Source organism: Devosia sp. MC1541 (genome assembly GCF_012847305.1).
Taxonomy (GTDB): domain Bacteria; phylum Pseudomonadota; class Alphaproteobacteria; order Rhizobiales; family Devosiaceae; genus Devosia.
In genome coordinates this window covers 1-112,241 of sequence record NZ_JABBDZ010000002.1, presented here as the reverse complement: position 1 = coordinate 112,241, position 112,241 = coordinate 1, and the positions used below count along the sequence as shown (strand labels likewise).

At 57.1% G+C, this 112,241-nt stretch carries 114 protein-coding genes, 3 tRNA genes and 2 pseudogenes (1 of these 119 running past the window's edge); 48 read left to right on the top strand and 71 right to left on the bottom strand.

From position 1 onward, the window contains the following. A protein-coding gene (locus tag HKD40_RS03300; RefSeq protein ID WP_169194303.1) for a DNA translocase FtsK crosses the window boundary here: on the top strand, window positions 1-1,614 show its 3' portion. Its footprint begins 1,107 nt before the window's first position; 1,614 of the gene's 2,721 nt are visible here — the last part of the coding sequence; its start codon lies beyond the left edge, outside the window; the stop codon is at window positions 1,612-1,614. On the opposite strand, the gene HKD40_RS03295 is transcribed toward HKD40_RS03300, so the two are convergent. Further along, window positions 1,608-1,919 carry a hypothetical protein gene (locus HKD40_RS03295; protein WP_169194302.1) on the bottom strand — a complete coding sequence of 104 codons (312 nt, stop codon included), beginning with the start codon at window positions 1,917-1,919 and terminating at the stop codon, window positions 1,608-1,610. The genes HKD40_RS03300 and HKD40_RS03295 overlap by 7 nt on opposite strands. A 104-nt stretch (window positions 1,920-2,023) precedes the next feature. Here HKD40_RS03295 and HKD40_RS03290 point away from each other — a divergent pair, with 104 nt between their 5' ends. Further along, on the top strand, window positions 2,024-2,653 hold the full coding sequence (locus tag HKD40_RS03290; protein ID WP_169194301.1) for an outer membrane lipoprotein carrier protein LolA: 630 nt from the start codon (window positions 2,024-2,026) through the stop codon (window positions 2,651-2,653). A 46-nt stretch (window positions 2,654-2,699) separates the two neighbouring features. Here HKD40_RS03290 and HKD40_RS03285 read toward each other — a convergent pair whose 3' ends face one another. Then, the gene (locus tag HKD40_RS03285; RefSeq protein ID WP_169194300.1) at window positions 2,700-3,512 is read right to left on the bottom strand and encodes an undecaprenyl-diphosphate phosphatase; all 813 of its coding nucleotides are present in this window, start codon (window positions 3,510-3,512) and stop codon (window positions 2,700-2,702) included. A gap of 115 nt (window positions 3,513-3,627) precedes the next feature. Between HKD40_RS03285 and HKD40_RS03280 the strand changes: the two genes are divergently transcribed. Genes HKD40_RS03280 through HKD40_RS03265 form a run of 4 tightly spaced genes read left to right on the top strand, consistent with a single transcriptional unit; the run spans window position 3,628 to window position 6,915 of the window. Continuing rightward, on the top strand, window positions 3,628-4,302 hold the full coding sequence (locus tag HKD40_RS03280) for a glutathione S-transferase family protein (RefSeq protein ID WP_169194299.1): 675 nt from the start codon (window positions 3,628-3,630) through the stop codon (window positions 4,300-4,302). Then, on the top strand, window positions 4,299-5,420 hold the full coding sequence (gene queG, locus HKD40_RS03275; protein WP_169194298.1) for a tRNA epoxyqueuosine(34) reductase QueG: 1,122 nt from the start codon (window positions 4,299-4,301) through the stop codon (window positions 5,418-5,420). Before HKD40_RS03280 ends, queG begins: the two co-directional genes overlap by 4 nt. Then, window positions 5,420-6,268, top strand: a complete 849-nt coding sequence (locus HKD40_RS03270; RefSeq protein WP_169194297.1) for an SDR family oxidoreductase — start codon at window positions 5,420-5,422, stop codon at window positions 6,266-6,268. The genes queG and HKD40_RS03270 overlap by 1 nt, the downstream gene beginning before the upstream one ends. Next, window positions 6,265-6,915, top strand: coding sequence for a GNAT family protein (locus HKD40_RS03265; protein WP_169194296.1), 651 nt, complete (start codon window positions 6,265-6,267; stop codon window positions 6,913-6,915). The genes HKD40_RS03270 and HKD40_RS03265 overlap by 4 nt, the downstream gene beginning before the upstream one ends. Window positions 6,916-6,994: 79 nt before the next feature. Here the strand turns inward: HKD40_RS03265 and fabB are convergent, their stop codons facing one another. Both fabB and fabA read right to left on the bottom strand, forming a co-directional pair. Beyond that, window positions 6,995-8,221, bottom strand: a complete 1,227-nt coding sequence (gene fabB / locus HKD40_RS03260; RefSeq protein ID WP_169194295.1) for a beta-ketoacyl-ACP synthase I — start codon at window positions 8,219-8,221, stop codon at window positions 6,995-6,997. 78 nt (window positions 8,222-8,299) lie between these two features. Beyond that, window positions 8,300-8,827, bottom strand: a complete 528-nt coding sequence (fabA, locus tag HKD40_RS03255) for a 3-hydroxyacyl-[acyl-carrier-protein] dehydratase FabA (protein ID WP_169194294.1) — start codon at window positions 8,825-8,827, stop codon at window positions 8,300-8,302. Window positions 8,828-9,004: 177 nt separating this feature from the next. On the opposite strand from fabA, the gene irrA reads away from it, so the two are divergent. From irrA to HKD40_RS03230, 5 genes are all read left to right on the top strand, one after another. Beyond that, window positions 9,005-9,445, top strand: coding sequence for an iron response transcriptional regulator IrrA (gene irrA / locus HKD40_RS03250; RefSeq protein ID WP_169194293.1), 441 nt, complete (start codon window positions 9,005-9,007; stop codon window positions 9,443-9,445). Window positions 9,446-9,529: 84 nt separating this feature from the next. After that, window positions 9,530-10,441 carry an arylamine N-acetyltransferase gene (locus HKD40_RS03245; protein ID WP_169194292.1) on the top strand — a complete coding sequence of 304 codons (912 nt, stop codon included), beginning with the start codon at window positions 9,530-9,532 and terminating at the stop codon, window positions 10,439-10,441. 2 nt (window positions 10,442-10,443) lie between these two features. Continuing rightward, a complete protein-coding gene (locus HKD40_RS03240; protein ID WP_169194291.1) occupies window positions 10,444-11,049 on the top strand; it encodes a YdeI/OmpD-associated family protein in 606 nt (201 codons plus the stop codon). Then, a complete protein-coding gene (locus HKD40_RS03235; protein WP_169194290.1) occupies window positions 11,046-11,585 on the top strand; it encodes a DUF1697 domain-containing protein in 540 nt (179 codons plus the stop codon). Before HKD40_RS03240 ends, HKD40_RS03235 begins: the two co-directional genes overlap by 4 nt. Further along, entirely contained in the window at window positions 11,582-12,478 is an 897-nt protein-coding gene (locus HKD40_RS03230; protein WP_169194289.1) for a ribokinase, read from the top strand. Before HKD40_RS03235 ends, HKD40_RS03230 begins: the two co-directional genes overlap by 4 nt. Window positions 12,479-12,647: 169 nt before the next feature. On the opposite strand, the gene infC is transcribed toward HKD40_RS03230, so the two are convergent. Further along, on the bottom strand, window positions 12,648-13,184 hold the full coding sequence (gene infC / locus HKD40_RS03225) for a translation initiation factor IF-3 (protein WP_182396073.1): 537 nt from the start codon (window positions 13,182-13,184) through the stop codon (window positions 12,648-12,650). Between the two features lie 153 nt (window positions 13,185-13,337). Here infC and HKD40_RS03220 point away from each other — a divergent pair, with 153 nt between their 5' ends. Beyond that, a complete protein-coding gene (locus tag HKD40_RS03220; protein WP_169194287.1) occupies window positions 13,338-14,108 on the top strand; it encodes an alpha/beta hydrolase in 771 nt (256 codons plus the stop codon). Here the strand turns inward: HKD40_RS03220 and HKD40_RS03215 are convergent. The 5 genes from HKD40_RS03215 to ubiE form a co-directional block, all read right to left on the bottom strand. Further along, the gene (locus tag HKD40_RS03215) at window positions 14,105-14,842 is read right to left on the bottom strand and encodes a HesA/MoeB/ThiF family protein (protein WP_169194286.1); all 738 of its coding nucleotides are present in this window, start codon (window positions 14,840-14,842) and stop codon (window positions 14,105-14,107) included. The genes HKD40_RS03220 and HKD40_RS03215 overlap by 4 nt on opposite strands. Continuing rightward, the gene (gene dut / locus HKD40_RS03210) at window positions 14,843-15,304 is read right to left on the bottom strand and encodes a dUTP diphosphatase (protein WP_169194285.1); all 462 of its coding nucleotides are present in this window, start codon (window positions 15,302-15,304) and stop codon (window positions 14,843-14,845) included. Beyond that, entirely contained in the window at window positions 15,301-15,927 is a 627-nt protein-coding gene (locus HKD40_RS03205) for a hypothetical protein (RefSeq protein ID WP_169194284.1), read from the bottom strand. The genes dut and HKD40_RS03205 overlap by 4 nt, the downstream gene beginning before the upstream one ends. A gap of 84 nt (window positions 15,928-16,011) precedes the next feature. Next, a complete protein-coding gene (gene ubiB, locus HKD40_RS03200; RefSeq protein WP_169194283.1) occupies window positions 16,012-17,550 on the bottom strand; it encodes a 2-polyprenylphenol 6-hydroxylase in 1,539 nt (512 codons plus the stop codon). Window positions 17,551-17,552: 2 nt separating this feature from the next. Further along, a complete protein-coding gene (gene ubiE / locus HKD40_RS03195) occupies window positions 17,553-18,317 on the bottom strand; it encodes a bifunctional demethylmenaquinone methyltransferase/2-methoxy-6-polyprenyl-1,4-benzoquinol methylase UbiE (protein WP_169194282.1) in 765 nt (254 codons plus the stop codon). A 96-nt stretch (window positions 18,318-18,413) separates the two neighbouring features. Between ubiE and mutM the strand changes: the two genes are divergently transcribed. The 7 genes from mutM to HKD40_RS03160 all read left to right on the top strand — a co-directional run bounded on the left by mutM (window position 18,414) and on the right by HKD40_RS03160 (window position 28,407). Then, on the top strand, window positions 18,414-19,301 hold the full coding sequence (gene mutM, locus HKD40_RS03190) for a bifunctional DNA-formamidopyrimidine glycosylase/DNA-(apurinic or apyrimidinic site) lyase (RefSeq protein ID WP_169194281.1): 888 nt from the start codon (window positions 18,414-18,416) through the stop codon (window positions 19,299-19,301). Between the two features lie 177 nt (window positions 19,302-19,478). Next, window positions 19,479-19,745 (top strand): 30S ribosomal protein S20, encoded by a 267-nt coding sequence (gene rpsT / locus HKD40_RS03185; RefSeq protein ID WP_169194280.1) that lies wholly within the window; start codon window positions 19,479-19,481, stop codon window positions 19,743-19,745. An 892-nt stretch (window positions 19,746-20,637) separates the two neighbouring features. Next, complete coding sequence (gene dnaA / locus HKD40_RS03180; RefSeq protein WP_169194279.1) at window positions 20,638-22,110, top strand: chromosomal replication initiator protein DnaA; 1,473 nt, start codon at window positions 20,638-20,640, stop codon at window positions 22,108-22,110. Window positions 22,111-22,312: 202 nt separating this feature from the next. Continuing rightward, window positions 22,313-23,434: a DNA polymerase III subunit beta gene (gene dnaN, locus HKD40_RS03175; RefSeq protein ID WP_169194278.1), complete on the top strand. Its 1,122-nt coding sequence runs from the start codon at window positions 22,313-22,315 to the stop codon at window positions 23,432-23,434. 96 nt (window positions 23,435-23,530) lie between these two features. After that, the gene (gene recF / locus HKD40_RS03170; RefSeq protein WP_169194277.1) at window positions 23,531-24,649 is read left to right on the top strand and encodes a DNA replication/repair protein RecF; all 1,119 of its coding nucleotides are present in this window, start codon (window positions 23,531-23,533) and stop codon (window positions 24,647-24,649) included. Between the two features lie 128 nt (window positions 24,650-24,777). Further along, window positions 24,778-27,207 carry a DNA topoisomerase (ATP-hydrolyzing) subunit B gene (gyrB, locus tag HKD40_RS03165; protein ID WP_169194276.1) on the top strand — a complete coding sequence of 810 codons (2,430 nt, stop codon included), beginning with the start codon at window positions 24,778-24,780 and terminating at the stop codon, window positions 27,205-27,207. A 177-nt stretch (window positions 27,208-27,384) separates the two neighbouring features. Continuing rightward, entirely contained in the window at window positions 27,385-28,407 is a 1,023-nt protein-coding gene (locus HKD40_RS03160; RefSeq protein ID WP_169194275.1) for an LLM class flavin-dependent oxidoreductase, read from the top strand. Window positions 28,408-28,467: 60 nt separating this feature from the next. On the opposite strand, the gene HKD40_RS03155 is transcribed toward HKD40_RS03160, so the two are convergent. Both HKD40_RS03155 and HKD40_RS03150 read right to left on the bottom strand, forming a co-directional pair. Next, window positions 28,468-28,989, bottom strand: a complete 522-nt coding sequence (locus HKD40_RS03155) for a hypothetical protein (RefSeq protein ID WP_169194274.1) — start codon at window positions 28,987-28,989, stop codon at window positions 28,468-28,470. Window positions 28,990-29,026: 37 nt separating this feature from the next. Then, the gene (locus tag HKD40_RS03150) at window positions 29,027-29,845 is read right to left on the bottom strand and encodes an alpha/beta hydrolase (RefSeq protein WP_169194273.1); all 819 of its coding nucleotides are present in this window, start codon (window positions 29,843-29,845) and stop codon (window positions 29,027-29,029) included. Between the two features lie 279 nt (window positions 29,846-30,124). Between HKD40_RS03150 and HKD40_RS03145 the strand changes: the two genes are divergently transcribed. Then, a complete protein-coding gene (locus tag HKD40_RS03145; protein WP_169194272.1) occupies window positions 30,125-32,869 on the top strand; it encodes a PBP1A family penicillin-binding protein in 2,745 nt (914 codons plus the stop codon). Between the two features lie 73 nt (window positions 32,870-32,942). Here the strand turns inward: HKD40_RS03145 and HKD40_RS03140 are convergent, their stop codons facing one another. From HKD40_RS03140 to HKD40_RS03125, 4 genes are all read right to left on the bottom strand, one after another. Then, window positions 32,943-33,623, bottom strand: coding sequence for a L,D-transpeptidase (locus HKD40_RS03140; RefSeq protein WP_169194271.1), 681 nt, complete (start codon window positions 33,621-33,623; stop codon window positions 32,943-32,945). 58 nt (window positions 33,624-33,681) lie between these two features. Beyond that, window positions 33,682-34,032 carry a hypothetical protein gene (locus HKD40_RS03135; protein WP_169194270.1) on the bottom strand — a complete coding sequence of 117 codons (351 nt, stop codon included), beginning with the start codon at window positions 34,030-34,032 and terminating at the stop codon, window positions 33,682-33,684. Window positions 34,033-34,093: 61 nt separating this feature from the next. Then, on the bottom strand, window positions 34,094-34,825 hold the full coding sequence (locus HKD40_RS03130) for a SprT family zinc-dependent metalloprotease (RefSeq protein ID WP_169194269.1): 732 nt from the start codon (window positions 34,823-34,825) through the stop codon (window positions 34,094-34,096). Between the two features lie 112 nt (window positions 34,826-34,937). After that, window positions 34,938-35,363, bottom strand: a complete 426-nt coding sequence (locus HKD40_RS03125; protein ID WP_169194268.1) for a DUF2852 domain-containing protein — start codon at window positions 35,361-35,363, stop codon at window positions 34,938-34,940. Window positions 35,364-35,498: 135 nt separating this feature from the next. Between HKD40_RS03125 and HKD40_RS03120 the strand changes: the two genes are divergently transcribed. Both HKD40_RS03120 and HKD40_RS03115 read left to right on the top strand, forming a co-directional pair. Beyond that, entirely contained in the window at window positions 35,499-36,812 is a 1,314-nt protein-coding gene (locus HKD40_RS03120) for an ActS/PrrB/RegB family redox-sensitive histidine kinase (protein WP_169194267.1), read from the top strand. Window positions 36,813-36,860: 48 nt separating this feature from the next. Beyond that, the gene (locus HKD40_RS03115; protein WP_169194266.1) at window positions 36,861-37,412 is read left to right on the top strand and encodes an ActR/PrrA/RegA family redox response regulator transcription factor; all 552 of its coding nucleotides are present in this window, start codon (window positions 36,861-36,863) and stop codon (window positions 37,410-37,412) included. 54 nt (window positions 37,413-37,466) lie between these two features. Here HKD40_RS03115 and HKD40_RS03110 read toward each other — a convergent pair whose 3' ends face one another. The 4 genes from HKD40_RS03110 to HKD40_RS03095 are packed head-to-tail and all read right to left on the bottom strand — an operon-like array spanning window position 37,467 to window position 40,901. Beyond that, the gene (locus HKD40_RS03110) at window positions 37,467-38,297 is read right to left on the bottom strand and encodes a metal ABC transporter permease (RefSeq protein ID WP_169194265.1); all 831 of its coding nucleotides are present in this window, start codon (window positions 38,295-38,297) and stop codon (window positions 37,467-37,469) included. Beyond that, window positions 38,297-39,148 carry a metal ABC transporter permease gene (locus HKD40_RS03105; protein ID WP_169194264.1) on the bottom strand — a complete coding sequence of 284 codons (852 nt, stop codon included), beginning with the start codon at window positions 39,146-39,148 and terminating at the stop codon, window positions 38,297-38,299. The genes HKD40_RS03110 and HKD40_RS03105 overlap by 1 nt, the downstream gene beginning before the upstream one ends. Beyond that, the gene (locus tag HKD40_RS03100; RefSeq protein ID WP_169194263.1) at window positions 39,145-40,014 is read right to left on the bottom strand and encodes a manganese/iron ABC transporter ATP-binding protein; all 870 of its coding nucleotides are present in this window, start codon (window positions 40,012-40,014) and stop codon (window positions 39,145-39,147) included. Before HKD40_RS03100 ends, HKD40_RS03105 begins: the two co-directional genes overlap by 4 nt. Next, the gene (locus HKD40_RS03095) at window positions 40,011-40,901 is read right to left on the bottom strand and encodes a metal ABC transporter substrate-binding protein (RefSeq protein ID WP_169194262.1); all 891 of its coding nucleotides are present in this window, start codon (window positions 40,899-40,901) and stop codon (window positions 40,011-40,013) included. Before HKD40_RS03095 ends, HKD40_RS03100 begins: the two co-directional genes overlap by 4 nt. Window positions 40,902-41,056: 155 nt before the next feature. Here HKD40_RS03095 and HKD40_RS03090 point away from each other — a divergent pair. The 5 genes from HKD40_RS03090 (at window position 41,057) to HKD40_RS03070 (ending at window position 44,479) form a co-directional block, all read left to right on the top strand. Next, window positions 41,057-41,131, top strand: a tRNA-Glu gene (locus tag HKD40_RS03090). 58 nt (window positions 41,132-41,189) lie between these two features. After that, window positions 41,190-41,264 (top strand) — tRNA-Glu (locus tag HKD40_RS03085). A 198-nt stretch (window positions 41,265-41,462) separates the two neighbouring features. Beyond that, window positions 41,463-42,668: an O-antigen ligase family protein gene (locus tag HKD40_RS03080; RefSeq protein WP_169194261.1), complete on the top strand. Its 1,206-nt coding sequence runs from the start codon at window positions 41,463-41,465 to the stop codon at window positions 42,666-42,668. Next, window positions 42,661-43,539: a glycosyltransferase family 8 protein gene (locus tag HKD40_RS03075; protein WP_169194260.1), complete on the top strand. Its 879-nt coding sequence runs from the start codon at window positions 42,661-42,663 to the stop codon at window positions 43,537-43,539. The genes HKD40_RS03080 and HKD40_RS03075 overlap by 8 nt, the downstream gene beginning before the upstream one ends. A 70-nt stretch (window positions 43,540-43,609) precedes the next feature. Continuing rightward, window positions 43,610-44,479 (top strand): glycosyltransferase family 8 protein, encoded by an 870-nt coding sequence (locus HKD40_RS03070; protein WP_169194259.1) that lies wholly within the window; start codon window positions 43,610-43,612, stop codon window positions 44,477-44,479. A 3-nt stretch (window positions 44,480-44,482) separates the two neighbouring features. Here HKD40_RS03070 and HKD40_RS03065 read toward each other — a convergent pair whose 3' ends face one another. The 5 genes from HKD40_RS03065 to HKD40_RS03045 all read right to left on the bottom strand — a co-directional run bounded on the left by HKD40_RS03065 (window position 44,483) and on the right by HKD40_RS03045 (window position 49,366). Then, window positions 44,483-45,289, bottom strand: coding sequence for a hypothetical protein (locus tag HKD40_RS03065; protein ID WP_169194258.1), 807 nt, complete (start codon window positions 45,287-45,289; stop codon window positions 44,483-44,485). Window positions 45,290-45,377: 88 nt separating this feature from the next. After that, window positions 45,378-46,268, bottom strand: a complete 891-nt coding sequence (locus tag HKD40_RS03060; RefSeq protein WP_169194257.1) for a hypothetical protein — start codon at window positions 46,266-46,268, stop codon at window positions 45,378-45,380. Next, on the bottom strand, window positions 46,265-47,164 hold the full coding sequence (locus HKD40_RS03055; protein WP_169194256.1) for an ABC transporter ATP-binding protein: 900 nt from the start codon (window positions 47,162-47,164) through the stop codon (window positions 46,265-46,267). The genes HKD40_RS03060 and HKD40_RS03055 overlap by 4 nt, the downstream gene beginning before the upstream one ends. A 120-nt stretch (window positions 47,165-47,284) precedes the next feature. After that, complete coding sequence (locus HKD40_RS03050; RefSeq protein ID WP_169194255.1) at window positions 47,285-48,937, bottom strand: pilus assembly protein TadG-related protein; 1,653 nt, start codon at window positions 48,935-48,937, stop codon at window positions 47,285-47,287. After that, the gene (locus HKD40_RS03045; protein ID WP_169194254.1) at window positions 48,938-49,366 is read right to left on the bottom strand and encodes a TadE/TadG family type IV pilus assembly protein; all 429 of its coding nucleotides are present in this window, start codon (window positions 49,364-49,366) and stop codon (window positions 48,938-48,940) included. A gap of 173 nt (window positions 49,367-49,539) precedes the next feature. Here HKD40_RS03045 and HKD40_RS03040 point away from each other — a divergent pair, with 173 nt between their 5' ends. Beyond that, the gene (locus HKD40_RS03040) at window positions 49,540-50,334 is read left to right on the top strand and encodes a siderophore ferric iron reductase (protein WP_169194253.1); all 795 of its coding nucleotides are present in this window, start codon (window positions 49,540-49,542) and stop codon (window positions 50,332-50,334) included. Here HKD40_RS03040 and HKD40_RS03035 read toward each other — a convergent pair. Then, a complete protein-coding gene (locus tag HKD40_RS03035; RefSeq protein WP_248305889.1) occupies window positions 50,331-50,810 on the bottom strand; it encodes an SH3 domain-containing protein in 480 nt (159 codons plus the stop codon). The two genes, HKD40_RS03040 and HKD40_RS03035, sit on opposite strands and share 4 nt — an antisense overlap. 184 nt (window positions 50,811-50,994) lie before the next feature. Between HKD40_RS03035 and HKD40_RS03030 the strand changes: the two genes are divergently transcribed. From HKD40_RS03030 to truB, 4 genes are all read left to right on the top strand, one after another. Further along, window positions 50,995-52,017, top strand: coding sequence for a D-glycerate dehydrogenase (locus tag HKD40_RS03030; RefSeq protein ID WP_169194252.1), 1,023 nt, complete (start codon window positions 50,995-50,997; stop codon window positions 52,015-52,017). Window positions 52,018-52,182: 165 nt separating this feature from the next. Continuing rightward, window positions 52,183-52,833: a hypothetical protein gene (locus HKD40_RS03025; protein ID WP_169194251.1), complete on the top strand. Its 651-nt coding sequence runs from the start codon at window positions 52,183-52,185 to the stop codon at window positions 52,831-52,833. Between the two features lie 32 nt (window positions 52,834-52,865). Further along, a complete protein-coding gene (rbfA, locus tag HKD40_RS03020) occupies window positions 52,866-53,276 on the top strand; it encodes a 30S ribosome-binding factor RbfA (RefSeq protein WP_169194250.1) in 411 nt (136 codons plus the stop codon). A 3-nt stretch (window positions 53,277-53,279) separates the two neighbouring features. After that, the gene (gene truB, locus HKD40_RS03015) at window positions 53,280-54,188 is read left to right on the top strand and encodes a tRNA pseudouridine(55) synthase TruB (protein ID WP_169194249.1); all 909 of its coding nucleotides are present in this window, start codon (window positions 53,280-53,282) and stop codon (window positions 54,186-54,188) included. Here truB and HKD40_RS03010 read toward each other — a convergent pair. From HKD40_RS03010 to HKD40_RS02970, 9 genes are all read right to left on the bottom strand, one after another. After that, window positions 54,185-54,661 carry an MmcB family DNA repair protein gene (locus HKD40_RS03010; protein ID WP_169194248.1) on the bottom strand — a complete coding sequence of 159 codons (477 nt, stop codon included), beginning with the start codon at window positions 54,659-54,661 and terminating at the stop codon, window positions 54,185-54,187. The genes truB and HKD40_RS03010 overlap by 4 nt on opposite strands. A gap of 9 nt (window positions 54,662-54,670) precedes the next feature. After that, the gene (locus HKD40_RS03005) at window positions 54,671-55,831 is read right to left on the bottom strand and encodes an MFS transporter (RefSeq protein WP_169194247.1); all 1,161 of its coding nucleotides are present in this window, start codon (window positions 55,829-55,831) and stop codon (window positions 54,671-54,673) included. Continuing rightward, complete coding sequence (locus tag HKD40_RS03000) at window positions 55,828-56,997, bottom strand: MFS transporter (protein WP_169194510.1); 1,170 nt, start codon at window positions 56,995-56,997, stop codon at window positions 55,828-55,830. The genes HKD40_RS03005 and HKD40_RS03000 overlap by 4 nt, the downstream gene beginning before the upstream one ends. Before the next feature lie 148 nt (window positions 56,998-57,145). Then, window positions 57,146-57,499 (bottom strand): septal ring lytic transglycosylase RlpA family protein, encoded by a 354-nt coding sequence (locus HKD40_RS02995; RefSeq protein ID WP_169194246.1) that lies wholly within the window; start codon window positions 57,497-57,499, stop codon window positions 57,146-57,148. A gap of 459 nt (window positions 57,500-57,958) precedes the next feature. Then, a complete protein-coding gene (locus HKD40_RS02990) occupies window positions 57,959-58,594 on the bottom strand; it encodes a peroxiredoxin (RefSeq protein ID WP_169194245.1) in 636 nt (211 codons plus the stop codon). Window positions 58,595-58,753: 159 nt separating this feature from the next. Next, entirely contained in the window at window positions 58,754-59,275 is a 522-nt protein-coding gene (locus HKD40_RS02985) for a CreA family protein (protein WP_169194509.1), read from the bottom strand. Window positions 59,276-59,351: 76 nt separating this feature from the next. Beyond that, window positions 59,352-60,170 carry an amino acid ABC transporter permease gene (locus tag HKD40_RS02980; protein WP_169194244.1) on the bottom strand — a complete coding sequence of 273 codons (819 nt, stop codon included), beginning with the start codon at window positions 60,168-60,170 and terminating at the stop codon, window positions 59,352-59,354. Between the two features lie 102 nt (window positions 60,171-60,272). Continuing rightward, window positions 60,273-61,067: a transporter substrate-binding domain-containing protein gene (locus HKD40_RS02975; RefSeq protein WP_169194243.1), complete on the bottom strand. Its 795-nt coding sequence runs from the start codon at window positions 61,065-61,067 to the stop codon at window positions 60,273-60,275. Between the two features lie 145 nt (window positions 61,068-61,212). Then, window positions 61,213-62,094 carry a LysR substrate-binding domain-containing protein gene (locus HKD40_RS02970; protein WP_169194242.1) on the bottom strand — a complete coding sequence of 294 codons (882 nt, stop codon included), beginning with the start codon at window positions 62,092-62,094 and terminating at the stop codon, window positions 61,213-61,215. A 95-nt stretch (window positions 62,095-62,189) separates the two neighbouring features. Between HKD40_RS02970 and HKD40_RS18020 the strand changes: the two genes are divergently transcribed. Continuing rightward, a complete protein-coding gene (locus HKD40_RS18020; protein WP_282567607.1) occupies window positions 62,190-62,321 on the top strand; it encodes a hypothetical protein in 132 nt (43 codons plus the stop codon). A 1-nt stretch (window position 62,322) separates the two neighbouring features. Here HKD40_RS18020 and HKD40_RS02965 read toward each other — a convergent pair whose 3' ends face one another. Then, window positions 62,323-63,117 (bottom strand): extensin family protein, encoded by a 795-nt coding sequence (locus HKD40_RS02965; RefSeq protein WP_169194241.1) that lies wholly within the window; start codon window positions 63,115-63,117, stop codon window positions 62,323-62,325. A 102-nt stretch (window positions 63,118-63,219) separates the two neighbouring features. Between HKD40_RS02965 and lepA the strand changes: the two genes are divergently transcribed. Beyond that, window positions 63,220-65,025 (top strand): translation elongation factor 4, encoded by a 1,806-nt coding sequence (gene lepA, locus HKD40_RS02960; protein ID WP_169194240.1) that lies wholly within the window; start codon window positions 63,220-63,222, stop codon window positions 65,023-65,025. 72 nt (window positions 65,026-65,097) lie between these two features. Here lepA and HKD40_RS02955 read toward each other — a convergent pair whose 3' ends face one another. The 4 genes from HKD40_RS02955 to HKD40_RS02940 all read right to left on the bottom strand — a co-directional run bounded on the left by HKD40_RS02955 (window position 65,098) and on the right by HKD40_RS02940 (window position 68,021). Next, window positions 65,098-65,661 carry a hypothetical protein gene (locus HKD40_RS02955; protein ID WP_169194239.1) on the bottom strand — a complete coding sequence of 188 codons (564 nt, stop codon included), beginning with the start codon at window positions 65,659-65,661 and terminating at the stop codon, window positions 65,098-65,100. 192 nt (window positions 65,662-65,853) lie between these two features. Next, window positions 65,854-66,408, bottom strand: a complete 555-nt coding sequence (locus HKD40_RS02950) for a transglutaminase-like cysteine peptidase (RefSeq protein ID WP_169194238.1) — start codon at window positions 66,406-66,408, stop codon at window positions 65,854-65,856. Window positions 66,409-66,665: 257 nt separating this feature from the next. Continuing rightward, the gene (locus HKD40_RS02945; RefSeq protein WP_169194237.1) at window positions 66,666-66,965 is read right to left on the bottom strand and encodes a hypothetical protein; all 300 of its coding nucleotides are present in this window, start codon (window positions 66,963-66,965) and stop codon (window positions 66,666-66,668) included. Between the two features lie 33 nt (window positions 66,966-66,998). After that, window positions 66,999-68,021, bottom strand: coding sequence for an aldo/keto reductase (locus tag HKD40_RS02940; RefSeq protein ID WP_169194236.1), 1,023 nt, complete (start codon window positions 68,019-68,021; stop codon window positions 66,999-67,001). A gap of 99 nt (window positions 68,022-68,120) precedes the next feature. Here HKD40_RS02940 and HKD40_RS02935 point away from each other — a divergent pair, with 99 nt between their 5' ends. Next, entirely contained in the window at window positions 68,121-69,146 is a 1,026-nt protein-coding gene (locus HKD40_RS02935) for a rhodanese-related sulfurtransferase (protein ID WP_248306542.1), read from the top strand. Between the two features lie 54 nt (window positions 69,147-69,200). Here the strand turns inward: HKD40_RS02935 and HKD40_RS18155 are convergent, their stop codons facing one another. Next, a complete protein-coding gene (locus HKD40_RS18155) occupies window positions 69,201-69,965 on the bottom strand; it encodes a LytTR family DNA-binding domain-containing protein (RefSeq protein ID WP_169194234.1) in 765 nt (254 codons plus the stop codon). Between the two features lie 88 nt (window positions 69,966-70,053). On the opposite strand from HKD40_RS18155, the gene HKD40_RS02925 reads away from it, so the two are divergent. After that, window positions 70,054-70,557, top strand: a complete 504-nt coding sequence (locus tag HKD40_RS02925) for a DUF2306 domain-containing protein (protein ID WP_210257010.1) — start codon at window positions 70,054-70,056, stop codon at window positions 70,555-70,557. Here the strand turns inward: HKD40_RS02925 and mbfA are convergent. Then, on the bottom strand, window positions 70,554-71,534 hold the full coding sequence (gene mbfA / locus HKD40_RS02920; protein WP_169194232.1) for an iron exporter MbfA: 981 nt from the start codon (window positions 71,532-71,534) through the stop codon (window positions 70,554-70,556). The two genes, HKD40_RS02925 and mbfA, sit on opposite strands and share 4 nt — an antisense overlap. Before the next feature lie 71 nt (window positions 71,535-71,605). Here mbfA and HKD40_RS02915 point away from each other — a divergent pair, with 71 nt between their 5' ends. Genes HKD40_RS02915 through HKD40_RS02905 form a run of 3 tightly spaced genes read left to right on the top strand, consistent with a single transcriptional unit; the run spans window position 71,606 to window position 73,224 of the window. After that, entirely contained in the window at window positions 71,606-72,040 is a 435-nt protein-coding gene (locus tag HKD40_RS02915; RefSeq protein WP_169194231.1) for a hypothetical protein, read from the top strand. Window positions 72,041-72,088: 48 nt separating this feature from the next. Next, on the top strand, window positions 72,089-72,631 hold the full coding sequence (locus tag HKD40_RS02910) for a copper chaperone PCu(A)C (protein ID WP_169194230.1): 543 nt from the start codon (window positions 72,089-72,091) through the stop codon (window positions 72,629-72,631). Next, window positions 72,631-73,224: an SCO family protein gene (locus HKD40_RS02905; protein ID WP_169194229.1), complete on the top strand. Its 594-nt coding sequence runs from the start codon at window positions 72,631-72,633 to the stop codon at window positions 73,222-73,224. Before HKD40_RS02910 ends, HKD40_RS02905 begins: the two co-directional genes overlap by 1 nt. Window positions 73,225-73,278: 54 nt before the next feature. Here the strand turns inward: HKD40_RS02905 and HKD40_RS02900 are convergent, their stop codons facing one another. From HKD40_RS02900 to HKD40_RS02890, 4 genes and pseudogenes are all read right to left on the bottom strand, one after another. Beyond that, window positions 73,279-74,532 carry an FAD-binding oxidoreductase gene (locus HKD40_RS02900; RefSeq protein WP_169194508.1) on the bottom strand — a complete coding sequence of 418 codons (1,254 nt, stop codon included), beginning with the start codon at window positions 74,530-74,532 and terminating at the stop codon, window positions 73,279-73,281. Between the two features lie 196 nt (window positions 74,533-74,728). Next, window positions 74,729-74,926 carry a DUF1508 domain-containing protein gene (locus tag HKD40_RS17800; protein WP_248305898.1) on the bottom strand — a complete coding sequence of 66 codons (198 nt, stop codon included), beginning with the start codon at window positions 74,924-74,926 and terminating at the stop codon, window positions 74,729-74,731. Next, window positions 74,912-75,094, bottom strand: a pseudogene (locus HKD40_RS17795) (DUF1508 domain-containing protein); the annotation flags it as partial. The gene HKD40_RS17800 and the pseudogene HKD40_RS17795, both read right to left, overlap by 15 nt. Window positions 75,095-75,152: 58 nt before the next feature. Beyond that, a complete protein-coding gene (locus HKD40_RS02890; RefSeq protein WP_169194227.1) occupies window positions 75,153-75,455 on the bottom strand; it encodes a SelT/SelW/SelH family protein in 303 nt (100 codons plus the stop codon). 129 nt (window positions 75,456-75,584) lie between these two features. Here HKD40_RS02890 and HKD40_RS02885 point away from each other — a divergent pair, with 129 nt between their 5' ends. Beyond that, window positions 75,585-76,496: an HNH endonuclease gene (locus HKD40_RS02885; protein ID WP_169194226.1), complete on the top strand. Its 912-nt coding sequence runs from the start codon at window positions 75,585-75,587 to the stop codon at window positions 76,494-76,496. 10 nt (window positions 76,497-76,506) lie between these two features. Here HKD40_RS02885 and HKD40_RS02880 read toward each other — a convergent pair whose 3' ends face one another. The 3 genes from HKD40_RS02880 to HKD40_RS02870 all read right to left on the bottom strand — a co-directional run bounded on the left by HKD40_RS02880 (window position 76,507) and on the right by HKD40_RS02870 (window position 79,104). Then, window positions 76,507-77,403 (bottom strand): NAD(P)/FAD-dependent oxidoreductase, encoded by an 897-nt coding sequence (locus HKD40_RS02880; protein ID WP_169194225.1) that lies wholly within the window; start codon window positions 77,401-77,403, stop codon window positions 76,507-76,509. A 29-nt stretch (window positions 77,404-77,432) separates the two neighbouring features. Beyond that, window positions 77,433-77,867, bottom strand: a complete 435-nt coding sequence (locus HKD40_RS02875) for an Rrf2 family transcriptional regulator (RefSeq protein ID WP_169194224.1) — start codon at window positions 77,865-77,867, stop codon at window positions 77,433-77,435. 109 nt (window positions 77,868-77,976) lie between these two features. Continuing rightward, window positions 77,977-79,104, bottom strand: a complete 1,128-nt coding sequence (locus tag HKD40_RS02870) for a Gfo/Idh/MocA family oxidoreductase (protein WP_169194223.1) — start codon at window positions 79,102-79,104, stop codon at window positions 77,977-77,979. Window positions 79,105-79,289: 185 nt separating this feature from the next. Here HKD40_RS02870 and HKD40_RS02865 point away from each other — a divergent pair, with 185 nt between their 5' ends. Further along, window positions 79,290-80,354: a DUF4037 domain-containing protein gene (locus HKD40_RS02865; RefSeq protein ID WP_169194222.1), complete on the top strand. Its 1,065-nt coding sequence runs from the start codon at window positions 79,290-79,292 to the stop codon at window positions 80,352-80,354. 133 nt (window positions 80,355-80,487) lie between these two features. Here the strand turns inward: HKD40_RS02865 and HKD40_RS02860 are convergent, their stop codons facing one another. The 10 genes from HKD40_RS02860 to HKD40_RS02815 form a co-directional block, all read right to left on the bottom strand. Continuing rightward, entirely contained in the window at window positions 80,488-81,363 is an 876-nt protein-coding gene (locus tag HKD40_RS02860; protein ID WP_169194221.1) for a hypothetical protein, read from the bottom strand. 240 nt (window positions 81,364-81,603) lie between these two features. Next, window positions 81,604-82,581, bottom strand: coding sequence for an ABC transporter substrate-binding protein (locus tag HKD40_RS02855; protein WP_169194220.1), 978 nt, complete (start codon window positions 82,579-82,581; stop codon window positions 81,604-81,606). Window positions 82,582-82,602: 21 nt separating this feature from the next. Next, complete coding sequence (locus HKD40_RS02850; RefSeq protein WP_169194507.1) at window positions 82,603-83,691, bottom strand: ABC transporter permease; 1,089 nt, start codon at window positions 83,689-83,691, stop codon at window positions 82,603-82,605. 20 nt (window positions 83,692-83,711) lie between these two features. Continuing rightward, on the bottom strand, window positions 83,712-84,581 hold the full coding sequence (locus tag HKD40_RS02845) for an ABC transporter permease (protein WP_200213730.1): 870 nt from the start codon (window positions 84,579-84,581) through the stop codon (window positions 83,712-83,714). Window positions 84,582-84,732: 151 nt separating this feature from the next. Then, window positions 84,733-85,521, bottom strand: coding sequence for an ABC transporter ATP-binding protein (locus tag HKD40_RS02840; RefSeq protein WP_169194219.1), 789 nt, complete (start codon window positions 85,519-85,521; stop codon window positions 84,733-84,735). A gap of 154 nt (window positions 85,522-85,675) precedes the next feature. Further along, window positions 85,676-87,127, bottom strand: a complete 1,452-nt coding sequence (gene hydA / locus HKD40_RS02835; RefSeq protein ID WP_169194218.1) for a dihydropyrimidinase — start codon at window positions 87,125-87,127, stop codon at window positions 85,676-85,678. Between the two features lie 63 nt (window positions 87,128-87,190). After that, window positions 87,191-87,607 (bottom strand): endonuclease domain-containing protein, encoded by a 417-nt coding sequence (locus HKD40_RS02830; protein ID WP_169194217.1) that lies wholly within the window; start codon window positions 87,605-87,607, stop codon window positions 87,191-87,193. Between the two features lie 82 nt (window positions 87,608-87,689). Continuing rightward, window positions 87,690-88,940, bottom strand: a complete 1,251-nt coding sequence (locus HKD40_RS02825; protein WP_169194216.1) for a Zn-dependent hydrolase — start codon at window positions 88,938-88,940, stop codon at window positions 87,690-87,692. 157 nt (window positions 88,941-89,097) lie between these two features. Next, entirely contained in the window at window positions 89,098-90,594 is a 1,497-nt protein-coding gene (locus HKD40_RS02820) for a CoA-acylating methylmalonate-semialdehyde dehydrogenase (RefSeq protein ID WP_169194215.1), read from the bottom strand. Window positions 90,595-90,653: 59 nt separating this feature from the next. Beyond that, window positions 90,654-91,934, bottom strand: coding sequence for an aspartate aminotransferase family protein (locus HKD40_RS02815; protein WP_169194505.1), 1,281 nt, complete (start codon window positions 91,932-91,934; stop codon window positions 90,654-90,656). Window positions 91,935-92,164: 230 nt separating this feature from the next. On the opposite strand from HKD40_RS02815, the gene HKD40_RS02810 reads away from it, so the two are divergent. Then, entirely contained in the window at window positions 92,165-92,830 is a 666-nt protein-coding gene (locus HKD40_RS02810; protein WP_169194504.1) for a TetR family transcriptional regulator C-terminal domain-containing protein, read from the top strand. A 27-nt stretch (window positions 92,831-92,857) separates the two neighbouring features. On the opposite strand, the gene HKD40_RS02805 is transcribed toward HKD40_RS02810, so the two are convergent. The 5 genes from HKD40_RS02805 to HKD40_RS02785 are packed head-to-tail and all read right to left on the bottom strand — an operon-like array spanning window position 92,858 to window position 96,703. Then, window positions 92,858-93,913 carry a nucleotidyltransferase family protein gene (locus HKD40_RS02805; RefSeq protein WP_282567608.1) on the bottom strand — a complete coding sequence of 352 codons (1,056 nt, stop codon included), beginning with the start codon at window positions 93,911-93,913 and terminating at the stop codon, window positions 92,858-92,860. Window positions 93,914-93,932: 19 nt separating this feature from the next. Further along, window positions 93,933-94,352, bottom strand: coding sequence for a PqqD family protein (locus HKD40_RS02800; protein WP_169194213.1), 420 nt, complete (start codon window positions 94,350-94,352; stop codon window positions 93,933-93,935). A gap of 43 nt (window positions 94,353-94,395) precedes the next feature. Further along, entirely contained in the window at window positions 94,396-95,115 is a 720-nt protein-coding gene (locus HKD40_RS02795) for a glycosyltransferase family 2 protein (RefSeq protein WP_169194212.1), read from the bottom strand. Next, window positions 95,112-95,807, bottom strand: coding sequence for a glycosyltransferase (locus HKD40_RS02790; protein ID WP_199368511.1), 696 nt, complete (start codon window positions 95,805-95,807; stop codon window positions 95,112-95,114). The genes HKD40_RS02795 and HKD40_RS02790 overlap by 4 nt, the downstream gene beginning before the upstream one ends. Window positions 95,808-95,860: 53 nt before the next feature. Next, complete coding sequence (locus tag HKD40_RS02785; protein WP_169194210.1) at window positions 95,861-96,703, bottom strand: hypothetical protein; 843 nt, start codon at window positions 96,701-96,703, stop codon at window positions 95,861-95,863. Between the two features lie 178 nt (window positions 96,704-96,881). On the opposite strand from HKD40_RS02785, the gene HKD40_RS02780 reads away from it, so the two are divergent. Then, complete coding sequence (locus HKD40_RS02780; protein WP_169194209.1) at window positions 96,882-97,991, top strand: hypothetical protein; 1,110 nt, start codon at window positions 96,882-96,884, stop codon at window positions 97,989-97,991. On the opposite strand, the gene HKD40_RS02775 is transcribed toward HKD40_RS02780, so the two are convergent. Further along, the gene (locus tag HKD40_RS02775) at window positions 97,981-99,231 is read right to left on the bottom strand and encodes a glycosyltransferase (RefSeq protein WP_169194208.1); all 1,251 of its coding nucleotides are present in this window, start codon (window positions 99,229-99,231) and stop codon (window positions 97,981-97,983) included. The genes HKD40_RS02780 and HKD40_RS02775 overlap by 11 nt on opposite strands. Window positions 99,232-99,401: 170 nt before the next feature. On the opposite strand from HKD40_RS02775, the gene HKD40_RS02770 reads away from it, so the two are divergent. Then, entirely contained in the window at window positions 99,402-100,466 is a 1,065-nt protein-coding gene (locus HKD40_RS02770; RefSeq protein ID WP_169194207.1) for a nucleotidyltransferase family protein, read from the top strand. A 124-nt stretch (window positions 100,467-100,590) separates the two neighbouring features. After that, window positions 100,591-102,378, top strand: coding sequence for a hypothetical protein (locus HKD40_RS02765; RefSeq protein WP_169194206.1), 1,788 nt, complete (start codon window positions 100,591-100,593; stop codon window positions 102,376-102,378). Here the strand turns inward: HKD40_RS02765 and HKD40_RS02760 are convergent. The 3 genes from HKD40_RS02760 to HKD40_RS02750 all read right to left on the bottom strand — a co-directional run bounded on the left by HKD40_RS02760 (window position 102,362) and on the right by HKD40_RS02750 (window position 103,861). Next, entirely contained in the window at window positions 102,362-102,733 is a 372-nt protein-coding gene (locus HKD40_RS02760) for an MmcQ/YjbR family DNA-binding protein (protein WP_169194205.1), read from the bottom strand. The two genes, HKD40_RS02765 and HKD40_RS02760, sit on opposite strands and share 17 nt — an antisense overlap. A gap of 77 nt (window positions 102,734-102,810) precedes the next feature. Then, on the bottom strand, window positions 102,811-103,461 hold the full coding sequence (gene msrA / locus HKD40_RS02755; RefSeq protein WP_169194204.1) for a peptide-methionine (S)-S-oxide reductase MsrA: 651 nt from the start codon (window positions 103,459-103,461) through the stop codon (window positions 102,811-102,813). Between the two features lie 76 nt (window positions 103,462-103,537). Further along, window positions 103,538-103,861: a hypothetical protein gene (locus HKD40_RS02750; protein WP_169194203.1), complete on the bottom strand. Its 324-nt coding sequence runs from the start codon at window positions 103,859-103,861 to the stop codon at window positions 103,538-103,540. A gap of 225 nt (window positions 103,862-104,086) precedes the next feature. Here HKD40_RS02750 and HKD40_RS02745 point away from each other — a divergent pair. Then, window positions 104,087-104,176: transfer RNA gene (locus HKD40_RS02745), tRNA-Ser, on the top strand. Window positions 104,177-104,681: 505 nt separating this feature from the next. On the opposite strand, the pseudogene HKD40_RS17790 reads toward HKD40_RS02745, so the two are convergent. Next, window positions 104,682-105,635, bottom strand: a pseudogene (locus HKD40_RS17790) (recombinase family protein); the annotation flags it as partial. Between the two features lie 95 nt (window positions 105,636-105,730). Beyond that, on the bottom strand, window positions 105,731-106,084 hold the full coding sequence (locus HKD40_RS02735; RefSeq protein WP_169194202.1) for a hypothetical protein: 354 nt from the start codon (window positions 106,082-106,084) through the stop codon (window positions 105,731-105,733). Window positions 106,085-106,963: 879 nt separating this feature from the next. On the opposite strand from HKD40_RS02735, the gene HKD40_RS02730 reads away from it, so the two are divergent. Beyond that, entirely contained in the window at window positions 106,964-109,096 is a 2,133-nt protein-coding gene (locus tag HKD40_RS02730) for an AAA family ATPase (protein ID WP_169194201.1), read from the top strand. Further along, on the top strand, window positions 109,093-111,042 hold the full coding sequence (locus HKD40_RS02725; RefSeq protein WP_169194200.1) for a UvrD-helicase domain-containing protein: 1,950 nt from the start codon (window positions 109,093-109,095) through the stop codon (window positions 111,040-111,042). The genes HKD40_RS02730 and HKD40_RS02725 overlap by 4 nt, the downstream gene beginning before the upstream one ends. Before the next feature lies 1 nt (window position 111,043). Here HKD40_RS02725 and HKD40_RS02720 read toward each other — a convergent pair whose 3' ends face one another. Beyond that, window positions 111,044-112,027 carry a hypothetical protein gene (locus tag HKD40_RS02720; RefSeq protein ID WP_169194199.1) on the bottom strand — a complete coding sequence of 328 codons (984 nt, stop codon included), beginning with the start codon at window positions 112,025-112,027 and terminating at the stop codon, window positions 111,044-111,046. Between the last annotated feature and the right edge of the window lie 214 nt (window positions 112,028-112,241).

Here is a 112,241-nt window from a genome sequence, read left to right as displayed (position 1 = left end):
CCCGTGGCGCCTCGTGTGACCGCTCCGGCGCCGCGCCCCGCTCAGGGGCAGCGCCAGTTCCGCGAAGCGCAGCCTTCTTTGCTCGATGAGCCACAGGGCTTTGAACTGCCAGCCCTCAGCCTATTGGCAGAACCGAAGCGGAGTGGACCATCTCCGGAGCATGATCCTATTCGCCTTGAATCGATGGCACGCCAGCTTGAGGCCGTGCTGCAGGACTTTGGCGTTAAGGGCGACATCATCAACGTTCGCCCCGGTCCGGTCGTCACCCTGTTCGAACTCGAACCGGCTCCGGGCATTAAGTCCAGCCGCGTGATTTCACTGGCCGATGACATTGCCCGCTCTATGAGCGCAATCTCTGCCCGTGTTGCCGTCGTTCCTGGCCGCAACGCTATCGGTATCGAACTGCCAAACCAGCAGCGCGAAACTGTGTTCTTCCGCGAAATGTTGGCCTCGTCCGATTTCGAAAAGATGAAAGGCAAGCTGCCGATCTGTCTGGGTAAGACTATTGGCGGCGAACCTGTTATCGCCGATCTCGCGCGCATGCCGCACTTGCTGATTGCCGGAACCACCGGCTCGGGTAAGTCCGTGGGCATCAACACCTTCATTCTCTCGCTGCTCTATCAGATGACGCCTGATCAGTGCCGCATGATCATGATCGACCCTAAGATGCTGGAGTTGTCGATCTATGACGGCATCCCGCATTTGCTGACCCCGGTCGTGACCGACCCGCAGAAGGCCGTCGTGGCTCTCAAATGGGCCGTGCGCGAGATGGAAGATCGCTATCGCAAGATGAGCAAGATCGGTGTGCGTAACATCGACGGTTTCAACCAGCGCGTAAATGAGGCAGCTGCCGAAGGGCGCGTTATCAGCCGTACAGTGCAGACTGGCTTTGATCGCGAAACCGGCGAAGCGATCTTTGAGAGCGAAGAGTTCAATCTTGAGCCCTTGCCCTATATCGTCATCATCGTCGACGAAATGGCCGATCTGATGATGGTTGCTGGTAAGGACATCGAAGGTGCGATCCAGCGTCTGGCACAGATGGCCCGTGCGGCAGGTATTCACATCGTAACCGCCACGCAGCGCCCATCTGTCGACGTCATCACTGGTACCATCAAGGCTAACTTCCCGACCCGTATCTCCTTCATGGTGACGTCAAAGATCGACAGTCGCACCATTCTGGGCGAGCAGGGCGCGGAACAGCTCCTTGGCAACGGTGACATGCTCTACATGGCCTCGGGCGGCCGCACCAAACGTCTACATGGCGCGTTCGTTTCGGATCTGGAAGTCGAATCCGTCGTCAATCACCTCAAGTCGCAGGGCTCGCCTGATTACCTCGAGAACATCACCGAGGAAGAAGAAGAGGGCGGCTATGGCGAAGGCGGTTCGAGCGAGGAAGGTTACGCCGGTTCTGGCGACGAGCTTTACGACAAGGCCGTACACATCGTCCTTACGGACAAGAAAGCTTCCACCTCCTATGTCCAACGCCGCTTGGCCATTGGCTATAACAAGGCTGCGACCCTGATTGAGCGCATGGAACGCGAAGGCGTGATCAGCCCGGCGAACCATGCAGGCAAGCGTGAAATTCTCGTCGGCAACAATGCTGACGGCTATTGAGCTGTCGCGCAGATGATCTCTTCGGGCTGCGCCTCAAACTGGCGCGGCCCGACCATCATGGTTCCCCCGTTTGACGCGACGTCCTTAATCCGTACGGCGAGAGTGCAGTCGCCTGAGGTGACGACATAGAGGTCGGGTTCAGTCAGCTCTATTGTGTCAATGATGTGCTGCACGCCCAAAACCTCGGTCGCTACGTTGAGCACGGCCACAAACTCGGCCTGTCGTTGATACTGCGGAGGAAGTGCTGCGTGAGCGGGGATTGTGGCAACGGCTGCTATAAAAATTGCCGAAATGATTGTTTTCATGACTTTAACTCCCCACATGCAAGCAGCATCGGAACCTTCCTGCTGTTGCCGTAATTGCTGACTAGGCTAGGTTTAGTCAAACGCCTCGAGAGGACAAGCTGCCAATGATTCGACGCCATGCTTTGATGCTCGGTTTTGCTGCCGCCCTAGTGTCAGCGTTTCCCGCTTATGCACAGCGCACGTTGACGCCAGAAGAGCAGCAATTGGTCAGTGAGATCAATGCGCACAACGGCGCCATCCGCACCATGGTCGGACGGTTCTTGCAGATCGATACCAATGGTGGCCGTAGCGAGGGGACCTTCTTCCTTGAGCGCCCCAACAAGATTGCGTTCCGCTATGCTCCGCCCTCGCGTGAGGAAATTGTCTCGCGCGGCAGTGGCTTTTACGTCGTCGATCGTCGGGAAGAGACGTATTACGCCTATCCGCAGGATTCGATCCCGCTGCGCCAGTTTTTGGGCACAGACATCAACATCCTGTCGGGCAATGTTGTCGATCTCACCACTACTGATGGGTACCTCAGTGTGACCCTGCAAGATCAGACCATCGCCGGGACGGTGCAGGTCTCGCTCGTCTTCGACACACAAACCAAAGATTTGGCACAGTGGACACTGGTGGAACCCAATGGCAGCCAGCTAACCTTCTCGCTGTACGATGTGCAGCAGGGCGTAGAAATCCCAGGCCACTTCTTCACCTTCCCGTCGACCTTCAAGGGACGGGACCCGGCCAAGAACTAGGCCTACTTCAGAAATGAAATCCCCGCTGCAGCGGGGATTTTTGTTTTCAGAGGCCAAAGCCGAGAATAGCGATGAGGCCTATTGTGCCAATCGCAATACGCCACCAGGCAAATGGCGCAAATCCGTGCTTGGAAACAAAGTCCAAGAGATACCGAACCACAATCGCACCCACGACAAACGCGGCGGCAAAGCCAATAGCGATATTGATGCCAAGGCTCGCGTCCAGCATGTCGCGGCTTTTGTAAAGGTCGTAGCCAAAAGCCCCAACCATGATCGGCAGCGCGATAAAGAAGGTGAACTCTGCGGCAGCGCGTTTGGTCGCGCCAAACAGCATTCCGCCCACGACAGTTGCCCCAGAACGCGAAACACCGGGGATAAGTGCAACCATCTGAAACAGGCCCATGATGAAGGCGAGTTTCCAAGGGAAGGCATAAATTACGTCATGCTCTTCGCGCTTTGGCATGCGGTCAACGATAAGCAAAATGATGCCACCGACGAGCAAGGAGACGCATATCACTATCGGCGTTTCGTAGATAACGGTCTGGATGAAATCGCGTAGCAAAACACCCGCCAAAGCCGCGGGAATGCTGGCTAAAATCACAGCTACAGCAAAGTGCCAAGCGTAGGCTTTGCCCTTCAAAGCGTCTGCGATGAGCAATGCGAGTTTGGCGAAATAAATGGTGACGACAGCGAGAATTGCACCGAGCTGAATGAGCACGATGAAGGTCGCTGGCTGGCTCCAGCCGAAGAAGTGTCCGGCCAAAAGCAGGTGCCCGGTCGAGCTGACGGGAAGGAATTCGGTCAGGCCTTCGAGAATTCCCAGTGCCAGCGGCACAAAAAGACCTTGATCCCCGTTCATTTCATCCCCTAACTCGTCCAAGAAGGCTTCAGTATGCCAAACCTCTTAGCCTTGTTCGCGAAACGCGCCAAGGCAGAGCGGCAGGCAGGTTGGCCCCCAACAGTAGAGCGTCCTTATGCCCAGCCTCGTGCACTACCCTCTTGATCCCTCATCCCGCCTGATCCGGCTGATGTGCGCGGAATACGGTGTGCCTCTGGACCTTGAGGAAATGCGCCCTTGGTTGCGTGAAGCAGAGCTACTGGCGGTTAATCCGGCCGCGACGCTCCCCATTTTGCTTGAAGGGGAAACCCCCATCGTCGGCATTTGGGCAGTGATGCATGCGGTGGAGGATTTTTATACGCCGGACACTGTTGGCGGATTGGTACCGCCCGACCCTCTTGCGCGCGCAGAGATGTGGCGCTTGGTTGAGTGGACACTGGTCAAACTCAATGAAGAAGTGACGCGCTATCTCTTCGAGGAAAAAATCTCCAAGCGCGACATACGCGGCGCAACGCCTGACCCTTCGGTGCTGCGGGCCGCTAAGGCGAACCTGAATGAGCACATGCTCTATTTCAACTGGCTTTTAGCCAGCCGTAATTGGCTCGCAGGTCCCGACATGACACTCGCGGATTTTGCGCTGGCAGCGCATCTATCGACGTTGGACTATATGGGTGACGTTGATTGGTCCAAGTCCGCTGAGACCAAGGATTGGTATTCGCGGATTAAGTCGCGTCCGGCGTTCCGCACCCTTCTCAATGATCGTGTCGTCGCCATGCCGCCATCGCGCGGCTATTCGGATCTGGATTTTTGAGTGACCTGAATGTCCTCGTTAAAGAGCTCAAGCATCGTGCCTCATCCCTAGGGTTCGATGCTTTTGGCATTGCGCCCGCCGATGCGCGGCCTGATCTCCCAGAAAAACTGCGCCATGCGATAGAGCAGGGCTATCACGCCGAAATGGAGTGGATGGCCGAAACTGAGGATCGCCGTGGTCATCCTAATCAGCTTTGGCCAGAGGCGCGCTCGGTCATTCTCGTGGGCATGAACTATGGCCCGGCGACCAATCCGATGGATTTGCTGGCAGAAAAAGACATCGGCATTCTGTCGGCCTATGCACGAAATCGCGATTATCACGAAATCATCAAGGGCAAGCTGAAAGAGCTTGCTGGCATTTTGGCCCGTCGGTCGGGGGCGGACGTAAAAGTCTTTGTCGACACCGCTCCGCTAATGGAAAAGCCGCTGGCCGAAGCGGCAGGCCTAGGTTGGCAGGGTAAACATACCGTGCTCGTCAGTCGCGATATGGGCTCATGGTCGTTCTTGGGCGCCATTCTCACCACGGCCGAACTGCCAGCTGATAAGCCCCACAAGGAAAGTTGCGGCTCCTGCACACGCTGCCTCGATACCTGCCCAACCAACGCCTTTCCGACACCCTTCCAGTTGGATGCGCGCAAATGCCTGGCCTATTATTCGGTCGAGCATAAGGGACAAATTCCGCGCGAGCTGCGTACGCCCATGGGCAACCGCATCTATGGCTGCGACGATTGCCTTGCTGTCTGCCCATGGAACAAATTTGCCAAGATCGCCCACGAAGCCAAGCTGATTGGTCGACCCGAACTGGAACGGCCGGCTCTGGCCGACCTCGTCCAACTCGATGACGAGGGTTTCAGGGAGATGTTTTCCGGCTCGCCGATCAAACGTATCGGTCATGCCCGTTTCTTGCGCAACGTTCTCATCGGTATCGGCAATTCGCAAAACACCGCCTATTTGCCAGCTATACGCCAGCGCCTGAACGATCCCTCCCCGCTCATTCGCGGTGCTGCCATCTGGGCACTCCGAAAGCTCGCTTGGGAGGAAGCCGAAGAGCTCAAGGCCAGTCGGCGCATGCCGGACGAGGACGCTGAAGTGGAGCGGGAGTGGGAAGGGCAGGTGTGATGCAGTTTTTGTTTTTTGGTTTTGGCTATTCCTCAAAAGCCAGTGCCGAGGCACTCAAAGCTATCGACCCAAGCGCCGTGCTCTTGGGCACCTCGCGGTCGCCGGGCTCGCCCCAGTCGGTTTTTTTTGATGGGACCAGTCCCAGCCAAGCTCTGAGTGAGTTTCTCGCCAATTCTGCCACCCACGTCGTTGGCTCCATCGGCCCGGATGCTGATGGCGACCCAGTACTGCGCCACCATCGCGACGACATTTTGAACGCGCCCGATGTCAAATGGCTGGGCTATTTCTCTACCGTCGGGGTTTATGGCGATCGCAATGGCGCTTGGGTCGACGAAACAGCCCCGCTAGATCCCGAAAACCTCCGGTCGCAATGGCGAGTTGCGGCGGAGGCTGAATGGCAGTCCTTAGCCGCTGAAAAAAATGTTCCGCTTTTCATCCTGCGCCTTGCCGGGATTTACGGCCCCGGCCGTTCGGCTTTTGACAAGCTGCGCGACGGCACCGCCAAACGCGTCATCAAGCCGGGCCAAGTGTTCAATCGCATCCATGTCGCCGACATTGGCCGCGTGACCGCCTTGGCCGCAGAGCGCGGGCTGGGTGGCGTTTTCAATCTTGCCGATGACGAACCGGCGCCACCACAGGATGTCATCACCCACGCTGCGTCCATGCTGGATGTCCCAGCACCGCAAGAGGTTCCGTTTGAACTGGCGAACATGTCGCCCATGGCGCGCAGTTTTTACGCAGACAGCAAACGCGTCGCCAACAGCGCCATCAAGCAGGCCCTGCAAATTGAATTGCTTTATCCAAACTTTCGCGTCGGATTGGAAAGCATTTTAGAGAGTGAGCGATGAGCCCAACACCGGCCAAGCCTATTGAGCGCGTTGTGCTTGAGGGGCGTTACATTCGCCTAGAACCGGTCGAACAGCGCCACGCTTCGGAGCTTTTTGCGGTCTCGTACACGCCAGATGCTTCGGCGCGCTATCAATGGTTGCCCAGCAATCCACCCGAAACGGAAGATGCGGTCGCGCAATGGATCAAACACGCCAATGCGGGTGATGACATCTATTATGCGGTTATCGACAAAAGCACGGGCAAGGCAGTTGGTCGTCAAGGCTGGATGCGCACACGCCCTGAGCATGGTTCGGTGGAAATCGGTGGGATCTACTGGGGACTTCCCATGGCCCGCTCACGGCTTTCGACCGAAGCGCTTTTTCTCTTCGCTCAGCACGCCTTTGATGACCTCGGTTATCGGCGTTTTGAGTGGAAATGTAACAATCGCAATGAACCTTCTAAGGCGGCCGCTCAGCGCTTTGGCTTGCTGTATGAAGGCCTGTTCCGTAATGACATGATCGTTAAAGGCGAGAGCCGGGATACGGCTTGGTTCTCAATTATTGATAGCGAATGGCCAGTGATCCGCGCTGAGTTTGAGCGCTGGTTGGACCCGGGCAATTTTGACGATTTGGGTCAGCAGAAGTCCAAGCTGGTGACCAGGCGCTAGTGGCGAGCGGCAAGGCAAAGGCCAAAAAAGTAAACCCGGGTTTTGGCCCGGGTTTTGTATTTCGTAGATATTGGATCGCTTAAGCGTCTGGGTGCTTAAAGACCAGAGCGGCATTTGTGCCGCCGAAGCCGAACGAGTTCGATAGCACATAGCCCAGATCGACATTGTCGCGACGCTGACGCAGAATTGGCATGTCGGCCATAGCTGGGTCGAGGTCAACGATATTGGCGCTTTCGGCAATGAAGCGGTGCTTCATCATCAGGATCGAATAGATCGATTCATGCACGCCTGTCGCGCCTTGGCTGTGGCCGGTAAGCGACTTCGTGGCAGAGATTGGCGGGCAGCTGTCTTCGTTGCCGAAAACATTGCGCAGCGCTTCAATTTCCTTGAGATCGCCCACTGGCGTCGAGGTGGCGTGTGGGTTGATGTAATCAATCGGTGCTTTGACATTGGCGAGAGCCAAACGCATGCAGCGTTCCGCGCCTTCACCCGATGGGGCAACCATGTCCAGACCATCAGAGGTCGCGCCGTAACCCACCAACTCGGCCCAAATCTTGGCACCGCGAGCCTTGGCGTGTTCGTACTCTTCGAGCACGAGAACGCCTGCGCCACCAGCGATAACAAAGCCATCGCGGTTCGCGTCATAGCAACGCGAGGCGACCGATGGGGTCTCGTTATACTTCGAGCTCATCGCGCCCATGGCGTCGAAGAGGTTCGACAGCGACCAGTCGAGATCTTCGTGTCCACCAGCGAACATGATGTTCTGCTTGCCAAGCATGATCTGCTCAGCGGCGTTGCCAATGCAGTGCTTGGACGTCGCGCAGGCTGCGGTGATCGTATAGTTGATGCCCTTGATGGCAAAGGCCGTCGCCATGGTTGCCGACGCAGTCGAGCCCATTGCCTTTGGCACCGCCAGAGGCCCAATTCGCTTGGGACTAGTGTTTTTGCGGGTGATGTCTGCCGCGTCAACGATTGTGCGCGTCGATGCGCCGCCCGAACCCATGACAATACCGGTCATCGGGTTCGACACGTCGCTTTCAGACAGGCCAGCGTCAGCAATTGCCTGCTGCATGGCCATATAATTCCACGCAGCACCCTTGCCCATAAAGCGGGTGACGCGGCGATCCAGAATTTCGAACGGATCAATGCGTGGATCGCCCTTTACCTGGCTACGGAAGCCCAGTTCGGCATAATCCTCGGCAAAAACAATGCCTGACTTTGCTGTGCGCAGGCTTTCAGTGACCTCATCGAGGCTGTTGCCGATCGGGGAGATGACTCCCATTCCGGTTACAACAACACGTCTCATTTGGTCCTCATCAGGTCGTATACAAAGTTCGCCATGGGGCGGGCGAATCCTTTTCCCGGTGCTAATCCAGAAATGGGCTTAGCGTTTTTGTTCAAGCAGTTGCGAGTCGGTGAACAGGCCAACGCGCAAATCCTTAGCTTCATAAATGAGCTTGCCATCGGCCTTCACCCAACCGTCAGCAATGCCGAGGGTGAGCTTGGACTTCAGAACCCGCTTCAGATCGATACCATACTCTACCAGCTTGACGTCATCGGTCACCTGACCGGTGAACTTGATCTCGCCGCCAAGAGCACGGCCTTTACCTGGCTGACCGAGCCAACTCAGGAAGAAGCCAGTCATCTGCCAAATTGCGTCAAGGCCAAGGCAGCCCGGCATAACCGGATCACCAATGAAGTGGCACTTGAAGAACCAGAGGTCTGGATTCACATCGAGCTCAGCGCGCACCATGCCCTTGCCATAGGCGCCGCCATCCTCGGAAATTTCGGTGATGCGATTAAACATCAGCATTGGCGGCGCAGGTAGGCGCGCATCGCCCTGACCGGGCAGTTCACCGCGGCCATGGGCCAGCAATTCTTCATAATTAAATGCGTGTTGCCGGTCGGCCATCAGCACGTCCCCACTAAAATTCAAGCCTTGTCTCGTATAGGGGCTCCCCCGGAGGGTCAAGCCAGCCGGTAGGCTTACTCAGTAACCTTATACGGGCCAGAGCTTGTCTCCGCAGCCGTCCGGCACTATAAAGAAGGCAGGATTTCCGGATGCAAGAAGACGACTAGTTCTCGCCACATGCACGATAGCAGCCTAGCCGCTCGGCCTCAATCGCACAGACCATGTTTGACAGCAGTTCTGCGAATGGCAGGATTGCGCCCTACGCGACAGCGTGTAGCGCTGGCTGAACTCCTGTTTAATGGCCCACACCGGCACGTTAGCGCCGAGCAACTGCATGACGAGGCGGCCACTGCCAGCGTCGATGTATCGCTCGCGACAATCTACAACACGCTGCATCAGTTTCATGAAGCAGGCTTGCTGCGTGAAGTCGCGATTGATGCCTCCCGCTCCTATTTCGATACCGACACCTCAGATCACCACCATTTTTACGTGGAAGACGAGCAACGGATGATCGATATCCCCGCTGATTCGGTGATCTTCAAGTCGCTACCTGCGGCGCCTGAAGGCATGGAAGTGGCGCACGTTGATGTCGTCATCCGCGTCCGCAAAGCGATCTAACGAGCAGCACAGAGCAATGCTGTGATGAACCATTACAACCCCGTGGCGTTGCCAAGGGGTTCTTTTTTGCCCTTCTGAGCAACTGTGACTTTTGCCAAGAGGGTGGTAAAAGAGACGCGATATAAACAGCGGCAAGGATGGCTTATGGCTGACAAGGTCAATCTCAAAGCCTATTTCGACCGAATCGGATTTGCTGGATCGATCGCCCCCACTCTGGCGACACTTGAGGCGCTTCATGCGCTCCATCCAGCGGTCATTCCCTTTGAGAACCTCAGTCCATTGCTCGGTGTGCCTGTCGCGCTAGACCAGCTAAGCCTCGAGAAAAAGCTGCTGATTGATCGGCGCGGTGGGTATTGCTTCGAGCACAATACGCTTTTGCAGCGTGTTTTAACCGATCTCGACTACACGGTCCGGCCGTTGCTGGCGCGCGTGGTCTGGACGGATGAAACTGGAAGGGATCGGCCTCCGACCCATATGCTGCTGCTGGTTGAAATTTCTGGCCAAAGTTACATTGCCGATGTGGGCTTTGGTGGGTTGTCGTTGTCTGCGCCTTTGCGGTTACGAGCCGATGTCGACCAGCAGACCCCTCATGAAGTGTTCAAGCTGATCCAATCGGATGGACAGTGGACGCTGCTTGTTAAAATCAATGATGACTATAAGCCGGTTTATGTCTTCACCACCGAAACGGTGAACGAGGAGACCATCGCGGCGATCAACCATGAGATCGCGCTTGGGGACGGCAGCCCATTTACAACAGAGCTGCGTGTCGCCCTCGCTCCGCCTGGGAAACGCCTGAAACTGCACAATACAAGCTATGCCGAGCAGGTTGTGGGCGAGGCGCCAGTAAAAACCGAACTCACCGCCTGGCAGGATATCAAGCAGGTCCTGACTGCCGATTTTGGTTTAGTTCTGCCCGAGCCCGATCTCATTGACCCCATTCTGGCGCGGTTTGCACCACCAAGACCGGTAGTCGATCCAGTGACAAGCGAAGCCTAACGATGGCGCCGGTCGTTGTTGCTCAAGAGGCACTGCGAGAGTTTGTGAGCTTTCAGGAGTTCTACGACTGGCTGGCGAACCACCACGATCATGACGCAGAAATATGGATACGGATTTTCAAAAAATCCTCAGGTCGCGCCACAATTAGTCCAGTAGAGGCGATAGACGCGGTTCTCTGCTGGGGATGGATTGATGCGATTAAGAAGAGCTGGGACGACGTCTCCTTCGCGCAGCGTTATTGTCCGCGCCGAAAAAAATCCGTGTGGAGCCAGGTCAATCGAGACAATGTCGCTCGGTTAAGTGCGGCGGGGCTGATGACACCATATGGACTCGCTCACGTGGAGACCGCCAAAGCGGACGGTCGCTGGGACGCGGCTTATGCTACGACACAAGAGGCTCCCGACGACCTCCTTGCTGCAATTGCCGCCAATCCATCGTCACAACGACAATATGATATTCTCACCGCCCAAAACCGCTTCGCTCTGATCTATCGCACAAATGGGGCTAAGACGGCCGTGACGCGCCAGAAGCGGATAGCGCAATTTGTCGAGATGCTGGCGCGCGGCGAAACGATCTATCCGCAAAAAGCGCGATGGGCTGAGACATGAGTGTCTGGGTGGGATTGCTGCAGGGCGTCAATGTCGGCAAGCGCCAGATGAAAATGGTGGAGCTGAAGGCGGCGCTTGAGAAGGCCGGATTTGAAGAGGTGCGAACCATATTGGCGAGCGGCAATTTCTGCGCTCGATACGACGGGAGCGAGGATGAAGTGAAAGCGAGAGCAGAGGCAGCGCTGGCTGCTGCTTTCGAGTTTCCGGTTCTCGTTGTTGTTCGCACCGGTCACGAGCTTGAGGCCTTGCGCGCGAGCGAGCCGTTCGCATCGCTTGACCCCAATGCAGACCTTACCCGGCATGTTGTTTTCTTCGACGCGCCGCTGCCGTCTGAGGTGAGCGTCGAAAGCAGGCCGCGCGATACCGAAATCTTGCGCATTACCGAGCGTGAGATCATCATTGCGGCTTATCGCCAGCCCAATGGGCGCTATACAGAGAATGTTGAAGCGGTTCTCAAGCCGCTCTACCGGGCCTTGGGAGACACTAGGCTCAGCACCATGCGCAACTGGAACACAATAGAAAAGCTGCTCACGTGATTACTGTTTTTGGTTCTACCAATCTCGACCAAGTCGGCACTGTGACCCGTCTGCCCAAGCCCGGTGAAACTGTGGCCGGTGGCACCTTCTCCATGGCCCCAGGGGGAAAAGGCGCGAACCAGGCTTTGGCCGCTCGTCGCGCTGGTGCGGATGTTCTGCATGTCTCGGCAGTCGGCGACGACGCCTTTGCAGGCATGGCGCTTGAGTTATTGGAAAAGGGCGGCGTTGACCTGTCGCAGCTGCGTAAGGCGCAAGCGGCGACCGGCATTGCTATGATCTTTGTCGACGCGGATGGCGAGAACGTCATCGCTGTTCTGCCCGGTGCCAACGGCACAGTCAGCGCAGCGGATGCCGACACAGGGCTGGCTAGGCTCTCGGCCAACGACACTCTTCTCGTGCAGCAAGAAGTGCCTCAGGCAGCGACCCGGCGTGCGCTTGAAATTGCCCGCGAAAAAGGTGTGCGCAGCGTGCTCAACACCGCGCCATTCCTCGAAGACACAGTGGAGCTCGCCCCGCTTGCCGATATCGTTGTGGCCAATGAAACTGAGTTTTCTCTGCTCTCGGGTCGTCCGATTGAAGAGTTGGATGCCGCAATGGCCGAATGGGCTGACAAGACTGGCAAGACCATTGTTGTCACCCTGGGGCCTGACGGTGCGCGTGCGAATGGGCCAGAAGGCGTCATTTCGGTTGCAGCTCATAAGGTGACCCCTGTCGATACCGTTGGCGCCGGTGATACCTTCTGTGGCTATCTTGCGGCAGCACTCGACGCAGGTTTTTCGCTCAAGGACGCGATGGCGCGGGCAGCAATTGCCGGCTCGCTTGCCTGCCTCAAGGCTGGTGCCCAGCCTGCCATCCCAACCAAGGCAGATGTCGAAGACATTCTGGGCGCTTAACAGTTGGGCCTCAGATGCCTTATTGATCCCCGCGCGAGCGGGGCTTTTTATTTTTAAGGATCACATTTGCGGCATGGTGCAGGTCTGCTCCTTCGCCGCGTAATGGCGCAGCCAATAAAAAAGCGGGCCCGAGGACCCGCTTTTCAAAACTCGTATAAGTCGGTGCGACTTATTTTGGTGCCAACACCATGACCATCTGACGGCCTTCGGCGCGTGGCTGAGATTCAACCTTAGCAACAGCTTCAGTCTGTTCTTTGACCTTGATGAGCAAGGCCATGCCCAGATCTTGGTGTGCCATTTCACGACCACGGAAACGCATCGTGACTTTCACGCGGTCGCCGTCTTCGAGGAAGCGCTGCACAGCCTTCATCTTGGTGTTGTAGTCGTGGTCATCGATGTTCGGACGCATCTGAACTTCTTTGACTTCAATAACCTTCTGCTTCTTGCGCGCTTCCGCTGCCTTCTTTTGGGCGGCGTACTTGTAGCGGCCAAGATCAAGCATCTTGGCGACCGGCGGCTGCGAATTAGCGGCGATCAGAACTAGGTCAAGGCCAGCTTCCTGCGCTTCGGCGAGCGCTTCGCGGGTGCGGACGATGCCACGATTCTGGCCTTCCGCATCAATGAGCTGAACGTCGGGGCTAGTGATGTCCTCGTTTGCAAGCGGCCCATCTTTCTGGGGCGCAACGGGTCTCATTGGACGGCGAATGGCAAGCGTTCCTTGTGCTATTATTAGGAAGGGCTGAAATCGGCCCTAAAATCGTGCTAGCTGCGTCATAAGTCAACAGCCGAAGCAGTTGATTTATGCGCTCAATGGCATGAAATCCATTGCTGCTCTATCACAAAATCGACCAAGTCACGCATGAGTTCCTTAAACAAACGCATTATTACCCTTGGTAACGGCTCTGAAGCCCGAGAAATCGCCTCATTGCAGCGTGACGGACACGGCCCCGGGCTATTTTGGATTAATGGTTTTCGATCCGTTATGACCGGCGACAAGGCAACAGCCTTGGATGCGTTTGGGGCAGAAAAGGGTCTTTCGGTCACGCGGTTTGACCACGCTGGCATTGGCGACTCGCCCGGAGACTTTAACGCGGGAACCATCAGTCGCTGGCTGGAAGAGGCCGAGGCGGCGTTTTCGACGACGACGGGACCGCAGATTGTTGTCGGCTCGTCCATGGGCGGTTGGTTGGCGCTGCTGCTCGCGCGTAAACACCTCGTCGAAGGAAAACCTCTAAAAGGCCTCGTCTTGATCGCTCCTGCGGTCGATGCCACGGAAGTGTTGATCCCGGCGCGGCTTAACCCAGAAGAGCGCGCGTTGATTCTCACTCAAGGCTATTATGACCATGTCAGCGCCTATGGAGACGGCAGCTATCGCTATACGCGAGAACTGCTCGAAGATGGGCGTAATCATTTGCTCTTGGGCAATGTGATTGAGACGGGGTGTCCGGTGCATATTCTGCAAGGCGGTTTAGACACAGACGTGCCGCGGCAGCATGTCGAAAAACTACTGACCCATATTCTGCATGACCCGGTGACGTTCTCTTTGATCCCCGATGGCGACCATCGCTTATCGCGGCCTCAGGATCTGGCCCTCTTGCGCGCGGCGCTAGAGCCCATGATTGCCTCTTAAAGGGCAATCTCGGTAAACCGCGCGTCCTTGGCGTCATAGAGCATCAGCCGACCGATCAGCGACGTGCCAACACCGCTGACGAGCTTAATGGCCTCCATGGCCATCAGCGTGCCGATGACGCCGGTCACCGGACCCAAAATGCCATTGGCCTCGCAGGAGGGGAGGGTGTCGTCATTTGCTTCATCGGCAAAGAAATCGCTGTGCCTGGGGCCGCCCAGATGAGGTGCAAAGACGGTGAGTTGACCTGAAAAACTCGAGACGGCACCAGAGACGAGCGGCTTTTGCAATATTTCGCAGGCGTCTGCCACGGCGCGGCGTGTGGCGAGGTTGTCCGTGCCATCAAGCACGATGTCATAGGGCGTGAGGAAGCGCTGCGCGGTTTCAGCCGTGAGCATTTCGGCAAAAAGCTCGAGTGCGACATGCTCATTGAGTGACAGGGCAAAGCGGCCAGCGCTTTCCGCCTTATTGATTCCAATACGAGCCGTGTTGTGCACAATCTGCCGCTGCAAATTGCTCAGCGAAACACTGTCGGCGTCGAAAATGCCCAAGCGGCCAATACCTGCGGCCGCGAGATAGGCAATGGCGGGGCTGCCAAGGCCGCCCGCGCCAATAATCGCTATGCTTGCGCCCTTGAGCGCTTGCTGCCCCGCACCACCAAAATCTTTGAGCACAAGATGACGCGCATAGCGCTTGGTCTCGTCAGCAGAAAGATGGGGCGGGGTGTGGGGCGTCATTTAAGCCGTGCCGGTTGATCCAAAGCCACCTGCGCCACGCACGGTCTCGTCGAGATCGGTCACGACCTCAAAGCGAGGCTGCACCACAGGGGCAATCACCATCTGTGCAATGCGTTCGCCGCGCGTGATGGTGAAGGGCACATCGTTGGTATTGAGCAAGATCACCATAACCTCGCCGCGATAATCAGCGTCGATCGTGCCTGGAGAATTGAGGACTGTGAGACCATGCTTGGCCGCGAGACCCGAACGCGGGCGGACTTGCGCTTCATAGCCTGCGGGAATGGCCATGGCAAAACCGCAAGGAATGATGGCGCGCCTGCCGGGCAAAAGCTCGACAGGCTCAGTTTCACCAACCGCAGCTCGCATGTCCGCCCCAGCCGCTAAAGCAGACTGATAGGCCGGGAGGGCAAGGCCCTCGCCATGGGGCAGGAGTTTAAAGCGAACGGTCAGGTCTTGTGTCACGGAGTGCGTACCAGTGCGTAATATTCTTTAGGGAATTCGGTGTCGCCCGCGAGGAGCTTGGCGAATTCGAGTTCGAGGGAAACCGAGGTCTTGTCGTCAGACACGGTCATATTGGTGTCGAGGATCTCTTCGCCAATAATGGTGAAGGTGATGGCATGGCCTTCGAACATAGCAACCATCATCGCCTTGGTGTCCGCATCCATTTCTTCCTCGGCACCCAGCTGCGCGTTGAGTGCGGACATCGGCATAGACACGCGGACGGTGCCGTCGTCCTGAGCGGCGAAGTGAATGCCACCTTCTTCTTCGTTCTGCGCGTTTAGCTCGTCGAGCGTGCCGTGCATCATTTCAACGCAAACAGCGCTGCCATCGGCGTTTTCCGTCAAATCGCCTTCCGCACAGAAGGACTCGCTGAATTCGCCCATGGCGTCGTCGCCGTCGGCTGGCGCTTCGGCCTCGGCGGCCTTGATCATGCCGTAGAAGTCCGCACCCATAGTCGTCGTGGTCATCACATGGGCGGTTTCGCTATCCATGAACGAAACTTCTACGTCGGCGTCCATGCAGCCAGCCAAGCCAGCGCCAAGCAGTAGGACCGCGGCGAATTTGCCAACAATGTTCGAAGTCATGGGTATCCCCCCATATTGAAATTAGCGGGCAAATTATTGTGGGCGTGCATTTTGCGCAAGACGATGCGCCGCCAAGCCGATGTGTTAGTTTATGAAGTGGCCAATCAGCACAAGAATAAGAATGAACCCACCCATTTGTAGCCCGAGCGACAACGCTTGCGAGAGACGGTTGTGCGGGCGATTGAGGAACGCGCGGTGCTCTTCCAGCGTCGCTTCAGCTTGCGCGATCAAATTGGGCACACGCCCCGCCGCTTCATAAGCGCGGGTGAAGTGACCATAGAGATCTTCTAAGCGCCCGATCGGGCCTTGTTCACGGCGCAACCAATCGCCAACCACAGGCTCTGCCACGGTCCAGATATCGAGCTCTGGATCAAGTGTACGAGCGACCCCTTCGACCAGCACCATCGACTTTTGCAGCAGCACCAGCTCCGGACGCGTCTGCATTTGGAAGAGGTCGGTGATGGTGAAAAGCTGGCCGAGGACACGCGCCATGGAAATGTTCTCGGCAGTGCGCCCGTGCAGCGGCTCGCCGATGGAGCGAATGGCAAGAGTGAAATCATCCACCGATTGGCTCGGTGGAACATAGCCAATGTCGAAATGGCGCTGCGCTACGAGACGATAGTCGCGGGTGATGAAGCCATAAAGAATATCGGCCAGGAAGCGACGCTCGCGCATCGACAGGCGTCCCATAATGCCGAAGTCGACAGCGATGACATCGCCGCTCTTCGGGTCGGCAAAGAGATTGCCAGGATGCATGTCGGCATGGAAGAAGCCGTCACGAATAGCGTGGCGCAAGAATGACTGCAGCACGTTGGAGGCGAGTTTTTTGCGGTCGATGCCAGCGGCGTCTATCGCCGCGTGATCGCGAATGGGAATGCCGTCCACCCAAGTGGTGGTCAGCACATTCTGCGCGACATGGTCCCATTGTACGTCCGGGATTTGGAAGCCGGCGTCGTCTTTAATGTTCTCGGCCATTTCCGAGATGGCCGCAGCCTCAAGGCGCAGGTCCAGCTCAAGGCGCATAGAATGGTCGAGTGTTTTGACCACTTCTGTCGGGCGTAGACGTCTGCTCTTGGAGGAGAAAGTCTCAGCAAGGCGCGCACCGGCGTAGAGTGCGTCAGTGTCGGCATGAAAACGCTCAGAGACGCCGGGGCGGAGCATTTTGACGGCGACAGTTTTCGGCAGCTCACCGTGTTCGACGAGCTTTGCCCTATGCACCTGCGCAATCGAGGCAGCAGCAATGGGGCCGCTCATTTCGGTCAGTTGGTTGGCTTTGGGGCCCAGCGCCTCAGACAAAATTCCGGGCACCAGCTTTTCGTCAAAAGCGGGCATGCGGTCCTGCAATCCGGAAAGTTCGGCCGCCGCCTGTGCGCCGACAATGTCAGGACGCGTTGCTAGAGTCTGACCAAACTTCACAAAGCTGGGGCCCAGCTTGTGGAGTGCCGCGTTGAGACGCTCGACGCTCCCCGTTTTGCGCACAGAGGGGCGCTCGACGATGCGCCCCATGCGAATCCCCAGCCTCATCATTGGCGGCAACGATTCGCTTGGGAGCACCGATAGGGCGCCTTCGCGCGCCAGAACCCAGCCAGCGTTGAGCAGACGGAAATACGACGTCAAAGCCATGCTTAGAGTTTCCACCCGGAGAAGAGGGTGGCGATATTGCCTGTCATAGAGGTGTGCTTGACGCGTTTGAACGCGGCCTGGGTCATCATCGCTTCAAAAGCGGGCGGGTTCGGGAACTTCCGAATCGATTCGATGAAATACTGGTAGGGCTGTGCGTCGCCCGTGACGAGCTTGCCCATCGGCGGAATGACCGTGTCGGAATAGAATTTGTAGACCGCGTCAAAGCCAGGGACATCCACTTGGCTAAATTCGAGCACCAAGAGGCGTCCGCCACGCTTCAAAACGCGATGGGCTTCGTCGAGTGCCCGCTGGATACGCGGCACATTGCGAATGCCAAAAGCGATTGTATAGGCGTCAAAGCTATCGTTCTCGAAGGGCAGTTCTTCGGCATTGGCCTCAACAAAGCTCACCTGATCAGGATAGCGCCACGTTTTGGCACGCTCGGCGCCGACGCGCAGCATGTCCGAATTAATGTCAGAGACGACGACAGAAGCGTGGCCGAGCGATGAATTGATGATGCGCTCGCCAATGTCGCCTGTGCCGCCCGCCATATCGAGCACACGATAGGGACGCGAGCCAGACTTGGGCGGCGCCAGTTCGGCGACCAGAGCGCTTTTCCAGAGGCGGTGGACGCCGACACTCATCAGATCATTCATCAGATCGTAGCGGTCCGCTACGTCATGGAACACCTTGTTGACGAGGCCCTGCTTTTCTTCCAGCGGGACTGTCTGCTCGCCAAAATGTGTGGTTTCGCGTGGCTCTGTCATGGCTTGGCCTCGATAGTCGGTTTTGCGCGCACCATATATAAAGCCCAACAAAATGCCCATGCCTGTTCGGCAAGAGGGTGAAGGAGTTTAGAGACGATGCCGGAATTGCCAGAGGTAGAGACTGTTCGCAGAGGCTTGGAGCCTTGGCTGACGGGCGCGCGCTTTGAGGCTGTCACGCTCAACCGCCCGAACCTGCGCTTTCCCTTCCCGGTCAGTCTGAAAGAACAGCTCGAAGGGGCGACTGTGCTCAACGTTGGGCGGCGCGCAAAATACCTTCTTATTGCGCTTTCAAACGGCCACACCTTGCTCAGCCATTTGGGCATGACCGGGTCATGGCGCTTTGCCGAACATGGAATCGATAAGCCTCCGCGCTATTACGAACCGGGCACAGAGCCCAAGCATGATCACTTTGTCGCAGAGATATCTCATCCAGAGCATGGATCGAGCCACCTCATTTATGCAGACCCGAGGCGTTTTGGCTTTCTCGATCTCTTTGAGACCGGCGCCGACAATGCCTATCTTTTGGGAATCGGTCCCGAGCCTTTAGGCAATGATTTCAATGCTGAAGCATTGGTCAGAGGCTTTTTCGGTAAAAAAGCTCCGGTCAAAGCTGCGCTGCTCGATCAACGAGTCGTGGCGGGCCTGGGTAATATCTATGTGGCGGAAGCCCTTTACCGCGCTCATATCTTGCCAACTGTTGAGGCGAGATCTTTGGTGACACCGAAAGGAAAGCCCAAAAAAGCACTAGAGGATCTCACTATTGCTGTCCGTCAGGTGTTGACGGAAGCGATCCATTCCGGGGGCTCGACCTTGCAGGATTTCCGCAATGCTGAAGGTGGAACTGGCTATTTCCAGCATAATTTTGCCGTCTACGATCGCGAAGGGGAGCGCTGCCGGAGCGCCAATTGTGCGGGTCAAGTTCAACGCATTGTGCAATCAGGGCGCTCGACTTTTTTCTGCCCTTCGTGCCAGAAGAGCCATTAGCGCATTTGGTATGCGGCAGAGCAGCTCTCAGGGTTTGAATCCAGTTGACGCTCCACTGCCAATCCCCTATAGCACCCCGAACTTGGCGGCATCTTGCTGCCGCATTCATTTTTCCCGGTGGGCCGGACGCGAGCAATTCGCGCTGAGTTTGCCGGCTGGACGATCAAGAGGACCGACATGGCCAATACGCCGTCAGCCAAGAAGGCGACCCGCAAGATTGCTGCTCGCACCGCGATCAACAAGTCGCGTCGCAGCCGCGTACGTACCTTCATCCGTAAGGTTGAAGAAGCAATCACCGCTGGTGATCACGCAGTAGCATTTGCCGCTCTCAAGGTTGCGGAACCAGAAATCAATCGCGCTGCGACCAAGGGCATCGTTCATGCCAACTTGGCAGCTCGTAAGGTTTCCCGCCTGAACAGCCGCGTTAAGGCTCTCGCAGTCTAAGACGCGGGGCTCCGCGGCGCCACTCGGCAGACGCGGGACGTCAGAAAATTGGGCTCCTTAGGGAGCCCTTTTTGTTGGTGAGTCCCGGGAACGCTTTTCTGTCATCAATCTGTAATGTGTCGATCTACGGACACGACTGCACGATCCGGAACGGATCGGGCACAGGCTGTTTTATTCCTTTAGGGCAGCGGGTTGATGCGGTTAGCGGTTGCGCCGAGTATGCTGCGGCAAAGCGACTTTCAGAGCTAGGCCGAATAAATTTTTCACCTTTATCGTTCAGCTAAGGTTTGGAATCTGCTTTGAGTCACAAGCCCTTGCTGAGAGGGGCTTTTGAGAGGCGGGTGACGTGAAAAAATGAGGTTCGGAGTCAAGCCCCTATTTCAACGATTCACGTGTTGCGGCATGAAAACCGTCACTCTAATGTACCTTGGTCAGCGGGAGAAAACGGAGCCTGAGTACAGGAGCCGACCCAAAGATAAGCCCAGTTTGGGTGAGGGTTTGGGGTGGTACTTTTGACGGCCTCGTCAGAAGGAATGCCAGAGTTAGATTGTTTTGGCGGCAGCGTAGCGTAACGCCGTCGGGTCATTCGAGGTTGGCAGAGCGTAGACCTTCGGCCGGGTAGGCCGGATCAATAAAAGGTCAATAGGATAACGGCGACTTCTGTCGGCCGGGGATTTTATTTGTGCCCGAATTCGGGCGCAACGGCGAAGCGTTGCTTCTGGCGGAAAGCTGGCGCGATGCGAATTTGAACACTACTGCCGGGCTTTGCGGATCCGGCAGAACAACCATGGGGTCACGACCAATGATGCGACAGGCGACCGCGGGCAGGGATGACTTGGCTTTAGCTAGCGACCCCTCCTCTACTATTTTGAACAAAGGCGGCGATTCTGTTATGTCGGGCACCCAAGACTCTTCCGAAAATCAGCGCGAACTTTGGGTTCGTGTGCGTGCCCGTCTGAAGGCATCTGTCGGTGAAGACGTCTTTACCTCCTGGTTTGCGCGTCTCGAACTTGAAGAAATCGTCGAAGATCTGGTCCACTTGAGCGCGCCAACGCGTTTCTTGTGCTCGTGGGTTCAGTCCAATTATTCCGATCGTATCGTTGAGGCTTTCCGCAATGATCTGCCTGATGTTGCCCGCATCCAGGTGACCATGCGCGTCAACGGTCAGGTCAAGCGCATCATGCCGGTCGTTGAAGCGCCTGCTCCAGAAGCGCCAGTGCTGGAAATCGCCCACAGCTCAAGCGCTGCCGCATCGCCTTCGGCATCCGCTGCTGCCCAGCCGCGTCTTGTGCCGCAGAGCACAGCAAAGAATGGTGACGCCCTTTCGGGGAGCGCGATCGATCCGCGCATGACCTTCGAGACGTTTGTCTCAGGCGAAGCCAATGACATGGCCTTCGGTGTGGCCAAGCAGATTGCCAACGCTGCGATCAACAATACCGTAACCTTCAATCCGGTCTTTATTCATTCCTCGGTCGGTCTGGGTAAATCGCACCTTCTCAATGCAATTGCGCATGCTGTTTCAGAAGCCGATCCGTCCAAGAACATCGTCTATCTGACCGCAGACCACTTCATGTACCACTTCATTACTGCCGTTCAGCGCCAGTCCGCGCTCGGCTTTAAGGAATGGTTGCGCCGTGTTGATCTGTTGCTGATCGATGACATGCAGTTCCTGCAGGGCAAGTCGGCGACCGAGTTCGGTCACACGTTGGGCACTCTGCTCACCGGCGCCAAGCAGGTTGTTGTGGCGGCCGACAGCCCGCCGCGCGATCTCGAAATGCTTGATGATCGCGTTAAGTCGCGTCTGTCGGGCGGCTTGGTCGTTCCAATCCAGAATTTTGATGTCGAGCTGCGCCGCGCCATCGTTCAGCGTCGTGCTGATCAGGTCAATTCGCGCTTTGGCATGCAGTTCCCAACGGCGGTCATCGACTACATCGCACGCGCTGTGAATAGCCATGGTCGTGACCTCGATGGCGCCGTGAACCGTCTCGTGGCTGCAAATCAGCTGACCGGTGAGTTGATCACCGTACCGCTGGCCGAAAAGACCCTCGCCGATCTCATTCGTGCTCGCGATGCCAAGCGCGTCCGTATCGAAGACATTCTCAAGATCGTCTCGCGCCACTACAAGGTGCCACGTAACGAGCTTTTGTCAGCCCGTCGTTCGCGTGACGTTGTGCGTCCGCGCCAGATCGCCATGTTCTTGGCCAAGGCGCTCACCCAGCGTTCGCTGCCAGAAATTGGCCGTCGCTTTGGCGGTCGTGATCACACCACCGTTCTTCACTCGGTTCGTAAGGTCGAGCAGATGATCAAGGACGATGTGGAATTGGGTCAGGAAATCGAGCTCTTGAAGCGCATGCTTGAGGAATAAGCCTCCTCGTCTGACACGCAATCAAAAGGCGGCCTTAGGGTCGCCTTTTTTCGTAAGTGCGGGTTGTGGATGGCGAGAAAATGAAGCCCTGATCCACAGCTTGCAGAGGAGTGGTCTTGCCAATTTGCGGCGAAACTGTAAACGTCCCAGACCCGGCCATCGGCCGGTGTTTGCAGCAGCGTACCGCCAGGATTAGCCGGATATGAAAGTTACCCTCGAACGCAATCACCTGCTCAAGTCGCTGAGCCATGTGCATCGGGTGGTCGAGCGCCGTAATACCTACCCAATTCTGGCCAACGTGCTGTTCAAGGCCAGTGAAGATCACATCGAGTTGCGGGCGACCGACCTTGATATCGAGGTCACCGAAAGCGTGCCTGCCATGGTCTCGACCCCAGGGTCGACCACCGTTCCGGCTCACACCCTATATGAAATCGTGCGCAAGCTCGCCGATGGTTCAGAAGTGAAGCTCGAAACCGACGGTGGGGACAATATGGTCCTGACCTCTGGTCGTTCGCGCTTTAACTTGGCGTGCCTTTCGCCTGACAGCTTCCCCGATCTCAAGTCGGGCACATTCGCGCATGAATTCGACATCGCAGCGTCCTCGCTGCGTGAATTGATCGAACGCACACAGTTTGCGATCTCAAACGAAGAAACCCGTTATTATCTCAACGGCATCTACTTCCATGCCATTGAAAACTCGGCGACCGGCAGCCTCTTCCGCGCTGTTGCTACGGACGGTCACCGCATGGCCCGTGCTGAAATCCCAGCGCCAAATGGCGCCGAAGGCATGAGCGGCATTATCGTCCCGAAGAAGACCGTTGGCGAAGTTCAAAAACTTCTCGATGGTGTTGATGGTGACATCCACGTTGAAGTGTCGGACACCAAGATCCGCTTCACGGTCGGTCCTGTGGTGCTGCTCTCCAAGCTCATCGAAGGCACCTTCCCGGACTACGATCGCGTCACGCCAAAAAACAACGACAAGCTGATGATCGTTGATAAGGCGGGCTTTGCGACTGCAGTTGACCGTGTGTCGACCATCGCTTCGGATCGCGGCGGTAAGGCTGTAAAGCTTCAGGCCTCTAATGGCCTTCTCGAACTCACTGTGACCAATCCGGATCACGGGACGGCAAGCGAAGAAGTGGCGGTTGAGTTCGACGTCGAAGGTTTTGAGATCGGCTTCAATGCCCGTTACCTTCTCGACATCATCACCCAGATCCGCTCTGAAAGCGCCGAGTTCCTGTTTAACGATGCGAACTCGCCAACGCTGGTGAAGGAAGAGGGCGAAGCCAATGCGCTTTATGTCCTCATGCCGATGCGCGTCTAAGAGGCTTCTGCGTTAGAGCCATCTCTTGACTAACAGGACCTCTCCCGTCGGGGGAGGTCTTCCGATTCAAAGGCCTAGTGGGAAAGGGGCTAGAATTTGATCCGCCATCTTTCTCGTATTCGCCTTACCGCCTTCCGGAATTATGCGAGCGCCGCGCTCGACATTGATGAGCGCCATGTTGTGCTCACAGGCGCAAACGGTTCGGGTAAAACCAATCTGTTGGAAGCGGTGTCTGTTTTATCGCCCGGTCGCGGATTGCGCGGGGCCAGCTTTGACACGCTCCAGGGTTACGGCTCAGATCTACCGTGGGCCGTCGCCGCGACGATTGAGACCGAGCTGGGTCCCACAGATATTGGCACCGGCGCCTTGGCCGACGGCGGTCGTCGCGTGCGGATCAATGGGGCCAATGCGCGCTCCATTGAGGCCATGAGTGACTATATGCGCGTGCTCTGGCTCACCCCGGCCATGGATGGGCTTTTCTCGGGGCCCGCAGGCGAACGGCGGCGGTTTCTCGATCGCCTGGTCACGACACTCATCCCTTCACACTCCTCCGCAGTAACTGACTTTGAAAAAGCCATGCGGCAGCGCAATAAGCTGCTTGAAGAGGGCGGGGACGCGCGTTGGCTTTCGGCGGTCGAGGCGCAGATGGCTCAGTTCGGCGCATCGGTCTATCTCAACCGAACTGACAGCCTACAGCATCTTCAGGCCCTGATCGTCGAAAGTGTTGAAGAGGGTAGTTTCCCCGCAGCCCAGTTGTCGCTGACGCCCTTGTTTGACGATGTGGCTGTGCCTGAGACGTCTGCTGACCTTGAAAGTCTTCTGGCGCAACGCTGGCATGATTTGCGGGGTCTAGATCGTGCTGCAGGACGCACCACATCAGGACCGCATAGGGTGGATCTCGAAGTCGTCCACAGCCAAAAGGCGATGCCTGCCGCCTTAGGGTCTACTGGAGAGCAAAAGGCGCTCCTGATCGGGCTTATTTTGGCTCACGCCCGTTTGGTGCGACTGCGCACCGGGATTGTCCCTTTCCTGCTTCTTGACGAAATTGCCGCTCATCTCGACCCAGATCGCCGCCGGGCCCTTTTTGCAGCCCTTGATGGGCTCGAAACGCAGTGTTTTTTGACGGGTACAGACCCTATTCTCTTCGAGGCGCTCGAAGATCGGGCACAAAGAATTACCGTGCGTGATGGGCGCTTGAGCCTTCATTCGCACTAAGCTGCGAGAGGGTGCGGCAATAACGGGCTCAATCCCCGGTCAAACACCGTCAAAGTGCCAATTTCCTTGGGGTTTGCGCCCCTTTGGGCTAGTACTAAAGATATCTGAAATCGAGCGATTCGGACCTCATGAGCGATAGCGAAAACCCGACCCCGAATGAGTATGGTGCCGACAGCATTCGCGTGCTGAAAGGCCTCGACGCGGTGCGTAAACGCCCCGGCATGTACATCGGGGACACGGACGACGGTTCAGGCCTGCACCACATGGTCTATGAGGTGGTTGATAACGCCATCGACGAAGCTCTGGCCGGGCACGCCGACCTTGTGACGGTAACGCTGAACGCAGACGGTTCTTGCACCGTGACCGACAATGGTCGTGGTATTCCTGTGGGCATCCACAAGGAAGAAGGCGTTTCGGCTGCCGAAGTGATCATGACCCAGCTGCACGCTGGCGGTAAGTTCGACCAGAACTCCTACAAGGTTTCCGGTGGCTTGCACGGCGTGGGCGTGTCGGTGGTGAACGCGCTGTCAGTGTTCCTGAAGCTGCGCATTCGTCGCGATGGTCAGATCCACGAGATGAGCTTCACCCATGGCGACGCGAACGAGCCGTTGGCGGTCGTGGGCGAATATGAAGGTCGCTCGGGCACTGAAGTCACCTTCTTGCCAAGCACCGACACCTTCACCATGGTGGAGTTTGATTTCAAGACGCTGGAGCATCGCCTGCGCGAGCTCGCGTTCTTGAATTCTGGCGTTCGCATCAATTTGGCGGACAATCGTCCGTCCGAGCCGATCACCACCGAGCTTTTCTACGAAGGTGGTCTTGAGGCCTTCGTGTCCTATCTCGATAAGGGTAAGACGCCCGGCATCGACAAGCCCATCTACATGATCTCGGAAAAAGACGGGATCACAGTGGAAGTGGCGCTGCAGTGGAACGACAGCTACCACGAAAACGTGCTGTGTTTCACCAATAACATCCCCCAGCGCGATGGCGGCACCCACCTTGCAGGTCTGCGCGGTGCGCTGACCCGTCAGGTGACGGGCTATGCCGAAAGCTCTGGCATCACCAAGAAGGAAAAGGTCAATCTCACTGGTGATGACACCCGTGAAGGCTTGACCTGCGTTCTTTCGGTGAAAGTGCCAGATCCCAAGTTCTCGTCCCAGACCAAGGACAAGCTGGTTTCTTCCGAAGTTCGCCCGGTCGTTGAAAACATCGTCAACGAGAAGCTCGGCCAATGGTTTGAAGAGCACCCGGCGGAAGCCAAAGCCATCGTCATGAAGGTGGTGGAAGCGGCGTCGGCGCGTGAAGCGGCGCGCAAGGCACGCGAGTTGACCCGTCGTAAGGGCGCGCTCGAAATTTCCTCGCTCCCCGGCAAGCTTGCAGACTGCCAGGAGCGCGACCCGACAAAGTCTGAAATCTTCATCGTGGAAGGTGACTCCGCGGGTGGTTCCGCCAAGCAGGGGCGTGATCGCTCCAATCAGGCTGTGCTTCCCCTGCGTGGTAAAATCCTCAACGTCGAACGCGCACGCTTTGACCGTATGATCTCGTCTGATCAGGTCGGCACGCTGATCACGGCGCTGGGCACCGGTATTGGTCGCGAAGAGTTTGATCCTGATAAGCTGCGCTATCACAAGATCATCATCATGACCGACGCGGACGTCGACGGCGCGCATATTCGCACCCTGTTGTTGACCTTCTTCTACCGCCAGACCCCAGCTCTGCTGGAACGTGGTCATATCTATATCGCGCAGCCGCCGCTCTATAAGGCAACCCGTGGCCGTTCCGAGCTTTACCTCAAGAACGAACGCGCGCTTGAAGATTACCTGCTTGAAAATGGTATTGAAGACGCTGTCTTTAACACCCGCAACGGCTCAAGCCATGCTGGCGCTGACCTGCTTTCCATTCTGCAGCAGGCCCGTGACATCACCCACGCCATCAACAATCTCAACCTGCGCTACAACCGTAGTCTGGTTGAGCAGGCCGCAATTGTTGGCGGTTTGGATATGGAAGGGCTGACAGAACCTGCAAAGATGCAGGAGACGCTGACCCGCGTATCAAACCGTCTGGATCGCATTTCGGACGAGCTTGAGCGCGGTTGGACGGGTGCGGTCAATGACGAGGACGCCCTTGTCTTCTCGCGCACTGTTCGCGGCGTGACCGAGAACCATGCGATTGACCGGGCGCTGCTTCAGTCCGCCGATGCGCGCAAGCTGCGCCAGATGGCCGAGCGTCTCGATGATCTCTACGGCGGCGTTCCGACACTGACTCGTAAGGGCGATACCATTCCCGTCTATGGTCCCGGTTCGCTGTTTAAGGCTGTCACGGACTTTGGCCGTAAGGGCCTGTCGCTGCAGCGTTATAAAGGTCTCGGCGAGATGAACGCCGAGCAGCTATGGGAAACGACGCTCGATCCAAATGCTCGTACTCTGCTGCGCGTTCAGCTCAATGAAACGGCCGGTGAGGCCGATCAGATTTTCACTCAGTTGATGGGTGACCTGGTTGAACCTCGCCGTGAATTTATTCAGGAAAACGCACTGAACGTTTCTAACCTGGACGTGTAAGGCCGGGGATAAGTTTGACGATAAAAGCGGCTCCTTCGGGGGCCGCTTTTTTGTTTTGGGCGAGCCGAAATTGTTCAGGAAATCGAACATCACTGTTCCCTGCGCGGGGGTTATCTCGGGGGCCGACAGCGCCTAGATTGGCTGTCAATGTTGCGTCATAGCGCTGAAAGGTTTGCCATGAAAAAGATTGGCTTTTTGTCCTTTGGACATTGGAGTGCTGCACCCAATTCCCAAGCGCGGAGCGCTTCGGATGTTTTGCTGCAGTCGATTGATTTAGCTGTTGCCGCAGAAGAACTTGGCGCTGATGGCGCGTATTTCCGCGTGCACCATTTTGCCCGCCAACTGGCTTCGCCTTTCCCTCTTTTGGCGGCTATTGGCGCGAAAACCAAAAAGATCGAAATCGGCACGGCCGTTATCGATATGCGCTATGAGAACCCGCTCTATATGGCGGAGGACGCTGGCGCGGCAGATCTCATTTCGGGCGGCCGTTTGCAGCTTGGTATTAGCCGCGGCTCGCCGGAGCAGGTGATCGATGGCTATCGCTACTTCGGCTACAACCCGGAAGAGGGCAAAACAGATCAGGACATGGCGCGCCAAAACGCAGAGGTATTCTGGGAGGTGTTGAAGGGGCGCGGGTTCGCGCAGCCTAACCCACGGCCGATGTTCCCAAATCCGCCGGGCCTCCTGCGTCTCGAGCCACATTCTGAAGGTCTTCGTGACCGGATTTGGTGGGGTGCAGCGAGCGATGCGACGGCGATTTGGGCTGCGCAGCTCGGGATGAATTTGCAGTCTTCGACGCTCAAATTTGATGAGAGCGGCAAGCCCTTCCATGTCCAGCAAGCCGAACAAATTCGGGCTTATCGGGCTGCTTGGAAAGAAGCGGGACATGAGCGGGAGCCGCGTGTTTCGGTGAGCCGTTCGATCTTTGCGATCACCTCTGACGAGGACCGGGCCTACTTTGGCGCAGGTCAGCGTGAGGAAGATCAGTTCGGCTATATTGAGCCAGAAAAACGCGCTGTGTTTGGGCGCGGTTATACCGGCGCGCCGGAGCGCATTATTGAAGAGCTGCGGCAGGATGAGGCGATTGCCGAAGCCGACACCCTGCTCATCACGGTGCCGAACCAACTGGGCGTCGACTATAATGCTCACGTGATCGAGAACATTCTCAAGCACGTGGCTCCGGCGCTGGGCTGGCGCTAAGACGTGACGAGATGAAGGGGCTCCGCATATTTGTGGGGCCCTTTTTGCAGCATTGGCCCGCTATGGCATTTTATGGGCGGAGTGCTGGCATTTATTGGCCTCCCAATAGGCATCTACGCGCGAAAAAGAGCCTGAGGCCAAAAATTCCACCTGCGCAGCGAAGGCCATAGCGCGGCATTCGTCTGGTCCGGCGACGACGTGAACGAGTTCATGTAAAATGGTGAGGGTGCGTAGCCCATCTGAGCCTTGCCGCGAAAACTGCGGGCAGAGGGTTAGCGTGATTGTATCATCGCGGGGCGGGGTGGTGACAAATGCCGCAAACTTACCGCAGAGGCCGCTGGTGTCGGGTTGATCGAAAATGATGAGTTCGACGGTTTTGCCCCAATAGGGTGAGGTAAAGCGGCGGTGCTCGAGGGCGTCGCTATAGGCGCGCAGATCAATGTCGAAGGCAGCGCCGTTCAGAGCAGGCGCTGCAGAGCGAAAATAGGCTTTCGCATCATCGAGCGCGCGGCCAATAGGGTCTGCTTGCGTTGGGACAACGCAGGAGAACACGGCGAAAAGAACCGAAAGCCAAAGACGCATTTGGTTGTTCTCGCCGCAAATTGTGGCAGTGACAAGCCTAGGTTTTGAGGAAGCGGATCAGGTCTGCGACCAACTCGGTTTTGTGGGTCGCAAAGAGCCCGTGCGGGCCATCGTATTCGATCAGGGTCGCATCCTTGATCCCGGCGGCAGCGGCATGCGCGGAGGCTTCAATCGGCACTGTCTTGTCCTTGGTGCCGTGAATGATGAGGGTTGGCACTTTAAAGGCTGCAAGATCGGGCCGGAAATCGGTCGAGGCAAACGCCGCAGCGCAGGTAAGCGTTGGTTTTAGCCCTGCCTGCATGGCAACGGTCCAAGCGTGATGGACTTCTTCGTCAGAGGTGGCGTTGCCGAAGAGGCCAATCCCGAAAAAGTCCTGAAAGAAGCTGGCAAAGAACTTGGCACGATCCTCTTTCATGCCTGCGGTCATGTCGTCGAAAACCGATTGCGGCGTGCCGTTGGGATTGTCCTCGGTCTTGAGCATATAGGGAACGACGGAGGCGACTAGCGCTGCTTGGCTGATTTTAGCGCCACCGTGGCGGGACATATAGCGGGCGACTTCTCCTCCGCCCATGGAAAAGCCAACGAGGGCCACATCGTCCGCCCCGGTATGGGCAATAACGTCGGCGAGATCATCGGCCAGCGTGTCGTAATCATAGCCGTCCCAAGGCTGTTCAGATCGGCCAAATCCCCGGCGGTCATAGCTGATGGCGCGGAAGCCCGCCTCGGCGAGCGCCAGAGCGCCATCGTCCCAGCTGTCGGATGAGAGGGGCCAGCCACGAAGCAGGATCACAGGGCGTCCTGTGCCCCAATCCTTGTAAAAGAGCGCGGTGCCGTCACGGGTGTTGAGATAGGGCATATCAGCCTCCAGGGGTTTTCCTGAGAAGGGTGGTGGCCTAAAAATGTTCCAAAGGATGGGCTCGTGCGCGCCTGGATTAGCCTACAGCACTGTTTCTACACGGATCGGTGAGCCGTTAAACGCTCTACAAAGTGCCACATTTTGGGGTGATAAGGCCCAATCGCGCTGCGAAGCATTGGGGAAGGGTGCGTTCATCTTCTCCATTCGCTCGGCTGTGGTTTCCCTCAGCTTGGGAAAGAGGTAGAAGCTGCGTAATCCACTTCTGGACAGGACTGCTTGATGGACTTCCGCATTTCGGCCGATGACCGCGTTGGTGCCCCAGCCAAATCGCAGGGTAAAGCTCAAAGCCGCACCGCGCCTAAGGGGCAGCGTCAAGAGCCGTCCCTGTCTGGTGCCAGCATGGGCGAGAGCATGAGCTTCTCGGTTGATGCCGAACCGCCGCGCGTCGGCGGTGGCTCAGGGCGCGGGGGCAATGGCGGTCGTGGCGGTTCGGGTGGCGGCAAGCCCCCGAGAGGCGAAAAGCCAGCGCGTCGCGGCAAAGCGCAGCCAGCGCGTCAGAAGAAGCGTAAGAAGCGTTCAGGCGGTTTCCTGCTCGGCCTTGTGTGGTGGGGCTTTGTGGCCTGCCTATGGGGCGGCTTGGCCGTTATTGGCGTCATCGTTTATTACGGCGCGCAGCTGCCGTCGTCCGATACTTGGGCGATCCCAGAGCGTCCGCCCAATATTCGTATTCTTGCGGCAGATGGCAGCCTGATTTCAAACCGCGGTCAGACCGGTGGTGAAGCGATCACCTTCCGCGAATTGCCAAGCTATGTCCCGGCAGCGTTTATCGCTTCGGAAGACCGTCGCTTTATGAGCCATTTTGGTGTCGATCCGATCGGTCTGATGGCTGTAGCCGTGGAATCCATCCAAGCGCGCGGTGTGACCCGTGGTGCATCGACCCTGACCCAGCAGGTGGCAAAAAACCTATTCTTGACCCCAGACCAAACGCTTGGTCGTAAGGTGCAAGAAGCCATTTTGGCGGTCTGGCTTGAACAGAGCTTTACCAAGGAAGAAATTCTCGAACTCTATATGAACCGCGTCTATTTTGGCGCTGGTGCCTATGGGATCGAAGCCGCGGCACAGACCTATTTTGGTGTGTCGGCGCGCAATCTCTCGCTCGGACAGGCTGCGATGCTGGTGGGTATTCTGCCTGCGCCGTCGGCCTATAATCCCAAGACAAACCCTGAAACGGCCAAGAACCGTCAACGCCTTGTGCTCAATGCCATGGCGCAAGAGGGCTATATCTCGACCGCTGAAGCCTCGGCGGCCCAGATCAACCCTGACCAACAGGTTCGCACCGTCGTGGCCGGCGCAGAAAGCTATGTTGCGGACTGGGTTGAAAGCCTGATGACCGCCTATATTGGCGACATTTCTGGCGACGTGGTAGTGCAGACAACCATCGACTACAAGCTGCAGCGCGACGCCGAGTTTATCGTCAAGGAAGCTGTTGCCAGTGAAGGGCCAAAGCGTGGCTTTACGCAGGGCGCCTTGGTGGCCATGGATATTGATGGTTCGGTTCGCGCCATGGTGGGCGGTGTTGATTATCAGCAAAGCCAGTACAACCGCGCTGTGACGGCAAAGCGCCAACCGGGTTCGGCCTTCAAGCCATTCGTTTTCCTCGCGGCTATGGAAAAGGGTTACACGCCTGAGACTTTGGCGGAGGATGCCCAGTTTGACTACAATGGCTGGAGCCCCCGAAATGCGACTGGCAAGTATTCTGGCACGGTAACGCTGCGTCAGGGGTTGGCTTACTCGCTCAACACGATTGCAGCGCGTCTGGCGATTGACGTGACCCCTGAGAAGGTCGTGGAAGTGGCGATGCGTTTGGGCATCTCGTCCAATCTCACGGCCGTGCCTTCGATCTCGCTGGGCACGCAGGAAGTGAACCTGCTTGAGTTGACCAATGCCTATGTGCCGTTCGCTAACGGGGGTAATGGCGTTATTCCAAACGTGATCACCAAGATTTCCGATATGGAAGGCAAGGTGCTCTATGAAGCCTCTACAGCTGGTCCGGGCCGTGTGATCGATCCAACAACGCTCGCCTATATGAACGACATGATGGAAACCGCTGTTGAAGTGGGCACCGGTCGTGGAGCGAACCTTGGTGGCTGGCAGGTTGGCGGCAAGACCGGCACATCGCAGGAAAGCCGAGACGCGCTCTTTGTGGGCTATACTTCGGCCATGATCACCGGCGTGTGGTTGGGCAATGACGACAATAAGGGCACCAAGCTTTCGGGCGGCAACGTTCCGGCGACCATCTGGCGTGATTTCATGACCAAGGCGCTGGAAGGCAAATCGCCAAATCCAATTCCCGGTGGCAGCTATGCCGGCCAATTGGTGGCCCAGCAGATGATCGATCCAAACACCGGACAGGTCGCGATTGACCCCAATACCGGCATGCCGATGGTTCAATATGTCGACGGTGGCACAGGCCAGCCGGTTCAGACCGTGCAGGACCCGAACACCGGACAGATTTTTGGCGTTGATCCGAACACGGGCCAGCCGATTGAAGGTCTGCAGCCCTTGGCGAACCCGCAAGCGGGCGGCGGCATGATGCAGCCGGGCGTGGGTACAGATCCTGCATCTGGCATGCAGATTGATCCCAACACCGGTCTACCCTTGTCGAGCCAGATTGACCCGAACACCGGCATGCCTATGGGCCAGCAGGGCGTTGATCAGGGCTTCGGCCAAGCGCCGATTGATCAGGGGTTTGGGCAGGCGCCGATTGATCCGGAAACCGGGATGCCGATGACGCTGATCGTTGACCCTCAGACGGGCCAGCAGGTTTGGGTGCCAAGTGCACCAGTGTCACAGAACCAGCCGCTCCAACAGCAGCAGCCCACAACCATTTGGGGTGATCAGGTGATCCAGCAAGTGCCCAATGGTGGTCAGCAATTTGCGCCACCGGCCGATCTGGGACAGCAGCCTGTCTATCAGAACGAGAATAGCCAGCGCACGCTGATGGACATGATCTTCGGCAACTGAGGATCACACACATCATCATACAAAAGGCCCCGGACACGTGTCCGGGGCCTTTTTGTTTGCTGGCATGGGCCGACTAGATAACGACGATCTTTGAGCCCGGAATGACGCGATCATGCAGATCGATGACATCGTGGAAGAGCAAGCGCACACAGCCGCTCGATACGGCCTTGCCAATGGTGGGGACGTCCATGGTGCCGTGGATACGGTAGAGCGTGTCCTTCTGGCCCTGATGGATATAGAGCGCGCGCGCGCCAAGAGCGTTGTCGAGGCCAGGCGGCTGACCGTGACGGTACTTTTCGATTTCGGGCTGGCGCAGGATCATTTCGGCAGGCGGGGTCCACACTGGCCATTTGCGCTTGTAAGCAATGTGACCTTCGCCGGACCACTCAAAGCCAGCGCGGCCGAGGCCGACGCCATAGCGCATGGCGCGGCCGTTAGGCATGGTCCAGTAGAGAACGAAATTGGCCGTATCGACGACAACCGTATGCTGTGGCTGACCGGTGATGTTTTCGACTTCCTGACGCCAGAAGCGCGGGTCCATGAGGGACACATCGGCTGCCGGAATGGGGAATTCTTCGAGCGGCAATGGGCCGTACATCATGGCGACATCGGGCGGCACAATGGGGCGCAGTGGCTCAACGGGAGCGCTTGGGCGCGCGGTGGTGGCGCAACCGGCCAGAAGCAAAGCGCTGGTGCTGGCGAGGCCTGCCAGCAAGGTGCGGCGCGACAGCGTCGCGTCGAGAGCGATAGTCATATGAAATCCTTGGGCCCAAGGGCCGAGAGTATGTGCGGGAAGAGGGCGTGACGGCGAACTAGCCGTGCCGCGGTGGCCGCAAAATACTCAAACGCGTGCCTGCAGGGGCGGTCTCATCAACCATCAGAACATGATGGTCTTCGCCTTCGGTCTTAGGCAATTGCGGGACATCGGGCGCGATCGCGAGGTGCGAACCACAGGAGAGAACCAAGCCATTGCCAAGGTCGATATGCCCACAGGGCTGGATTTTGACCACGACGGGGATCGGGCGATTGTCCTCATCGACGTGGTTGAGAACAACAAGCGGCTGGGCGACATCGACCACATAGCGGTGCGAATGCGCCAAGACACTCCCCGCCATATTGGCGAAGGTGAACAGCATGGCGATGAGCACGAGCAGGCGTTTCATAGCTCGCTCCTAACCGAGACAATGCGGCGCAAACAAGACCGAACGCGGAAAGACGTGGTTTTTAAGGAGCTTGCCACGACATGAGTTGGCGGCCGTGTGTTTTTAGCCACGCTCGTCCGCGCTCCATATCGGGCAGGGTGCGCTCCACCGTCGCCCAGAAGGCTGGTGAGTGGTTCATCTCAACAAGATGGGCAACCTCATGGGCGGCCACATAATCGAGCACATGGGGCGGCGCTAGGATCAGCCGCCAATTGTAATTGATCGAGCCGGTTGAGGAGCACGAGCCCCAGCGGCTGGCTTGGCTGCGCAGGCGGACGCTTTCAACTTTGACCCCGAGCCGCTGGGCGTGAAAGGCACTTTGGGCCGTGAGGTCATGGAGGGCTTCGGCTTTGAGCCAATCATAGAGACGGCGCGGCAGGTGTTCGGGCGCACCAGGCACACTGATCCGCCGATCTGGAAGGACTTCGACACGCCCGCGCACTTGGCCCGAGGCGATGATCTGATAGGGGAGCCCACGTACAGGAAGCTCAACCCCGGGCGCCAAGATTTGTGGCCCAGCGCCAATGGGGAGGCGTTCGGCCAGCCAATCGGCGTGGCGATGGAGAAAGGCTTCAGCGTCCGCCCAGCGCGACTTAACCGGAATGGTCAGCAGCGGCCCAGCCGGCGGCAGCGACAGGCGAAAGCTTTTGGCGCGCGCGCTGGTTTTTACGCTCACAGTGACAACCCGCCCTGCGAACTCGACCTTGGTTTCGCTGGGAGGCTTGTTGGCACGAGCACGCAGGAACGACAGCATGGGCACTTTCAGGAGGGGTGAGTCGGTGACGCCAGTTTAGCCAAACAGAGCGGGCAAAAGGCAAAGAAAAAGCGCCCCGAAGGGCGCTAGTGGGGAGGGATGATGATGGGGCTTAGGTGTTGTCGCTATAACCCTGGCGGGAGCCGCGGTGCTCAGACATGAAGCGATCGAACTCTTCACGGTCGCGCGCCTTATGCAGGTTCGCCATATATTCCTGGAACGCACCAACTTCAGCGTCGAGACGGGCGCGCTCTTCGTCGAGGCGACGGAGCTGTTCTGCGCGGTAGTCGTCAAAAGCGGCGTTGCCCGAGCCGCCAGCGGTGAATACTGGGCCCGAGGATTTCTTGGTCATATTGCGCACGAAGTCTGTTCCCTTGTTCACATAGCGCTGTGCCTTTTCGGCAGAGCCACCAAAGTTTTCGCCCCACAAAATATAGGCCAGCATGGCCAGGCCGGCGGGGAAGAAGAAGATAAAGCCCAGCACCATCAACGTGATGGTGAGGGGCGACCATTGCGGTTTGATAATTGCTGTGCTCATGTTGTTGCACTCTCCTGTGTCACTGCACAGGAGGTGGTTCTGTTTTGGGACAGGATCAAGCGTGTGCCTACCGGTATTTTACTCTTGAAATCGCCACGGCACGTCCCTAAGCGCGGAAGCGAACGAGGACATTAGATGAGCGAATTCACGAGTGTTTCCCCATTAGCGCCAGAGCCTTGGCGCCCATTGCGGATGCAGACCCTGGTGCTGTTGCGCTGGCTCGCTGTGGCGGGTCAGACGGGGGCAGTGCTGTTTGTGCATTGGGGGCTGGGCTTCCCATTGCCCTTGTGGAGCTGCCTGGGGCTAATCGCTTTTTCGGCGCTCCTCAATATCTTGATGGTGCTGCGCTTTGGCTCGATGGGCCGGTTGACGGCCCGCGCCGCTGGTTGGCTGCTGGCCTTTGACGTCTGCCAATTGGCGGGATTGCTGGCGCTCACCGGGGGGCTAACCAATCCCTTCTGTATTCTTCTTCTCGCGCCGGTTTCGGTCGCAGCGACGACGCTTCCGGCCAAACAGGCTTTTCTCATCGCCTTCATGGTTTCGGCCTGTGCATCGGTGATTTCCATCCTCCACCTGCCCCTGCCATGGATGCCGGGTGAGGATTTGGTCTTTGATCGCATATTTGTGATCGGGATTTGGGTGTCTATCGTGTGTGGGGCGGTTTTCATCACCGCCTATACCAATCGGGTTGCTTATGACGCGCGCCAAATTGGCGATGCGCTGGCGGCGACGGAGCTGGCTTTGTCCCGTCGCGAGCAGCTTTCCGCGCTCGATGGTTTGGCGGCGGCTGCGGCCCATGAGCTTGGGACACCGCTTTCAACAATTGTTTTGGCTGCCAAAGAGATGCGTGCCGACGTCGAGCCAAAGACGCAACTGGCCGAAGATATCGAACTGATCATTGAACAGGCCGCACGCTGTCGGGCAATCTTGGCCAAGTTGCGCAATCTTGGGTCCGAACCTGCGGAGATGTTCGCAGAGGCGCCACTGCTCGAAATCCTAGATGAAGTGGCCCGTCCGCATGAAAGCCGGGGCAAGGTCATCCTCTTTTACTCAGAGGATGTTACCGGCGACATTCCGGTGTTCCCGCGCAGTGTCGGATTGCTCTACGGCCTTGGTAACCTTATTGAAAACGCTACCGACTTCGCCAAGCAAACGGTTCGGATCGAGACCAAGTGGGATGACGAAAGAATTAGCGTCAGCATTATTGACGATGGTCCCGGTTTTGCTCCAGAACTTGCCGCACGGCTCGGAGAGCCTTATCTAACCACCAGACCGCGCGACCCCGCCGGTAGCGATGCGCATAAACCCGGCGGACTTGGGCTGGGTATTTTCATCGCGAAGACGCTTCTGGAACGAACCGGGGCTCGCCTCACGTTCGATAATGCTGAACTACATGGTCATGCGCGCGTACATATCGTGTGGCAGCGGAATGGCCAGTCGTCGCGTTAGTAGCTCCGGCTTTTTGACGGAAAGGCTGCGAGCGCCTAAGGAAGAACAATGGATACGATAGAAGATCTTTTGGCAGGAGACCCGAGCTTATTGCTTGTGGATGACGATGCCGCCTTTCTGACCCGCCTCGAACGTGCCATGGCGCGCCGTGGTTTTGAAGTACGTGTTGCCAATTCGGTTGCTGAGGGCCTCGCGGCCGTCAACGAGCGCGCGCCGGCCTATGCGGTCGTGGATATGCGCCTTGAAGACGGCAATGGCCTGGAAGTGGTTTCGGCTCTGCATCAGAAGCGCGCCGATGCGCGGGCTGTTGTGCTGACCGGCTACGGCAATATCGCCACGGCTGTGACCGCTGTTAAGCTCGGCGCGACGGACTATTTGTCTAAGCCTGCCGACGCAGACGACGTGATCAACGCACTGCTGGCGACCGGCGAAGAAAAGCCAGAGCCACCGGAAAACCCAATGTCGGCCGATCGCGTCCGTTGGGAACATATCCAGCGCGTTTATGAGCTGTGTGATCGCAATGTGTCGGAAACCGCACGTCGCCTCAACATGCACCGCCGGACGCTCCAGCGCATTCTGGCCAAGCGCGCGCCGCGCTAAGCGACACGCGAACGGAAATAGACAATGGCGGGCCTTGGCCCGCCATTCTTGTTTTTAGACCGCTGCAACGCTGTCCCGGCGTGATCCGATCATGGCGACGATGAACACGACGCTCATGAGCAAGACGATTGTCGGGGCTGGAGCGCTGTCGAGAAAGAAGCTGATATAGACGCCAAGCAGGCTGCACATTGTGGCGACCACCACGGAAATGATCAGCATTGTCCCGAAGCGCTTGGTGATGAGAAATGCGATAGCGCCGGGGGCAATCAGCAGGGCGATGACGAGCACAATGCCAACGGCTTGCAACGCACCCACCACGGTGAGCGAAATCAGTGCCAGAAGGCCATAGTGCAGCACCCTCGTCCGCAGACCGATGGCACCGGCCTGCTGAGGGTCGAAGATGAAGAGCATCAAGTCGCGCCATTTCGCGCCGATGATCAGGGCGACGACCAAAGCAATGATCCCTGACTGGACGAGATCGAAGGTGCTGGTCCCCAAAATATTGCCGAAGAGAATATGGGTGAGGTGAACATCGGTCTCGATGGCGGTGAAAAGAACGATGCCGAGGCCAAAGAGGCCAGCAAAGACCACGCCCATGACCGTGTCTTCCTTTATCCGGCTGTTTTCCTTGAGAAAACCAACCGAAAGCGCGCAAACCATGCCCGCGATAAAGGCGCCGATACCCAGGGGTAGGCCCACGACATAGGCCAAAACCACGCCCGGAAGCACAGCGTGAGAGATCGCGTCACCCATGAGCGACCAGCCCTTGAGCACCAGAAAGCACGAGAGCAGTGCCGCTGGAATGGCCACCAGAACCGCGATGACCATCGCTTGAACCATGAAGGGCAGTTGGAACGGCCACAGGGCTAATTCATACCAAGCCATCAGGCGTTCTCCTCGGCTATGCGGCGGCGCGCGGCGAGATAGCCATGCTTTGGTGCGAAGACAAAGGCTGTGAGGAAGACCAGCGTTTGCAGCACAACAATGATGCCGCCCGTGGCGCCATCGAGGAAATAACTCAAATACGCGCCCAAAAAGCTCGTGAGCACGCCGAGTGTAATGGCGATGAGGATCAACCGAGGGAAGCGATCGGCAAGCAGATAGGCCGTGGCGCCGGGCGTGACGACCATGGCGATGACGAGAAACGCACCAACCGTTTGCATGGCAGCAACGGTTGCAGCGCTGAGCAGCGCAAAGAACACCAGCTTTAAAAGCGTGGTGCGAATGCCGATTGATCGCGCATGGTTTTCATCAAAGAAGGTGACCATGAGGTCTTTCCAGATGACGGCCATGACCACAAGTGTAATGGCGCAAATGACGACCAGCTGCAGCGTGTCGCTCGGGCTGATGGCCAAGATATTGCCCAGCACAATAGACTGTACGTCGACCGCGGTGGGTGAGACCGAAACCATGAACAGCCCCAAGCCGAAAAAGCTCGAAAAAATGAGCCCGATCACCGCGTCTTCGCGCAGCTTGGTGCGCTGCGTGAGAAACAGCATGGCGCCAGCGGCCAGACCTCCGGAGAGAAAGGCGCCGAGCGAGAACGGCAGGCCCAGCATATAAGCGCCAGCAACGCCGGGCACGATGGAGTGCGAAAGGGCGTCGCCAATCAGCGACCAGCCCTTGAGCATGAGATAGGCCGAGAGAAAGGCGCAGACCCCGCCGACGAGGGCGGAAACCCACATGGCATTGACCATGTAATTGTAGCCGAACGGCTCAAGCAGGACTTCGATCATTGCTTGTCGCTCGATTGCTGGTGCGTTTCATTGCCCTTCTCGCCGTAAAGAACGAGCGGGCGCTCGTCGTCCGTCAGCACCGAGAGGTGGCGCGGATCATCGTCGTCATGGAGGCCTGCGCCAGACAGAACGAAATGGCGCAAGACGCCGCCAAAAGCGACTTCGAGCTTTTCGCGGGTGAAAATTTCTGGCGTGGGGCCATAGGCGAGGACAGTGCCTTTGACCAAAACGGTGCGGTCGCAGAACTCGGGCACAGAGCCCAGATTATGGGTGGAGACAAGGATCACCTTGCCCTCGTCGCGAAGGTCGCGCAGCAGGGCAATAATGGCATCCTCGGTTTTGACATCGACGCCGGTGAAGGGTTCGTCGAGGAGGATGACTTCGCCTTCCTGTGCGAGGGCGCGGGCCAGAAACACACGCTTCTTTTGGCCGCCGGAAAGCTCGCCGATTTGCCGCTTGGCATAGGCGGTCATATCCACGCGCGCCAAAGCGGACGCGACTTTTTCACGGTCGACAGGGCGGGGTATGCGCAGCATGTTCATGTGACCAAAGCGGCCCATCATCACCACGTCTTCAACGAGCACTGGGAAATTCCAGTCAACGTCTTCGGACTGAGGCACATAGGCGACCTTGTTTTGGCGCTGGGCGTTTTTGCCATCAATGCCCAAAATCGAAATGCGGCCGGAGACCACGGGCACGAAGCCCATGATCGCCTTAAAAATGGTCGACTTGCCCGCGCCATTGACGCCAACCAAAGCGGTGATGGAGCCGCGCGGGCTAGAGAAACTGGCCTGTTTGAGCGCCGTTGTGCCGTTGCGATAGGCTACGGTGATATTGTCGACCAGAATCCCATCAGCGTCGGTCATTTCGTCAAGCCTTGTGCGATCGTTGTCGTCGTCACGCGCAGAAGGTCCAAATAGGTCGGCACTGGACCATCAGGTTCTGAGAGTGAATCGACATAGAGAACGCCGCCATAGGCTATTCCGGTCTCGCGCGCCACTTGTTCCGCAGGGCTCGAGGAAATGGTCGATTCGGAGAAGATCACCGGAATAGAATTTTCGCGGACGGCATCGATCACATCGCGCACCTGACGCGGCGAGCCTTGCTGATCGGAATTCATCGGCCAGAGATAAAGCTCTTTGAGACCAAAATCGCGCGTTAGATAAGAAAACGCACCTTCCGAGCTGACGAGCCAGCGCTTGTCTTCTGGCACGCCAGCGAGGGCTTGGCGGATGGGTTCGGCAGTGGCCGTGATCTGGGCGCTGTAGGCTTGTGCGTTGGCGGCGTAGATTTCCGCATTGGCGGGGTCCACCTCAGCGAAGGCCTTGCGAATGTTTTCGACATAAATGAGCGCGTCGGTCGGTGACATCCACGCATGGGGGTTCGGCTTGCCTTCGTAGGGGCCTTTGCCAATGCCGATAGGCGCGATGCCGTCGGTCAGCACATAGCTTGGGACATCAGGAAGATTGCCCAGGAATTGCTCGAACCATTGTTCGAGATTGAGGCCGTTCCACAAGACGACATCGGCGTCCTGCGCTGCCAAGAGGTCGCCGGGGGTTGGCTGGTAGTTGTGGATTTCCGCGCCAGGCTTGGTGATCGAGACGACATCGGCGGCGTCACCCGCAACATTTCTCGCCATATCCGCGAGAATGGTGAAGCTCGTGACGGCCTTTATGCGCTCCTGGGCAATGGCAGGCATGGAGAAGGCAGCGGTGGCGAGCAGGGTGGCGACAAGAAAACTTCGACGAAGCATGAATGTTCCTAGGAGGAGACGAATAGGTTGCAGTTGCAAATCATTTGCAAGAAGCGACTTGTATGTCAACACACGTGTGGAAAGTTTTTTGAGAATGAAAAAAGGCACTTGCTCAAAGCGGAAGGGATGGGGCATATGCGGGTCAACGAACTGATGCGCCCTTCGTCTATCGGTTAGGACGGCACCCTTTCACGGTGCAGAGAGGGGTTCGATTCCCCTAGGGCGTACCACTCGTGCTTCACGAAACACGTGAAGCGAAGGCTTATGATGATCTTTGGATCACGGTATGCGCCCTTCGTCTATCGGTTAGGACGGCACCCTTTCACGGTGCAGAGAGGGGTTCGATTCCCCTAGGGCGTACCATTTTCTAAGCCTGAGATCAGCAAATCCAACTACATTGCTGAACGCTTCATTCAAGAAATGTAGCGTGTGCGTAAGAAATTGGACGCCGCCAGTTTACCGGTTTTCACGCAGTCCCGTCTCATCTAGTTTGCGCGCGTCCGGGCATTGTTGGAGCAGGGTTTGTCTTTTCATAGTCTCACGGCACGCGTTGCCACTGTCATGGCAGTCCTTGCTTGCCTCAGCATTTTTGTAGCTTGGGCGATTGTTGGAAACTACGCTGCCTACATAGGTGCGATCTTCGTTGTCCTTGCGTTCATTCCCACCGCGTTCGGGGCGCAGTGGAAGCAAGTTATGCTTGCGCCTTGGGTTTTGGCATTCGTGAGTGCGTTTTTCCTCGTAACGCTGGCTTTCAGTCTGCAGTCCGCCCACGGGAGTACGAACTTTATTGGTGACTTTGCACTTTTCGCACTCGCACCTGTCTTTGCAGTGGCCGCGCTGCCACTGGCGAAAAAGCGTTTTACGGTGATCCATCTCGGATGGATATTTTGGTCAGGCTCGGTAGTTGCGGCTGGCTGGGCCTTGTTCCGTCAATCCCAGGGAGTTTATCGCGGCACGGCCATAGAGTTGAGCCCGATTCATTTTGCGGACCTTGCAATGATTTGTGGCTTCTTGGGGTTGGTGGTGCTGTTTGACACAGCCTCGCGTTGGCGCTGGCTTGTTCTGAGCGGCCCGGTCTTCGCAATTATTGCGGTGCTGATCGCCGAGACACGGTCTGCCGTATTGGTGGGCATTTGCCTCTCTGGGGTATGCGGCGTGTTCTTGTGGCGCGCGTGGTCGATCGAAACCTGGAAAAAACTGGTCGTATTGGCTTGCGTGCCCTTGTGCATGGTTGCGGCCTTCTATTTGGCAAGCCTGCTGGGTTTCGACAGGGCATTTCAGGTGTTCGACGCCGTGGGGAAGACGCTGACTGGAGACGAAGGCCTAGATTCTTCCTCTTATGCCCGGGTTGAAATGTACCGCGCGGCGCTGATTGCTATCGCTGATTCACCCTGGATTGGGCACGGTTGGCATGAACAGATTTCCGTAACGCTCGAGTACATGTCCGAGTATGCTCAACAGCGGTATGAATTGGAGAAATGGGGTTACATCCATAACGACTTCCTGAGCTTAACAGTATCTGCGGGCCTTGCGGGTGCATTTGCATATTTCCTTGCCCTTGCGGCTCCGTTGTTGGCCGTGCGCTGGCGCTCTGGTCGTGATGAACGCCTTGTATTCGTTGCTGTGACGGCTTCTAGCGGCATTTTTCTAAGTGGTATGACCGACGTGCTTTTCATGGTTGAGATCCCAAAGATCTTTTTGGTCATGACTGCGGCAGTGCTGTTTGTGTTGAGCGCCTCGAACCGGACATCAATCGCCCATGACTGACGTGATTCATATTGGCCTTTCATTCGACGATAATTTTTGGGCGCCGGCCTATGCGACGATGCGGTCAATCTGTATCTCGACGCAGCGACGGAAAGATTTGGTTTTTCATCTGCTCCATTTCCCACTCAGCGATGAGCACCGTGCGGACTTGGAAAAGATCACCTCTGAATATGGCGCCAAGCTCAACTTCTATCCACTGGAGAGCCAACCAGATTTTCTGGCTCTGGTTCAGAACTTGCCCACCAGTGCGCGATGGCCTGCCATCGTTTATGCGCGTCTCGCGCTGACAAAGCTGCTGCCAGCGGATATCAGCCGGGTCATATATCTTGATACTGACGTTCTCGTCCGCTGGCCGATCGAGAAGTTGTATGAGACGGATCTGGCCGGCGCTGACTTAGGCGCCGTGAAGGAGGCTTTGTCTCCTTTCATTCCTTTGCGTGCTGACATGCGCCAAAACGCTGATATCTTTGACGGGGCTGAGCCTTACTTTAATTCTGGGGTTCTGCTGATTGACCTGGATGCTTGGCGCAGAATTGACTTTCCTGCGGAGATCGCCGCGCTAGCCTCGAGCGGCGTACTGTCTCGCCTCTATTTTGATCAGGATATGCTCAACCTGATCTTCCGTGGTCGCTGGGCACAGCTTGAATGGCGCTGGAACACGATCGACGCTCACCCGGCACACGAGGCCCTCGATCCGGCAATTTTGCATTTCACTTACGCGACGAAGCCTTGGGCACTGCGAGCGGGCATTATGCGCTCGACGGCTTATGCGCGTTGGTATCGCCACGTCATGACCAATGAGCTTTTCTATCGTTTCGCGCGCCATCGCTGGAAGCGTTGGTGGCTAAAGCGATTGGGTATTGGGCGTTAAGGCGCAGTTGACAGCGGAATACCTATTGGTGAACAGCCATAGGCAAGCGCAAAAGCGGATGGAATGAACGATGGCTATGCACATTGCCCTGACATTTGACGAGAATTTCTGGGCCCCAGCCTTCGCAACCATGCGGTCGGTTTGTTTATTTACACAGACACCTGAAGAGCTGGTTTTTCACCTCTGCCACCGTACGCTGAGCCCGAGCCATAAGGCCGACCTTGAGGCAATACGAAAAGAGTTTGCCGTCGAGCTGCGCTGGTATGATCTCGATCAATCCGACCTTTTCCGAGACATTGCGACCCGCATGCCGGAAAACAAGCGTCTCTCCAACATCGTCTATGCTCGATTGATGATCGATAAGCTCGTTGGCCCTGACGTCGAGCGCATTCTGTATCTCGATTGCGATATGATGGTACGCGATGACGTATGCTACCTTTTTGATCTCGATCTAGAGGGTAATTCCATCGCTGCAGTACGCGATACCGCGGGTGCACTGATCACCGGCGGTCGCGATCTCTTGGGCAATCGCGACATTTTTAATCCGGCGGATTACTACTTCAACGCGGGCATGGTCCTGATCGACATTACCAAATGGCGTGAGGCGGACATTCTTGCTCGGATGGAAGAGGCTTACGCGACAGGGGTTATGCAGCGCATCTACTACGACCAGGATTTGCTCAACCTCATTTTTAAGGGCAAGTGGCATCGCCTCAATTGGCGTTGGAACCTTATTGACGCGCGCGTGGTCCACGAAAGCTTCGACCCTGCCATTGTTCACTACACGGGCGATATGAAGCCGTGGGGCACGCTTGCGGGTCTATTCCGCACTGTCGCCTTTGCCCGCCTCTATCGCCATGTCATGACCAATGAGCTGTTTTATCGCTTTGCCAAGCACCGTTGGAAGCGGTGGTGGAAGAAGACGCTGCGGATTGGCTGAGATCTAGACGCTCGTGGGGTCGAAGTTTTCGGCCGCGCAAAGCTGAGCCAGGGCGCTTCCCGCTTCAGGCAGGGGCATGTCGCCGCGACCGCGGTTGGTCAGCTGGCTGCGCCAGATATGAATGCCCAAGGTTTCCGCTGTTACTGACGATGCGAGGCTCGACCCGGCTTTGATCAGCTCGGGAATGCCTTCATAGGGCACGGGATAGAAAGTTGCGGCAGAGCGTACCTGATCCTTAAAGCCATGCTTTTGGACGTAATAGGTCAGGGCCATCGGGCCGGTCGCGCCATACTGCATGTGCTCAGGGGTGACCCGATCGCCTAAAAGGCGGCGAATGGCCACTTCGTAGCGGCGCAGGGGCGGCAGGTGTGGCTCCAAGAGTGGGCGCTTTTCCTGCGTAAAGATGGTCATCAGATCGGCCAGCAGCGGCGCGTCGGCAGGGATGTGCAACACCGCGCCATTGATCGAGCCCGGGCGCTCCCAAGCGAAGAGATAGTCTGGCGGCCCCTCTATGGCGCGGACGCAATAGATGTCGAGATCTGAATAGATGCCGAGGCCCGCTTTGAGAGCGGCGTAGCGGAAATGATCGGAGAAGACGCCCGGCGTGCCGCGGCCTTTGTAAAACACCAGCTTTTCTTGCGGCAGGACTTCATTGGCGTCACGCCACACCGCGCCTTCGGGCAGGTTCTCGATCCGCTCATAGGAATAGACCGAAACCGGATGGCCGCGGCGGCGGAAGGAGATGATGGAGAGGTGCTCCAGCCAGCTGAGCGGGCCATGCCAAAAACTGACGATCGTGGGCAGGTTCATAGCGCCTCAGCAAATTTGTTTGCCGCGCTCTAGCATGTTTGATGGAGCGGTTGAACCGGGCAGATGGTCTCCGCCCGGTGATGCTGGTTTAGTTCGCTGCGGAGCGTCGGCGATACTCGGACGCCGCCACCATGAGAACGATGGCAACAACGACACCAATGCCCGCTTGCACCCAATCATAGGTGGAGAGGAAGTGGGTGGTGAATTCACCCGTGTTCCAATTGGATGCGCCATCTAGCACCGAGCCGACATAGTCGGTGTCGATAGGCAATTGCGAGCGCGCGTTGAGGAACTCCCAAGTGCGGGTCGCAAAGGGATGGGGCCCGCCCAAGGCGACCCACTCAACCGATGAGATGAGGGCCGGCACAAAGAACGACAGAGGGATCGCCCAGCGTCCCACAGCGGTGGCCATAGACCCAACGAGAGCCATATAGGGCAGATACCAAAGGAGGCCCGCTGCGACGACGGCAAGGAAGAGGAGGCTCATCTGGCCAAAACTGCCGACAATCGCGCTCAGCAATTCCCCAGAGCCCAAGCCTGCGGCCATGCTGGCGACATAGGCGACGCCGTAGAGCAGCGCGAGGCTGATGAGCGCGACCGCAAAAACCGTACCGGGCAAGAGCGTGATGGCTGCGGTCAGCTTGGACATCAAAACCTTGAAGTCCGATACCGGCATGGACTTCCAAAACAACATGGCATTGTTGCGCTTGTCGGCCGCAAAGCCATCAGCGCAATAGAAGAACAGCACGAAGGCGAGGTACAGCAGCCAAGCGCCAGCCAGGCCCGCATAGCTGGCTTCAAACACCCAAGTGGGCACGACCGTGGCCAATTGGCCAGTTGTGGTAAAGTCGACGCGATTAACGCCAAAGGCAAAAAGCGCGAGTGCCAAAACAACGGCAACGAGCCCGAGCGGGGCGTAGAAGAACGCGCCCTTGTGTTCGAGAAACTCGCGGCGGATGAGGGCTACAAAACTCTTCATTTTGCGCCTCCCACACTGGTGGTGGGTCGTTCCATCATGGCAACGAAGAGATCGGAAATGGTTGGGGCGGACAGTCGGCCATAGGGTTCAAGACGATCGGCACCGATGCCATCAAAAATCATGACAGTCTGGCCAAAGCGGGTTTCCTCATACACAGGATTGAGCGCGCGGGCGGCGTCTTGATGGGCAGGATCGCTGAGCACCAGTTGGGCGAAACGGGTTGAGACCGCATCCATGGGCGCATCCAAAATAATGGAGCCGTCGCGGATAAAAATGAGGTCGGTGAGCATGAATTCGATCTCATCCACCTGATGGGTGGTGATGATCAACGTGCGTTCGCCGGTCATATAGTCTTCCAGCAGGCGCTTGTAGAACCGCTTGCGGTAGGTGATGTCGAGGCCAAGGGTTGGTTCATCGAGCACCAAGAGCTTGGCATCAATCGCCATAACGACAGCTAGGTGGAGCTGCGCCAGCATGCCCTTTGAGAGGGCTTTGATTTTTGCGTCCGGTTTGACATCCGTGCCCTCAAGAAAGCTCTTGGCCTTCTCAACGCTGAATTTGGGGTGGATGTCGCTGAGCATGGTGAAGAGCTCGCGCACGCGCAAGAAGCGCGGCAGGCTCGCCACATCGGAAATAAAGGCAACGTCTTGCATCAGACGTGCGCGATGGGCGAAGGGGTCCTGACCCAGAACTGTCATCTTGCCCTGATAGCTGGTCAGGCCCAGCATGGCGTTGAGCGTCGTGGTCTTGCCCGCGCCATTGTGCCCGATCAAGCCATAGATACGGCCCGGCGGGATGTCGAAATCTAGACCGTGCAGAATTTCTCGCCCACCGAAGGATTTCTTCAGGCCGCGTGCCGACACGATTGGCACAGGGGCGACGCTCGTCGTTGTCATCAAGAATTGTCTTTCGGCTCAGAGCTGCGCCATGCAGCGGTCCAGTTATGTATCGAACGCGACACCATCGTCATGTGATGAAGGGGCGATGGCTGTAGAGGATGAGGAAAGCCTAGGCGTTTAGAGGATCAGGGTTGGGGCGGCACACCGCACGCCGAGCACTTTGACATCTGCTTCACCCAGTTTGACACCGAGCAAAGATAAAAGCCCATCGATGGTCATGTCCAGTGTCGGGGCTAGGGGCATGATAAGCGTTCTCACAAGGCCAGTTACAACGTCTACAACCCCCAAGAGCGGGAGTTGATCCACACGCAATTCTAAGCCCGTCAGAATGGCTGTGCCCAGTGAGCCGACGATGGTGCTGGTCTTGGCTGATTTAATCGTGCCATTGGCAATCTCGGAGGACGAAAAACTCAGCGGTATGGACTTGGTTTGGCCTACGGCTAGATCGATCCTTCCACTGACACTCAGCAGCAAAACGTCGATCATCTTTGTCCACTTCGCCACGGGCTTTTGGGTGAGGTCCAATATCTGGCTTTGCGGCAGGTCAGACATGCCAACATGGGCGATGCCGGGTGTCACATTGAGCACAGCGGCACCATTGGGGGCGGCGGAGCTGGGGCAGGAGAGCGAGGTCAATTGGGCTTCGGCATAAGCGACGTCGATCCAAAGCGGCAGACTAACGGTGGCCCCTAAAAGGCCCAAGCCCCCCAAAAGCTCGGCTTTGAGGTAGAGTCGGATTTGCGCTGTGCGCGCAATGGTCGAGGCGGGGCCGAATTGAAACCACGGCACTGTGTTGGGTGGGTCTCCAACGGCCAAGGCGAGATGCAGTGAGGCAAGACCGGGAACGCCGGCATTGAGCCCGAGGTCGATCATGCGCGCGCCATTGCTCACCGAGGCAGCGGCCCCCAGTAGCTCCATCGCGGACAGTTGCAGCCCCGCCACGCCGCGCGCATCGCCCAATGCCATATTGGCCATGCGCCCGACAGAGATGAGTTTGTTTAAAGGCACAGTGCTGCCGTCCTCGCCAGAAGCGCGAGGCTGTTTGTTCAGAACATCTAACGCCGATTTGGTGAGGCCATTGGCGGTCTGCGTCAGCGCTCGGGACAATTGCCCGGCGGTCGCGTTCATTTTTAGGAGGTCGGAATAGGTGCCGACATCGGCGTCCATCTCTTGGGCGAGCTGATCAAGGAAGTTCAGGAGTTCTATGCGCGCGCCGATCAGCGAATTGTAGTCGGCAACTTTGAGCGACACATTGGTGCCGAGCAGTGCGCCGAGCAGCGCGTTGGCAAGGCCATCATTAAGGCTCGCCAGTCGGGAGCCGACATAGAACGAGGCTTCAGGAATGCGCGTCGCGGCTCCGGAAACTTTTAGCTCCGGGGGCGCAATCAGGCTCTGACCGAAGAAGAGCGTCCCCTTTTTCGCAAAGGAGACATCGACAGCATTATAGGGCTGAGTGTCAGCAACGAAGCGTTTGGCGGGGTCGGTGATGGTGGTGTCATAGCGCCCGAGAGTGACGGTCAGCCCCGCCGTGGAGCCGGGTGCCAGCTGGCCGGAGTCGACGAGGGTCTGGTGCGCGAGAAACTGCGCTTTGGAGACGTCGGAGGCCGCAGCGATTGCGGCCAGATCGACCGCCGATTGCATCTGGCGACGCTCATAATAAAGCGACCCGGCATCGACCACTAAGGTGGAGGCCAAGAGCCCTAGGGTAATGGCGACAGCAAACATAATGCCCATGTTTGCCGAAGTGTCGCGCCAAAACCGGGACAGCATTTAGATGCCGCCGTTACGAATGGTCGCTTGATGCTCGATTATTTTGCTCGGCAAGGGGAGCGGAACGTAGAGGTTCCAGATCGGTAGATCGGAAGCGTCATAGGTCAGGGTGACGGCAAACTGGTTGGCGTCCTTGCGGGTGATCTCAAAATCATGCGCGATTGTGGAGGTGTTCAGAAGGATATAGGCCCCAGCATTTTTGATCAAAAAGCGCTCAACCAGATTGCGCCGCTCGGTATCGTTGATCCCTGCAATTGAGGTGCGTGCCGCGTCGGCTGCCAATTGTTGCAGGCTCAGCGATGCGCCGAAGTAAATTCCGTAGGCGAGCATGCCAGTGAGCAGTAGTAAAAACACCGGCGTGAGGATGGCGAACTCAACCGCCGCCGCGCCATCAGAGTTTCTACGTAGTTTTGCATAGGCTCTAAACACGCATGCCTCCGCAGCTAACACCCTAAAAACATTAGGTTGATCCGCTCACGCTACTGAACCGTTAAAGCAAACGTCCAAATACTATTGGGATTTCTACGTATTAAAATTCGCGCACAACGTGCCTTTCCAAGGCCACCATCAAAGGCTAGGTAGAGCCAACAGGAGAGTCTGACTTGACGCGCAACTTTCTTTTTGCCCCCTCCGCCGATGATATTGCGCTGACGCGCTTTATCTCGACCGCTGATACCGTCTCGGGATTTTTAAAAGGCGCACCGGGTGGCCCTTTACCGAATTGGTATCAGATGGGCGGCAATAACGTAGATTTCCTCCAGCATATGAACGCGCAATTGGCGCTTTCGTTCCCGAACGCCGGACAGCCCTTCTACGCGGTGCGGCTTTGGACCAATGTCATGTGGCAACCCGCCTATCTCGCTGTGCTGGGCGCTCATGTGGTGGGCTCGGTGCCCAATATGGCTCTGCTGTCGCAGGCGCGCCAAAACAACGACATCAATGGCTATCGCTTGGTGCCAGCGCCACAATTCTCGGGTGGTCTTGAAGAAATGATCGAGCACGCCGGGCGACAGCTGCGCGGCTTAGCCGATGTCGCCTTGGCTGAGATCAATACGGTCACCAAGCTTAAGCGCGTGCCCGCGCTGCGCCTCTTGGCCGATCGCATGCTCTCCCTGATGATCCGGCTCGGCGACTATCGGCCCGAAACCAACATTGCCGAGCAGTATCGCTATTGCGCGTTATGGTTTGAGGCCATGGGGCTCAAGGGCCAGGGCGGGCTGGAAACGCTCGATCTGGCTGACGGGCGGCAGGTGGTGATTACCGCCCGCAAGGGCTGCTGCCTTGATTATCTCGCCTTCCCAGACGCCTATTGTGCCTCTTGCCCCAAACAGGACGACGCCTTGCGCCTAAAGCGGCAGCGCGACGATGCGGTGGCAGAGCTTGATGCGCGGGATTAGTCGAAGACTTCGTTGGGATAAACGCCCCAAAGTTCTTCCTGCTTGACCCAACCATTATAGCTGGCGCGTTCGCCGGGATGGCCGGCCGACACCTGACACCATTGCCCATCACACTCACTGACCGAGACGCGCACGCCCGCCTTGAGGTGAGCGCGCGGAGCCGATTCGGCTGAGCGATTGGCGCGCATCAGCACGTCGCCATTGGCAAGCAGAGGCTGCGCGTAGCCCGCACGATTGCCGGACAAAAGGTTCTGGTGAATCCAGCCCTCTTCGCCATCGGCATCGCGGATTTTACGCCAAGTGTCGAACTCTTGGATGATCTCGACCGGAACGCCCGATACCAGATAGTTCCACGCGACTTCGTATTTGGTGCCGGGGCCAACGCGCACGTTGATCGGGTTGGAGCGCGTGGTGACGAAACGGGGCAGTGGTAGACCGCTCGGATTGTCCTGCGCCAAGCTTGGGACAGGGGACAATACGGGGACTGCACACAGCGATAGGACGGTAAAAAGAATAGGGCGCAGGCGACCCGCGAGGGCTGACACTAACAACATCACTTTGCAGACAGTTCGGAATTGCCCTATCACTAGCCCATGATCCTTAATGGTCACTGAACCTTGGCTCAATCCAAGCAGACGTGATCGGGCCCGACTGGTACGAATGACATCAACAAAACCCAAGATTTTGGTCACTCGGCGGCTGCCTGCGACGATTGAAGCGCGCATGGCCACCTTGTTTGAGACCGATGTCAACGAAGCGGATGACGCCTTGAGCGGGGCGGACATCGTGTTCGGCCTCGCGGGTAAGGATGTGTTGGTGTCCACCATCACCGACCGGATTGACGCGTCGCTCATTGCCCAACTCCCAACCAGCGTTCGGTTGATCGCCCAGTTTGGCAATGGAGTTGACAATATTGACCTTGAGGCCGCTTGGGCCGCTGGTATTACGGTGACCAATACGCCCAGCGTGCTCACTGAAGATACGGCTGATATGGCGATGGCGTTGATGCTGGCCCTGCCGCGGCGCTTGGTCGAGGGCACTCAAATCCTTCTGCGCGACCGCGCCTGGGCGGGCTGGTCCCCAACATCCATGCTTGGCCATCGCTTGCGCGGCAAAGCCTTGGGTATTGTCGGCATGGGGCGCATTGGCACGGCGGTGGCGCAGCGGGCCAAGGCCTTTGGGCTTTCGATCCATTACTATTCCCGCAATCGGCGTCCTCCAGCGGTGGAAGCGCCGCTCGATGCGACCTATTGGGATGATCTCGATGCCATGTTGGCCGAGGTGGACATTGTCTCCCTGCACACGCCATTAACCCGGGACACCAATGGGATTTTGTCCGAGCAACGTCTCGCGGCGATGAAGCCGGGGGCCTATGTGGTCAATGTCAGCCGCCCCGAATTGATTGAAGAAACCGCGCTGATCGAGCGGCTGGAGGCCGGGCATTTGGCAGGCGCGGCGCTCGATGTTTTCGACAACCGTTTTGGCATCAACCCGCGACTGCTGGAGTTGGCGCAGGACAATCGCGTTGTGCTCACCGGGCACATGGCGTCAGCAACGCTCGAAGCCCGTGTCGAAATGGGCGAGGCCGTGATCGTCAATATCCGCACCTTTATGGATGGTCATCAGCCTCCCCATCGCCTTTTGCCCGAAAGCTTAGGCCCGCGATTGTCGCGCGGCGCTTGAAAACTGTTGCGCATCGGACGCAGCACTAACGTTGCGTCAATCAGAATTTGTTCTGCTGCTTGCATGCAAGTTCGCGGGGCCATAACTCTGCAACGACTACGCTAGTGGCTCGTTGACTACTCAAGAGCCGCGCTTGGAACTGCTGCGTAGGCGAGGAGTATGCCGTTGAGACGCCCCTTAATTGCCGTGTGTTTGCTGTTTGTTGCGCCCGTTTATGCGCAGGGTCTGGGTGATGCCCCTCTCAGCGAAGTCGACGGCCAGCTGGCGCTGGATGCCTTGGGGCAACGCTTGGTCATGCCTATGCCGGATTGGGCGGCGGATACCAAAAGCCTCGTCGAATTGAGCGATAAGGCCCTCGCACGCTATTCCGAGGACGACAGCCAAGCGCAGTTGGAACTCTATCGCGCGGGCGAGAATGAAAAATTCTGGACCACCATGTATGGGGCGCGTCTGAGCACGCGCGCCAGCATGAGCCTGCAAGATTTTCGCACCTCGGTGATCAATGTGTATGCGCAGGGGTGCGATCCGGACACGATCGCGCTGTTCCAGCTGGAGCCGGACGAAGGCGATGTTCTGCCGCCCCTGGGCTATGTCTGCGGCGCCTATGCCGATCACATCATCGACTTTGTCGGCGAAGGCGAAGTGATGATCATGGGCTTTTATCGCTCTGAAGTGGGCATCGGCATGGTCTATCAAGAGTGGCGCACGCCGCGCTTTGATGCGAGCAAGAGCGACACTTGGCCGATCTCGCCCGACGAGATCGAAGCGCGAATTGCCCAGCTCAAGGAACAGGTATCGCTGCTGCGAGCGGATTGACGAGAAGCCCGCAAGGGCCTATCGCAACGCTTATGAAGAAAGACAACAAGCCCTCAGGCCCGAGCCAGCGCCAGCTGCGCGTTGGGGAACTGGTGCGCCACGCAATGGCGGACGTGCTCGCGCGCGGCGAGATTGAAGACGAAGCTCTGGTTGGCACAGTCGTGACCGTGCCAGAAGTGCGTATGTCGAACGATCTCAAGCTCGCGAACGCCTATGTCATGCCGCTCGGTGGCTTGCACGCGCAAGAAATCGTTGACGCACTGAACCGCCACAAGAAATTTGTCCGCGGACGCATCGCGCCGCAGCTGAACCTCAAGTTCGCTCCGGACATTCGTTTCCACGTGGACGAGACCTTCGAAGAAGCCGGGCGCATCGATGCGCTGCTGCGCTCTGACCGCGTAAAGCGCGATCTCGAAGACAATTCTGACGACAGCGAAGACTAAGCCTTGACGCAAGCCAAGTCGAAGAAGCGTGCCATCTCCGGGTGGATCGTGCTCAACAAGCCATATGACTTCACCTCCACCCAGGCCGTTGGCAAGGTGCGTTGGTTATTGTCTGCAGCCAAGGGCGGCCACGCCGGTACCCTTGATCCGCTCGCGACCGGCATTCTGCCGATTGCCTTGGGTGAAGCCACCAAGGCTGTGCCGCAGGTGCAGGACGGGACCAAGGTCTATCGGTTCACCATCGGTTGGGGCAAAGCCACAACCACGGATGACACTGAAGGCGAAGTGATCGCCACCTCGGACGTGCGCGCTGATCAGGCTGCGCTTGAAGCGGTGCTGCCACAGTTCACCGGCCTCATCATGCAGCGCCCGCCGATATTTTCGGCGATTAAGGTCGATGGCGAGCGTGCCTATGATCTTGCGCGCGCAGGTGAAGAGGTCGAACTGGCGGCTCGCCCAATTGAAGTGGACGCGATCAACATCGTGTCGCATGGCGATAGCGAAACGGTTCTGGAAGTCACCTGCGGCAAGGGTACTTATGTGCGCTCTTTGGCGCGTGACATTGCCGAAGCACTCGGCACCGTCGGCCATGTGACAACGCTTCATCGTGCGCAGGTTGGTCCTTTCACCGACGCTGACGCAGTGACGCTCGAAGAGCTGGAAGCAGCGGAAGCGGGCGAGGTGCGCGATGCGCTGCTCAAGCCCGTACATGCGGCGCTGGTTGATGTTCCCGAGATCCGTCTCGACGCTTTGCAAGCAACAGCTGTGCAGCATGGCAATGCGGTTCTGCTGACGGGCGCTAATGCGCCGGTAAACATGGACGAATGCTGGGTCAGCTTTAAGGGCAAGGTTATCGCTACGGGCGGAGTGGCCTTTGGTCAGTTCCAGCCCCGGCGCGTCTTTAACCTCTAGACCCCATCCAATCGCGGACCCGGGTCCATCAAGGCATGGATCCGGTTCGCGCCCAAGCGCGCCAGTTTGAGCATCATTGCCTTACGGCGTGCGGGCGGAAGCGGGGTATCCGGGCTGTCCCGCAGAATTGCGCCATCATGGCCATCGGCCACGATGAGACCTTCGCTCTCCGGAAAAATCTCGCTGTCGAGTTCCGGTGGCTTGGCGAAGAAGAATTTATCAGAAAATTCGCGGTACTCGGGCCATTTCCGGTCGACCTGAAAATCGATCAGGCTCGATTTGATCTCGATGATCCAAATCTCGCCTTTGGGACCGACGGCGAGCACATCGGCACGCCGCCCATTGTTGAGAGCGACCTCAGCATAACACGCCATATCATGTCGCTCCCGCAGCATCCGCATAACCCCGCGCTGAACGCGCAGGGCTGTTGCGGATTGCCGGAGGTCAACAATGGCGGGCAGCTCGTCACTCATGCCCTGCGCTTACCCTGCCGGTTTGGCACAACTGTGTTTGCCGCCGAGCGCAAAGCTCGACGCCCAAAGACCTGCAATGAGGAGCGGTAGGCAGACCATGTAGGAGGCGCGAATGCCGAAGAATTCCGCAACAAAGCCGAGCAGCGGCGGCGCGAGGAAGAACACCACAAAGCTCACCTGACCAAGCGCCGCCACGTTGACGGCCGCCGGACGATCGGTGCGCTGCGCGGCAGCGGACACAGCGAGTGGATAAACAGACGAGCAGCCTGCACCCATGAGCGCAAAGCCAAGGAGGGCGAGCTCGGAGTTTGGTGCGAGCCAAACCAAAGTTGCGCCAAGGCTTGCGACTGCCAGCATGACCATGGCGACATTGCGTGGACCATAACGCGCGACGACGGGGTCAGCGGTAAGGCGGACGAGGGCCATAAAGAATGCGAAGATGGTGAGGCTCATGCCGCCGACGAATGGCTCAACAGCAAAGACGTCGCGCATATAGATCGCCGACCAATCGATGCCCGCGCCTTCAACCAAGAAGGCGGCAAAGCCGATGAGGCAAAGGGGCAGCAGGCCAAGGGTTGGGAAGGCGAACTTGTGGGTGTCGCCATCGGTAGCGCGGACCGGCTTTGGGGCGTTTGTTGCGCCGTAGATCAACCAGCCAGCAATGGCGACAACGATGATGGCAATCGCCAGCAGGTGCCAATTGGTGGTGAGACCCGATTGACGGATCATCGCACCAAACAGTGCGGTGACGAAAAACCCGACGCTCCAAAAGCCGTGGGCCCGGTTCATAAATCGCCCGCCGGTTTGCGTTTCGAGGCGGTCGATTTCGACGTTGAGGTTTATCTCCAACGCGCCTGAACAAATGCCGGCCAAGAACAGAACCGCAAACATGAAGGGTGCGGAGGGCAACCAAGGAATGGTTGCGAACAGCAATGATGGTCCCAAAACCGTGATGAAGGCCGTGGTGCGGAAGCCCATTTTCTCGATGATCGGCGCGCCAAAGGTCAAGGACAGGAGCGAGCCGATTGCCATGCCGATCATGGTCAAGCCGAGCTGGCCCTCGGAAAGGCCAAACTGGGTTTGAAGGTCTGGCAGGCGCGCCATCAGCGCGCCCGTTGTCAGCGCAAAGAAGAAGAAGCTGGCGTAGATGCGGTGTTGTGGAGCGATCATCGGGGAACAGTCGTAGAAACGGGCTTAGGCGCCAGAACGTGAGAGGTGAGGAGGCTGATCAGGATTAGGGGCAGGCCCACACCGAACGTCCACTGAATGCCCCAATGCTCGGCGATGAAGCCAAGAAGCGGTGGGCCAAGCAAGAAGGCTGTAAAGGAGAACTGGGCGAGAGCTGCAACATTGATCGCCGCGGGGCGGTCGGTTTGCTGCGCGGCGGCCGACATGGCCAGTGGGAACAGTGCTGAGGAGCCGACACCAATCAGAGCAAAGCCGAGATAGGAGGCGATTGCCGATGGAGCCCAGAAGACGATGAGGGTGCCGATGAGCAATATGGTCAGCAGAACGCGGGCGACCCGAACCGGGCTATAGCGTTCAACAAAGCTATCGGCGACGAAACGGGTCGCAGCCTGGCTGCCCGCCACAAAGGCAACGGCTATGCCGGCCCAGAACGGCTCAACACCAAACAGGTCCTTCATATAGATCGCAGACCAATCAATGCCCGCGCCTTCCATCAGCATGGCCGAAAGGCAGACGCCGACCAGAGCCATAATGGTCATCGTCGGGCGTGCAAACTTTGGTCCGCTCTCCGCGCTGGTCTGGCGATGGGGAGCAGCCTTGAATTGACCCAAGAGCAGCAAGGTCGCGACCAGCACCACGGGAACCATCAGCATCAGATGTAGCTGAGGCGATAGGCCGGTTTGCGCAACGGTGGCTCCGACAATGCCAGCGGCAAAGAACCCAAGGCTCCAGAAGCCGTGGGCGCGGTTCATAATCCGACGGCCGATCAGATGCTCGACGCGATCGGCCTCGATATTGATGATAATCTCAATGGCGCCAATGGTGAGGCCCACCGGCACGAGCAACAAGAAGAACGCCAGTGGTGTCTGGGCCCACATGGAGGCGGCGTAGAGCACCGAAAGTAGGGGAATGGCGATCAAGAGCACGCGCTTATGGCCATATTTTTCGATGACCGGGCCTGCGAAGGTCAGTGAGATCAGCGTGCCAACAGCGGAGCCGATAAGGGCCAAGCCGAGCATGCCCTCAGCGACATTCATGGCAGAGCGAATATCGGGCAGTCGGGGAAACATGCTGCCCATGCAAAAGGAATATACAAAAAATGCCCCGAAGACGGAAATCTGGGGCGGCAGGCTTAGGCCGAATCGCATGGTCAAAGTGCTCGAACTCGAAGTTGAGCTAAGCTAGGCCAAGCAGATCACTGAGAGAATAGTTGGCGGCCGAAATTATATCGATTTCGAGGCGCGCAAGAAAAAGGCCGCCCGGAGGCGGCCTGAACGTCTCAGCCCTCAGAGACGGTCATTTTTGCGCGATGCAAACCGAAGTAACACCAGCGTTCTTAAAGCCAAGAGCGCTTGCTGCAGCCTTGGACAGATCGATGATGCGCTTGCCATGGAACGGACCACGGTCGTTGATGGTGACTTCGATTGATTTGCCGGTGCGTTGATCTTCAACTTCCACGACGGTTCCAAATGGAAGCGTGCGGTGCGCAGCGGTCATTGCATTTTCGTTGAACACTTGGCCAGAAGCAGCAGTTTTGCCGTGGAAGCCAGGTCCGTACCAAGAGGCGCCGCCGCATTGGGCGTAGGCTGCTGGGACGAAGGCGAAGAGTGCCGCAGCCGAGGCAGCAACAATGAGGACTTTCTTAGTCAATGATCTAGAGCTCGCAGTAGTTGTCGTTGCCGACTAACTACCCCGTGGCGCGGACAAGATTGTGGGCAAGTTGCCACACTTGGGTAATTGGGGGTCCTGAATGGGCGAATTTGGCGCATTCACGCGGGTTTCACGCAAAGTTGCGAGTCTAGCGATCGGCTGATTTAGAGATTCAGAATCTCAGCTTTTTTCTCGATTGCTGATCTGGAGCAAGTTGAAGAACTGAATCCGGATTCATTTTCTCCCTGTGGGAAATGTGCAACGGTTCCCGATAAGGTGGCATTTTTCTCCGGATATAGCCCGTGGAGAATGTGGAAAAAGCCCTTACAGGCGCCAAAGCCCCTGCATTTGTGGCGTGATTTGGGCGGGAGAGGCCGAATTTCGCGGCCTTACGCGCAAGAAAAAGGGCGATGACAAGGTCACCGCCCGAAGGTCAGTCAGGGAGAAAACAGGGTGCCGTTAGTTCTTCGGCTGAGGAACAATGCGCAGATATGGCTTTAGTTCCGTCCAGCCCTCAGGATATTTGGTTTTGGCTTGTTCGTTGGAGACAGCAGGTACGATGATCACGTCATCGCCGCTCTTCCAATTGACCGGCGTCGCCACCTGATGCTTGGCGGTGAGCTGGAGACTGTCGATGACGCGGATGACTTCATCAAAGTTCCGGCCGGTTGACGCTGGGTATTCAATTTTCAGCTTCACCTTCTTGTCCGGGCCGATGACGAAGACCGAACGCACGGTGAGGGTGTTGTCCGCATTGGGGTGGATCATATCGTACTTGCGTGCGACTTCACCCTTGGTGTCAGCCAGAAGCGGGAAGTTAAGAGCCGCGCCCTGAGTTTCCTCAATGTCGCTGGCCCAGCCTGCGTGATCTTCGAGCTTATCGACCGAGAGGCCCAAAACTTTGACGCCGCGCTTTTCAAACTCAGGCTTGAGCTTGGCGGTGTAGCCCAGTTCGGTGGTGCAGACCGGTGTGAAATTCTTCGGGTGGCTGAAGAGAACGGCCCACGATCCTTCGATGAAGTCGTGGAAGTGGATGGTGCCCTCAGTGCTTTCGAGGGTGAAATCTGGTGCGGTATCGCCGATCAGGATCGCCATTGTCTATTCCTTCGCCCAAGCAATGGGCTCTGTGCTTGTTTGTAGAATATCGTGCCCGTGATTGCCGATTGAAGTGGGGGCGCGGGGAACGCTTTTGCCAATGCGGGGCGGTTTGGATGCGTTCCTTGCGCAAACCAAAGTGAAAAGGAAATGAACGTTCTATTCGCCCGAAATCATGACGGAGCCCTGCATCGGCGTGGTGGCTGGAGCGCCATTTTCCCAAGTGACATCAAGCCCGTTAAGGGGAACCACCGAGAGGCTCATTTTGCCAGAGCCCTGGTTCACTTCGCGCGCGTGGGCGAGATAAATGAGGGCGTTATTGGCGCTGTCGTAAATGCGGGTGACGCGGAGCGACTTCCAAATCAGAGAGCGGTTCTGTTTGAAAATCTCTTCTCCACCCGAGCTGGTGCGGATGTTGCCGATGTTGATTGGGCCCACAGCGTTGCAGTCGAGGGCGGAATGGGAGGGGTCTTCAAACCAATTGCCCTGACTCACGCGGTCAATGAACGAGCGGTTGAAATAGGAGAGGTGGCAGACAATGCCTTGCACATTGGGATCGGCGACAGCCTCAATCGAGATGTCATTGCCTGTCCAGTCGACGCCAACACTGCCCACTTCGGATTGACGCCCACAGGCGACCAGGGCAAGCGCAGCAGTGGCGAGAACGGCAACTCGGGCAATAGCGTTCATCAACTTCTCCATTCGTGTCTCTATGAGATTGGGAACGATCTGCCGCGCTACAAGGTTTCGCGGAGCCTTAGCGCAAGTTTTGTCGGTCCATGACTTTTTCGAGCCATCGCACTAGCAGCGAAAGCGACAGCGTCATGGTCAGATAGAGAAAGGCCACAACGTTATAGGTCTCGAAGAATAGGAAGCTGTTCGAGGCGGACAGCTTGCCCAGCTGGGTAATGTCCTGAACGCCGAGGGCCGAGACCAGCGCGGAATCTTTGACCATAGAGACAAAGTCATTGCCGAGCGGTGGCAGGACTGTGCGGAACGCCTGCGGGAAGATGATGTGTCGGAAGCAATTCCAACGCGACAGACCAAGCGCGCGCGCGGCTTCGATCTGGCCCTTGTCGACGGACTCGATACCGGCGCGGAAAATCTCGGCGATGAAGGCCGAGTAGCAGACCGTGAGCGCGAAGATGGCGCGCCAGACGAAATCAAAGCCGCGCACAGTGGCCGGAGCGAGCCAGCCCTGCTCGATCACAGGCGAGAAGAGCCAATTAAAGCCGGACACCATAGCTGGGGCGGCAACGAAGGCGATGTAAAAGAGGAAGACGAGGATGGGAATGCCGCGGATCAACTCGACGTAAAATGTTGCGATCTCGCTCAAGACCCGAATGCCCGAGGTGCGCGCTAAGGCCACCAAAAGGCCGAGCACGATTGCTGCGGCAAAGGCGAGCAGCGTTACCCAGAGCGTCGTGACCACGCCACCCGACACCGTGTCGAAGATCTTCGAATAGGTTTGATCGGCCGATATCGCCCAGAAGCCAAGAACGAAGATCAGGGCAAGGGTTACCAGCCACCAAGGCGTGCGGCTCATAAGAGAGGGGCGGCGGGGTTCATAAGTCATCAGACGCCAGTATTTTCTTTCGCCCTATAGGGCATAGCAAAGGCCCACTCGGCAAGCCGGAGTGGGCCTTTTTCAGTCAAAGCTCGCTCGGGAGCGTGCAGACTATTCGGCGGCGTATTCGAAGAACCAATAGTTGATGCGCTCATCGAGCCAGCCATCCTCGCGCATGCTGTCGAGGGCGGCATTGAACGGCTCAACCAGATCGGAGCCTGGGGTCAAAATGAAGCCCAGAGGGTCGGATTTGAGCGTTTCATCAATCTGCTTAAAGGCGCCGGGATCAGCGCCCATATAGCCGGTCGCCGCGGCCTGATCGGCGATAATGGCGTCGACGTCGCCAGCCTTTACGGCTTGAACGGCAGCGCCAAAGCTATCGAAGGTTTTGACGCGCGGATTGGCTTCGTCGCCGTCAAGCACGTCATAGATCGCGGTATAGAAGGAAGAAGTGCCTGCCTGCGCGCCAAAGAGGAGATCGGCGTTTTCGGCAAAGCTCTCAGCGCCCGTGATGCGCTCTTCATCAGCGCGGACGAGCAGATATTGCTCAACGGTGATGAATGGATCGGTGAAGTCGATCACCTCATCACGCTCTTCGGTGATGGTGATGCCATCGGCACCGATGTCAAACTGGCCGGAGCGGACCGCTTCGATCATCACGTCCCAAGCCGACAGATCCCACTCGATCTTGGCATTGAGGCGCTTGGCCACTTCGTTGATGACATCATATTCAAGGCCAATGCCGTCGCCGGTCTTCGGATCAGCAAAGTTCAGCGGGTAATAGGCGTTCTCGGTCACCGCATGGATGGTGCGGCCATCAAGGTTCGGCAGCTCGGCCGCAAAGCTCTGCGCGCTCAGCGCCAAAGCCAGTGCAGATACCGCTGCGCCGGTCAAAATCGTCTTCATGGAATTGTGTCTCCCAAGTCTCTGGGAGAGAGACTAGCTGAGTGCGCGAAATCTGCAAATATGTGGCGAGGAAACGCTTGGCTCAGGAGCCGCTTGAATTCAGAAAATTCGCTCGCCCTCAGTGGGTTTGAGCAGAGGCGTGGCGCTAGCGCACCGGTCCCATCTCATGCAGGAGCCATTGGCGGAAGGCGCGAATTTTGCGTGTTTCGCGACGCCCTTTGGCGGTGACCAGATAATAGGCATTATTGCCGGTGGCCGCACGGTGGAAGGGGCGAACCAAGCGCCCCATTTCCACCAACTCATCCGTCATCATGTCGACGGCGAGCAATAATCCTTGACCCGATAGGGCGGCATCGAAGGCTAGCGAGGCGTCGGAAATGACCGGGCCGTGCCCATGCGCGAGCGGAGATTTGCCCGCAGCTTTGGACCAGCTGGGCCAATCGAGCATGCTGGTCGTATCGATAATGACCGGTAGTTCGGCGTAGGGCCGATCTTTATGTGTTGCCCAGAAGTCCGTGGAACAGACCGGCTGGAAACTCTGGCCGCCGATTTTGGTGGCGTTGACACCAGGCCATTGTCCCGATCCAAACCGCACCCCGCAATCAATGTCGCGTCGGTTGAGATCGGTCATCGCGGCAGTGACGCACAAGCGCAGCTCGATGTCAGAATGCGCTTGCGCAAAATTGCCCATGTGCCAGATGAGCCAGCGAGACGCAAAAACGCTGCCGACTGTGAGATTGAGCACGCTATCGTCGTCGCCCGTGACTTGCGCCAAAGCATCGCCGAGCGCAGCAAAGCCCGAGCTTAGTTGCGGCATGATCTCCATCAAGACTGGCAATGGGCGCAGGCCGTCACTGGTGCGTGCAAAGAGCGTCACGCCCAATCGCTCTTCTGCGCGGCGAATATGCTGGCTCACCGCCCCGACGGTGACGCCCAACTCATTTGCTGCGGGCGCGAGCGCACCGAGACGGGCCACGATCTCAATGGCCCGTAGCGCGTTCAGCGGAATAGGAAATTGCGCAATCATATAGTTTTTCTATACTCGGCGGCAGGTCTTGTCGATTGGATAGGTGCAGTCGTTGGCGCAAAATGAAGGTCATTCATTTTGTGAAAGGATACAAAATGTCTATTCTTGTTCCCGCGCTGCGCCGTCTCAAACTGCTTTTCAAAAAGCTTGTGACGCCGCTTAATTGCGATGAGCCTGAACCACGCGACTGGGCCGATCTGCCGCCGCACCACCCCAAGTGCGAGTGATTTACTGACAATATCTCCCCGCGCAATCGTCGCCACGGCATTTCGCGTCGACGTGGAAGTGATTGGCGTGGGCGGCATTGGCATCGGGGCCAAGAACGGTGTTGAAGCGTTCGCAGGCTGCTTGCTGCGCAAACGTCAGGAACTGGCCCTCAAGCGCATCGCTCGGGCGCCAATCTTTTAAAACGTCTATCACCCGGCCATCGCCGAGGATAAAGCCGTGGATGTCGAGCGCATTGGCAAAGCTGTGCTCCGATACGCCGCCAGAGCGTGTGCCAATGCGGGCTCGGCACACCATGGACCCGCCTGAGGTGACGCTGGCGAGCGGGCTGTCCGTGAGTTCTTGGGCTTGTGCGTCCAGCACTGCGACCCAATCGGCGACGGCGGTGGCGACGCCGCAGGTCACGGTTGCTGGCATGGCCAGCGGAATATCGCGCCGTCCCACTTTCACCCCTGTCATCAGAATGGGCGAGGCGGTGCCGCAGCGGCCTTCGGAGATCGGGGCGATCATCTCGCCGATCACCGTGCCATTTTTCAAAGCGGGGCAGGAGGCCCGTTCGGCCACGGGGGCGGGCTCTGTTTCTTCGGGCTTTTCAGTGGGCTGGTCGCTGGTCGGCGCGACGGGCCGAACCTCTGGCCTTGGCGTCGGCATTGCGAGTGCCGTCGGTTCGCTCTTGCCGTTGTTGAGAATAGTGATTTGGGACGCGAAGGGGGCCGGCGCAATTTGCGCATTGTCTTGAGCCGGACTGGCGGCGGAGAGAAGAATGAGCGTTACAAGGGCGAGACTGGGGCTTTGCATCGCTCGCTAACGTCGACTTAACGAAAGAGTTGCCGCAAAACCCACCTTTACTGCGCTGAAACCATCTTCTCGCCCTTGTTTGCATCTGCTATCAGCGCGCTCATGACAACGCCGCTCAAAAACATCCGCAATTTCTCCATCGTCGCGCACATCGACCATGGGAAGTCGACTCTTGCTGATCGCCTGATCCAGTTCACCGGGGGCCTAGAAGCCCGCGAGATGAAGGAGCAGGTGCTTGACAATATGGAGATTGAGCGCGAGCGCGGGATCACCATCAAGGCACAGACCGTGCGCCTCAACTATAAGGCGCAGGATGGTGAGGACTATGTTCTCAACCTTATCGACACGCCCGGACACGTTGACTTTGCTTATGAAGTCTCGCGCTCCATGTCGGCGGTTGAAGGTTCGCTGCTCGTCGTTGACGCCTCCCAAGGTGTGGAAGCGCAGACGCTCGCCAACGTCTATCATGCGTTAGAAGCCAACCACGAAATCGTCCCTGTCCTGAACAAGGTCGATCTGCCCGCAGCGGATATTCCGCGCGTAAAGACGCAGATTGAAGACGTTATCGGCATTGATGCTTCGGACGCGATTGAAATTTCGGCAAAGACCGGCCTCAACATTGAGGGCGTTCTGGAAGCCATCGTTACCCGTCTGCCAGCGCCGAAGGGCGATATCGACGCGCCGCTGAAGGCACTGTTGGTTGATAGTTGGTACGACACCTATCTCGGCGTTGTCGTTCTGGTTCGCATCATTGATGGTGTGATGAAGAAGGGCCAGCGCATCCGCATGATGGCCTCTGGCGCCGTCTATGAGCTCGACCGCGTTGGCGTGAACACGCCTAAGCTGGTTGAAGTTAAAGAACTGACCCCAGGCGAGCTTGGCGTTTTCACCGCTTCCATCAAGGAAGTTGCGGACACCAACGTTGGCGATACCATCACCGACGACCGTAAGCCGACCGCTGAGCCGCTGCCAGACTTCCGTCCGGCGCAGCCCGTGGTGTTCTGCGGTCTCTTCCCGGTTGATGCCTCGGACTTTGACGAGCTGCGCTCTGCCATGGGCAAGCTGCGCCTCAACGATGCGTCCTTCTCGTTTGAAATGGAAACCTCGGCCGCGCTCGGTTTCGGCTTCCGCTGTGGTTTCCTTGGGCTTTTGCACCTCGAAATCATTCAGGAACGCCTGAGCCGCGAGTTCGATCTCGATCTGATCGCGACGGCGCCATCCGTGGTTTACGAGATGGAGCTGACCGACGGCACCTCCATGCTGCTGCACAACCCGGCAGACATGCCGGACGTGATGAAGATCACCGAAATCCGCGAGCCATGGATCAAGGCGACCATTCTCACGCCTGACGAATACCTCGGCTCGATCCTCAAGCTTTGCCAGGATCGTCGCGGCATTCAGACCAATCTGTCCTACGTTGGTTCGCGCGCCATGGTCGAATATGACCTGCCGCTCAACGAAGTGGTGTTCGACTTCTACGATCGCCTCAAGTCGATCTCGAAGGGCTATGCGAGCTTCGATTACCACCTCGACAACCATCGCGAAGGTGATCTGGTAAAGCTTTCGATCCTCGTCAATTCTGAACCGGTCGATGCACTGTCCATGCTCGTTCACCGCACGGTGGCTGAATCGCGCGGTCGTCAGATGTGCGAAAAGCTCAAGGAACTGATCCCGCAGCACCTGTTCGTTATCCCGATCCAGGCGGCCATCGGCGGCAAGGTTATTGCCCGCGAAACCGTTCGCGCCATGCGTAAGGACGTGACGGCGAAGTGCTATGGCGGTGACGCGACTCGTAAGCGCAAACTGCTGGATAAGCAGAAAAAGGGTAAGGCCAAGATGCGCCAATACGGCAACGTCAACATCCCGCAGGAAGCCTTCATCAAGGCCCTCAAGATGGGCGACGAATAGTTATTTGGGGCCTTTGGCTCCGTGAAGACAAAGACCCCGGTGCGGACGCGCCGGGGTCTTTTTGTTCGGGGATTAGCTGCCAGGCCGTTTTACGAGGGGCGCTGTGAGGATGTCTGGATTGACGAGCGGCCGAGCGATGACGCGATCTCGGGTAAATCCCACCATGGCCACCCAACCTTGCAAGCCATCGGCCGTGGTTGAGAAGCAATAGTCGTCCATGCAATCGCCCAGCTCAAACCGTGTTCCTTTCGGCATGAGGTAGACTTTAGGGGCCAGGCTCGTTGGCAGCATGCGGACGTTGAGGTCCGTATGTGCGGTCGCGACGCCTGCCGTTGGCTGGTTGGGCACACTGTGCCTTACGGGCCAGACGCGCAGGTCATTGAGGACATAGCCAGTCAGGCGCGTGCGCAAATGCACGACGCGACAGAAATTGCCAGCGCAGCCCATGTTGTAAACCGCGTCACCAGCAAGGATCGTGACGAACTCAGCGCTTGTACCGTTTGGTTCCAGGCTGAGCCTTTCGTGATGGTCGGTAAATTGGAAAACGACCGGCAGTTCTTCCGCGCTATTGGGCGATACTGCTAGTAATGCAAATAAAGGAGCCACTAGCGCGGCTTTGATATTTTGAAACGCCATCATACCCTCCTCGATATGACGTTGCGCTAAGACGATCTTCCTGAATGAGAAATGATTAGTGCTGTGGAACTAGCAAATGTGATGCGGTGTGTGGAATAAGTGCTTTGACCAACTGAGGACTAGTCTCTGCGCGGTAAAAGCCTGCGGAGAACCCCGGCAGGGTTGCCGGGGTACAATGTTGAGCGCGGTCAGCTAGGCCGCGACGCGCCAGCTGCTGGTGTTATTCATGTCGAGATAGAACATGGTGCGGTAGCCGTTGGAGAAGCCATTGAGGCTGTCGAGCGTGATGATGCCATTGTCGGTCTTAACGCCGAGCACCGCATGCCATTCGCCCGAGCGCAGCTGGCCAGTCTTGATGCGCATTGCCGAAACCGGATATCCCGCTTCGCTCAGTGCCATGATCTTGGCGAGCACATAGTCTTCGCAATCGGCGACGCCTCGCATCGGTACAGTCCAGTGGTCGCTCACCCCATAGGCGCGGCTATCGGACGAAAAGCGGTAGCGGGAATTGATCTGCTGGCTGATGCTCTGCAGCGTCGCTTCGAGCTCGCGCGAATAGGCGATAGACGAAGGGCCCGCAAAAGAGCTGCAAAAGTTCATGGGCTGGTCGCCGCGCATGCACATGTCCTCCCAACCGGCCTGCCGAACGGAGGAATAATCTACGGCATAAGCGGACAGTGGCTGAGCGAAGGTTAGAGCAGCCAATGCGATGCCAGCGACGCGGCGAAGCGAAGTAAAAATCTGCATGGTTCATCACCGAAAACGAGCGGACGCGTGGCCTCGCCAAGCAGCCGATTCCGCGGGTCACAACATGGATCTAGGGTTGCGTTGACCGCTCACATAGAGGGTGATGTTGGCTGGGTTAATACCGCTCACGAGAACGTAAATAACCAAGTTGTTATAAGTGGTTAGCTGCGATTGTGCTCGTGGCGGCGCAAATCTCGGCGCAATTAAACTTGCCGTTATCCCGATCAAACTTTTGAATATAGCGCTAAGCTAGTGGTTTAGAATTGCCTGTAATTGGCAATTTGAACGCATTGGGGCGCAATAATCGATTGGCCAGATTGAAGTCTAAAGCGATCATTGAGTGACATGTCGCTGTCGGCTTTGTGATCGCTGACTGCGTCCGGTGCGCTGTGAACGAGCGGTAGATTTTGCATTTCAACGGCGCAGGCTTGGGTTGAGGTAGAAGAACTTTGTTCTAGTAAAGCCAGTTGTTGATAGAACTGCGTCTTCCTCTGCGGGTGAGAGGCATGGGTTTGCGCCATAGCACCGGAGGATGGCCTTGCTGATGGTTCAGGCAAGGCGATCCTCCGGTGGCTTATCGCCGGCTTTTCTTATGGACGCGGATGGTGCTGCAACTGCCCACCCTTGGTGGCATCATCAATGGCCGCGATCTCTTCGGCGCTCAGGTCGATATTATTGAGCACACCAAGATTGTCCTTGAGCTGCTCAAGCGAACGCACGCCGATGAGGGCCGAGGTCATCTCCTTGCGGCGCAATACCCAGCTGAGCGCAAGCTGCACCATGGTCTGACCGCGGGACTTGGCAATTTCACCCAGTTTCTCGACGGCATCCAAAACGCGCGGTTCAATCTGATTGGCGCGCAACGACCCATTGGGGTTTTCTGCGCGCGTGCCCGCCACACCGCCCGAATTATATTTGCCGGAGAGCACGCCCTGCGCAAGCGGCGAGAAGGCGATAACGCCAATGCCCAACTCGCCGCAAGCGTCGATGGTTTTGTCGTTTTCAATCCAGCGATTGATCATCGAATAGCTGGGTTGGTGAATAGTGGTGGCGACGCCCATGTCCTTGAGGATGCGATGGGCTTCTCGGGTTTCTTTCTCCGGATAGGAGGAGATGCCGACGTAAAGCGCCTTGCCGGATTTCACAGCATGCGCCAGCGCGCCCATGGTTTCTTCAAGTGGCGTTTCGGGATCGAAGCGGTGCGAATAGAAGATGTCGACATAATCGAGCCCCATGCGCTTAAGGCTCTGATCAAGGCTGGCGAGCATATATTTGCGGCTTCCCCATTCGCCGTAAGGGCCTGGCCACATATTGTAGCCAGCCTTGGTCGAGATGATCATTTCATCGCGATAAGGGCGGAAGTCACGAGTCATGACCTGCCCAAAGAGCTCTTCTGACGAGCCTGCTGGCGGGCCATAATTATTGGCTAGGTCGAAGTGGGTAATGCCCTGGTCAAAAGCGTAGCCCAAAATCTCCATGGCGCTCGGATAGTCGCGTGTGCCGCCAAAATTTTGCCAAAGGCCGAGACTGACGACAGGGAGTTTCAGACCCGAATGGCCCGAACGACGATAATGCATCGTGTCATATCGAGCAGGGTCGGCGCGGTAGGTCATCTCAGTCTCCCAAACAAATCTTGCCTGCCCGTGACGCCGGGCTTTTGTGGTGCTATGAGCGGGTCAACGAAGACGTCCGCACCCAGCTCAGATAGTACAGTGTCCCAGCAAGATCATCCATACAAGGTATTGGCCATCTACAAGTTTGCCTCTCTGCCCGACGCGGCGGAGATCAAGGCGCAACTTGCGGAATTTTGTTGCGCGCGCGGTATTAAGGGGACGCTGATCCTCGCGCCTGAGGGCATCAATGGCACTGTCGCCGGTACGCCGGACGCGATCGACGCGCTATCCGATTATTTGTTTGTTTCCGGGCCTTTCGGCACACGTTTGGCTGGTGCGGAAGCAAAGTATTCTTTTGCCGATAGCGAGCCGTTCCTGCGCATGAAAGTGCGGCTCAAGCCCGAGATCGTCACCCTTCGCGCGCCGCAGGTCGATCCCAACCGTGAGGTTGGCACCTATGTTGAGCCAGAAGACTGGAATGCGCTGATCGAGCGTAATGACGTCATCCTGATCGATACGCGCAACGATTACGAAGTCGATATCGGCACCTTCCAGAGGGCCATCGATCCCAAGACCGAGAGCTTTGTCGAGTTCAAGGACTATGTCGCCAATAACCTCGACCCCAAGCAGCACAAGAAAGTCGCCATGTTCTGCACCGGCGGTATCCGGTGTGAAAAGGCGTCGAGCTATATGCTCAGCCAGGGTTTTGAAGAGGTGTTCCACCTCAAGGGCGGGATCCTCAAATATCTTGAGAAAGTGCCGGAAGAGAACAGCCGCTTTAACGGGGAGTGCTTCGTGTTCGACGAGCGCGTGTCGGTTGGTCATCGACTTGAAATCGGTACGGCAACGCTCTGCCGTTCATGCCGTCATCCGCTGACCGAACAGGACCGCGCTCATGAGCACTATGTTGAAGGCGTAAGCTGTTCTCATTGCATCAACGATGAAGGTAAGCGCAAGGCCGCGGCTGAGCGTCAGCACCAGATCGATCTCGCTGCAAAGCGTGGCTTGGCGCATATGGGTGACGCGGCAGTTGAAGCTGCACGCAAGGCCCGTGAGGCGAAAAAACAACGGGCTGAGCAATCGCGAGCGCTCAATGCAAAGGCGGCTGCCAAAGCGGGTCACTAAGGCCGTCGCACTAATTTGAATTCAGGAGGGGGCCACTTGGCCCCCTTTTGCGATTTAGAGCGTGAGGCCTGCCGCTTTGACAGCGTCAGTATAGCTCCGGCTAACCGGCACGCGCTTCCCTGTCTCAAGTTCGAGCAGCAGCTTACCATTTTCCCGGACACACCCGCGGACAGCATCCAACGCTACCCAATGGGAGCGGTGTACCTGTAGCCCGGCGATTGGGGCAGTTTCCCGCATGGCATCGGACAGGCGCAACAGCAGCAAGGCTGTGCCGCGATCGGTGGAGACCTCAACATAGTGGTCAGCCACAGCCAAGTGAAGCAACCGACCTCTCTGGTGCAGCGGCATGCGGCTGAGTAGGGCTGGCGTCGCATCGGCCAAGGCAGTGGGCGCTTCGCGCGGTGTGAATACTGCACTCAGCACTGTGACAGCGGCCGAAATTGCTATGCAATAGAGCGTTAAACTCGCAGCTTCTCTGGTCGGGAAGGACCAGCCAAAAGCGAGTTGATTGACACCGATGACGCAGGCGACGACCGGCAGCCCGGCAATGCTTCCAGCGACAAGGGCTCGCGGCACGGGCGGCAAGCGGGTGCCGAGCAATAGCTCAAAAAAACTTGCGGTCGCGGTGCCAATGATTGCGGTGACGACGACCACTGCCGCCCAATAGGGCAGGCGAATATGAAGCGGTAAATCGAAGGAGCCGAAAGGCCCAATCATCCCCACCAGTAAGGCGATGATCGTGAGCGTTATCCAACTGCGCGCATCACCCGCAAGGGTGCGCATTTCACGAAGCGTAGACTGCAGGATGGTGTGGTTCACGTAGGGGAGCGGCCATTGGCGAAATGGAGGTTGTACGGGGCGAGCTTATAGAGCCATGGCGAAGAGGCAAGCAAGATCAAGGTCTCCCATGTCGCTCACTCCTCTGCTCAATGCTGGTCTCGTGATCCAAATTCATGTCATTGCAGCCATTGCCGCATTCCTGCTGGGCGCCTTGGTGCTGTGGCGTCGCAAGGGGGCGCGCCTGCACAAGGCCTTGGGCAAGGTCTGGGTTGTGCTGATGCTGGTGGTGGCCACCAGTTCGTTGTTCATCCATGAGGGCCGGTTGTTCGGGCCGTTCAGCCCGATCCACATTCTGACGCTTGTTACCTATATCGGGATTGGCCAAGCCCTATGGGCGATCAAGGTGCAGCGCGACGTGGTGGCACACCGTGCTGGCATGCAGGGCACCTATATTGGCGCGCTGTTGCTTGCGGGCGCATTCACCTTCTTGCCGGGTCGTCGCATGCACGCGGTCTTGTTTGGCGCAGAGGCGGGGTGGACCCCGTCTCTCGTGATTATCGCTCTGGCGCTGAGTGTGGCCGCGTTGTCGTGGTGGCGACTGCTGCGCGGCGCACATTCTGTCCAGCGCTAGGCGTTGCCGATGAGAATACCGGCGGCGAAAACCAAGGCGCCGCCGAGCACCACCTGCAATACCGCGCGCCAGAACGGGGTCTGCATATAGCGCTTTTGAATGTAAGCGATGGCCCAGAGCTCGAGAATAACGACGGCGGCTGCCACCCAGGTCGCAACCCAAAAGTCAGCGATGAGATAGGGCAGAGCATGGCCCAGGCCGCCGACAGCAGTCATGATCCCTGCAGCAAAGCCGCGCTTGATCGGCGAGCCACGCCCGGTCAGCTTACCGTCGTCAGACGCTGCCTCGGTAAAGCCCATGGAAATGCCCGCGCCAACGGCTGCGGCAAGACCAACCAAAAATGTCTGATGCGTGTCGCCCGTGGCGAAGGCGGCGGCAAAGACCGGGGCCAGGGTCGAGACCGAACCATCCATCAGGCCAGCAAGGCCGGGCTGGACATAGGTGAGCAGGAACTGACGATGGGTTTCATTCTTCTCGCTCTCGTGCCCGTCGGCGCCGAGATGGGTCTCGTCAAGGTCAGTGGCGCGTTTGGCGTGGCCCTTTTCTGCCTGTGCCAGATCGCCCAGCAGCTTGCGGGTCGACACATCGCTCACCTGCGCGGCAGCGGCGAGGTAGAAGCGGAAGGCGGCTTCTTCCATCTCCCAAACCTGCTGACGCGCCTGCTCAAGGGTCAGAGTTCTCAAAAGCCAGATCGGCTTGCGGGTGAGAAAGCCACGAACGTGTTCGCGGCGAATGGGCACCAGATGCTCGCCGAACTTGGTCAGGTACAGATCGAGCAGGCGACGCCTATGTTCGTTCTCCTCAGCGGCCATGCCTTCAAACAGCGCGCCAGAGCCTGGATAGGTCTCGCCCAGACGGCTGGCAAACTCCAGATAGATACGCCCATCTTCCTCTTCCGCAGCAATCGCTAGTGCGAGAATTTCGCGTTCGGAAAGGGATGAAAAATCGCGGCGGGCATCAGGCCAGAGCTTCAGCATCGTTGTTCACTGTTTAGAATGATTCTAATCATTGTTTAGAATGTTTCTAAAGTTAGCGCAAGCGTGATCGCGTGTCGCGCTTGAGCCTAGCGCCAGTTCCGGCTATGGCTGACGCCATGGCAAACCGCAGACATACATTGGCGCGTGAAACTGGCATCGCTCTGGCGGTGTTGGCGATGTATGTGCTGACGCTGCTGCTGCCGCTGCACAGCGCCGCTGGTTTGCAGCGCGATCTCAATGCGCTCGGTTTTTCCAACCTCGCCAGTTGGTCGGTCTGCTCGTCCATCGCCAATGATCGGGACACTGATCCAACTGACCCGGCAGCGCTGACCTGTCCTGCAGCGGGCGTAGCCAAATCGCAGCTGACGGCCGTATTGCCGCCGGCAATCACGATCGTGGTGCGTGAAGCGCACGCGCTTGGCAATTTCGTTCCTTCAATCCTTGTTGCGGCGGGCTCCCTGCCAGCGCACTTCGGGCAATCGCGCGCGCCTCCAGCTCTGGTCTGACGTCTTGGGCCAAGTGCCCGACTAGACCCCTTTGATCTGGAGATTTCCATGTTCCGTTCCGCCCTCCGCGCGACCCTTTTTGCTTTGCCTCTTGTCGTTGCAGGCCCTGCCTTTGCTCATAATGGCGTTGACCACAGCAAGGACGCTGAAACGTCCACCCCGGCAGAAGCCCACGCTGAGACCAAAATTGGCGATCTGACTATCACCGGCGCATTTACCCGCGCGACCTTGCCCAAGGCACCAGTTGGTGGTGGCTACTTCACCGTCCAGAACTCTGGCGACGCCGATGACCGCCTGATTTCGGTCTCTTCGCCCGTTGCCAATGAAGGCCAGATCCACGAAATGGCTATGGTTGGCGATGTCATGAAAATGCAGCAGCTGTCCGATGGACTGGTTATTCCGGCAGGTGAAACTGTCGAGCTTAAGCCAGGTGGCTATCACCTGATGCTGATGGGCCTGAGTGAACAATTGGTGGAGGGCGAAACCATTCCACTGACCCTGACTTTTGAAACTGCTGGCGAGATCACCATTGATCTGCCGATCGCAGCGACTGCCGCCTCTGGCGCGCCTTGCCATATGAGCCACGAATAATGTCCCGCATGAAAAACATCCGCGTCCTCCTTTGGGCCTTGGTTGGCACCGCCGCTCTGACTGCGACCGGACTTTATGTTTACAACGCCAATCGGCCTGCCGTTACCGCGAGCTTTGGTGCCGGGGACTATACGCTCGAAGCCGGGAATGGAGATAAGTTCACTTATGCCTCCCTCAGCGGCAATCCATCCATGCTGTTCTTTGGCTTCACCCATTGTCCCGATGTTTGCCCGACAACTCTGGCGGAAATGACCAGCTGGTACGAAGTTCTTGGCCCTGAGGCGAAGGATTTGAAGGCCTATTTCGTGACCGTTGACCCAGAGCGGGATACGCCACAAGTGGTCGCTGACTATGTGTCGTGGGCAGAGCCTGTTGTCGGCTTGAGCGGTTCGCTCGAAGAGATCGACAAGTTCGCCAAGGCTTGGGGTGCATTCTACGAAAAGTCGCCGCTCGATAACGGCGACTACACGATGAACCACACCGCATCGGTGTATCTCATCAATGCCAATGGCGAGTTTGAAGGCACGATTGCCTATGAAGAGGGCGGCGCAACCGCTATCGGCAAGCTGAAAAAGCTGCTCGCAAAGGGCTAGAAATTTCGACTGTAAAAAGGGCGGCCAGTTGGTCGCCCTTTTGGTTTTCGATCGCTAGTGCAGGAAGCGCTCCATGCGGAATGGCGCGATGTTGATCGCAGTAGGCTCTCCGGTCATCGCCTGCGCCAGAAGTTCGCCCGTTGCTGGGCCGAGGGTGAACCCGTGGTGAGCGTGGCCAATGCCGACATAAAGCCCGTTATGACGTGGAGCTTTGCCAATGATCGGCATCATATCGGGCGTGCAGGGGCGCGCGCCCTTCCAGGGTTGCGGATCAACGCGCTCGCCGAGCGGGAAGATTTCACGCGCTTTGGCCTCGGCTTTGGCCAGCTGAACGGGCGTTGGTGCTGCATCGCGCAGCGCAAACTCCGCACCCGTCGTGATGCGCACGCCGCGCGCCATGGGCGCCATAGCGTAGCCGACCTCGGGGTCGAGCAGTGTGTGCCCAAGGGTGGCATTGCCCTCAAGCGTATAATGCATGTGGTAGCCGCGCTTAACAAAAAGCGGCAGGCGATAGCCTAAGGGTTCGAGCACATCGGGTGCCCATGGGCCGAGCGTGACGACAGCCTGCTTGCCGGTGACGGTCGTGCCGTTGACCTTGGTCGACCACACGCCTGCACTCTCGGAAAGGTCGGAGGCCGCGCCCTTGATGAAGGTGCCACCCATCGCGCGGAAGAGCTCAAAATAAGCTGTCACGAGGGCACCCGGGTCGCTCACCGTCCACGGGTCTGTCCAATGAATAGCGCCGACGATTTTGCTCGTGACATAAGGTTCGATGGCGCTGAGTGCGGCGTGATCGACGACTTTGTACCCGACACCAAACAGCTCGTTATCGCGCTTGGCTTTGGCCGCTTCTGCCTGAAGTTTTTCGGGCGTGCGGAAGGCCAAATACCAACCCTCGCGCTTGATGAGCTTTTCTGCATCGGGCCCGGCGGCGTTGATTAGATCGGAATGGGCGTCAATTGAGCGACCGATGAGCGGCGCATAATTTTCCACCACACGGCGATAGTGTTCGGGGGAGGATTCCCACCAATAGCGGAGCAATGGTGGCGCCAGCTTGGGCAAGGCAAGAGGGGCATAGCGAGCCGCAACGGAGAGATGAAGGCCCACTTGAGCCAATGTGTGCAGATCACGTGGGAAAGGGTGCGGGCGAACGCCCTCACGCTGGATGATGCCGGCATTGCCAAATGAGGTCTCGCGGCCCGGGTCATTTTTATCAATGATGGTGACGCTTCGGCCGCGACGCAGCAGATGGATCCCAGTTGAAATACCAACAATACCAGCACCAAGGATAATGACGTCGTTCATAATGCCCGCCTTTCAATAGCCCAAAGCTAGAGCAAATTTTTCTCTTCTGCCACTCGGAGGGCGTAGAAAAAGACTATCGCGCTGTGGCTGATCTTGCCGGGTTTGGAGAAGAATAAGGCGCGGGCTGAAGTTGACCAAAGGAAAAGCCCGTGGCGATTACCACGGGCTGAGAAGTGTTCCGTCCGTGACAGTTGTGAGCCTATGCTTCAGCCACGTCTGCGTCTGGGCCGCGTTCTTGCAGCGATTTGATCGCGTTTTTAGCAGAAGCTTTCGAGGTATAGGTCTCGGTGCGGACCATGGTCTCGCCATTGGAGGCGACGAAGCGCACGAAATGCTGGCCGTCCTTGGAGGCCACGATTTCAAAGCGATAGCCCGAGCCGGTCTCGTCTTTGGACAGATCGACCGTTGGTGCGGCTGGCGCGTTTTTCTTCAGGCTTTCAATGGCGCTCTTGGCCGAGGCCTTTTGCTTGTAGTTTTCGGACCAGAAGATTTTTTCCGAATTATAGGAGAAATCAAATTTGAACTGGTCGTTGGCTGCGCCGGTAATATTGAAACGATGTGGCATGACGAAATGTCCCCTCCGTGAGTCGGCCTCGTAAGACTAGCGCAGGCTAAGTTGTTGGTCAGCCCTCGATTGTGGGCGCGCGGACGCTGTCGGTATGGCCGAGGCTGCGTTCCGGATCAATCCGATCGCGCACCATTTGCTTGAGCACGCGACTATCGGGAAATCCGCCATTGGCCTTGCGCTCCCAGACGAGATCTTGCCCGAAGTGGATCTCAAATATGCCGCCGGTGCCGGGGATAAGCGTTACCGAGCCCAACGTGTCACTAAAGGTCGAGAGCAGTTCCTGCGCCATCCAGGCCGACCGCAGCATCCAATTGCATTGGGTGCAGTAGGTGATGGTGATCGCAAGTTTTTCAGACATGGTGTGCTCGGTGCTGTTTGGGTGAAACATGCCAAATCGGGGTCGGGCTGGGTAGGAGCAAATTCGGGTCGCAAAAATCTTGCTTGGTATGAATACTTAGGGTGTAGTGGACCTCGCGGGGAGGCGTGCATGGCATTTGGGGTGTTCATACATAGAGCTGACTCGGTATATGATGACCTGCCAGCGGAGAAGTATCAGTTTCCGGCTATCTATTTAAAGCGCGCGGCCCAATTTGAAGGCGATTGGATCGTCTATTATGAGCCGACCAAAGTGCGCAATTCGCGCGGCTATTTTGCTATTGCTCGAGTTAGTAAGATTGTCTCCGACCCGAGCGCAGAGGGAATGTATCTCGCACTGATTGAACCGGGGAGCTATTGGGAATTCCCAAACTCGGTCCCGTTTGCGGACGCTAATGGGGTGGTCGAGAGCGGGGTGCTCAATGATGCAGGACGTATTTCTGGTCGCGCGCAGTCTGCCGTCCGTCCAATATCAAAATCTGATTTCGACGCGATCCGAGAGCGCGGCCTCTGGGGCGTAGGCGATGAACTTCCGCGTAATGACGGAGATTACGCCAGTGTGGACGAGAACGAATTTGCAGAAGCGTACCAGGCGCCGTTTGCTGGAGAGTTTGACCGCGAGCAGGTCATTGTTTCAGGCAAAAAATGGCGCCGCGATAAGATCTTCAGGCAGTTGATCCTGAAAGCCTATGACAAGCGCTGCGCCATTACGGGAATGAAATTGATCAATGGCGGCGGTCGTGCGGAGGTGCAAGCTGCTCATATCAGGTCGGTCGATCAAAAAGGTCCCGACAGTGTCAATAACGGCATGGCACTATCTGGAACCGTCCACTGGATGTTCGACCGAGGGCTCATCGCGGTGGAAGATGACTTGTCGATTGTCATCTCCCGTCATGTGAATGACCGCGATAGTGTCGAAGGCCTTATCAATCGTACAGGTCGTTTGGTTGGCCCTGTGCTTGGCCGCGATAGGCCGCACCCCGCCTATCTCGCGTGGCACAGAGAGCATCGTTATAAGTGCTAGGCCCTTCCCCCTAAAACCCCTTGAGCATGGATTGTTGGAGCCCGATGGCGGCCATGGAGCCGGCGTGGGTGGAGATGGTCACTGAATGCATGCCGGTGGCGAGGTCGCCGGCTGCAAAGATGCCCGGGCGGGAGGTTTGCTGCATGCCTTCTACCGTGATCATTGAGCCGGTAAATGTTTCGCTGGTGACCAGACCCAGTTGCTCATGAAGATTGGCTGAAGGGCGGTTGCGCGGATGGGCGAAAAGCGCGTCGAGAGCGAGCGTTTTGCCATTGTCCAGCGTCACGGCTTTGACCGTGCCATTGACCTGATCGATAGCGCTCAACTTGCCATCTTCTATCGCAATTCCGGAGGCCAAAATTTTATCGCGTATTTCGGGCTCGATCTGATGCCCATCGAGAATGAGGGTCAACTGGTCAGTCCAATCGCGGTACAGCGCCAGAGCATGCAGCGCGGGCGCGCCAGCATAGAGTAGGGCCCAACGCTGCCCGGCCACTTCATAGCCGTGGCAGAAGGGGCAGTGGATGACAGTTTTGCCCCAAGCTTCGGCAAAGCCGGGAATGGCTGGGAATTCGTCGGTAATGCCATACGCGAGCAGCAGGCGACGGCTGGTGATTGTCTCGCCCGCGTCTGTGGTCACGGTGAATGCGTCGGGCGCGCCGGAAGCCGTTTGGGCCTTGGCCGCAATCAGTTTTACCGTGGGATAGGTGGCGAGCTGTGCCCGTGCTGTCGCGAGAATCTGCGACGGTGGCACGCCATCGAAGCCAAAAATATTATGCGCCTCGTGGGCGTATCGATTGCGATTGAGACCAGTGTCGAGCACGGTGACTTGGCGGCGACCGCGACCCAGCTGCAAGGCGGCAGCAAGCCCCGCAAAGCTGCCCCCGATGATGGTGACATCTTCCATGATAAACTCCAGAGTTAAATGTGACAGCGCTAGAGGGTCTTGAACCCGGCGCTTATCGCTTCTGTCGCCAAATCGCTGAGACGAGTGCGGGCAAGCCGCGCTGACAGCAGCGTTTCGGCGTCTTCAAGAAATTCGTGCATGACCCGGTCAACGGAGCGCACAATCGCGCAAGAGCAGTCGCCCGGATCGCTTTCGGTGCGGACGAGAAGACGCTCGCCCAAAGCTTGATAAATGTCGCGCAAGGTGATCTCGCCTGCGGGGCGGGAGAGGCTCCAGCCACCGGTCGGTCCCTTGCTGGCCTTCACGATATCGGCGTCCCGCAGCTCTCCCAAAATGCGGCGCACTACCACCGGGTTGGTTTGTAGGCATGTCGCCAGATCCGCCGAGGAGACGGTTTTGTCTGGCTGCGCCTGCAAATGCACCAAGGCATGGAGGGCGGTGGAGAGACGACTGGAACGCTTCATGTAACTTTTATAGTTACATATAAGGGCTAGCGTCAAGGGTCAAAAAAAGACCCCGGGCGAACCCGGGGTTGAGGCTGGGAGAGATGGAGTGAAGTGACGAAAAGTCTGCCTACCCTAACCGTCCATTCGTCAAGCTGGACGCTAGAGGTTCCGGCCGCTCGACCGGCGTCTTGATGAAGACGGTACGGTTTTCACGAGCCGAAATTTCAAAGGCTTCCATGACTTCAAGAACATGGAGGGCCAGATCGCCATTGGCACGGTGTGGGCGATTGTCCAAAATGGCTTGCGCCATATCGGCGACGCCGAGCGAGCGATAATTGCCGTCGGCATAAGGTTGCTCGACAGCAACGTTGGTCCAGGTTTCGTCGCGACCGCGTTTGCGCAGTTCAACCTCGCCGCCGAAGAAATTCGGGTCTGGGACAATCAGTGTCTGTTCGGTGCCGTAGATTTCGAGCGGCACATGCTTTTGAGCGGCGACGTCAAAGGACATGGCGACCTGCACGATTGCGCCACTGGCAAAACCCAAAGAACCGGTGACGTGTGTGTCGACCAGTACGGGCATTTTTTGACCGTTCTTGGGAGCTGAGGTGATTGTGCGTTCGTTGCGGAGGCGCGAGCTCATGCCCACGACACGCTCGACCGGCCCCAAAAGATTGACGAGATCGGTGATGTAATAGGGGCCCATATCGAGCATGGGGCCGCCGCCGATGTCATAGTAAAAAGCCGGATCTGGATGCCAGCTTTCGTGGCCTGGGCATTGGAAATAGGCTGTGCCACCAATGATGGTGCCAAGCGCGCCGCTATCGATGACAGCACGCGCCTGCTGATGCGAACCGCCCAAGAAGGTATCCGGAGCAGAGCCGATACGAAGACCGGCCTTCTTGGCAGCGTTGAGAAGGGTTTGGCCTTCTTCAAAAGTGATGCCGAAGGGTTTTTCGGAATACACATGCTTGCCAGCGAAGAGGCATTTTAGCCCCACATCGACATGGGCCCTTGGAATGGTGAGGTTAATGACGAGCTGGATCTCGGGATCGGCGAGCAGCGCTTCAATGCTTTTCGCTGCGAGCCCAAACTCGTTGGCGCGCGCTTGAGCCGCTTCCGGACGCACGTCAGCCAAGGCCTTCACGTTCAATACCGGAAAGCCGGATAGGCCATCTTTGCCCAAGATTGCCTTCAAATAGGCCGACGAAATATTGCCGGTACCGATAATTCCGATACCCAGGCTCTTGCCCGACATAAGCGCACTCCTCCCAGATGTACGTACGTCAACCTAACCAAGCGCAATGTGTTCGGGAAGGGATATTGTATGATTTTTGTATCGTTTTCATCACCCGTTCGGGCAGCGAGAAAATGACGCCATGCTTTTGGCAGTTTACTGCCGGTGCGAACTGCGCGACGCTTGGATGAGGTGAGGGAGATGCCATGCAAGGGATCACATTATCGCGCCGGTTCTATGAGGACTTGGTGGCTCCGTTTCTGGCGGAGCGAGTGCCGAACATGCCCTATGCCGCAGCGTTGTTGGGATTTGGCTCCGACGTCTTGGGCTATGACGATGAGATGTCGCGCGACCACAATTGGGGCCCGCGGGTCCATATTATCGTCAGCGAGGCCGATTTTGACGCGCATGCGCGCGCGTTGGTCGTCGGTTTCATCGCCCACGCGCCGCAGAGCCTGCATGGCGAGCCTATCGCGTGGCGATCGCGCCCGCATCCGCCCGCCAACCGTCGTTGGGCTGCTGGTGATATGGGTCACGGGCTGGAGGTCCACACCCTAGCTGGGCGCTTGGAGGATCATTTTGCGCGCGGCGATATCAATTGGACCGCTAGCGACTGGTTGGGCGTTCCTGAACAAAAGCTCTTGGAGTTTTGTGGCGGCGCAGTGTTTCGGGACGACGCTGGCACGCTCACCGCTGCGCGCGACGCGTTGGCCTATTTGCCCGATGATGTGTGGCACTATAAAATCGCCGCGCAATGGGCGCGGATCGGGGAAGAACAGGCCTTTGTCGGGCGCACCGGGATGAATGGGGATGATCTTGGCTCGCGCATTATTGCGGCGCGTTTGGTGCGGGACGTGATGCGCTTGGCCTATCTGCTGGAACGGCAGTATGCGCCCTATGCCAAATGGTTCGGCACTGGCTTTGCCCAACTGACAGTTTCCGACAAGCTTAGACCTGTGCTGGAGCGCGTGTTGGGCGCAAAATACTGGGGCGAGCGCGAAAGTGCCTTGGCGGACGCGTATCTGCTGATGGCGCAATTGCAAAAATCCCTCAACATCGCCCCGTTTGACGGAAAGATTGGGCCCTATCACGAGCGTGGATTTCAAACGATCAATGTGGAAGCGGCCGTCGAGGCGGCGCTTGCCAAGATTGGCGATAGTACCCTTCTGGCGCGCTTTCCCTTTGGAGGGATCGATCAGCTCTCCGATGCCACCCCTGTGCTGGATCGTGCCGCTGTCTCACGGCGGGTGAACTCGGCAATCGAAAACTAAAACGGCCCTCTTTGGGGAGGGCCGTTAAATAGGCTAGGTCACGAGAAAAATAATAATGATCAGCCAAATCGGCACGCCGAGAAGCCAGAGAGCGAGACCTTTGAACATGGTGTTCTCCTTGTTTCTTTAAGCGCTAGAAGCGGCGGAAGACGCCAGCGTGAACGGTGTTTTCGTCGCGATGATTGCCGCCCTTCTGGGCCGCCCAGAACGCGCCAATGGCCGAAACCAAAGACGATGCTGCGATCAGGAAGGCGGCGAGAATGCCCGTGTTGCGGGCCACACGGGCCGCTTCAAGTGCGGTGGCGCGGGCCTCGGCAATCGTTGCGTTCACTTGATCAACGCGCGCTTCAGCTTCAGCTGGGGGCAGTGCGGTGGTCGAGGCGACAAGGCCAACAAGATAGCTGCGGTCTTCGGTGCTGATCTCACCATCGGTGAGGGCTGATTGCGCATAGATCCGTAGAGCTTCGTCACGGGCGACGCCGGGATCGACCGGAATGCTGGCACGGAACAGAGTGTCGACAAAATAATCATTGGGGCTTGAGTCATCGGCAGCCATTGCTGTGGCCGCAGTTGTTGCTGCACTGCCCACAGCGGAGCCAAGGGCCCCAATGCCGCCGACAGCCAGCGCTGCACCAAAAATCATCGCGCCGCCCCAGACCAAGAGGCCATGGGCACCATCGCGCAGGTCGGATTCATCGGCGGTGGCGTCGAATTTGCGGCGACGCAATCTGCCAGTGAGATAGCCTCCGGCCATAAAGCTGGAGATCTGGATCCAGAGAAACCAGAGGGCGGCTCCTATGCCGACGAGCCAGACTGGAGCGCCGTCGCGACCATGAAAGTCGACAAAGTTAAGTCCAATGGCAGAACCAAAGCTAATCAGGACCAGCGAGATAGCGGTGGCCAGAACGATCCCCGCAATAATCGCGGGCCAATCGACATAGCTGCTTTCTGCTACAGGCGCGGGAGCGGTGTCTATGACGGTAACACCGGGGGGCGTGTTGAGTGCCATGAGATGCTCCTCCCTTTCGCTCAAGCCAAGCCGATAAAGGAAAGAATGGCGAGGACGATTACGACCAGACCAACGAGGTAAATAATGGAGTTCATCGATAAGCCTCTCTTTGGATTTGTATCCAAGAGGTAATCCCTTGTCAGGCTGGATGGTTCCGGTGGTCGCCGCAAAGCTGCCGCAAGATAAACAAAAGCGGGAGCCCAAAGGCCCCCGCTCTGCAAAGCTGATTGGCTAGAAAACTTACTTCAGCGCGTCGGTGACGACAGTGGTGTAAGCGCCTTCTGGCAGAGCCTTGACGATCTTCTGGTCGAGGAGTGCTTTGACGGTACGATCATAGGTCGCCATGTCGAGCGCAGCGTCATCTGGGTCGACGAGCTTGGTCACTTCCTTGACCATGTAGAGCTGGTGCGCCAGTTCGGCGGCGCCGGTTTCGTCGGCGTCGACAACGATCTGGGCGGCCTCATCTGGGTTCTCGAGCGCATAGCCCCAGCCCTTCATCGAAGCGCGAACAAAGCGGGCATAGGCGTCAACCTTGGCCGGATCCTTCAGGCTGTCTTCCATGACGTAGAGACCATCTTCGAGAAGGTCATTACCCATTTCGGTGTAGTTGAAGATGGTGAGATTGTCTGGGCTGTAGCCAGCATCCAGCGCCTGACCGTATTCGTTATAGGTCATCACCGAGATACAATCTGCCTGACCCTGGATCATCGGCTGGACGTCAAAGCTTTGCTGCAGCACGGTGACGCCGCCTGCCGAACCATCGGTGGCCAGACCGAGCTTATTCATCCAAGCAAAGAACGGATATTCATTGCCGAAGAACCAAACGCCGAGCGTCTTCCCGGGGAAGTCGGCTTCGGTTTTGACGCCGGTTTCAGTCGGGCAGATCATCATCAGGCCAGCGCGCTTATAGGGCTGGGCGATGTTGACGAGCGGCACGCCGCTTTCGCGCGCGGCCATGCCTGCTGCCATCCAGGTGACGATAATGTCGGCGCCGCCGCCAGCGATCACCTGTTCTGGGGCGATGTTGGGGCCGCCGGGAAGAATGGTGATGTCGAGGTCTTCTTCGTCATAAAAGCCCTTGGCTTCTGCAACGAGATAGCCCGCAAACTGGGCTTGCGTGACCCACTTCAGCTGCAGGGTGAGTGCGTCTGCAGACAGTGCTGAACTTGCCGACATAACCATTGCGGTTGCGACAAGGCCTCCAAGAATTTTCTTCATTTTTGCGTTCCCGTTTCCCTTTTACGCCCGTCCACCACGGACAGACGGATGCCAGAAGGTGACACCTCTCTCGATGAGAGCGATGACACCGTAGAAGGCGGACCCCGCGACCGCCGCAACAGCGATCTCCGCCCAGACCAGATCAATGGCCAAACGGCCAACACCGGTCGAAATTCGGAAGCCCATTCCCACGACGGGCGTCCCGAAAAACTCCGCTACGATTGCGCCGATCAAGGCCAAGGTCGAATTGATCTTGAGGGCGTTGAATATGAAGGGGCCCGCAGCGGGGAGCCTGAGCTTCATAAGGGTTTGCCAATAGTTGGCGGCATAGGTGTGCATGAGATCGCGCTCGATGGACGAGGCTGCGTTGAGCCCGGCCACCGTGTTGATCAACATGGGGAAGAAGGTCATGGCGACCACGACCGCAGCTTTACTCTGCCAATCGAAACCGAACCACATGACCATAATCGGCGCGATCCCGATGATTGGAAGCGCCGACATGAAATTGCCAATCGGCATGATGCCCGCCTTCAAGAAGGGCGAGCGATCAACCGCAATGGCAACAAGGAGACCGGCAAGACAGCCAATGGCATAGCCGGGCAGCACGGATTTGATGAAAGTCTGAATGAAGTCCTGAGTTAGAATATAGGTCTCGGCCGCCATGCGGGCGGCAATGGCTGAAGGGGAAGGCAGAAGCACGGGCGGCACGCCTGCGCCGCGCGTGATGACTTCCCAAACGATGAGCAGGGCTAGGCCAAATATGGTTGGAATGACCAGCCCCGTGCCGGTGTGCGGCAGTTTTCCTAAGCGAATGGCGGTGGAGAGCTCTTCAACGAACAACCAAGAGAATGCCCAAGCCGAGATCAGCGCTAACCAATGATGGCCGGGCATCGTGCCTTCAGCAGGCAAGGAAGCGATGAGGGCATAGGCGCCAAACACCATCAGTACGCCGTCGACCCAGATCGGCAGTGGCTTTTTAAAGCGGATGAGCGTGAGTGCCCCCGCGATAAAGAAGATCAGCAGCAGTGGCGCGGCACTCAGACTGGTCAATGACAAGACCAAGCCAAGCGCGGCGCTGCCCCCTGCAACACTTGCGAGAAGCTTTTGCATGGGTGTGAAAGCGAGCGAAATCATGCGCGTGCTCCCATGCGAGCGTTGACGTATTTTTCAGCCGAACCGACCAGCGCCACCAAGACGGCGGCAATCCCTGCGGCCAAGAACAGCGCCGCCCAGATTTGCACGGTTTGACCATTGTAGGAGCCCGTGAGCAAACGCACGCCAAGGCCACCACCGGCGGCATTGGACAGCTCTGCCACCACGGCGCCGATCAGCGAAATGGCAATGCCAACCTTCATCGAGGCGAAGAGGAAAGGCATGGCCGCTGGCCAGCGCAGCTTCCAGAACACCTGCCAGGAATTGGCATCATAGGTGCGCATCAGATCGAGCTGAATATTCTCCGGCGAACGCAGCCCCTTCACCATGCCGACAACGACGGGGAAGAAGGAGAGATACATGGATATCAACGCCTTAGGGATCATGCCCGTGAGGCCGACGGCCCCCAACCCCACCACAATCATCGGCGCGACCGCCAAAATTGGAATGGTCTGGCTGGCAATGATCCACGGCATCAAAGAGCGGTCGGTGGCATCATTGTGAATGATTGCGACGGCCAACAGCACGCCCAAAACCGTGCCAAAGGCGAAGCCGAGAAGCGTCGCTGAGAGGGTGATCCAACTGTGATAGGCGAGCGAGCGCTTGGAGGTGAGATCCATAGCCACCGTTGCGCTCCAAATCTCGGAAAACACCTGATGGGGCGCTGGCAGCACAGGTTTGGCCTGCGCCCAAGTTTGCTGGGCAAACTCGGTGAAGGGCACATTTTCGAGATTTGCGCGGGTGTTGAGCGTGTTCTGCCAGGGCGCGTTCATATGGATCGCCATCGCGTACCAAAAGGCGACAATGGCGATGAGAATGGTGAGAACGGGGAGGATGCGGTTCAGCATGGGGGCGATACCCCCACCCAACCTCCCCCTGTGAGGGGGAGGGGTTGAGCTGGTGATTTTAAACGCGGCGTACCCGAGACACCATCTGATCGCTCTCCCTCATCGGGGGAGGCTAGATGGAGGCCTTCATGATGAAGAGAAAGAAGCATGGCTATACATGCTCCTCGTCATAGGAATGACCGGCCCGCAGGCCGTCACGCACACGGGCGGCGATTTCCAAGAACTCAGGCGTTTCGCGAATGTCGAGCGGCCGCTCCTTGGGCAGCGTGCTCTCGATAATGTCGGTGACGCGGCCTGGACGCGGGGACATGACGACGATCTTAGTCGACAGATACACCGCCTCGGGAATGGAGTGGGTGACAAAGCAAATGGTTTTTTCGGTCCGCGCCCAAAGTTTTAAAAGCTCGGAATTGAGGTGGTCTCGGACGATCTCGTCGAGCGCACCAAAGGGCTCGTCCATCAGTAGAAGATCGGCATCAAAGCTGAGCGCGCGAGCGATGGAGGCACGTTGCTGCATGCCACCCGAGAGTTGCCATGGGTATTTCTTCTCAAAGCCGGAAAGGTTCACCAGCTCCATGGTGCGCTTGATGCGTTTGGCCTGTTCACTGGCGGAATGCCCCATAATCTCGAGCGGCAGGGCGACGTTTTTTTCAATGGTGCGCCACGGATAGAGCGCGGCGGCCTGAAACACATAGCCATAGGAGCGGTCTTTCCGCGCCTGCTCGGCAGTCTTTCCGTTGACGGTCAAAGTGCCGGATGTGGGGCGTTCAAGATCGGCAATGGTGCGCAAAAATGTCGTTTTTCCGCAGCCGGAGGGGCCAATAAAAGAAACAAACTCACCCTTGTTGATGGTCAAATTGACGTCAGAGAGCGCAACAACGTCGCCGTCGCCGGTGGGGAAGGTGAGGCCAAGATTTTGAGCGTGAACGACAGTGGTCATTGCGCAGAGGCCCCCTCACCCGACGCGTTGCGTCGACCTCTACCCCAGGGGGAGAGGTTAACCAGTGCACCCTCTTCACCTCTCCCTAGGGGGAAAGGTCGGCCCATTGGGCCGGGTGAGGGGGCCTTCGGTAGAAAACTAGTCAAAAAAGTCATCAAACCCCCGTCGCTGGGATGCCAGCGCGTTCGATCTTGCGAGGAGAGACGATGTCCTTCCACGTGCTGAGCGCGCGGTTGACCGGGTTCTTGGCTTCACGCGCCACAAACTTGCCGTGGCCGTGCTCGCCCTGGAACTTGTCTTCGATGACCGAGACATGGCCGCGGGTCAGCACAAAACGCGGCATCCCCTTGCATTCAAAGCCTTCAAACACGTTGTATTCGATGACCGATTGCTGGCTCTTGGCCGAAATGGTCTTGGTGCGTTCCGGGTCCCAGACGATGAGATCGGCATCGGCGCCAACCAGCACTGCGCCCTTCTTTGGGTACATGTTGAGGATTTTGGCGATATTGGTCGAGGTTACGGCGACGAATTCGTTCATGGTCAGACGACCGGTATTGACGCCAGCGGTCCACAGCACAGGCAGGCGATCTTCAAGACCGCCGGTGCCGTTTGGTATTTTTGAGAAATTTCCAATGCCATTGCGCTTCTGCTCGGAGGTAAAGGCGCAGTGGTCGGTGGCAACGCAGGAGAGCGAGCCGGATTGCAAGCCTGCCCAGAGCGAGTCCTGGTGCTGTTTATTGCGGAACGGAGGAGACATGACGCGGCGGGCGGCGTGGTCCCAATCGGGATTGAAATATTCACTTTCATCCAGCGTCAGGTGTTGGATCAGCGGCTCGCCATAAACGCGCATGCCCTTGGCGCGGGCGCGGCGGATGGCTTCGTGGGCCTGCTCGCAAGAAGTGTGAACGACATAGAGCGGCACACCCGCCATATCGGCCAGCATAATGGCGCGGTTGGTGGCTTCCCCTTCCACTTCTGGCGGGCGAGAATAGGCGTGGCCTTCAGGGCCGGTATTGCCTTCTGCGAGAAGCTTTGCCGTCATCGCAGCGACAATATCGCCGTTTTCAGCATGAACGAGGGGCAGTGCACCAAGGTCGGCGCAGCGCTGGAACGAGGAGAACATCTCATCGTCGTTCACCATCAGGCTGCCCTTATAGGCCATGAAATGCTTGAACGAGGTGATGCCCCGATCGACCACCTCGGCCATTTCGTCAAAAACCTGCTCGCCCCACCAGGTGACGGCCATGTGGAAGGAATAGTCGGCATAGGCTTTGCCGGTTTTATTGTCCCACATTTTGAGCGCTTCTAAGAGGCTCTGGTTGGGATTGGGCAGGCAAAAATCGATGACCATTGTGGTGCCGCCCATAAGGCCAGCGCGCGTACCACTTTCAAAATCATCGGCAGAATACGTGCCCATAAAGGGCATTTCGAGGTGGGTATGCGGATCAATTCCGCCGGGCATGATGTAACAGCCGGTCGCGTCCAAAACCTCATCGCCGGAGAGGTTGTCGCCGATCTCAACGATCACATCTCCTTCGATTTTCACGTCGGCTTTGTAGGTCAGGTCGGCCGTGACCACCGTGCCGTTCTTGATAACTTTACTCATTGTCGTTCCCTCTAAAGTCTGCCCGATCCGCGCTTTCCCCTCGCGCGGATCGGCGATGTCTATTTACACCCTCTCTTCACCTCTCCCTTTGGGGGAGAGGTCGGTCTTCGTGAAACGAAGTCCGGGTGAGGGGGCCTTGCTCAAATGCTCGGCAATGGCAGTGAGCACCCCTTCGGTGTTCTCCAAAACGTCGTCGTTCCAGAAGCGTAAGACCGAATAGCCGTGGGCAGCGAGATCCCTCGTTCTCGCTGCGTCTTTGGCATTCTCGGCGTGTTGGCCGCCATCAAGCTCCACAATAAGGTCAGCTTCTCGATAGGCGAAGTCGGCGATATAAGCGCCCACTGGCAGCTGCCGAACGAATTTGAACCCGTTTAATTGCCTTTCGGGGATGTGCTCCCAGAGTTTTATCTCCGCGTCAGTCAAATTGGCGCGGAGGCGTTTGGCGGCTTGGGCGGCAAACTTGGTTTTGAGCGTGCTCATACGGCCCCCTCACCCGACGCAACGCGTCGACCTCTCCCCCAAAGGGAGAGGTAAAGAGGGTGCTTATGCAGGAGCACTGTCTTCACCCCACGATCTCCGCTGTTTCAAGAACGGCGTGCAGCAACACGTCGGCTCCGGCTGCGGCCCATTCGGGGGAAATCTCTTCCGCTTCATTGTGCGATAGCCCACCGACACAGGGGCACATGATCATGGTCGATGGAGCGACCTTTGCCGCCCAGCACGCGTCATGGCCCGCGCCAGAAATGACATTCATATGGCTGTAGCCAAGGCGTTCGGCGGCTGCGCGCACACGGCCAACAAGCGTTGGGTCAAAGGTGACCGGATCAAAATGACCAATGGCTTCAACTGCGCATTTAACGCCGATTTCGTCGCAGATCGCGGCCGCACGCTTTTCGATTTCGCCGCGCATGCGATTGAGCTTGGCGAGGTCTGGCGTGCGGATGTCGACCGTGAAGATGACAGTGCTTGGGAGCACATTGCGCGAGTTTGGGGAGAATTTGACCTGCCCCACGCCGCCAACGGCGCCCGGCTGTTCGCCCATTGCCACGTCCTGCACCATCTCGAAAATGCGGGCCATGGCGAGCCCGGCATTGACGCGCATGTTCATGGGGGTGGAACCGGTGTGCGCCTCGCGACCGGTGAGAGTGAACTCGAGCCACCACAGGCCTTGGCAATGCGTGACGACGCCGATCTGCTTTTCTTCGGCTTCAAGAATAGGCCCTTGCTCAATGTGATACTCGAAATAGGCGTGCATTTTGCGCGCGCCTACCTCTTCGTCACCCAGCCAGCCGATGCGCTGGAGCTCATCGCCAAAGCTCTTGCCGTCCTGGTCTTTGCGGCCATAGGCGTGCTCCTGGCTAATGACACCGGCAAACACGGCTGAAGCCAGCATGGCGGGGGCAAAGCGCGCGCCTTCTTCATTGGTCCAGTTGGTGACGACGATGGGATGCTTGGTTTGAATGCCGAGATCGTTCATCGAGCGCACAACTTCGAGGCCTGCGAGCACGCCCAAGACGCCGTCATATTTGCCGCCGGTTGGCTGGGTATCGAGGTGCGAGCCGATGTAGACGGGCAGGGCGCTCGGGTCCGTGCCCGCGCGGGTCATGAACATTGTGCCCATTTGATCGACGCCCATCGTGAGCCCGGCTTCGTCGCACCATCGCTTAAAAAGCTCGCGTCCTGCTTTGTCGCTGTCGGTGAGGGTTTGACGGTTATTGCCGCCAGCCACACCGGGGCCAATCTTGGCCATCTCCATCAGGCTATCCCAAAGCCGGTCGCCATTGATCTTGAGGTTTTCACCGGGTGCGGTCATGCGTGTGTCTCGTCATTCTTAAGGTCGAAATAAAAAGCCCTGCCGTCGCGGTGCGCGAGCGGCAGGGCTTACCTTCAATAGCATTATGTGCGGCGCTGGGCCGCCGGAGCGGGGTCGCAGAGATCAACTTATGTTCGATCCTGCTCCTCATCTTTGCCTACTTCACACTTGGGAAGCTAAATTCGGCACCACCCTTGATGCCGGCTGGCCAGCGGGTGGTGACGGTTTTGAGCCGCGTATAGAAGTGAATGCCTTCAGGCCCGTAGATGGAATGATCGCCAAATAGGCTGCGCTTCCATCCGCCGAAGGAGTGGTAGGCCACCGGCACGGGGAGGGGCACGTTAATGCCCACCATGCCCACTTCGATCTTGTCGGCAAATTCACGAGCGGCGTCGCCGTCGCGGGTGAAGATGGCCGTGCCATTGGCATATTCGTGCCCGTGGATGAGATCGACCGCGTCTTGGAAACTGTCCCGGCGCACAACCGAGAGCACCGGTCCAAAAATTTCTTCCTTATAAATCTTCATCTCGGGCTCGACATTGTCGAACAGAGTGCCGCCGACATAATAGCCATTTTCATAGCCCTGTAGGCTGAAACCGCGGCCATCAACGACGAGGTCAGCGCCGTCTTCAACGCCGCTATCGATATAGCCGACGATCTTATCGCGGTGCATTTTGGTGACGACCGGACCCATTTCGGCGTCCTTATCGGTCGCAGGGCCAATTTTCAGGGCTTCAACGCGTGGTTTCAGCTTTGCCACCAGCGCATCCGCTGTCTGCTTGCCAACGGGCACAGCCACCGAGATCGCCATACAACGTTCGCCCGCTGAGCCATAGCCTGCGCCCATCAGCGCATCGGCGGCCTGATCGAGGTCCGCGTCTGGCATGATGATCATGTGGTTTTTGGCGCCGCCGAGGGCCTGCACGCGTTTGCCGGCTTTGGTGCCGCGCTGGTAGACATATTCGGCAATCGGGGTCGAGCCAACGAAGGACACAGCCTTGATGTCGGCATGGTCCAAAATCCCGTCGACCATTTCCTTATCGCCATGGACGATATTAAGAATGCCTTCGGGAAGGCCTGCTTCCATAAAGAGGTTCCAGGCCAGCATTGGAGCGGATGGATCGCGTTCCGACGGTTTTAGGATAAAGGCATTGCCGCAAGCGATAGCGGCTGGATACATCCACATCGGCACCATGGCCGGGAAGTTGAACGGGGTAATCCCGGCAACAACGCCCAGCGGCTGCCGATCCGAATAGCTGTCGATAGACGGGCCGACATTGCGGCTGAACTCGCCCTTCAAGAGATGCGGAATGCCACAAGCAAAGTCGACGCAGTCAATGCCACGGGCGACTTCGCCCAAGGCATCGTCATGCACCTTGCCGTGCTCTTTGGAGATTTCGCGGGCCAGATCATCAGAATATTGATCGAGCAGCGCCTTGAACTTGAACATGACGCGGGCGCGCTTCATCGGCGGGGTATTGCCCCAAGCCACTTGAGCGTGTTTGGCATTGGCGACAGCGGCGTTCAACTCATCGAGCGTCGAGAGCGGCAGCTCAGCCGATTGTTCGCCTGTTGCCGGATTAAAAACCGGGACGCGGCGAGAGGATGTGGAGACATAACGTTTGCCTGCGACGGCGTTCTCAATGACCTGCAATTTTCCCTCCTAGAGTAGGCGGGCAGTGCGGCCCCTCAGCCGCTCTGCGCCGTCCCGGTTTAGTCCAGCGTCTTGAGAATGTCGGACAGTGTGGTGACGATCTGATCGATCTGGCTTTCAGAAACGATCAGCGGTGGCGACAGCGCAATGATGTCGCCGGTGGTGCGAATGAGGACGCCCTGTTCATAGGCTTTTAGGAACGCCGAGAAGGCGCGCTTGGTCGGTGCGCCGTCGATGGGTTTCAGCTCGATAGCGCCAACGAGGCCGATATTGCGAATGTCTATGACATGCGGCAGCCCCTTAAGGCTGTGCAGACCATCTTCCCAAACTTTGGCCAGTTCGGCGCCGCGCGTGAGCAGACCTTCATCCTTGTAGGTTTCGAGCGTGGCGAGACCCGCCGCCGAGGCAATAGGATTGCCCGAGTAAGTATAGCCGTGGAAGAACTCGATCATGTTCTCCGGCCCGGTCATGAAGGCGTCGTGGATTTCCTTGGAGACCATGACAGCGCCCATTGGGATGACGCCATTGGTGAGACCCTTCGCCGTGACCATCATGTCAGGCACAACGCCAAAATAGTCGGCGGCAAATGGTGTGCCGAGACGGCCGTAGCCAGTGATGACCTCGTCGAAAATAAGAAGAATACCGTGCTTCTTGGTGATCTCGCGTAGGCGCTTCAAATAGCCTGGCGGTGGAATGAGCACGCCGGTGGACCCGGCCACGGGCTCAACAATAACCGCTGCGATGGTGGATGCGTCGTGCAGGGTCACGATGCGTTCGAGCTCGTCAGCCAGATCTAGGCCGTGTTCCGGTTCGCCGCGCGAGAAGGCATTTTTGGCGAGGTTATGGGTATGTGGCAGGTGGTCGACGCCGGTGAGCAGCGTGCCGAACATTTTGCGATTGGTGACAATGCCGCCAACGGAAATGCCGCCGAAATTGACCCCGTGATAGCCGCGTTCGCGACCGATCAGACGTGTTCGTGAGCCTTGGCCGATAACCTTCTGATAGGCGAGCGCAACTTTGAGCGCGGTCTCAACCGATTCAGAACCAGAGTTGGTGAAGAGAACATGGTCGAGCCCGGCAGGGGAGATGTCGACAAGGCGGTTTGCGAGCTCGAACGCCTTGGGATGCCCCATTTGGAAGGCAGGCGCGTAATCCAGCTCAGCGGCCTGTTTGGCAATGGCCTCAACAATTTTTGGGCGCGCGTGGCCAGCATTGCAGCACCACAGGCCTGCGGTGCCATCGAGCACTTGGCGGCCATCAGCGGTGGTGTAGTGCATGTCTTTGGCAGCCACGAACATGCGTGGGTTCTGCTTAAACTGGCGATTTGCCGTAAACGGCATCCAGAACGCGCTGAGGTCGTTTGGCGCAACGGTGGATGATGGCGACACTATAGAACTCCCCCCTGAACTTAAGTCTTGCGTCAAACAGACTTGACGATGACGCCAGAAGTCAGGAAATTTTGACCAATTGGAAAAATGTTACCATCCCTATCCATTCCCGCAAGGCGAAAATGAGCACGAACAATACAAAGACGAGCGGGAAACTTGTGGGGGTGAGTAAAAATTCAGCAATGACTGGTCAGGATGTGATCGCGACGCCTAGTAAAAAGCCTAAGGCGCTGACTCGAATACAGAAAGAAAAGCACGACCTTATCCTTGGTGCAGCGCTTGAGGTCTTTTCTGTCCATGGCTTCCGAGGGTCGACCATTGACCAAATCGCCGAAGTGGCGGGAATGAGTAAGCCCAACTTGCTCTATTACTTCCCACGCAAGGAGGAGATTCACCGCCGCCTGATTTCCGAGCTGCTGACCACTTGGCTGGCCCCGTTGCATGAAATGAAGGCCGATGGCGACCCAGCGAGCGAAATCCGCTCGTACATCCGGCGCAAACTGGAGATGGCGCGCGATTTCCCCCGCGAAAGCCGTCTCTTCGCCAATGAAATGCTGCGTGGGGCCGAGCATGTCATCGACATGATCGAGGTGGATTTGAAAAATCTCGTCGATGAAAAAGCGCAGATTTTGCTGCGCTGGATGGAGGAGGGCAAGCTGGCGCGCACCGACCCCTATCACCTAATTTTCGCCATCTGGGCGACCACCCAGCACTACGCCGATTTTGACGTGCAGGTTCGCGCTATTCTCGGGCCAGGCCGCAATGGAGAAGGCCGCTTTGAAGACGCCGCCCGCACGCTGGAGCATTTGTTCATGCAGGGCATCCTGCGGACGGCGAGTAGCCCATAACGACGGGCGCAGGGAAACCGCGGTGTCTCAGCGACTGAGGGGACGTGTCATCCCGCGTATAATCTTGCCAACGAGCGTCGATGGACTGTGCCGGAAAAAGCGCAGATCCCGATAGGCCTTCCGCAGTTTTGGGCCGATTGAACGTTCAGTTGGTCGCTGCCTGTCGGCCATCCACTCGTCGATATTGTGGTGGCGAACCGTGGCGTTGAGCGCGGCCATGAACGTGCTTGGAACGTCATACGGGGTGTGTTGTGTCAAAAACTGAAAATAGGCTAGAGCATGGGCCTGCAATCCGTGACGCCGAATGCGGGCTTGAAGCGCCACCCAGTCAATCGCGTTAGGCACAATGGCGAGTAGCGCATGGCCCTGAAGTATCGCTGTGAAACAGGCGATGTCGTCATGAATTGCGGGTTGCACGCAGGCACAAAAGAGTAGCTCGGTCGGAGATAGCAACCGCACATGCCTGTCTTGGAATTGGTGCATGTGAGACGCTGCGATGCACTCTTGTACGAAATGCCGATTGGTCAGACTGGGTAACGGGCTCGTTCTGAGAATGATCAAACAGTCGCTGCTCGGCGGGTGCCAAGAAGCGTTGTCTGGCGCGGGCCTTTCGCTCACGGGGCGATAGGCATTTGCTTTGAAGAGGTCTTTGGCCGCATGAAATTGAGCAGCCGGGATCAGCAGCTCCAGTGCGCCGAGAGCCATCCCATCCAAACGCACCGCCTTGTGCGCGTGCAAAGCCAAACCTGACAGCAGGATGGGCGCGATGGTCTGCTGGGCCATTAGATCCAGAACCTGCCGCAAGTGGTGCAGGTTCGCCGCGTTTCTAGTGAAGAGATTTCGGCTCACGCCGCGCAGGCGCTCGTATTCACGGTCTGCGATATTTTCTCGGGTCACGAAATCGGCAAGCATTGGAAATGCACGGTGTTGTGCAAAGGGAACGGCGCTCAAAGGGGTTAGCGCGCGCCATTCTGTGTATGCGTCTACTGAGGCCGCCCCGCTCTGCGCAATCGCTCGCAGCACGAGCGCATAGGAACGATCAAGGTGAGGAGCAAGCGCGGTCGCTTTAGGTGACGCGGTCATAGTTGTGGCTGAGTTCGCCTCAGTCCTTCTTTGCAAGCGGCCAACCGACTTCAGCGTCCACTTCATGCACGGGATCCAACAGCAAAAGGCTCTGCATGTCGCCAAAGGATTCCAATTCGGGCAGATCTACAGCATCTGTAAAGGCGGCGAAGCTGGGAGCTGTGCTCGGCACCGCGGCGCTATCGACGCGTCGCATCAAGCCATGATCCTGCAACTGCTGTATGAAGCTGTCTGTCGCGACCGCGAGATCGCCGCGCGCGCTGGCGAGCGCTCGGATCGTTTCGATCGAGTGACCGGCATTGAGGTCAGCCCAAATAGCAGCGCCGGAGGCCTTGATACTGAAATAGATGCCAGTTTCGAGATTGATGGCCACCAACTCGCCGTCAAATTCTTCGGCGCTGCAATTGGGTTCAGCTGTTTGAAGGAATGTCTCGGTCATCTCAAGGTCTCCATATAGTGGTGTTGGCGCAGGCCAGTTCGCGTCACGATCTGACTTTGTAGTCTGCGCCTTCGGCAATCGTCGCGAGCTCGAGCCCTGTCTCATCAATGAGATAGTCGTAGTTTTCGGTCTGAAAGCGGTTGGTCGGGTCTAGTTCTTTGTAGCGGTGATATCTGGCCAGACGATCCGCGGCATCGATCATACGCAGATGATAAATTGCGTAAGGCAATTGCCTGCCGACCGCATGGAGCCGCATGACGATCTCCAGCGGCATCCAATGGCGATGCAACTGGCGCGGATCAAACTTGTTGTGCGAAGGATTGTTCTTGAACAGGCGATAGCGTGCCTTCTGGCCCCAAATCCCGTCCACGCGATACGTGCGGTCGTCGTTCCACATTTCACGTAGGCGCAGGGAAAAGGCCTCAACGCCACGAACGTCTGCTTCTTTCAGTAGCGCTGGCAGCGACGCACCGAAATTGAGTTCGATACGTTCATCGGCATCGATGCATAAAAACCAGTCCGCCTGATGACGACGGCCTGCTTTGATGAGTTCAATATGGTTGTCGCGTTCTCGCCAGGGTTGACCAGGAGGACGTTTGATCAGCTCAGCAAGCTTTGGGTGAGCGGACAAAATATCCGCTGTCTTGTCCATTGACCCGTCGTCGATGGCTATAATCGCATCAACGACTGGGGCGATATTCTCAAGCCATTCGGCGAGGTAGCGCTCTTCATTGCGCGCTTGCAGCAGAGCGACAACTTTCATGATTTTCCCTGCAGCGCGCGGCGTCGATCGATAAGCGCCTTTAAAACAGGCGCATAGCTTTGATTTCGCAGCGTTTTCGTGCTGTGGTTAGAGCTGTGGACACGGCGCATCGATACTGTCGCGTCGAGCATAGTTGTAACGAGGCCCGCATCTTTTGCTCTGCCGTACCAGTCCATGAACTCGCCGACTTGAAAAGTCTCATTGAACGGCCCGACCGCTCGGATGTCCTCTACAGCGGCGAGCAGAGTGCCTGCCGAAAAAGCAGGCATTGGATCAGGAGGGCAGGCTAGGGTTCTAGTCAATTCCGGGGGCAGTTCAGGCGACAAAAAATGTTGCATGTGGCCAAAGACCAATGTCTTGTACTGGCCTGCGAGTGCGATATGCTGGAGTTCAAGCTTTTCGGGCGCCCACACGTCATCGGCACTGAGAAACGCAATAGTGTTGGTATTAGTCAGTCGCACGCCATGATTGAGAGCTGCAGCAACGCCGGCATTGGCCTGGTGCACATAGGTGACGCCCTGGTAGGACTGCGCAATCTCCGGGGTGCCGTCGGTTGAGCCATCGTCGACGATCATGATCGCGGCAGCAGGCCGCGTTTGCCGCACAACACTGTTGATGGCTTCGCGCAAGTATTTTTCCGCATTGTAAGCCGGTATGACGACGGTTGTGTCGGCGGGGGGCGTCTTATTCAAACCGAATTACCTGATGTCAAAGTCTCATGCGCACTACGCAGGCAGCGTAGTGCTTAAAAGCGGGTGTAGTTATCTGGGCACTGATACATTAGAGCTTGACCAATGCGAGTGCCATTAATCAAATCAACCAATTTCTTTGCGGTAAAATCAGTAGTGGCCATCTTCTTGGCCGGCTTCAATAATCCAATTTTTAAGTCGTTATAGTCTTCTTGTGTCGCATTCGGCAAGACCGCGAGGAGCGGATACGCAGCGGTGTCTGCATGCTGATTTTGGTTGCCTGAAAGTTTTGAAAATATTTCACAGGCATAACACCGAACTGAATAGGCAAAGGCTAATTGCATGACCCAACTCAGCTGCGAGCAATTCAGCGGATCAACCGAAATGAACGGGTGAAGATCGAAGGCGACTTGATGGCCCGCCGCGTTCTGAGCCATCCAAAAATAGCCAATTTTGTTGTGGTGTTGAGCAAGCTCCAGAATGATCCGGCTGACGTTTATATTGACTAAGCGGTAGGTTTCCGTCTCGTCCGCGCCGATGTCGTGGTAGCCGGTCGGCCATTCATGTATCGAGAACCATGAGACATGCTCACCATGCGCGATACGCCCGTAGCCGACGCAGGCGACGACCTCTATGTTGAGCCTTGCAAATTCTTGCGCCATGAAAAACTCGGTGGCAGCCTGCTGAAACGATGCGCCTCCCACGAAAGCAGTGTTGTGGCCGCTGGCCACATCCACCATCATCCGTCCATCGAAATCAAAGCGCGGTGCGGTCGGTCCAGACGCTACGTGCGTCCCAAATTTTACACCACCGCCACGATAACCTGCCCCTTTGATCTTTAGCGAATAACCGCGTTTATCGGGGTGGGGTAGATGGATCGATCTGCCGCCATCAACCAAGGCAATCCGAGACGGTTTTTCGAACCAAGCCCGTACCCGTTGGGATATTGCCGGGGGTGCATGGCGAACTTCTATTGAACTGACAGTCATCGGAGTGAATAGCATTTCTGAGAAATGTATTTTATCAGACGGTTAAGCTAGCAAATCGTCCTTGTGCACAAGCAAAAAGAGCATGCAGATGGCAGGACTAACTGAATTTTCCACCTCCTGTCTAACAGTAGACGGCGCCACTGCAGTTCAATGGATGCGCCAGGTGATCAGCCATTTGGCTACGGCGCCGCAACCCGTTTGGCATCGTCGCAAAATTTTTCTCGCGGACCTTCAGCTTGAGCTTGTTTTTGATGATGCCTCGTTGGCCGATGATTATGTCGGCATCTTGTCGTCGCGCGCAGTGGAAGACCTCTGTGAGCACCGTATTTTCATTCTGACGGGAACACATACGCCGGAATTTGGGGTGCCGCGACTGGATCAGTCGACATGCTCCCCCGAGGCTTTTCAACACTTAGCTCGCGCGGCAGGATTGCGTGCGGCCTATCCGTTTCAGGAAGGGACTTGGAAGTTCTACGATACGGAGCGACGCATTGGCGTCCAGCTGACAGAACGCAGAGAAACTCTGCCGCTTTGGGACGCGACAGCGCCGTTGCGCCAGCACTTGCACTGGATATTCGATGAGCATGAGCAGCGGCTCGCCCATGCCGCAACCCTAGGGCTTAACGGCGCTGGCATAGTGATGTTCGGAGCCGGAGGCGCAGGAAAGTCTGGAACTACTCTTGCGGGCTTGTCTGTGGGTCTCAAGACCGTCGGCGATGACTATATTGCCTTAGACTTGGCAGGGTCTTGCCTTGCTCGTGCGCTGTACAGGGTTGTCAAACAAGATCGTTCAGGTTTGGCGCGCCTACCTCATTTGCAGCAGGGCACGGCCGATTTGGCCGACAATTGGCGCGGCAAGGTCATGTTTAACCCCGACCGGTATTTTCTTGAACCCTTTGTGAGTGAACTCCGGCTCGGTGCCGTGGTTTTGCCCCATATTGCGCACGCTGCGGTTCCGGCTTTGCGCCCGGCCAAAGCGCGCGAGGTCATGCTTGCATTGATGACGTCCAATCTCTTTCAATTCCCTGCAGAACAAGAACGCGGTATGTCGTTTTACGCCAAGCTTCTCAGACAGCTCCCGTGTTTTCATCTAGATCTCTCAGCTGACGCCGAACAGAATGGCCGCCTATTAAAGGCTTTTATCGAGGCGAATTTTCCGCACGACGGCATGCGGTTCTCGGCCGAACTTACGGGATAGGCTCTGCGCCGATTTGCCGTGCGAATGCGGGAAGGCAATAGCGCAGGCGTCTGTCAAAGGCATCCGCTTGTGCCACCAAATTGCGTTCTCGGAGCCAAGCCAACTGTCGTTCAGCATGGACATCGTGGAAGCATGAGAGTTCCATGGCCATGTTCAGATGAGCCTCGCTCTTGGCGTCGTCAACGTTGCGATACGCATCCGCGCACAGGAGGCGCAGCGCGATATTTTCGCCGTCCATGGACACGGCGCTTTCGAGCAGGCTGATGTTTTGGAGCGGGCTATCATGTTCTTCAGTGCTCGCCAGCCGATAAGTGCGCTCCAATTGGCGCGCTCCCCGCGCCGCACCGACACTATAGGCCCAGCTCCCAATGCTGAGAAAAGGTTTGACTGCAGCAAGAGCTGACTGATCCAGACCGATGAAATCGGTCGCTATCTTGTTGGCAGCGCGTCTGCGTTGGCGGGCATTTGCAGAGACGGTTTTGAATTGAGCCAATGGCGTAGGTGACGCTTTGTCGGAAGGCTTACCTCGTGCAGCTCGAAACCCTCGTGCATAGAGGTCTTGGGTGAGCGACCACCCTGTTTGAGGATTGGCATGCTCTGTCTGCACTTCGGGCGCCCAAGCGGCAAAGACCTGACGTCCAAGCCGTTGAGCAAACGAACTGTCTTCAGCGATCCGGGCGGCTGTGTTGAAATACCCAAACTCAGCAAAGACATCGCGCTTATAGGAAGCGCCATACCGTAGTGCATATGCGGGATGGATCTGGGGGGAACGAAGGCCAAAGAGCAGCAAGTGGGCAGCGAGAGCGGGGGCATTTCGCAGGTCAGGCAAGGCGATGGCCGAAGCGACAGCGCGACTACCCTTTGCATGTCGTTGCAATCTCGCGCTGACCCAGCCTGGTCTGGCGATGCAGTCCCCGGCGAGAAAGCCAACATAGGGTGCTTGCGTCGCGTCAATGCCAATATTACGCGCTGCGCCGACGCGCAAAGGCCGCTCGATATCTATGACGCGGATGCGTCCACTAAATTCGCTTAGAAGCGCCCCCGCCCCTCCGCCTCCGGAATTCACCACTACAACTTCCGCAGCGCAATCCTGGCGGAGTAGGGACGCGACTGCTGCAACTAAACCCGGTTGCGCGAGGAAACCAATAACGACGACGGCCAAGTCTGCGCGGTGCAGGTTCGTCGGAGAGACATGTTCTGATGGCCCGGTGACCCAGCGCTTCCACGTCTCGGAGGCCATCGATAACACTTTCTTACATCATTGAACCGGCGGCGGAATCCTTAACACCACGTAGCCCAATGTGTATAGAATCTGTCTTTCACGAGGACTTATGAGTTCGTGGTGCTGACGTTCATACTGTGTGGACGTCAGCACGGTCGAGGCATGTCGGCTATGGGATCGGTTATGAAATGACACGTCTAGACCTGCGTACATTTGCTCAGATCGGTTTCAATGCGGCTAAGGGGCAATACCCACTCGCACAATTGCGTCACTTGCGGGCAGCTGGCGTGTCCGTCCAAAGCATCGAAACTTTAGCTACGCGGCACAGGCTTAAACCTATTTTTGCCTATCTGCTCTCGGAGGTGAACTGGGATACGGCCCTTCCCAAGCCAGCATATTACGTCGCGCGGCATCTCCATATGCGTCAACAATTATTGGAACTGGATCGTGCCCTCCAAAATGCTGGGGCGCGGGTGATTTTGCTCAAGGGCGCTATCCAGATTTTTCGGCCAATTTATCCGCGTCCCGGCCTTCGGCAGATGGCGGACTTGGATATATTGGTGAGCACCCCCCAAGCCCTGCAAGTCTTTGCAAAGCTCGGCTATATCACCGTGGATCCGGTAGACGAGTTTCCAACGACACTAGAGCTCAAAATCGGCGAGCATCACCTTGCGCCAATTGGGCGAGAAGGAGATGCGGCGCGGGTCGAGCCGCATGTGCTATGCGTACCTCCCGCATATGTAGGTTTCCTCGGCGATGTCGAGGGCAGTGCCATCGCAGCTTCGGGAGCCCCTAGCCTGCTTATGCCCTCGCGCGTCGATCAGATCGTTATCACTCTTATCCACGCGCTCCGAGCCGACAGAAACAGCATGCATGGTGGATTGTTTCTACGCTCCTTTATCGAGCTGGAACTGTTGTACGAGGGGCTGGAGGCCTCTGAGCGCATTGCGCTAGAGAGAGCAATGAGTACGAAGACTAATGCACGGTTGTGGGACGACTGGCGCGTCGTTGCTGACTGGGCGTTGCGCGGTGATAACAGCGCGCGCTGGCGGAGTGTCCGTGCAGCACAGCTGATTGCTGAAATCGAGTTAAGGCACCTCGGTAGCAGCGGAACGATGATCGCAGCGAGCCTCAATCTGCTCGCCGACATGACACGGCCGCAGTTCTGGAAACATGCACGGCCCCAGAAATTTTTCGGTAAATTGTTTGATCGTGCTTTTTGGCGACGCCTGACTGCCTCTTTTAGAGCCTGAGGAAGTCCAGAAGTGTTTTCGGCGCTTGCCGTCCGGTCGGCTGTTGTCACCATGGCGAACACAGCACACACCCGCTTTTAACCACTCTTGTTCCAGAACTAAGCCTCGCGTTGGAGGGCAGGGCGTGTCGGGGGACAGATCGAGTTTGGAGCGCCGCGAGTGGGCGCTGGTCGGCGCTGTCTGGCTAGGCGCAGTAGTCGTGATGCTCTATCGCGTTTTCGCGGCAGGCGAGGCGCAGCCCCTTTTTGCGGACACCGACGACGCGATGCGGCTGGTTTTTGCGCGCGACTTTCTGAACGGTCAGCCGTGGTTTAATTTTATTGCGTACCGGCTCAATACGCCTTTTGGCGCGGAGCTGCATTGGTCGCGCTTCGTCGATCTGCCAATCGCCGCCCTACTGGCCGTTTCGACTTGGGGTGTCGGCGCGAGCACGGCGGTGGTTGTCACCGGGGTGGTCTGGCCGCTGTTGCTCTTGGCCGTTTTGATTTATCTCACCGTGCGCATCACCAAAACCTTGGTGGGGCCAGAGGGTGTGCTTCCCGCTGCGCTTCTGCCCGTGCTGAACCCTGCGCTGATGGCCGAATTCTCACCGGGTCGGCTTGATCACCACAATGTCGTGGTCGTGCTGACCTTGGCGACGGTCTTGGCAACGCTTATCGGGCAGCGTCGCTCGGTCGGCGCATGGCTCGCGGGATTTTTCGCGGCCTTTTCTATCGCCGTGGCGATTGAGGCTCTGCCTCTTGTCGCCGGAGCAATCTTGGCCTTTGGCCTTGCCTATGTGCTCGACGGACAAAAGCGCCATGCGATGATGCGCTTTGGAATAAGCTTTGCGCTCAGCAGCGCCTTCTTTCTCGCCACCGCGCGTATGCCGGATCGGTGGTTGGAAGCGGCATGTGATATGATCTCGCCAGTCTATGTGCTCGCCGCCGCTTTGGTTGGGCTGAGCTATTGCGCAGTCGCGCTGCTGCCCCAACAAAACCACGCGTTCGGCCGTTTGGCTTTGTTAGCGCTGTTCGGGGCGGGAACACTGAGCATTCTCGCTTTTACCTATCCGCAGTGCGTGCAAGGCCCCTACAGCACGCTCGACCCCTGGCTGCAGGCCAATTGGCTGAATAATATTGTCGAGGCAAGACCATGGCATGTGAGCCTCGTCGACGGACCGGTTTATGCTTTCGTGGTGACTGTGCCCGTGGTGTCGGGGCTTATCATCGGTGTGGTAGCGCTCAGGCGTGGCGTAAACATCGACCTTTGGCTGGCTCTGGTGTGCTTTCTGGCACTGGCCTGTCTTGCCATGCTGTTTCAGATCCGCGGAGCGCGTCTTGCCACCAGCCTATCTGTCCCGATGGCAGCATGGCTGATTGTGGGGGCTCGGCAGAACTATCTTCGAAACACCAATATTTTGAGCACGCTGGGGCTGCTTGTAAGCTGGCTAGTCTCTGCAGGTGCAGTGCTGGGCCTTGGCGGCAATGCCGTATTGGCCCTGACAGGCAATGCGCCCTCGGCAGAGGCCTCTTTAGACATAGGCGCACGGCAAGAATGCCTACTGCCTGACGCGTTTGTCGATCTGGCAGGCTTGCCAGTTGAGCGGATCATGACGCCTATCGATCTGGGGGCGCATATGATGCTGTATACGCCGCACCATGTTGTGGCGGCGCCTTATCACCGTAACGAGCAGGGGGTGTTGGACGCCTTCCGCTTTTTCCAAAGCAGCGAAGCCGACGCTTTAGCGATTGCGCGCAAGCGCGGTCTGGGTTTGGTGGTCACATGCCCGTCCATGCCTGAAATGGGCGTCGAAAAATCCGGGGATGGTCGATCGCTTTTGAGCGTCATCGCCGCAGGGCAATTGCCCGAATGGTTGCATGAGGTGCCGTCTGCAGGCCCGCTCAAAGTCTACGCTATTGTGCCGGAATAAGCCCGAGCTCGGCTGGTAATCGTTTGGAGAGGTTTGCAGCAACCAGCCGGCGTGCTTCCACGATATAGGCGCAAATGTCTTGCTCGGTCAGTGGGCTGCGATGGGAGATCGCCACCCATCCGGCGCGGGCGAAGTAAGGCGCGGGGCGAATGCCTTCCACCTCAATCATCAGGGAAAAACTCATAGGCGACACTTTGAGCCAGATCTCGCCCGGGTCCTGGTCGAGCAAGCAAAACACCTTACCGCCAATCTTGGCGACAGAGTCGTCGCGCCATTGCCGGACCAGCGTTACGGCTGGAAGGCTTAAGACGAAGCTCTCAAACGGCTCTCGATGCATGATCGCTGGATAAGTCACGGCCGGTCCGGAAAGAAAAAAGCGCCCCGACGGATCGGAGCGCGAAATGCTTACCATGTGAGGGGACAGCGCCTCAACTAGGCCGAGACGCCCAAGCCTATTGGGCAGCTGACGCCTGTGCCCGCCAAGCCGCAATAGCCATTGGGGTTTTTGGCAAGATATTGCTGATGGTAGGTTTCTGCATAATAGAAGGGGCCGGCAGGGCCGACCTCCGTGGTGATAGGTCCCAAGCCACGCGCCAGCAGCGCCTCTTGATAGGCAGCGCGGCTTTTGTCGACCACTGCTGCTTGCTCGGGTGTCGTCGTGTAGATGGCGGACCGGTATTGCGTGCCCACATCATTGCCTTGGCGCATGCCTTGAGTTGGGTCGTGTTCTTCCCAGAAGGTCTTCAGCAGTGCCTCAAGCGAGATCTGCGTGGGGTCATAGACTACTTTAACAGCCTCGGTGTGACCGGTGAGGCCAGAGCAAGCTTCCTCATAGCTCGGGTTCGGCGTGTGCCCGCCTTGATACCCCACTGCAGTGACCAGAACGCCTGGTACTTGCCAGAAGAGGCGCTCGGCACCCCAGAAGCACCCGAGTGCGAGATAGATTGTCTGGCTCCCGTCGACATAAGGCCCCTTCAGCTTCGTGCCATTGACAAAATGGTGTACGGCAATAGGCATCTCGGTAGCGCGGCCGGGCAGGGCTTCGCTGGCAGAAGGAAGAGTAGCTGGCTTGCGGAAAAACATGAACCGCTCCTGTGTCTGCGTTTGAGGCTGTGTACCCCATATGGGGATTGGAGCGGCGAAGCGCCAGAGCTGGAGGTTAGATGTACTCAGGCTGCAAAAAGCGTTCGCGGCGCGGGCGACGCCCCACCAGCGCAAGAACTATCCCCAGGATTCCGAACACCGCAAAAGCAGGGTAACCCAACAAAGCCGAGAGTCCGGTCTGCAGCATGTCTGCAAAGTAACGGCTTCCTACGAAAGAGAATGTCGCCTCGAGCGTGGACGGGTTCAGTTGGGTCCAGAAGTTTTCAAGGCTAGTCCAAGTAATTGACTTGGAGGCGAGGGATTTTGTACCGTCGATGATCAGCATAATCAGGCTGAGGGCGATAATCCATGTGCCCAAAAACCTCAAAACTGCGCGCATACTACCCTCTTCCGTTCGTGGGGCGGAGAAACACAGTTGTCGGCGCAACCCTTCCACCCCTCATGTCGGCCATCTTATCACCCTCGCTGGTAAGCTGAAACGGATGATGGTGATAAACTCAAGAATGTGGGTGAACGATCCCTTGCGTCCGAAACGATCCTGAGTATATTGCGCCTCGCTCGCAGGGATTTCCAACCCCTATCGGTTCGTCCGAAACAGCGATGCGGAGAGGTGGCCGAGTGGTCGAAGGCGCACGCCTGGAAAGTGTGTAGGCGGGGAACCGTCTCAAGGGTTCGAATCCCTTTCTCTCCGCCATTTTGCTATTAGGCATTTTGTATCCTCCTAACATGTTGAACGGTAAAGACTTTTTCGGGGTTCGAAAGCCCTGAATTGGGTCATAGACCAGATGGTCCGCAAAGGCCAATTTCAGGACTAATTTTTGGTGCGCAGGATCGCCAGAAGCCCATAGTTTTGAAGGGTTTGCGAGAAATCCGAAGGCGAGTTCGAACATATCCTCAAATGTGCCTAGCGAGCGCCCTGCATTTTGGCGTTTTTCTTCCAGCACCAGCTTGCTGCGTTCCAATTCCTCAATTTTGCGCTCAAATGCCCCCATGACGGTTGAAGTCGTGGCTTCCACAATGCGGTCCAGCAAACCAGAAATCTGTTTTTCAACCCTCGCCACCTCACGCTCGTAGCTAAGCGCCATCGCACGAGCTTGCGTCAGTCGCTGATTCCAAGCATCGCGGAACATGTCCTGTACGAGCGAGAACAGCGCAGGCGCAGGTGCCAGATCGTTTAGCAGACCTGCAAACTCGCCCTCCAACGTAGCGCGTCTGATGGATTTTGATCGGCGTTCGCAGCCTTTCGTCACGCAGAGATAATAAGCGTGCTTGACGCCTGTTTTGCTCTTGGACCAGCACGAGGTCATTGGTCGTTCGCAACAGCCGCAGGCGACCGCCCCACGCAGCGGAAAGTCCGCGCTGATATCAGGGCGAATGGGTATCCGCGCCTTGCTGTTCAGTCGTTCTTGAATGCGCTGGAAAGTGGCTAAGCTAATCAGCCCCTCATGCTGCCCCTGCCGCAGAGAGATGTTCCACTGCGGGCGCTCGACGTATCCTGCATAGATTGGGTTTGTCAGAAGCTCTGGCACAAGCGTATTGCGTACCATGCCCCGCTTGCTGGTAGGGTAGTCTGGATGCCCCTCGATGAAGCGCCGAACCTCTGCTTGCGATTGAAAGCGCCCCGACGCGAACCCTTCCAATGCTTCTTGGATAATGGAGGCGACAGGTTCATCGCGCACCAAAACCTTACCTTGTCCTCGCGTTTGCTCATGCCTGTAGGCCACCGGCGCTGAAAACGGCCAATAACCAGACATAATGCGTGATGCCATGCGGTTCTTGGTTTGCTCGGCGTTTTTTTGGCGGGCATGTTGCGAGACACTGGCCAGCAAATATTCGACCAGTTGCGCGTCTGAGCTTTCGCCGAACTCTACGGATGGACTTTCCAGCTTTGCTCCGGTCACGCTGATGGCCGTGCGAAGGTCGATATGCCCACGAACGTCGCGGGCAAGTCGGCTTATGTCGTCAATGATGACGACATGGGCAGACGTTTTGCAGGCGCGGCGCAAATAGGTGAGCATGGCAAGGATGCCAGGGCGATCAATGACGCCCCCGGACACCGCCTCGTCAGTAAACACGTTGACGACGTTGTATCCTTGCCGTTTGGCAAAATCCCGACAGCGCGTTTCTTGCGAACCTAGGCCGTGACCCTTCATGGCTTGAGCAGTGCTAGAAACCCGCGCATAAATTACTGCGCTGATCGGATTATTTGGTAGGTTGCTATAGTCCTTTTGCATGGAACCCGGCCCTCCTACGGCTGTCTCTTTGGCGCTCGCCGAGGTTTTGTCTTTTGGTTATTTACGGTTGTCTTGCTGGACTCTAGCACGTCAGAGAATCCCGCCTCCAGCGGTGATTCTTTATTTGCGGACTTATCCAGAACCTGTTGGATCGGGCTAATCCCGATGCCCAAATCGACAAAATGGACCATGATTTGCCAAATCGTTTCGAGCAGTTCCGCCTTCTGGGCTTCCGTTAAATCGGCGTCGACCAGGTGATGCATGTATGAGGTTGGGTCGAACGTGAGCGGGACGAGGGCAGCTCTGTCGTTCGTTGGTTCCTGGGTTTTGTTCTGTTCCAGCGTCAGATTTTCGTCATCATCCAGCATGCCGTGCCCTTCCTATACTTTGCTCAGCGCAGTATCGGGCGTCATATGCTTCGGAATGTTTTTGAGGTTCCCTCAAACAGTCCAGCATTAGCCATAATAATACTATGACTTACCCGAAAGCTTTGCTGCAATCATTGGTTGTTGTGCAACGCAATGAATTGTTTCTCTGCATTTGGGCTAGAAGCCTCATGGAGGCATTCAAGCTGGGTACCTACTAATGCCACAAAAATTGTAAGTGCAATGACCTCGACTCGATTTTTTTTGCGCAGACCCCACGAGCTTAAAACGCCTCAAGGAGCGCTGGCTGCTAGATAAGATGGAACGCTAGAGCATGTCCCGTCCAACCCTGGCCCTACGGCTCGACGGCGGTCAACCTTGCCGTGGTTCGCAAGATGTGTGCGGTAGTACCGCACAATCTTGGAAAGGGGGCGGTGCCCGCCCCCGTTTCATCCCCCAAGCCGTGACGCATTCTCGGCATCGAGCCTTGCCTGCGTCATTCAACCGTTGCGGCGGTTGACCACGCGCGGGAGACTTCAGCTCTCCCTGCACCCTTCGATCATGGGGCTATCGCGCCGCCCCGAACCCACTCGCCAGACTTGGAGCATTCCTGCCCCACCGGCACCGAACCCTGGACAAGCGTTTGGCCGCTTGAGCACCACATGGGGAACCTTCAAGCTCCCCACGCCCCCATGACCAACCGTGCGGTGATTGGATGCAGCCAGCATTGCGCCGCTAGTCCGCGCGAGACTCGAGGGCCCATCCATCACCGCCATTCCGCCAAGTGTCGTTCATAACGACCGCCTGACACCAGTCGGGCACAGCCAAAACTTCAGTTCTTTCAAATCAGCCGCGTGCGCAGTCTTACTGGAAAAATTCGGTGTGAGTAATTTGATCGTAGGGCGTGAAATTCAAGCCAGCTTCTTTAAGATGAGCATCTTTGGGGGGAATGTGTTTCTAGCAAATCTAAAAATTGAAAATTTTCGCGCATTTGGATCAAAAGCGGACGGTAAAAATCTCGACTTGGCCTTCACGCCTGGCCTCAACCTTCTTGTGGGCGAAAATGACTCTGGCAAGACTTCCATAGTTGACGCCATCCGTCATCTTCTTTGGACAACAAGTCAGGACTACCACCGACTTACGGATGATGACTTCCATATTCGGGGAGCAGAGCGTTCCGACAATCTGACGATCACTGCAACGTTCAAAGAACTCAGTGTCCTACAGCAAGCCGCCTTTCTTGAATATCTGACAGTTATCGAAGGCGAGGAACCTTCTCTTTGCATCTCACTGATCGCACGTCGACAGGTTGCCGGACCTGGAACAAGGGGTCGCGCAAGTGTGGTCTTTCGTGCCGGGGCTGATTTGAGAGGGCCAACGGTCGAGGGAGCTCTTCGGGAGTTTCTGCGCTGCACTTATCTAAAGCCGCTTCGTGACGCCGAGGGAGAGCTGACAGCAGGGAAAAACTCGCGTCTCTCGCAAATTCTCAAATCGCATCCGGATTTTGCCGATCAGGCAAGCAGTGACTGGGTGCCGGAAACGCCAACCGTATCGCCTACGACGCTTGTAGGTATCATGAAGCAAGCCGAACACCTGATTAGAAATAATAGTGTCGTTCAGAGTGTGCATGATGACATCAACACGAATTTTCTGACGGACTTGTCGCTAGGCACTGAAATACTCACCGCCGCAATTTCGGTGGCGCGCAGTGCAGATCTCCAACAGATACTGGAAAAGCTGGAACTGGCTTTGGGGCCTCACGCTGGTGCAGAGCTTCCAACACGACGCGGTCTCGGGCTGAACAATGTACTGTTCATGGCTACCGAACTACTCCTGCTGGGGGCATCAGACACGATGCCATTGCTTCTTATCGAGGAACCGGAAGCGCATCTTCACCCTCAAATGCAGCTTCGCCTCATGGAGATGCTTGAGCTAAGAGCGTCGCCGCCTGCCGTAGATGAGACTGACGAAAGAACTCCTCCCGCAGATAGCGATCCGGTTGAGGACGGCGTCGACGAGGCAGAGGCAGAGGGCACGCCAGCGGATCAAGATGCTGCGTCTTCATCGGCGTCAACGGCGGCTAGCCGTGTTCAGGTTGTAGTGACCACACACAGCCCCGTTCTTGCATCTAAGGTGAATGTGGGAGCCCTGACTCTTGTAACTGGTCACAGAGCTTTTTCCTTATCGCCGGATTGCACCCGGCTCGATGCCTCTGACTATTCATTTCTTCGGCGTTTTCTCGACTCGACTAAAGCCAATTTCTTTTTTGCTAAAGCCGTCCTGGTGGTGGAGGGTGACGGTGAGAACATCCTGCTGCCTGCCATAGCGCACGCATTGGGGCGCTCGTTCTCAAAGTACGGCGTGTCAGTCGTAAACGTCGGCCATCGTGGCCTATTCCGCTATTCTCGTGTATTCCAGCGCAAAGATGACCAGGTAATTCCGATTAACATCGCGTGCGTTGCTGATCGTGATATTCCGCCCCTGGAAGCAAAGGGATATGTGCCAGCGGCCAAGCCGCCAAAGGGGGGAGGCAATCCGCCAGCGAAATTCGCTAATGAGTTCACGAAGGATCAGCTCCAGGCAAAAGAGGAAGCACTAAAATCCCGCGATGGTGGTCCCGTAAAAACCTTTGTTTCGCCAAGCTGGACCTTGGAACATGATCTCGCGCTATGCGGCTTGGAAGCGCCAATGTATCGAGCGGTAGCATTGGCTACTGCTTCGAAATCGCGAGGCGCGCCCGTAACTGAAGATCGCGCTCTCGTAATCCGTAAGGCAGTAGATGAACGATTAGCCACCTGGAAAGATGAGGGTAAGACGGCAGCGCAAATTGCTGCATTAGTATACGAGCCCTTGTGTGAAAACAGGGCGTCGAAAGCTGAGGCCGCCCAGTTTCTGGCTGCCGAACTTGATTTAGAAAAATTCACCCCGGCAGAACTAGCCAAATGTTTGCCTCAGTACCTGATCGACGCGATCGAGTACGTTACCGAGCCACTTCCCGCGAGGGTGGCAAAATGATCCCTGTCGAGATCACAGATGATGATATTCGGTCGATAGAGGCGATACTGAGATGTGATTTTTCTGCTGGTGAGCAGACGCACGCTCTCAAGGAGCGCTCATCAATTGATATTCAGGCTGCTCCCGGCAGCGGAAAGACAACTTTGCTGGTGGCGAAGCTTGCCATCCTAAGTCAGCGCTGGCCCTATGCTGGCCGGGGCATATGCGTGCTCTCCCACACCAACGTGGCACGAGAAGAAATCGAGAAGCAGCTTGCGCTACACCCAACTGCAAAAGCGCTGCTTGGATACCCTCATTTTATCGGAACTATCCAGTCATTTGCACATGAGTTCTTAGCTTTACCCTACCTGCGTGGCTTGGGAAATCACCCCAGAATTGTAGACGATGCAAGGTTTACAGCAGCGGCAAAGAGGGTGGTTGGTGGTAAGCAATATTGGCATGCAGCTAATCACCTTAAGAACCATGATCAAAGTGCGGAGAAAATAATTAGTACACTTAGGTTCTTCGGTCCCGATCTCGATATTGTCTGCGATGCCAAGCTGCCTGGATCTACTACCGAAACTTTTAAATCTTTTAGCAAGTTGAAGTGGGATCTTGCCGAGGATGGTGTTTACAGTTTTGAGGACATGCTTGCCTTCGCCCAACGTGCTATTAAATATGTGCCAGCACTGAGCGAAATTGTGAGCACGCGATTTCCTATCGTTTTTTTTGACGAGATGCAGGATACCGATGATCTTCAGGAGAAGGTAGTCCAGGATGCCTTTGGGAACCGTTCGGTTATGCAGCGCTTTGGAGATCGGAATCAGGGAATATTTGATGACGATCGGGAGCTGACGCCGTCTTCTTTTCCTACCAAGGGTTATATAGATCTGGCTGGCAGTAGGCGGTTCGGAGCACACATCGCGAAAACCGCCTCGACGTTGACGAAGGCGCTGCCACAGGTGATTTGCGGCGACCCTGTGAAGGCGGAAAAGGCGCACACCATTTTTCTCTTCGATGACGCCACTATCTCGAAAGTGCTCCCAGCCTTCGGAGAGCTGGTATTGGAGCAGTTTCCTGAGCAAGCGGATCATAAGCTTGTCGTCAAAGCGATTGGATGCAGGAAGACAGGCTCTGGTAAGAGTCTCCCACGTCACATCGGTGACTACTGGAACGGCTTTGAATCAGCTCACACGAACAAAACGGCAGGACTTCCATCTCTCATTGGCTATGTGAGGCGCGCAAGGACGCTTGCCAGTGAACATGAGAATCTCCACACAGCTACAGCAGCCTTATGGGATGGGGTTTTTGCATTTCTTCATACTCATAGTTGCAAGCTGCGATCAGGTGAGATCCTCACCAAAAAGGGTTTGATACGTCAGCTTGAAGAAGATGATCCTGGCAGTTCTTTCGCATTGCTTGTTCTCATGCGTGATTTGTGCGTGGGACAGGCGCCAGAACAAGCGACCTGGTCGGTAGCTATCAGCACGCTTGTGTCGTCGCTGAAAGGAATCCTGCCCAAAGGCGCGGGTGACGTAGCTGAAGAGTTTCTCTTGTGGAACGACGCCCCTGTGCCGGTGGAGACCGTTCGTTCAGCGCGCCGAAACGTATTTGAATACACCAAAGGCGAACGACGGGTAGGCATCAACCTGAACACCATTCATGGCGTCAAAGGGGAAACTCACAATGCGACGCTCGTTTTGGCCACCAGCACCAACCAGCTATTTGATCTGAAGGAAGCTTTACCACTGCTGTCGGGCACGGGTCAGGAACGAGCCAAAGCGTCCATTCCTAAACTGCTGATGACATTATTCGTGGGCATCACCCGTCCAAAAGATTTGCTGTGCCTGGCGATTGTTGCTGATCATTGCAGTCAAAAACAACACGATGCCCTCGCCGCACTCGGCTGGTCAATTAAGGATTTGCGTGATCACACGAGTGGAAAAAGTACCGCCGCGGAGGCGTAGTTCAATCAGACATATTCTCATCCTCGCTAGGAGGCGGTCCCCCGGCGACTTGCAACCAACGCCCATCTGGCTCTTTCCTGTAGAGCTGCCCGGTTCCCCATTCTATTCCCGCACCATGATAAACTGTGCAGTCGGCACACATGTTTGCCCACGTGGCTTTACCGTCGATCCTGCCATCTGAAATAAAGGTTTCGTCGCCCAGAGGTATTAGACAGAGGTCGCATTGCTCTGGAGCGCCTTCGTAATATTTGCGTCTGGCAATATTGTCTATATCAACCAGTGGTTCGAGCATCTTGTCAGATGAACTGCCGTCGCTCATTGGGCCAATGCGCGGGGCTATCTTGAAAAATATAGTTCTCAGAATATCTTTATTGCGCTCTAGATAGTCATTGAACAAGCCAAATGGTATGATCTGTTCAACAGGTTTCCAGCGCCCATTGACTATTCGGAAAAACTGCCGTTCTTCGCTAGCGGCATCGCATCGAAAGCTTGTGTAAACAAGTCCTAGATCTTCTAGGATGTCTATGTCCTGAGCTTCGTACCCACCCCAAGTCATGGACAGTGTCAGAAATCCTACGTTTCCACTGTAATACTTTTTTAGTACTTCAAGAAAACTTGCGGCGTCATATACTTTTTTATCAGCAGAAGCCAACTCTCCTATGTAGGCGCGAACGATGTTTTCATTATTTATGACATTGAGAGAATAACTCGGAACGTAGAGTATTCCATTTTCTTTGCTGGTAGCGAAGAACAATGTGAAAATGCCCGCTGATGGTGCAAAGATCGACACTGCAACCGATGCATCAGGATAGTCCCTTTTAGCCTCTTCTATCTGTGCTCGTATTGTGGAGGCCCATACCGGATTGTTCGGCAACGCTTCTCCAATGTCCTTTGATAGCTGAGACATCTCAGCTTTGTCAGATAGGTCTACAAGTCGTTTAAGCCGTTGCCCGGATGTCCCTGCATCGCCAGCTATTTCTCCCAAAATTGTGTCATCTGTCAGCGCTGTGTTTCGAGCGAATGCGCCCCGTCGGTGTACGCATCGTATCGACCATTTTTCTTCTTCGAGGAGTGGTCTGCCCCCTGAAAAGTGGTCCTCCCTGAAGTAGGCTATTGAGCCGCTAGAGAGGACGTTGGAATGCCCCAGAAGAAGCACAAGCCCGAAGAGATCGTCGCCAAGCTACGCCAGGTTGATGTTC

Bases quoted from the DNA above. Each gene is read 5' to 3' on its own strand.
- HKD40_RS02970 (WP_169194242.1), bottom strand. From the start codon at position 62,094: ATGATTGCGCAATTTCCTATTCCGCTGAACGCGCTACGGGCCATTGAG.
- HKD40_RS03155 (WP_169194274.1), bottom strand. From the start codon at position 28,989: ATGCGTCTTTGGCTTTCGGTTCTTTTCGCCGTGTTCTCCTGCGTTGTC.
- HKD40_RS02975 (WP_169194243.1), bottom strand. From the start codon at position 61,067: ATGAAGACGATTTTGACCGGCGCAGCGGTATCTGCACTGGCTTTGGCG.
- HKD40_RS02865 (WP_169194222.1), top strand. From the start codon at position 79,290: ATGCAAGGGATCACATTATCGCGCCGGTTCTATGAGGACTTGGTGGCT.
- HKD40_RS02815 (WP_169194505.1), bottom strand. From the start codon at position 91,934: ATGCCGTTTACGGCAAATCGCCAGTTTAAGCAGAACCCACGCATGTTC.
- HKD40_RS03055 (WP_169194256.1), bottom strand. From the start codon at position 47,164: ATGACAACGACGAGCGTCGCCCCTGTGCCAATCGTGTCGGCACGCGGC.
- HKD40_RS03000 (WP_169194510.1), bottom strand. From the start codon at position 56,997: ATGCGATTCGGCCTAAGCCTGCCGCCCCAGATTTCCGTCTTCGGGGCA.
- HKD40_RS03235 (WP_169194290.1), top strand. From the start codon at position 11,046: ATGAGTGTCTGGGTGGGATTGCTGCAGGGCGTCAATGTCGGCAAGCGC.
- HKD40_RS02870 (WP_169194223.1), bottom strand. From the start codon at position 79,104: ATGTCGGGCAAGAGCCTGGGTATCGGAATTATCGGTACCGGCAATATT.
- HKD40_RS03150 (WP_169194273.1), bottom strand. From the start codon at position 29,845: ATGCCCTATCTCAACACCCGTGACGGCACCGCGCTCTTTTACAAGGAT.
- lepA (WP_169194240.1), top strand. From the start codon at position 63,220: ATGACAACGCCGCTCAAAAACATCCGCAATTTCTCCATCGTCGCGCAC.
- HKD40_RS02925 (WP_210257010.1), top strand. From the start codon at position 70,054: ATGTCGCTCACTCCTCTGCTCAATGCTGGTCTCGTGATCCAAATTCAT.
- HKD40_RS03270 (WP_169194297.1), top strand. From the start codon at position 5,420: ATGCAGTTTTTGTTTTTTGGTTTTGGCTATTCCTCAAAAGCCAGTGCC.
- fabA (WP_169194294.1), bottom strand. From the start codon at position 8,827: ATGGCCGACCGGCAACACGCATTTAATTATGAAGAATTGCTGGCCCAT.
- HKD40_RS02805 (WP_282567608.1), bottom strand. From the start codon at position 93,913: ATGACCGCGTCACCTAAAGCGACCGCGCTTGCTCCTCACCTTGATCGT.
- rpsT (WP_169194280.1), top strand. From the start codon at position 19,479: ATGGCCAATACGCCGTCAGCCAAGAAGGCGACCCGCAAGATTGCTGCT.
- HKD40_RS03075 (WP_169194260.1), top strand. From the start codon at position 42,661: ATGACTGACGTGATTCATATTGGCCTTTCATTCGACGATAATTTTTGG.
- HKD40_RS03100 (WP_169194263.1), bottom strand. From the start codon at position 40,014: ATGACCGACGCTGATGGGATTCTGGTCGACAATATCACCGTAGCCTAT.
- HKD40_RS02810 (WP_169194504.1), top strand. From the start codon at position 92,165: ATGACTGGTCAGGATGTGATCGCGACGCCTAGTAAAAAGCCTAAGGCG.
- rbfA (WP_169194250.1), top strand. From the start codon at position 52,866: ATGAAGAAAGACAACAAGCCCTCAGGCCCGAGCCAGCGCCAGCTGCGC.
- msrA (WP_169194204.1), bottom strand. From the start codon at position 103,461: ATGTTTTTCCGCAAGCCAGCTACTCTTCCTTCTGCCAGCGAAGCCCTG.
- HKD40_RS03125 (WP_169194268.1), bottom strand. From the start codon at position 35,363: ATGAGCACAGCAATTATCAAACCGCAATGGTCGCCCCTCACCATCACG.
- gyrB (WP_169194276.1), top strand. From the start codon at position 24,778: ATGAGCGATAGCGAAAACCCGACCCCGAATGAGTATGGTGCCGACAGC.
- HKD40_RS03290 (WP_169194301.1), top strand. From the start codon at position 2,024: ATGATTCGACGCCATGCTTTGATGCTCGGTTTTGCTGCCGCCCTAGTG.
- HKD40_RS02990 (WP_169194245.1), bottom strand. From the start codon at position 58,594: ATGGCGATCCTGATCGGCGATACCGCACCAGATTTCACCCTCGAAAGC.
- HKD40_RS02780 (WP_169194209.1), top strand. From the start codon at position 96,882: ATGGCAGGACTAACTGAATTTTCCACCTCCTGTCTAACAGTAGACGGC.
- HKD40_RS02855 (WP_169194220.1), bottom strand. From the start codon at position 82,581: ATGAAGAAAATTCTTGGAGGCCTTGTCGCAACCGCAATGGTTATGTCG.
- dnaN (WP_169194278.1), top strand. From the start codon at position 22,313: ATGAAAGTTACCCTCGAACGCAATCACCTGCTCAAGTCGCTGAGCCAT.
- HKD40_RS02800 (WP_169194213.1), bottom strand. From the start codon at position 94,352: ATGACCGAGACATTCCTTCAAACAGCTGAACCCAATTGCAGCGCCGAA.
- HKD40_RS02910 (WP_169194230.1), top strand. From the start codon at position 72,089: ATGTTCCGTTCCGCCCTCCGCGCGACCCTTTTTGCTTTGCCTCTTGTC.
- HKD40_RS03205 (WP_169194284.1), bottom strand. From the start codon at position 15,927: ATGACTTCGAACATTGTTGGCAAATTCGCCGCGGTCCTACTGCTTGGC.
- HKD40_RS02830 (WP_169194217.1), bottom strand. From the start codon at position 87,607: ATGAGCACGCTCAAAACCAAGTTTGCCGCCCAAGCCGCCAAACGCCTC.
- HKD40_RS18020 (WP_282567607.1), top strand. From the start codon at position 62,190: ATGTCTATTCTTGTTCCCGCGCTGCGCCGTCTCAAACTGCTTTTCAAA.
- HKD40_RS03080 (WP_169194261.1), top strand. From the start codon at position 41,463: ATGGCAGTCCTTGCTTGCCTCAGCATTTTTGTAGCTTGGGCGATTGTT.
- irrA (WP_169194293.1), top strand. From the start codon at position 9,005: ATGCACGATAGCAGCCTAGCCGCTCGGCCTCAATCGCACAGACCATGT.
- HKD40_RS02840 (WP_169194219.1), bottom strand. From the start codon at position 85,521: ATGACCACTGTCGTTCACGCTCAAAATCTTGGCCTCACCTTCCCCACC.
- HKD40_RS02725 (WP_169194200.1), top strand. From the start codon at position 109,093: ATGATCCCTGTCGAGATCACAGATGATGATATTCGGTCGATAGAGGCG.
- HKD40_RS03120 (WP_169194267.1), top strand. From the start codon at position 35,499: ATGAGCGAATTCACGAGTGTTTCCCCATTAGCGCCAGAGCCTTGGCGC.
- HKD40_RS02905 (WP_169194229.1), top strand. From the start codon at position 72,631: ATGTCCCGCATGAAAAACATCCGCGTCCTCCTTTGGGCCTTGGTTGGC.
- HKD40_RS02845 (WP_200213730.1), bottom strand. From the start codon at position 84,581: ATGCTGAACCGCATCCTCCCCGTTCTCACCATTCTCATCGCCATTGTC.
- HKD40_RS02955 (WP_169194239.1), bottom strand. From the start codon at position 65,661: ATGGCGTTTCAAAATATCAAAGCCGCGCTAGTGGCTCCTTTATTTGCA.
- HKD40_RS03070 (WP_169194259.1), top strand. From the start codon at position 43,610: ATGGCTATGCACATTGCCCTGACATTTGACGAGAATTTCTGGGCCCCA.
- HKD40_RS03115 (WP_169194266.1), top strand. From the start codon at position 36,861: ATGGATACGATAGAAGATCTTTTGGCAGGAGACCCGAGCTTATTGCTT.
- HKD40_RS03030 (WP_169194252.1), top strand. From the start codon at position 50,995: ATGACATCAACAAAACCCAAGATTTTGGTCACTCGGCGGCTGCCTGCG.
- fabB (WP_169194295.1), bottom strand. From the start codon at position 8,221: ATGAGACGTGTTGTTGTAACCGGAATGGGAGTCATCTCCCCGATCGGC.
- HKD40_RS03215 (WP_169194286.1), bottom strand. From the start codon at position 14,842: ATGACGCCCCACACCCCGCCCCATCTTTCTGCTGACGAGACCAAGCGC.
- HKD40_RS02795 (WP_169194212.1), bottom strand. From the start codon at position 95,115: ATGAAAGTTGTCGCTCTGCTGCAAGCGCGCAATGAAGAGCGCTACCTC.
- HKD40_RS03285 (WP_169194300.1), bottom strand. From the start codon at position 3,512: ATGAACGGGGATCAAGGTCTTTTTGTGCCGCTGGCACTGGGAATTCTC.
- ubiB (WP_169194283.1), bottom strand. From the start codon at position 17,550: ATGGCTTTGACGTCGTATTTCCGTCTGCTCAACGCTGGCTGGGTTCTG.
- HKD40_RS02965 (WP_169194241.1), bottom strand. From the start codon at position 63,117: ATGCAAAGCCCCAGTCTCGCCCTTGTAACGCTCATTCTTCTCTCCGCC.
- HKD40_RS03220 (WP_169194287.1), top strand. From the start codon at position 13,338: ATGAGTTCCTTAAACAAACGCATTATTACCCTTGGTAACGGCTCTGAA.
- HKD40_RS02735 (WP_169194202.1), bottom strand. From the start codon at position 106,084: ATGCTGGATGATGACGAAAATCTGACGCTGGAACAGAACAAAACCCAG.
- HKD40_RS02750 (WP_169194203.1), bottom strand. From the start codon at position 103,861: ATGCGCGCAGTTTTGAGGTTTTTGGGCACATGGATTATCGCCCTCAGC.
- HKD40_RS03105 (WP_169194264.1), bottom strand. From the start codon at position 39,148: ATGATCGAAGTCCTGCTTGAGCCGTTCGGCTACAATTACATGGTCAAT.
- HKD40_RS02770 (WP_169194207.1), top strand. From the start codon at position 99,402: ATGACACGTCTAGACCTGCGTACATTTGCTCAGATCGGTTTCAATGCG.
- HKD40_RS03145 (WP_169194272.1), top strand. From the start codon at position 30,125: ATGGACTTCCGCATTTCGGCCGATGACCGCGTTGGTGCCCCAGCCAAA.
- ubiE (WP_169194282.1), bottom strand. From the start codon at position 18,317: ATGACAGAGCCACGCGAAACCACACATTTTGGCGAGCAGACAGTCCCG.
- dnaA (WP_169194279.1), top strand. From the start codon at position 20,638: ATGTCGGGCACCCAAGACTCTTCCGAAAATCAGCGCGAACTTTGGGTT.
- HKD40_RS03280 (WP_169194299.1), top strand. From the start codon at position 3,628: ATGCCCAGCCTCGTGCACTACCCTCTTGATCCCTCATCCCGCCTGATC.
- HKD40_RS03295 (WP_169194302.1), bottom strand. From the start codon at position 1,919: ATGAAAACAATCATTTCGGCAATTTTTATAGCAGCCGTTGCCACAATC.
- HKD40_RS02940 (WP_169194236.1), bottom strand. From the start codon at position 68,021: ATGACCTACCGCGCCGACCCTGCTCGATATGACACGATGCATTATCGT.
- HKD40_RS03110 (WP_169194265.1), bottom strand. From the start codon at position 38,297: ATGGCTTGGTATGAATTAGCCCTGTGGCCGTTCCAACTGCCCTTCATG.
- HKD40_RS02885 (WP_169194226.1), top strand. From the start codon at position 75,585: ATGGCATTTGGGGTGTTCATACATAGAGCTGACTCGGTATATGATGAC.
- HKD40_RS03095 (WP_169194262.1), bottom strand. From the start codon at position 40,901: ATGCTTCGTCGAAGTTTTCTTGTCGCCACCCTGCTCGCCACCGCTGCC.
- HKD40_RS02890 (WP_169194227.1), bottom strand. From the start codon at position 75,455: ATGTCTGAAAAACTTGCGATCACCATCACCTACTGCACCCAATGCAAT.
- HKD40_RS03240 (WP_169194291.1), top strand. From the start codon at position 10,444: ATGGCGCCGGTCGTTGTTGCTCAAGAGGCACTGCGAGAGTTTGTGAGC.
- HKD40_RS03065 (WP_169194258.1), bottom strand. From the start codon at position 45,289: ATGAACCTGCCCACGATCGTCAGTTTTTGGCATGGCCCGCTCAGCTGG.
- mbfA (WP_169194232.1), bottom strand. From the start codon at position 71,534: ATGCTGAAGCTCTGGCCTGATGCCCGCCGCGATTTTTCATCCCTTTCC.
- HKD40_RS03140 (WP_169194271.1), bottom strand. From the start codon at position 33,623: ATGACTATCGCTCTCGACGCGACGCTGTCGCGCCGCACCTTGCTGGCA.
- HKD40_RS03160 (WP_169194275.1), top strand. From the start codon at position 27,385: ATGAAAAAGATTGGCTTTTTGTCCTTTGGACATTGGAGTGCTGCACCC.
- HKD40_RS03135 (WP_169194270.1), bottom strand. From the start codon at position 34,032: ATGAAACGCCTGCTCGTGCTCATCGCCATGCTGTTCACCTTCGCCAAT.
- HKD40_RS02825 (WP_169194216.1), bottom strand. From the start codon at position 88,940: ATGACCGCACCCGGTGAAAACCTCAAGATCAATGGCGACCGGCTTTGG.
- HKD40_RS03060 (WP_169194257.1), bottom strand. From the start codon at position 46,268: ATGAAGAGTTTTGTAGCCCTCATCCGCCGCGAGTTTCTCGAACACAAG.
- HKD40_RS02980 (WP_169194244.1), bottom strand. From the start codon at position 60,170: ATGACTTATGAACCCCGCCGCCCCTCTCTTATGAGCCGCACGCCTTGG.
- HKD40_RS02875 (WP_169194224.1), bottom strand. From the start codon at position 77,867: ATGAAGCGTTCCAGTCGTCTCTCCACCGCCCTCCATGCCTTGGTGCAT.
- HKD40_RS02950 (WP_169194238.1), bottom strand. From the start codon at position 66,408: ATGCAGATTTTTACTTCGCTTCGCCGCGTCGCTGGCATCGCATTGGCT.
- HKD40_RS03005 (WP_169194247.1), bottom strand. From the start codon at position 55,831: ATGATCGCTCCACAACACCGCATCTACGCCAGCTTCTTCTTCTTTGCG.
- HKD40_RS03265 (WP_169194296.1), top strand. From the start codon at position 6,265: ATGAGCCCAACACCGGCCAAGCCTATTGAGCGCGTTGTGCTTGAGGGG.
- HKD40_RS03010 (WP_169194248.1), bottom strand. From the start codon at position 54,661: ATGAGTGACGAGCTGCCCGCCATTGTTGACCTCCGGCAATCCGCAACA.
- hydA (WP_169194218.1), bottom strand. From the start codon at position 87,127: ATGAGTAAAGTTATCAAGAACGGCACGGTGGTCACGGCCGACCTGACC.
- HKD40_RS02775 (WP_169194208.1), bottom strand. From the start codon at position 99,231: ATGGCCTCCGAGACGTGGAAGCGCTGGGTCACCGGGCCATCAGAACAT.
- HKD40_RS02860 (WP_169194221.1), bottom strand. From the start codon at position 81,363: ATGGCACTCAACACGCCCCCCGGTGTTACCGTCATAGACACCGCTCCC.
- HKD40_RS02880 (WP_169194225.1), bottom strand. From the start codon at position 77,403: ATGGAAGATGTCACCATCATCGGGGGCAGCTTTGCGGGGCTTGCTGCC.
- HKD40_RS03130 (WP_169194269.1), bottom strand. From the start codon at position 34,825: ATGCTGTCGTTCCTGCGTGCTCGTGCCAACAAGCCTCCCAGCGAAACC.
- HKD40_RS03050 (WP_169194255.1), bottom strand. From the start codon at position 48,937: ATGCTGTCCCGGTTTTGGCGCGACACTTCGGCAAACATGGGCATTATG.
- mutM (WP_169194281.1), top strand. From the start codon at position 18,414: ATGCCGGAATTGCCAGAGGTAGAGACTGTTCGCAGAGGCTTGGAGCCT.
- HKD40_RS02850 (WP_169194507.1), bottom strand. From the start codon at position 83,691: ATGCAAAAGCTTCTCGCAAGTGTTGCAGGGGGCAGCGCCGCGCTTGGC.